The organism is Mucilaginibacter glaciei, assembly GCF_014773245.1.
Classification (GTDB): domain Bacteria; phylum Bacteroidota; class Bacteroidia; order Sphingobacteriales; family Sphingobacteriaceae; genus Mucilaginibacter; species Mucilaginibacter glaciei.
Genome location: NZ_JACWMX010000012.1, coordinates 1 through 94,288, shown reverse-complemented (window position 1 = coordinate 94,288; position 94,288 = coordinate 1). Strand labels below are relative to the sequence as shown.

The 94,288-nt window shown below is 43.6% G+C and carries 75 protein-coding genes; 33 read left to right on the top strand and 42 right to left on the bottom strand.

Going from position 1 to position 94,288, the window contains the following annotated elements; genetic code table 11:
- Nucleotides 1-119: 119 nt before the first annotated feature.
- Genes IDJ76_RS20225 through IDJ76_RS20215 form a run of 3 tightly spaced genes read left to right on the top strand, consistent with a single transcriptional unit; the run spans nucleotide 120 to nucleotide 1,717 of the window.
- A complete protein-coding gene (locus tag IDJ76_RS20225; RefSeq protein WP_191166084.1) occupies nucleotides 120-869 on the top strand; it encodes a hypothetical protein in 750 nt (249 codons plus the stop codon).
- Nucleotides 870-873: 4 nt separating this feature from the next.
- On the top strand, nucleotides 874-1,110 hold the full coding sequence (locus IDJ76_RS20220) for a hypothetical protein (RefSeq protein WP_191166082.1): 237 nt from the start codon (nucleotides 874-876) through the stop codon (nucleotides 1,108-1,110).
- 25 nt (nucleotides 1,111-1,135) lie between these two features.
- Nucleotides 1,136-1,717, top strand: a complete 582-nt coding sequence (locus tag IDJ76_RS20215; protein ID WP_191166080.1) for a hypothetical protein — start codon at nucleotides 1,136-1,138, stop codon at nucleotides 1,715-1,717.
- A 303-nt stretch (nucleotides 1,718-2,020) separates the two neighbouring features.
- On the opposite strand, the gene IDJ76_RS20210 is transcribed toward IDJ76_RS20215, so the two are convergent.
- The 8 genes from IDJ76_RS20210 to IDJ76_RS20180 all read right to left on the bottom strand — a co-directional run bounded on the left by IDJ76_RS20210 (nucleotide 2,021) and on the right by IDJ76_RS20180 (nucleotide 9,613).
- Nucleotides 2,021-2,593 (bottom strand): hypothetical protein, encoded by a 573-nt coding sequence (locus IDJ76_RS20210; RefSeq protein ID WP_191166078.1) that lies wholly within the window; start codon nucleotides 2,591-2,593, stop codon nucleotides 2,021-2,023.
- The gene (locus tag IDJ76_RS20205) at nucleotides 2,577-3,509 is read right to left on the bottom strand and encodes an RHS repeat domain-containing protein (RefSeq protein WP_191166089.1); all 933 of its coding nucleotides are present in this window, start codon (nucleotides 3,507-3,509) and stop codon (nucleotides 2,577-2,579) included. Before IDJ76_RS20205 ends, IDJ76_RS20210 begins: the two co-directional genes overlap by 17 nt.
- A gap of 220 nt (nucleotides 3,510-3,729) precedes the next feature.
- Nucleotides 3,730-3,894 carry a hypothetical protein gene (locus tag IDJ76_RS20200; protein WP_224746429.1) on the bottom strand — a complete coding sequence of 55 codons (165 nt, stop codon included), beginning with the start codon at nucleotides 3,892-3,894 and terminating at the stop codon, nucleotides 3,730-3,732.
- Nucleotides 3,895-4,235: 341 nt separating this feature from the next.
- Nucleotides 4,236-4,583, bottom strand: coding sequence for a hypothetical protein (locus IDJ76_RS20920; protein WP_224746428.1), 348 nt, complete (start codon nucleotides 4,581-4,583; stop codon nucleotides 4,236-4,238).
- A gap of 146 nt (nucleotides 4,584-4,729) precedes the next feature.
- A complete protein-coding gene (locus IDJ76_RS20195; protein ID WP_191166074.1) occupies nucleotides 4,730-5,749 on the bottom strand; it encodes a PDDEXK nuclease domain-containing protein in 1,020 nt (339 codons plus the stop codon).
- A 42-nt stretch (nucleotides 5,750-5,791) separates the two neighbouring features.
- Entirely contained in the window at nucleotides 5,792-6,730 is a 939-nt protein-coding gene (locus IDJ76_RS20190; protein WP_191166072.1) for a tyrosine-type recombinase/integrase, read from the bottom strand.
- A complete protein-coding gene (locus IDJ76_RS20185) occupies nucleotides 6,717-7,694 on the bottom strand; it encodes a tyrosine-type recombinase/integrase (protein WP_191166071.1) in 978 nt (325 codons plus the stop codon). The genes IDJ76_RS20190 and IDJ76_RS20185 overlap by 14 nt, the downstream gene beginning before the upstream one ends.
- Entirely contained in the window at nucleotides 7,691-9,613 is a 1,923-nt protein-coding gene (locus IDJ76_RS20180) for an ATP-binding cassette domain-containing protein (RefSeq protein WP_191166068.1), read from the bottom strand. Before IDJ76_RS20180 ends, IDJ76_RS20185 begins: the two co-directional genes overlap by 4 nt.
- Nucleotides 9,614-9,737: 124 nt before the next feature.
- Here IDJ76_RS20180 and IDJ76_RS20175 point away from each other — a divergent pair, with 124 nt between their 5' ends.
- Nucleotides 9,738-10,103, top strand: a complete 366-nt coding sequence (locus IDJ76_RS20175; RefSeq protein ID WP_191166066.1) for a helix-turn-helix domain-containing protein — start codon at nucleotides 9,738-9,740, stop codon at nucleotides 10,101-10,103.
- Nucleotides 10,104-10,197: 94 nt separating this feature from the next.
- On the opposite strand, the gene IDJ76_RS20170 is transcribed toward IDJ76_RS20175, so the two are convergent.
- The 7 genes from IDJ76_RS20170 to IDJ76_RS20140 all read right to left on the bottom strand — a co-directional run bounded on the left by IDJ76_RS20170 (nucleotide 10,198) and on the right by IDJ76_RS20140 (nucleotide 31,758).
- Nucleotides 10,198-10,887: a hypothetical protein gene (locus IDJ76_RS20170; protein ID WP_191166064.1), complete on the bottom strand. Its 690-nt coding sequence runs from the start codon at nucleotides 10,885-10,887 to the stop codon at nucleotides 10,198-10,200.
- 4 nt (nucleotides 10,888-10,891) lie between these two features.
- Nucleotides 10,892-20,230, bottom strand: a complete 9,339-nt coding sequence (locus IDJ76_RS20165) for an RHS repeat-associated core domain-containing protein (RefSeq protein WP_191166062.1) — start codon at nucleotides 20,228-20,230, stop codon at nucleotides 10,892-10,894.
- 63 nt (nucleotides 20,231-20,293) lie between these two features.
- Nucleotides 20,294-21,070, bottom strand: a complete 777-nt coding sequence (locus IDJ76_RS20160) for a hypothetical protein (RefSeq protein ID WP_191166060.1) — start codon at nucleotides 21,068-21,070, stop codon at nucleotides 20,294-20,296.
- Entirely contained in the window at nucleotides 21,070-27,852 is a 6,783-nt protein-coding gene (locus IDJ76_RS20155) for a hypothetical protein (RefSeq protein ID WP_191166058.1), read from the bottom strand. Before IDJ76_RS20155 ends, IDJ76_RS20160 begins: the two co-directional genes overlap by 1 nt.
- On the bottom strand, nucleotides 27,849-28,274 hold the full coding sequence (locus tag IDJ76_RS20150) for a hypothetical protein (RefSeq protein ID WP_191166056.1): 426 nt from the start codon (nucleotides 28,272-28,274) through the stop codon (nucleotides 27,849-27,851). Before IDJ76_RS20150 ends, IDJ76_RS20155 begins: the two co-directional genes overlap by 4 nt.
- Nucleotides 28,275-28,279: 5 nt before the next feature.
- On the bottom strand, nucleotides 28,280-29,362 hold the full coding sequence (locus IDJ76_RS20145) for a DUF928 domain-containing protein (RefSeq protein WP_224746427.1): 1,083 nt from the start codon (nucleotides 29,360-29,362) through the stop codon (nucleotides 28,280-28,282).
- Between the two features lie 2 nt (nucleotides 29,363-29,364).
- The gene (locus IDJ76_RS20140; RefSeq protein WP_224746426.1) at nucleotides 29,365-31,758 is read right to left on the bottom strand and encodes a hypothetical protein; all 2,394 of its coding nucleotides are present in this window, start codon (nucleotides 31,756-31,758) and stop codon (nucleotides 29,365-29,367) included.
- A gap of 396 nt (nucleotides 31,759-32,154) precedes the next feature.
- On the opposite strand from IDJ76_RS20140, the gene IDJ76_RS20135 reads away from it, so the two are divergent.
- The 7 genes from IDJ76_RS20135 (at nucleotide 32,155) to IDJ76_RS20105 (ending at nucleotide 42,575) form a co-directional block, all read left to right on the top strand.
- Nucleotides 32,155-35,736 (top strand): PKD domain-containing protein, encoded by a 3,582-nt coding sequence (locus IDJ76_RS20135; protein WP_191166052.1) that lies wholly within the window; start codon nucleotides 32,155-32,157, stop codon nucleotides 35,734-35,736.
- A gap of 718 nt (nucleotides 35,737-36,454) precedes the next feature.
- Nucleotides 36,455-37,105: a hypothetical protein gene (locus IDJ76_RS20130; RefSeq protein WP_191166050.1), complete on the top strand. Its 651-nt coding sequence runs from the start codon at nucleotides 36,455-36,457 to the stop codon at nucleotides 37,103-37,105.
- Nucleotides 37,098-37,295: a hypothetical protein gene (locus IDJ76_RS20125; RefSeq protein WP_191166091.1), complete on the top strand. Its 198-nt coding sequence runs from the start codon at nucleotides 37,098-37,100 to the stop codon at nucleotides 37,293-37,295. Before IDJ76_RS20130 ends, IDJ76_RS20125 begins: the two co-directional genes overlap by 8 nt.
- A gap of 8 nt (nucleotides 37,296-37,303) precedes the next feature.
- Nucleotides 37,304-37,471, top strand: coding sequence for a hypothetical protein (locus tag IDJ76_RS20120; RefSeq protein WP_191166048.1), 168 nt, complete (start codon nucleotides 37,304-37,306; stop codon nucleotides 37,469-37,471).
- A 5-nt stretch (nucleotides 37,472-37,476) separates the two neighbouring features.
- A complete protein-coding gene (locus tag IDJ76_RS20115; protein ID WP_191166046.1) occupies nucleotides 37,477-38,544 on the top strand; it encodes a DUF932 domain-containing protein in 1,068 nt (355 codons plus the stop codon).
- Nucleotides 38,545-39,129: 585 nt separating this feature from the next.
- Nucleotides 39,130-40,887: an ATP-dependent nuclease gene (locus tag IDJ76_RS20110; RefSeq protein WP_191166044.1), complete on the top strand. Its 1,758-nt coding sequence runs from the start codon at nucleotides 39,130-39,132 to the stop codon at nucleotides 40,885-40,887.
- A 2-nt stretch (nucleotides 40,888-40,889) separates the two neighbouring features.
- On the top strand, nucleotides 40,890-42,575 hold the full coding sequence (locus IDJ76_RS20105; RefSeq protein ID WP_191166042.1) for a UvrD-helicase domain-containing protein: 1,686 nt from the start codon (nucleotides 40,890-40,892) through the stop codon (nucleotides 42,573-42,575).
- Between the two features lie 59 nt (nucleotides 42,576-42,634).
- On the opposite strand, the gene IDJ76_RS20100 is transcribed toward IDJ76_RS20105, so the two are convergent.
- The 8 genes from IDJ76_RS20100 to IDJ76_RS20065 form a co-directional block, all read right to left on the bottom strand.
- Nucleotides 42,635-44,158, bottom strand: coding sequence for a hypothetical protein (locus IDJ76_RS20100; protein WP_191166040.1), 1,524 nt, complete (start codon nucleotides 44,156-44,158; stop codon nucleotides 42,635-42,637).
- Nucleotides 44,151-45,200 carry a nucleoid-associated protein gene (locus tag IDJ76_RS20095; RefSeq protein ID WP_191166038.1) on the bottom strand — a complete coding sequence of 350 codons (1,050 nt, stop codon included), beginning with the start codon at nucleotides 45,198-45,200 and terminating at the stop codon, nucleotides 44,151-44,153. Before IDJ76_RS20095 ends, IDJ76_RS20100 begins: the two co-directional genes overlap by 8 nt.
- 148 nt (nucleotides 45,201-45,348) lie before the next feature.
- A complete protein-coding gene (locus tag IDJ76_RS20090; protein ID WP_191166036.1) occupies nucleotides 45,349-46,251 on the bottom strand; it encodes a nucleotidyl transferase AbiEii/AbiGii toxin family protein in 903 nt (300 codons plus the stop codon).
- Between the two features lie 94 nt (nucleotides 46,252-46,345).
- On the bottom strand, nucleotides 46,346-46,966 hold the full coding sequence (locus IDJ76_RS20085) for a DUF6088 family protein (RefSeq protein ID WP_191166034.1): 621 nt from the start codon (nucleotides 46,964-46,966) through the stop codon (nucleotides 46,346-46,348).
- A 125-nt stretch (nucleotides 46,967-47,091) separates the two neighbouring features.
- Nucleotides 47,092-48,336, bottom strand: a complete 1,245-nt coding sequence (locus IDJ76_RS20080) for a site-specific integrase (RefSeq protein ID WP_191166032.1) — start codon at nucleotides 48,334-48,336, stop codon at nucleotides 47,092-47,094.
- Between the two features lie 654 nt (nucleotides 48,337-48,990).
- On the bottom strand, nucleotides 48,991-50,532 hold the full coding sequence (locus IDJ76_RS20075; protein WP_191166030.1) for a PAS domain-containing hybrid sensor histidine kinase/response regulator: 1,542 nt from the start codon (nucleotides 50,530-50,532) through the stop codon (nucleotides 48,991-48,993).
- Between the two features lie 19 nt (nucleotides 50,533-50,551).
- Nucleotides 50,552-51,253, bottom strand: a complete 702-nt coding sequence (locus tag IDJ76_RS20070; RefSeq protein ID WP_191166028.1) for a polysaccharide biosynthesis/export family protein — start codon at nucleotides 51,251-51,253, stop codon at nucleotides 50,552-50,554.
- 107 nt (nucleotides 51,254-51,360) lie between these two features.
- Nucleotides 51,361-52,527: a DUF1972 domain-containing protein gene (locus IDJ76_RS20065; protein ID WP_191166025.1), complete on the bottom strand. Its 1,167-nt coding sequence runs from the start codon at nucleotides 52,525-52,527 to the stop codon at nucleotides 51,361-51,363.
- A gap of 264 nt (nucleotides 52,528-52,791) precedes the next feature.
- Between IDJ76_RS20065 and IDJ76_RS20060 the strand changes: the two genes are divergently transcribed.
- Nucleotides 52,792-53,457 carry an acyltransferase gene (locus IDJ76_RS20060; protein ID WP_191166023.1) on the top strand — a complete coding sequence of 222 codons (666 nt, stop codon included), beginning with the start codon at nucleotides 52,792-52,794 and terminating at the stop codon, nucleotides 53,455-53,457.
- 3 nt (nucleotides 53,458-53,460) lie between these two features.
- Here IDJ76_RS20060 and IDJ76_RS21180 read toward each other — a convergent pair whose 3' ends face one another.
- The 10 genes from IDJ76_RS21180 to IDJ76_RS20010 form a co-directional block, all read right to left on the bottom strand.
- Nucleotides 53,461-53,910: an acyltransferase gene (locus IDJ76_RS21180; RefSeq protein WP_317173987.1), complete on the bottom strand. Its 450-nt coding sequence runs from the start codon at nucleotides 53,908-53,910 to the stop codon at nucleotides 53,461-53,463.
- Between the two features lie 82 nt (nucleotides 53,911-53,992).
- Nucleotides 53,993-54,706 (bottom strand): acyltransferase, encoded by a 714-nt coding sequence (locus IDJ76_RS20050; RefSeq protein WP_191166019.1) that lies wholly within the window; start codon nucleotides 54,704-54,706, stop codon nucleotides 53,993-53,995.
- Complete coding sequence (locus tag IDJ76_RS20045) at nucleotides 54,681-55,829, bottom strand: glycosyltransferase family 4 protein (RefSeq protein ID WP_191166017.1); 1,149 nt, start codon at nucleotides 55,827-55,829, stop codon at nucleotides 54,681-54,683. The genes IDJ76_RS20050 and IDJ76_RS20045 overlap by 26 nt, the downstream gene beginning before the upstream one ends.
- A gap of 12 nt (nucleotides 55,830-55,841) precedes the next feature.
- Complete coding sequence (locus tag IDJ76_RS20040) at nucleotides 55,842-57,137, bottom strand: glycosyltransferase (RefSeq protein WP_191166016.1); 1,296 nt, start codon at nucleotides 57,135-57,137, stop codon at nucleotides 55,842-55,844.
- Nucleotides 57,137-57,898 (bottom strand): glycosyltransferase family 2 protein, encoded by a 762-nt coding sequence (locus IDJ76_RS20035; RefSeq protein WP_191166014.1) that lies wholly within the window; start codon nucleotides 57,896-57,898, stop codon nucleotides 57,137-57,139. Before IDJ76_RS20035 ends, IDJ76_RS20040 begins: the two co-directional genes overlap by 1 nt.
- 1 nt (nucleotide 57,899) lies before the next feature.
- Nucleotides 57,900-59,147, bottom strand: coding sequence for a hypothetical protein (locus tag IDJ76_RS20030; RefSeq protein ID WP_191166012.1), 1,248 nt, complete (start codon nucleotides 59,145-59,147; stop codon nucleotides 57,900-57,902).
- A 5-nt stretch (nucleotides 59,148-59,152) separates the two neighbouring features.
- Nucleotides 59,153-59,686, bottom strand: coding sequence for an acyltransferase (locus tag IDJ76_RS20025; protein WP_191166010.1), 534 nt, complete (start codon nucleotides 59,684-59,686; stop codon nucleotides 59,153-59,155).
- Between the two features lie 107 nt (nucleotides 59,687-59,793).
- Nucleotides 59,794-60,489 carry a CatB-related O-acetyltransferase gene (locus IDJ76_RS21275; RefSeq protein ID WP_191166007.1) on the bottom strand — a complete coding sequence of 232 codons (696 nt, stop codon included), beginning with the start codon at nucleotides 60,487-60,489 and terminating at the stop codon, nucleotides 59,794-59,796.
- Nucleotides 60,490-60,496: 7 nt separating this feature from the next.
- Complete coding sequence (locus IDJ76_RS20015; protein ID WP_191166005.1) at nucleotides 60,497-61,855, bottom strand: lipopolysaccharide biosynthesis protein; 1,359 nt, start codon at nucleotides 61,853-61,855, stop codon at nucleotides 60,497-60,499.
- Nucleotides 61,856-61,864: 9 nt separating this feature from the next.
- Nucleotides 61,865-64,258: a GumC family protein gene (locus tag IDJ76_RS20010; RefSeq protein WP_191166003.1), complete on the bottom strand. Its 2,394-nt coding sequence runs from the start codon at nucleotides 64,256-64,258 to the stop codon at nucleotides 61,865-61,867.
- 402 nt (nucleotides 64,259-64,660) lie between these two features.
- Here IDJ76_RS20010 and IDJ76_RS20005 point away from each other — a divergent pair, with 402 nt between their 5' ends.
- Nucleotides 64,661-66,679, top strand: a complete 2,019-nt coding sequence (locus IDJ76_RS20005) for a M13 family metallopeptidase (protein ID WP_191166001.1) — start codon at nucleotides 64,661-64,663, stop codon at nucleotides 66,677-66,679.
- Between the two features lie 55 nt (nucleotides 66,680-66,734).
- Here the strand turns inward: IDJ76_RS20005 and IDJ76_RS20000 are convergent, their stop codons facing one another.
- Nucleotides 66,735-67,643, bottom strand: a complete 909-nt coding sequence (locus IDJ76_RS20000) for a hypothetical protein (protein WP_224746424.1) — start codon at nucleotides 67,641-67,643, stop codon at nucleotides 66,735-66,737.
- Nucleotides 67,644-67,877: 234 nt separating this feature from the next.
- Between IDJ76_RS20000 and IDJ76_RS19995 the strand changes: the two genes are divergently transcribed.
- The 6 genes from IDJ76_RS19995 (at nucleotide 67,878) to IDJ76_RS19970 (ending at nucleotide 73,506) form a co-directional block, all read left to right on the top strand.
- The gene (locus IDJ76_RS19995; RefSeq protein WP_191165997.1) at nucleotides 67,878-69,470 is read left to right on the top strand and encodes a glycerol-3-phosphate dehydrogenase/oxidase; all 1,593 of its coding nucleotides are present in this window, start codon (nucleotides 67,878-67,880) and stop codon (nucleotides 69,468-69,470) included.
- 38 nt (nucleotides 69,471-69,508) lie between these two features.
- Complete coding sequence (gene glpK / locus IDJ76_RS19990) at nucleotides 69,509-71,023, top strand: glycerol kinase GlpK (protein WP_191165995.1); 1,515 nt, start codon at nucleotides 69,509-69,511, stop codon at nucleotides 71,021-71,023.
- Nucleotides 71,024-71,048: 25 nt separating this feature from the next.
- Nucleotides 71,049-71,780, top strand: coding sequence for an MIP/aquaporin family protein (locus tag IDJ76_RS19985; RefSeq protein ID WP_191165993.1), 732 nt, complete (start codon nucleotides 71,049-71,051; stop codon nucleotides 71,778-71,780).
- A gap of 97 nt (nucleotides 71,781-71,877) precedes the next feature.
- The gene (locus IDJ76_RS19980; RefSeq protein WP_191165991.1) at nucleotides 71,878-72,345 is read left to right on the top strand and encodes a pyrophosphohydrolase domain-containing protein; all 468 of its coding nucleotides are present in this window, start codon (nucleotides 71,878-71,880) and stop codon (nucleotides 72,343-72,345) included.
- A 23-nt stretch (nucleotides 72,346-72,368) separates the two neighbouring features.
- On the top strand, nucleotides 72,369-73,001 hold the full coding sequence (locus tag IDJ76_RS19975) for an HAD family hydrolase (RefSeq protein WP_191165988.1): 633 nt from the start codon (nucleotides 72,369-72,371) through the stop codon (nucleotides 72,999-73,001).
- A 31-nt stretch (nucleotides 73,002-73,032) separates the two neighbouring features.
- Nucleotides 73,033-73,506 carry a DinB family protein gene (locus IDJ76_RS19970; protein WP_191165986.1) on the top strand — a complete coding sequence of 158 codons (474 nt, stop codon included), beginning with the start codon at nucleotides 73,033-73,035 and terminating at the stop codon, nucleotides 73,504-73,506.
- Between the two features lie 103 nt (nucleotides 73,507-73,609).
- On the opposite strand, the gene IDJ76_RS19965 is transcribed toward IDJ76_RS19970, so the two are convergent.
- Nucleotides 73,610-74,791: a proline dehydrogenase family protein gene (locus IDJ76_RS19965; RefSeq protein WP_191165984.1), complete on the bottom strand. Its 1,182-nt coding sequence runs from the start codon at nucleotides 74,789-74,791 to the stop codon at nucleotides 73,610-73,612.
- A gap of 147 nt (nucleotides 74,792-74,938) precedes the next feature.
- On the opposite strand from IDJ76_RS19965, the gene IDJ76_RS19960 reads away from it, so the two are divergent.
- The 3 genes from IDJ76_RS19960 to IDJ76_RS19950 are packed head-to-tail and all read left to right on the top strand — an operon-like array spanning nucleotide 74,939 to nucleotide 77,114.
- A complete protein-coding gene (locus tag IDJ76_RS19960; RefSeq protein WP_191165982.1) occupies nucleotides 74,939-75,145 on the top strand; it encodes an RNA-binding S4 domain-containing protein in 207 nt (68 codons plus the stop codon).
- Between the two features lie 2 nt (nucleotides 75,146-75,147).
- Entirely contained in the window at nucleotides 75,148-76,200 is a 1,053-nt protein-coding gene (aroB, locus tag IDJ76_RS19955) for a 3-dehydroquinate synthase (protein WP_191165980.1), read from the top strand.
- Nucleotides 76,201-76,202: 2 nt separating this feature from the next.
- Nucleotides 76,203-77,114 carry a sterol desaturase family protein gene (locus IDJ76_RS19950; RefSeq protein WP_191165978.1) on the top strand — a complete coding sequence of 304 codons (912 nt, stop codon included), beginning with the start codon at nucleotides 76,203-76,205 and terminating at the stop codon, nucleotides 77,112-77,114.
- 8 nt (nucleotides 77,115-77,122) lie between these two features.
- Here IDJ76_RS19950 and IDJ76_RS19945 read toward each other — a convergent pair whose 3' ends face one another.
- The gene (locus IDJ76_RS19945) at nucleotides 77,123-77,521 is read right to left on the bottom strand and encodes a type II toxin-antitoxin system VapC family toxin (protein ID WP_191165976.1); all 399 of its coding nucleotides are present in this window, start codon (nucleotides 77,519-77,521) and stop codon (nucleotides 77,123-77,125) included.
- A 343-nt stretch (nucleotides 77,522-77,864) separates the two neighbouring features.
- Complete coding sequence (locus tag IDJ76_RS19940; RefSeq protein WP_191165974.1) at nucleotides 77,865-78,257, bottom strand: DUF1801 domain-containing protein; 393 nt, start codon at nucleotides 78,255-78,257, stop codon at nucleotides 77,865-77,867.
- 152 nt (nucleotides 78,258-78,409) lie between these two features.
- On the opposite strand from IDJ76_RS19940, the gene IDJ76_RS19935 reads away from it, so the two are divergent.
- The 6 genes from IDJ76_RS19935 to aroC all read left to right on the top strand — a co-directional run bounded on the left by IDJ76_RS19935 (nucleotide 78,410) and on the right by aroC (nucleotide 84,727).
- Nucleotides 78,410-78,949, top strand: a complete 540-nt coding sequence (locus IDJ76_RS19935; protein ID WP_191165972.1) for a TlpA family protein disulfide reductase — start codon at nucleotides 78,410-78,412, stop codon at nucleotides 78,947-78,949.
- Nucleotides 78,950-79,005: 56 nt separating this feature from the next.
- Nucleotides 79,006-79,671 carry a DUF6624 domain-containing protein gene (locus IDJ76_RS19930; RefSeq protein ID WP_191165970.1) on the top strand — a complete coding sequence of 222 codons (666 nt, stop codon included), beginning with the start codon at nucleotides 79,006-79,008 and terminating at the stop codon, nucleotides 79,669-79,671.
- A 263-nt stretch (nucleotides 79,672-79,934) separates the two neighbouring features.
- On the top strand, nucleotides 79,935-80,846 hold the full coding sequence (locus IDJ76_RS19925; RefSeq protein ID WP_191165968.1) for a prephenate dehydratase: 912 nt from the start codon (nucleotides 79,935-79,937) through the stop codon (nucleotides 80,844-80,846).
- 130 nt (nucleotides 80,847-80,976) lie between these two features.
- Entirely contained in the window at nucleotides 80,977-82,107 is a 1,131-nt protein-coding gene (locus tag IDJ76_RS19920; protein ID WP_191165966.1) for a bifunctional 3-deoxy-7-phosphoheptulonate synthase/chorismate mutase type II, read from the top strand.
- A 64-nt stretch (nucleotides 82,108-82,171) separates the two neighbouring features.
- Nucleotides 82,172-83,470, top strand: a complete 1,299-nt coding sequence (aroA, locus tag IDJ76_RS19915; RefSeq protein WP_191165964.1) for a 3-phosphoshikimate 1-carboxyvinyltransferase — start codon at nucleotides 82,172-82,174, stop codon at nucleotides 83,468-83,470.
- Between the two features lie 165 nt (nucleotides 83,471-83,635).
- Nucleotides 83,636-84,727 carry a chorismate synthase gene (gene aroC / locus IDJ76_RS19910; protein ID WP_191165962.1) on the top strand — a complete coding sequence of 364 codons (1,092 nt, stop codon included), beginning with the start codon at nucleotides 83,636-83,638 and terminating at the stop codon, nucleotides 84,725-84,727.
- A gap of 164 nt (nucleotides 84,728-84,891) precedes the next feature.
- On the opposite strand, the gene IDJ76_RS19905 is transcribed toward aroC, so the two are convergent.
- Both IDJ76_RS19905 and IDJ76_RS19900 read right to left on the bottom strand, forming a co-directional pair.
- Nucleotides 84,892-85,602 (bottom strand): DNA alkylation repair protein, encoded by a 711-nt coding sequence (locus IDJ76_RS19905; RefSeq protein ID WP_191165960.1) that lies wholly within the window; start codon nucleotides 85,600-85,602, stop codon nucleotides 84,892-84,894.
- Nucleotides 85,603-85,676: 74 nt separating this feature from the next.
- Nucleotides 85,677-86,183 carry a hypothetical protein gene (locus IDJ76_RS19900; protein ID WP_191165958.1) on the bottom strand — a complete coding sequence of 169 codons (507 nt, stop codon included), beginning with the start codon at nucleotides 86,181-86,183 and terminating at the stop codon, nucleotides 85,677-85,679.
- Nucleotides 86,184-86,246: 63 nt separating this feature from the next.
- On the opposite strand from IDJ76_RS19900, the gene IDJ76_RS19895 reads away from it, so the two are divergent.
- Nucleotides 86,247-87,473, top strand: coding sequence for an MFS transporter (locus IDJ76_RS19895; RefSeq protein ID WP_191165956.1), 1,227 nt, complete (start codon nucleotides 86,247-86,249; stop codon nucleotides 87,471-87,473).
- A 12-nt stretch (nucleotides 87,474-87,485) separates the two neighbouring features.
- Nucleotides 87,486-88,115, top strand: a complete 630-nt coding sequence (locus IDJ76_RS19890) for an HAD family hydrolase (RefSeq protein WP_191165953.1) — start codon at nucleotides 87,486-87,488, stop codon at nucleotides 88,113-88,115.
- A gap of 5 nt (nucleotides 88,116-88,120) precedes the next feature.
- Here IDJ76_RS19890 and IDJ76_RS19885 read toward each other — a convergent pair whose 3' ends face one another.
- Nucleotides 88,121-88,642: a DinB family protein gene (locus tag IDJ76_RS19885; RefSeq protein WP_191165951.1), complete on the bottom strand. Its 522-nt coding sequence runs from the start codon at nucleotides 88,640-88,642 to the stop codon at nucleotides 88,121-88,123.
- Nucleotides 88,643-88,740: 98 nt separating this feature from the next.
- On the opposite strand from IDJ76_RS19885, the gene IDJ76_RS19880 reads away from it, so the two are divergent.
- Nucleotides 88,741-90,303 carry a L,D-transpeptidase family protein gene (locus IDJ76_RS19880; RefSeq protein WP_191165949.1) on the top strand — a complete coding sequence of 521 codons (1,563 nt, stop codon included), beginning with the start codon at nucleotides 88,741-88,743 and terminating at the stop codon, nucleotides 90,301-90,303.
- A gap of 76 nt (nucleotides 90,304-90,379) precedes the next feature.
- Here the strand turns inward: IDJ76_RS19880 and IDJ76_RS19875 are convergent, their stop codons facing one another.
- Both IDJ76_RS19875 and IDJ76_RS19870 read right to left on the bottom strand, forming a co-directional pair.
- Entirely contained in the window at nucleotides 90,380-91,186 is an 807-nt protein-coding gene (locus IDJ76_RS19875) for a murein L,D-transpeptidase catalytic domain family protein (RefSeq protein WP_191165947.1), read from the bottom strand.
- 235 nt (nucleotides 91,187-91,421) lie between these two features.
- Nucleotides 91,422-92,000, bottom strand: coding sequence for a nitroreductase family protein (locus IDJ76_RS19870; RefSeq protein ID WP_191165945.1), 579 nt, complete (start codon nucleotides 91,998-92,000; stop codon nucleotides 91,422-91,424).
- A 165-nt stretch (nucleotides 92,001-92,165) separates the two neighbouring features.
- Here IDJ76_RS19870 and IDJ76_RS19865 point away from each other — a divergent pair, with 165 nt between their 5' ends.
- Nucleotides 92,166-93,413 (top strand): dicarboxylate/amino acid:cation symporter, encoded by a 1,248-nt coding sequence (locus tag IDJ76_RS19865; protein ID WP_191165943.1) that lies wholly within the window; start codon nucleotides 92,166-92,168, stop codon nucleotides 93,411-93,413.
- A gap of 219 nt (nucleotides 93,414-93,632) precedes the next feature.
- Complete coding sequence (locus IDJ76_RS19860) at nucleotides 93,633-93,935, top strand: GIY-YIG nuclease family protein (protein ID WP_191165941.1); 303 nt, start codon at nucleotides 93,633-93,635, stop codon at nucleotides 93,933-93,935.
- Nucleotides 93,936-94,288 lie beyond the last annotated feature (353 nt).

The window sequence follows — 94,288 nt, the reverse complement described above, 5'->3', positions numbered from 1 at the left end:
AGAGCGTCTGAATGCCTCGCTGTACCTTAACTGCGAGGCTTCACCCTTTACTTTAATTACCTTATAACTCATTTTGTTGACTATTTATTAGTCAACTTTTTTCAGGACAAGACACTTTTATGAGCGGACAGAATTCAGCGGGCTTAAATTTCAAGAACGGTAATATCGGCATCGCTGATAGTGACCCTGGTACGACACTTTCTTTTGGAAGAAATGCTTCGTCTAATCCGGGCATATCAATTAATAGTGGAACCAAATCCTATTTTCATTCCGCACTCTCCGCTCAGAACAACTATGTCAGATCTGCAATCACAAACAATATACACTGGATTGATGCGGATAATACCTGGCATGTAGAAGGTCCTGTAAACTCCGATTTTAGCATGATAGCCTATGAAAATGAAGGCGAAATTGCTATCTATAATAGACCAACAACCGGGAGCGCTTACACAATTGCTAATAGTGATTTGCAAGCTTATAGGCGAATGACCATCAAAAAGAGTGGTAACATAGGAATTGGCACCTCAACTCCGGATTCAAAGTTAACGGTAAATGGCGTCATTCACACCAACGAAGTGCGGGTTGATTTGAATATTCCCGGCCCGGATTACGTTTTTGAAGAGCAATACAAACTTGGTACACTTAAAGAACTGGAAGCATATATAGCAAAATATCATCATTTGCCGGAGGTTCCTTCTGCCAAAGAGATGGCTGATAAAGGAATTAATCTAGGCGAGATGAATACCCTTTTGCTCAAGAAAATTGAAGAGTTAACGCTTCATCTGATCCAAAAAGAAAAGCAATTGAAAAAGCAGCAGGAAGATATCGATCTGATTAAAATTAAGTTGGGTCTGTTTGTAAAGCCATAGTTGCGTGATTTTTGTTTTCTTAAAAATACGCTTTAAAATAAGTATATTCCAAGGGGCCAATGGCTCGACTGTTGGCACCGAAGAGTTCGGTTTTGCAGACACCAGCGCTGGTTTTACCGGGGTGGTTATTAATCCTGCCGATTATATCGGTATCGGGACCGTTAATCCGATTGATAGCCTGGATGTTCAGGGTGGAAACATGTCCGATTACTCCCTTGGGGGGCACCAATTTAAAAATTAGTGCCAGCCCAACAGGTAAAACTTTTATGCTGATCAATACCAGAGCCGATGCGAACGGGACAGGTTCGATTCAAAGTGTCAGTAATTCCAATAATTCGCATGTCGGATTATTACTTGATACAAGCGGGGGAAATGTGGGTGTAGACAAATCCTTCCCTACTGCAAAATTCCATGTGTTAGGCACAGGGAACAATTTGGACGATTATACCCCACTAGCTGCGCAAAGTTTGGTGATAGAGGCAAGCAAGGGTGGACGTAATACGAACATCGGTGCACAACTGGAATTTGCTATCCCGTGTAATACAGATGGTAAGAGTCTATGGGGTCAGGGAAGAATTATGACGGTAGCTGCTTATACAGGCAATAATAACGCAAGTGGTAAAATGGTTATGGGAACGAGGCGCAATTTCAATAAATTAGGGACTGGATATCAATGGTACTATGGCAATGATCTTACAATTGATGGTGATGGGAAAATGGGAATCGGAAAACTAACCCAGCCGCAGCAGTTGATGTTAGTACGTTCATCAATTATGGAAAATTGTAAACCGTGTCTGGGAGACTCACAGAAGGTAATACGTCCGGGGAAGGAACATTTTTGGGTGTGAGAGGCTTAGTACGCAATTAACTGCTTCGAAGACAATTATCGCGTATTTCAAAAATTTTGCCTTGGAACACAACTTTTACGGAGTAACTAATAACTCTATTAACTTTTTAAGAGGCGGCGGTCGAACAGGTGGCAGCTTCGCTTTAGTACCGGTACAAAGTTAGAAAGATTAAGGATTACCGGTGATAGTTCCGTGATTTTTTTAACATCATAGGCATGGTATTTTCGTGTTTTAACACTACATACTGACGTGTAAATGATAAGTAAACTGTTTTGATTTGATTACTTCTGCTTGTTTAAAGAATTACCTATTTTCACTTAGTAGATCAATCTCTATGTACACATCTTGGTGCTCAGTATAGAAAATTAACCTTCCGTTAGAAGCATCTTTTGCAGGCACAACCTTTTTTTCACGTTCACTATAACCCCCCCCAAATGTATTACTTGGAAGTTGTTTTTTGTACCACCAATTTAATTTTTCAGTCTCTATAGATTTTACTTTTGAGATGTTATTCTTGGTGCTTCCTAATTGCCAGAAATTTTTAATTAATTGAGCCAACGAATAATCGTAATTTCTTGAAGAATATCGACTCGGCAACGGCCTTGCAGGTATTAAATTCATTTTTTGAATGAGCAATTCAGGATTGTTACATTTAAATTTTATGTACACGATTTTGGGATATAAATAATCTGGCCGAATTCTATATTCGTAAAATAAGACTTGGTTCTCCTTCTTAAGATCAAGACTCAAATATCCTTTTGCTTTACTTAAACCGATTGTTTGAGTAGAAATTTGACAACTCGAGACGATTGTGTATAATAATATATAATACACTTTAAATTTGTGTGCTTTGCGATATTTAGTATTTTGTTCCATCTGTCTTGACTTTCTCACTATCTGATTTCACATTTGATGCTCGATTTGGTACCGCAATAAATGGTTTATCTTTAAACCAATTTACAAAATTATCATCACTGTTTTGCACAACATTTACACCTACGCTAGACACATCAAACGGTTTGCCAATTAAATATTTCTTTGCAAAATCCGTTAATTTAGCCCCTTCTTCTGTTCTTAAGCTTCTCTTGCCTGAATTAACTGCTGAATTATGTGAATTAAAGTTCCAATTGTCTTCAAATGACATCTTACCTCTAAATGTCCATTTATAAAAATAATTATCATCCTTTGTAAATGTCCCATTAAAAACAACTGTAAACGTGCCTAAAGTACCTGAGACGCCAGAGCCACTTAAAACCCTCCACTCTTTCAGTTGAACTGATTTCCCTTTAGGAGTTTGCATTAATAAATCGTGAAACTGTTTTAAATCCACGGGATCTAATCCCTGGATACCAACCTGCTGTGAATGAATATCCATCATTTGCTTTTCGGATAAAGTCATTTGACTTCCATTACCAAAACTGTAATGATTGATTAACTTTTTTGGTAATTCTTCAGAAAACCCAAGTTTGAAACCAGCGGAAACAACAGCTTTCTTGAGATTTATATTTCGAATTTCTACATCTTTTAAAACCCTTGTAACTGGAGAGTTAATCTTTAAAGCTTTGTAGGATGGAAACAGCTCTAATCCATCCAAGTCTGTATTTCCAATTACAGCATTACTGGCAAACTGGTACGGCGTTAATTCAGGATATTTTATAGTTAACGGATCAACACTTAAGAATCTGCCTACTCTGGGATCGTAGATTCGCATACCATAATCCTGCTGATTGCCTACGCCCTTCACCTCATTATCATTCTCCTTCCCGTTAAACCCGTAGGTATAAGTATTCAGGCGTTTTTTTGGCTGGCTGTCAGTTCACTCTCTTGCGCCTGCAAAAAGTTCAAAGAACGTTCTCTTACGAGATGATTTAAAGGTAGTAAAAGTTTATATCCGAATCAGCAGATAAAGAGATTTATTTAGGCCCATTCCCCGCCCGACCCACGCCGGATGCTTTAACATAACACGTTATTATAGTACGCCCGCTCCGTTCCCTCGCGCATCCGAAGCCGTCCTATAATTCAATTATGTTAAGCAGCGAAGCTGCCCGCATCCGGCTTTCCACCGCCCGGCCTGCGTACTGGTTAAGCCGATCATCTGTTACCGCAAAGGTAGCCTCCGAAGCCAGGGCAGTAAAGGGACTTTCGCGGCATAAACCCACAAGCCTTTCACGCACCACCCATTTATTCCACGTTCCCTTGACAGCCCCGTCTTCTCCCGCTTTTTGGTGCTTAACAGTTAATCACCTGATGCCTTATTCTCATTTTATTTCTATTTCAGATAAGCAGCAAGTTTGTGTTTTTGTGTCCACAAAAACTACCACGATGCCTTCCGGCTCGTGGCAAACTTGCCTTTGCTCTCGTTAGTCGGCAAAGGTTTTTTGGGGGTTCCCCCGGCGACTTTGGAGCAATGGGGCAAGATTCGATTGTCGGACAATCGTTTATCTTGCTAAACGCCGAAAGCATTTTTTTCGGCCTGGCCGCAAGATCCAATTGTGGCACAATTGTACATCTTGCTGATTTATAAAAAGCTGTTTTTCTCCGTCTGAAAGGCAGACGTTTTCGGGCTGGATGTAAGCGTGGGTTGTGGGGTGGGTTTGTGCGGCTTGCATCCGGCACGTAAACGATCCAACGGGGGTTTGGGGGCTTTGGAAGATAGCCCCCAATTAAACAAACGGCCTCCACGTGCGGGGGGATTATGCGCCCTGCTTCTTCCTTTTTTTCTTGCGAAGCCGTTGCGAGTGTGAGGCAAACCCGGCCGGGAAAAGTCCCGAAAGGGCGACCGGCCGCCAGTCCCCGCTTCTACCGGCGGGGCGGTTGCCGAGCCAGCAGGCGAGCCTAACAATAGGGCGGCGGCTGGACTGGCCACGCTTCTACCAGTCGGGGACTGGACAGGGGCAGCAGACCGTGAGGAAGAACGAGGAAGGCGGAAAGCATGACGGAGTGAGGTACGAACGAGGGCGTGGTTTTTGCGCTGACGAGTGATGACGAACACCGCTTTTCCTGTGAGGTGGGTTATAGCAATTTTTCCAGGCTTTCCGCTATAGCTGCGGGTGATGGGAGCATCTTTTTCATATTTTCCGGCAGTTCTTCTTTGATGGTATAGGTAGCTACGCCCATCGGGCTGTTCATTTCTTTTAAGGCGTACTCTACGATGGTGCGATTCTTTTCCTTGCAAATAATAATTCCTATAGATGGATTTTCATCGGTTGTTTTTACTGTTTCGTTCAATGCTGTTAGGTAGAACTGCATTTTACCCGCATACTCCGCTTTGAACTTTCCTGTTTTAAGTTCTACAGCTACCATTGATTTTAACCGACGGTGATAGAGCAGCAGATCAATGTAATATTCTTCGTTACCTACTTCTAAGTGGTATTGGTTGCCCATAAATGCGAAGTCGCCACCCATTTCCATTAAAAAGCTGCGGATGTTCTTGATCAAACCCAGTTCGAGTTCACGCTCTGAATACCTTTCGCTTATTTCTAAAAAGCCAAAGATATAGCTATCCCTTACTGCCAGTTTGGCCTGGTGCCGGTATTTTTCTTCCAGCGTGGTATCAAAGTTGGTTTGATTCATTAAATACCGGTGATAAGCGTTGCCCTCTACCTGGTGTATCAATACGTTCTTTGTCCAGCCGTATTTCCTGACCATACTGATATAAAACTCCCGTTCCTGATCGTCTTTGCATTTCTCCAAGATCACCAGGTTATGGCTCCAGCCTATTTCCCGCACCATTGGTGCGAGTTTTTCATTTTGGCTATAGGTTTCATAAAAGCCTTTCATCCGCCACAGGTTACTGCCTGAAAAGCCTTTTATCCCCGGAAACTCTTTTTGAAGATCTTCGGACAAGGTGGTAACCACTGATTTGCCCCAGCCTGATTGTTCTTGTGTCACGGCGATACTTTGACCGATGAACCAATACAGGCCCAGCAATTCTTTATTCACTTCTTTTAACGCCTGGTATTGAGAGCGGTAAACCTGTTCTTTTATTTCTTCCAGGAAGGTGCTGTAAGCTGCTTTATCAATCGTCCCCATTGTACAAATTTATCTTTTATTCTGATTTTATATATAACCCGCTTATCCTATCGGGTGGTACTGGTCTATATCAAACTGCAGGTCTTCTACCTGGTTCACTAAATAACCCTCTGTACTGCTCACGTATTTATGCCCGGCCATGTATTGCACCTGCCTTAAGTTATGCACGGCCAGCCAATGGGTGATCACGCTTGACCTGACCTGTTTAAAGTTAATGAAACGGGGGCATAGTTTCGATACTTCATCACTTAGCCGTTTCCATATATTAAGCGGGTATTGCCCCGTGGCTGTTTTCTGCCCGGACGGTGGGGTGGCTATATAAAAGTATTCGCTCGGATTACTACAATATTTTTGAAGTTCGTTCCGGGTCTTTAACTGGTATTCCATCAGCCCGATGATCTGCTGCGGTTTAAGTTCCATCGTCCTTTCCGCTCCTTTACGGCTTCCCGCTATGTATATCGTACCATCTTTAAGATTAACGTCATGCGGGGTAAGCTTGTTGGCCTCCGGCGTAGTGATGCCCTGCCATATCATCAGCCCCAGGATGGTTTTGTTGCGCTGCCTCGATAGCTGGTAGGTTTTAAACCAATTCCGGTTCGCCCTCGGGTCTTCGTCCGCTGGTATGGTGTAATTATGGTAAATGGCTTCCAGTTCCTTTTTGCTTAGCGTAGGGTAAAGCGTAACACGCTTAACACCCCGTATTTTCAAATGCTTTGCCGGGTTATCTTTTCTTAAGCCTTGCGCGATCTGGTAATCAAAGAAGTGTTTTAACAGGCCAAGCTGTACGCTCCGGGTCAGGTTTTCCAGCCCTTTTTGTTTCAGGTGATTCATAAAGCCCAATACTTCTTTTGCCGTGGCCGCTTCGGCCTCGGTATTGTCTTTATCCAGCCAGGCTAAGAAGTCAAGCGTATGTTTGTAGTAATGCTTTACGGTGCTGCTGCTTAGTCCCAGGGAAAATAGGTAATCTTTATAGGTTGTCATTTACTCTTTTTACAATATGGGTGTATATCTGCGTACTGTCTAAACTACTGTGGCCTAAAAAGCGGGCTATCTTTTCCAAACTCATGCCGGCCTGTAATAAGTGCGTGGCTATGCTGTGACGCAGCGTATGCAGTCCGACGGTCTTTTGCTGTAATACCGCATCGTCTGTTAGCTGCTGTAGCAGTTGCAGCCTGCACCGCAGGCTCGGGCCTTTGGTCGGCTCTCCTGTCGGGGAGATAAACAAGGCGGTTTCAGCCCCTCCCGGCCTCCCCGGTAGGGAGGTGGTTGCTAACATTTGGGGACGGTAGTCGTAAATGTATTCCTGTAAGTAGGCTGCGTTGGTTTTATTGAACGGTACAAACCGCTCTTTATAGTTCTTGCCCTTGCGTACATGCAATATCCGGGTATCAAAGTTGATGTCGTCTATGCTCAATTGCTCACCCTCGTTACTGCGCAGGCCGCAACTGTAATATACCGTAAGCATGGCCTTGTCCCTTGCGCTGATAGCTTCGGTACTTACCCGGCTCCTGGCACCGCCGGGCATTTTGTCGGTTGTTTCAAAAAGCATTTTCACTTCTTCGATGGTCAATACTTCGGGTTCTTTCTTTTGCGGCGCTCCGAGCCTTACCCCGGTGGTGGGCAATTCTTGTACGCCTTTATGGTGCAGGTATTCCAGGAACTTTTCTACAGCCTGCATGTGCATCCTGATGTAACTGTCGCTCAACCCGGTGGCGTGCCGGATGTGCGGCCGCTGGCTGATGTGGTTATAAAAGCTTTTGATATGCTTTTGCTGCATGTCCCGTACACTGTTTACCCCCAAGCCCTCCAAATGGTGCAGGAATGAACGCAGGTAATGCGGTACGCTGTAAACGCTGCTTTCACAATAGCCCAGGATGTCCAGCCATTCCCGGAAGCCTGTTTGCAGGTACTCAAAGCCGGTATTGTTTAAGGGCAGGCTTTTCATAAGCCCCCTTCCTGTTCCCCCGGTAGGGGAATGATTTTTGCACTATCAACCCGGTACAGGTATTTTTTGTCCTGCCATACCCGTATCACTAAGCCCGTATCGTGCAGTATTTTTAAGTAGCGGTTCTCTGATCGGGGGCTGCGGCGGGTTAGTTCGCTGATGGTATGGGCTGTAAAAAGGCATTCCGGGTTTTCCTGTGTGGTTTTTACCATGGTTTGGTAGGTATAACCCTCCGCTTCTTCATGGCGTTTTTTATGCCCGGTACCCTTTTCCTGTGCTGTATGGCTCACCGCTTCTTCGGTGCTGATTTCCTGTAGTTTAGGTGCGCCACTTGTTTCGTGGCTCACGGGTGGCGTAATGGCTTGCAGCACTTCGTCGAGTACGTTCGCTATCCCGCTGCGCAATGCCTCGTATTCTTCAAAGCTGGCCACTTCGTATAGAAAGCCACTATTTTGCTTGCCGCTCTTTAACCTGATATGCCCGCAGCTTAACAGTGCGTTTTGGTAACGCCGGAACGTAGTACCCGGTAGCCGGAAACGGCTTCTTATTTCGCGGCTGCCAAACGTTTGCTTTTTTTCAGCTTGCAGGTATGTTTTCAGTTCTTCAAAGTAGTTCCGGCAAGCCCCGCTCAATTCATCGCTCTTGCGCAGCAAGACTTCTTTGAGCAATTGGTTGGCTTCGGCGATGTCTGCCAGCGTGGTTTCAATAACGCCGCAATCTGTTAAAGGCATCATTTCGCCCGGTTCGTAAATGACTTCCCCGGTGCTTTCATCCGTCCATCTTCTTTGGTATTGGTGATAGAAAGTTACCACTTCTATAAAGGCCAGGTAATGGGCGTTGCTCCGGCGTGGCTTAAAAACTTCTGCCGGGATCTTCAATTGCTCGGCGTAAGGGTTCACCACCTTGACCGGGGCTAATATCCTTTGGCAGTTTTTTAGCAGTTCCTGCACGGCTCTTTCTTTTTGGGTGTCTATTTTGCCTGCCGAATGCAGCCGCTGGTATTGCATTACTTTTTCGTCCTGCTCCGGGTTCTCGTTCAGGTACAGTAAAAAGCTGCGGTTGGCGTTATCTTCGTAGATGCTTTCTTTCGTGGTGCAGCCTGCTACCGATACCGGGCCCTCTACAATTAAGTGGATGGTCTTGGTTTCGCCTTTGGTATTTTTATGGGCTATCGTTTTGCTTATTTTTCTTTTGCTCATCAGTTCGCGCATGGGGTAAAGCACGTTTTCCGCTCCGTCCAGGTCTTCGATCAGCACCAAACGGTTCTTCAATTCTCTTTGGCCGAAGTAGTAAAAGGCGTTTTCGGATAGCGTGGTAATTTCGATCTTTTCTTCTTCGGGCATGAGCTGCCCTACTTTTTCCTGTAAATGCGTTTTGCCCGTGCCGCTGCTGCCCAGGCTTACCACATGCAAAGGCTGCGCCCGTTTGCGGCTCGTAAACACCAGGTACATGATAAGCCTGTTCAGTTCTTCGCCTACCACGCCGCTTTGCCCGATCAGGTCGTTAGTCCTTTGTAATAAGTGCGGGGATTTTAAAAAGGTTTCGGCTTGCTCCCGTTCTTCGGGGGTAAGCTGCTTGCGGATATACTGGTCGGCCTGCTGGTTTTTGAGTTGCTGCACCCGGTAAACTTCCAGTTGCTCCGTCAGTTCCGACAGGCTGGCCGCTATCAGGCTCGTGCCGATCTCCAACTTTTCCGCCGTCTTCCGTATCAGTTTTTCCAGTTGGTTATCGTTATACAGGTCCAGATTATGGCGTAAGGGCGGCCTCGGGCTGTCCGGCAATTCCAGTTTAAGCGTTACCCGCATCCTGTCCAGCCCCTCCAATTTGATACCGCCCAATACCGTTAAGATAAGCAGGCTGTTATCATATACCAGTTGCTCGGCGTTGGTTACCTGTAGTTTCAATAGCTGCATGCTCATTTTATACGTAGTGGTTATTTTCACCACTACAAATGTAATTTTATGTTTCCTTTTTAGCAACTATAAAGTTTACATATTAAACACATATTGACAATAGTGTTATTTAACACTACTTTTGAACAATATGAGCCTGGCAGATAACATAAAAGACATACGGGAAGAAAAGAACCTCAAGCAGATCGAGGTAGCAACGCACATCGGCGTTGACAAATCTGCTTACAGCAAGATCGAAAAGGGTTTACGTGCTTTAACCGTAGACGAACTGCAAAAGATGGCGCAGCTCTTTAACCTCACCACCGACCAGGTCATTAATTATGACGGCAAAGTGCCTGCAGAAGTGATCTTAGAGGACAAAACCGCCGTTGAACAAATGCGCCTCATTCAACAGCTTGACGAGGATGATAAGCAAACTATTTTCAAACTGATTGACAAAATGCTCACCAACAAGAAGTTTAAGGACTTCTTCCAAAAGAATGTGGCGACACTATAACTTTGTGGAACAGTTTTATCGTGACCTTTTGTTCGCTTTTATGATGGATAGGTGTATTGGTAATTGCCGGTTACTGGTTGGGTAATTCAAAATACTATCCCAAAAGCTTATTTTTCTTTAGGCTATTTATTTTTTCGTCTTTTAAATTTACTTCTATTTGATTTAGGAAAACATTTTTATTAAGTATTGTTTTGTGTAAACTATTTAACCATTTTTTTAAATCCACATTCCATAATAGAAAGTGTTCCACATCCCAATTCTTTTGTTGAATTTCATCTAATACACATTGAATTTGGTTAGCGTTGTCAGTATATAAAGCACAATATAATTTAAACTCAGATAACCTTGCTTGCAGATATGAATTGGGCGCGGCTCCTTGTGGTGGTCTTTGGGAGTAATTATCAATAAGAATAAATAAATCACTTAATAGAACCTCTCCATTCATATTTATATCAATCTGTTTCCTTATAGATTTCATAACTTCTAAAAACTGATTACTATGGTCTCCGAAGGAAATAGAAAATTGTCCCCCATTGCTTTTTTTGATTTCTATCAATATAGCCGGCACATCTAAACACTCCTTTATATTTTTTTTCCATAACGGATAGCAAACAAAATGGGGTCTATAAGCATCGATTCCGGGTAATTTTATTAGCTCAAACCCTATAATGATAGCTCCCACTATTTCATAAAATTTGAATTGACCAAACGCTTCCAGTTCAGGAAAGGCTATTTTCCAATCCTTATTAATTGCTTTCTTGTCTATTTTAACATTATTTGTCATTTTATTATTTAGGTTTCACTATTTCAATTGTATAACCAGGGAAATTTCTTGAATATTTTGAATATTGAGATGAACCCATTGTAGCATCTCCAAACTTAAAGTCAAAAATCGTTTTAGTGTTGTTATTAATAATATCTAAAAACCCCCTATTTCCAACGCCGTTATTGAAATAAGAATTGAACTCTAAGCCCCTGCTACCGTGAATACTTTGATAACGGCTTAGAAGAGTATTTGCATATGTGTGCTTTGCAGTACCAGCGAACCTTCCGGTTCCCCCAACCGATATTTCAGCTTTTACCGCAGCTTTAGCTACAAGTTCTGATGTAGTTAAACCTTTATAAGCATCAAATGCTTTTATGACACTTGACACTCCACCTTTTACAAGATTGTAGCCATCAATGATACCATAAACTGTTTCACTTGTATTTAATACTTTCCGTCCGAAGTTTGCCGAACTTACCTGCAATTCCGCTCCAGAAAAAGCTCTTGACCAAGCTGCATTATTGGCATAATGCCGTGTTACCGATGGGTCGGCTAATAATAATTTACCTAAATATTCATAATCATCTGTATGAACTTGTGCCATACCATACAAATATTTGGTTACACTGGCCATAGCAAGATCATTGCGGGAGGCACTAAACGAATGTTGGTTGGCTATATTTGAACCTGCTTCAAAAGGATGAATTTGAACAGCTTTACCTAACTCCGGGTGCACAAAAAAAGTATGTGCTAATTGACCATTTTCAATTATTTGAGACCATACAGAAATACTTGTATATGCTTTACCATTTTTATCTAAGTTCTGTTGAGTATAATAATAAAAATGTATCTCGTCATTACCATCAGGGTCAACATAATTTGTTGGCGAATCTTTAGAAAACTGATAGGATGAATATGATGGTTTCCCTACTTTATCCGGGCTAAACCATCTGCCAATCCTCGGGTCATAGGCGCGGGCACCGAAATCTACTTGATTTCCTACGCCCTTCACCTCATTATCATTCTCCTTCCCGTTAAACCCGTAGGTATATCCCGTACCGCTTTGCGTAAACTGGCGGTTAGGCTGCAGCATACCAAATGGATAATAATCCTGGGCAGAGGCAACGTCCGGGGTAAGGCTTGTGCCACTCCAAGTACGTCTGTCAGTAACAGTAGCCAGCACATTGCCTAAATGGTTGTTCAGTTCATAGAAGCGTTTACCTGCGATAAAACTGGATATGGCGCCGTCTGAGTTCGGTATCGCGGCGTTGTAGACCATATTCGGCGTCCAGGTGCCCAGGCGGGACGAGCCATAAAGTATTTGCTCTTTCCAGTTAATGTTGCTTCCTCCATTATCGTATACCGCAAGGGTATTCCCTTGCGCATCTCTCACATAGTAAGTGGTCAGCCCGCCTGCTGTTTTACTGACACGGTTCCCCGCGGCATCGTATTGATAGATTATGTTCCCTGTGACGGAATTATTAATGGTTTGGATCTTTCCGTATACGCTCCAGTTGATACCGTTATTCAGGTCATTCGACGGGCCGGTTATATTGCTTTGCGCATCATAGGTCATATTACCTATCGCGTCGTAACGGTAATTGGTCGTGTTTGTTTGGTTCCGCAGATCATTTGCATAATTGCTGGTCGCAACAGCGTCGGCGATATACTGCAACTTGTTACTGGTCAGTTTACCATTCGCATCACGGGCATAATTATAGCTCAAATTATCCATGCTCTGGCTGCTGCTTGCAGCCGCGCCGTTTCTTAAATAAGTAAGGATATTGCCGTTACCATCATACGTGATATCTTCCTTGTAATCATTGGTCGCGCTTGTGCCGTTCCAGGCACCGCTGATTCCGGTATGCTGGCGCATTTTCTTCAGGCGGTTCAACTGGTCATAGCGGTAACTATACCCTATCGGCGCGCCGCTGTTGAACTGGCTGATCGAAAGCGTGCTGTTACTGATGTTTCCATTATAAAGGTTCTGCCCGCTGACATCGCCGGACTGCGCGCTGTAGCTCATGTTAAAGCCGAGTGCGGCGGTCGTGCCTGCCGGCTGATAGTCACCGTTGTAATACCCCAGTGAGTAAGCATAGGCGTCTTTCGGTATTGTAGCATTCCCCGTACTGATCCTGTCCTGCCCAATGTCCGTTGTTTGCGCCGTGCTTTGGTTGTTAACCCCTTTCAGCCAGCCTTGCAGCGTATAGGCATAGTCGATACCCTGCACCTTGCCGTTTTGTGGCCCCAGTTCAACTCTGGCCAATGGGCCATGCAAATAATAAAAATATTCTGCTTCCAGGCGTTTGTTTCCATCCAGCAGTAAACTACCCGCCACCGGGCGCAGCATTGCGCCGGTACCTGTCCACGCTGCCGTTAACCGGTTTTCTGCGTCGTAATCATATTTATAATAGAACTGGTCATTCTGACCCGGTTGGTAAGCGACGAAATTTACTTTCCCGCTGATCAGGTCATATTCATAATTTACCTTCTTCGTTCCCAATCCGTTAACCTGTTGCCAAAGGGTATTGACATTACCGTCGATATCATAACTATAATAAGTAGCATTCAGGCAGGGGCCTGCCTGTGCATCTGCATACGCTGTTGCGGCGACCCTTTTGCGGAGGTTAGTCTGCGTAAAATTTTGCAAGCCGTTTGCCACCGCCGGCAATGCGTCATACCAGGTACGGGTGATCTGACTGTTCGTACCCGCGCCATTAAAATTATTTATGGCCGTATCATCCAAATAACCTGGAGAGGGCAAGGTTACAGTTGTCTGGTTCTTTTGGCCAACTTCGCTGATTCGTCCTAAGTTGTCATATGCTGTATAGCTAAAGTTAGCTCCGCCGGTTTGTTTATCATTTTGAGAGATCACAAGTCTGCTGAGCATATCGTACCAGAAACGGTTTGTGCCGCCATCAGGAGAGAATTGCTGGGAAACCTGGTTAGTTGCATTATAAACATAGGTGGTCGCTAATCTGTGGCCCGGAAAGTACTCTCCATTGGAAGCCTCCACAGTAGTGGTCGGACTGATCGTCGTTGGAGCACCGGTGGCCGGCGTATTAAACCGGCTCCAGGAGGTACTGGTATTATCCGTCGTGTTAAAATAAAGGTCTGTTGCATTTGCACTGATCACGGCTTGGGATAGTAGGTGCGTGTACAGGCGCATATGTTTTAAATTAGCCAGGTCGTCCGGCAGGGTAACGCTGGTAGAAGTTGCCTTGATTGTAAAACCCGCCTGCTGATTGGCTTCACGTACCGCCTGGCTGTTAAGGAAAACCTGTGTGCCGTTCAGGTAAAGTTGCGGGGTATTGGTCCCCGCGCCAAGATTATTACCCTGAAAAACCAGATGGACATACAGGCCGAGCGGCAGTGCACCATAAATATTGGCGGTATAATGACCTGTTGCCGGCATAAGCTTGAATGTCGTCGCTGATGGCTTTGTAGTTGGGTATACGTCTACCGTCAGCCACTGACCAATTATAGAGACCTGGAACAGATACTTATCATCTGGCGTTACTTCCACGATATGATAACTGCCGGGTTTGGAATTGTACAGCCACATTTCAACTGCACCCGTGGGTGCTGAAAGCACGGTCGACAGATCGGTAAATGCAGTGGTCTTATCGGCATTTGCGGCTGGTCCGGCATACGGCCCGGTAGTACTGGTGGTTGCCGCAGTTACCCTGGCCTGATCAATCAGATCGAAACGGCTCGCGTCAACCAGGTCAACGCCCTCCGGCGGAACAGTCCTGACGAGGTTATCGGCTTGGTCATAATAATATAGGGTAAAATGGTAATTACGGCGATTAATGGTCATATCTGTGTAGCCGCGTGCCGTTGAACAGGTATTGATATAATTGAGCCGGAAAGTATTCCGCTGATCGGTAAGGTACGTCTCGTAGGTTCTTTTACTGTTATAGTTGGCCTGAGCAAGCAGGCTTTCCATTTCCGCGTATGCACTTACCGTTACCGAGCGGTAGGCTGGCTGATTGCAAAGCAAAGGCAGGCCGCTGCTTTCAAAAGTAGTATAATCCGAGAAAGCAAGGGAAAAGCCGAATTTCTGGTTCAAAAAGTTGGTCAGAATGATAGAATAGTTAGGGTCGCTGCTGCTCAAACCCGGTACCTGTACTGTTGTAAGATTATTTTTTTCTGCGGTATATTCTGCAGTGGTGATGCAGCCTTTCGCAGCGGGAACCAGGAACACCGGTAGATCCAGATCGTTCTGTAAAACAAAATTACAGCTGGAACAGGAATTTTGCAGATCAGTTAAACCGGCCGGGCTGAGGGTCATCGCAGCGCCGTAAGTGGTGACCAGGTACTGATAGAAACTTTGCGTGTTACTCAAGGGAGAAGCCTGGTACGCTGTGTTCAAATTATTCAACAGGCTGCAAATAGCCGTGTTGCTCTGTGAAATGGTAGTATTAGCCAACTGCATGGTCACATCGAAAGGATATGGGCCATCAAGCAGCCAGGGATTCAGCGCGCTGGTAAAGTTTGTCAGCGTCAACTGTGCCTTGATGATGTCACTAAAACTCCTGTACGGCGCATCCGGGTTAGCGCTGCCTGTCTTTGTCGTAGTCGAAGCGCCAAAAGGGTGCGAAGCATCACCATTGTTGGCGCAGAAGTTGATCAGCGCAGTTCGTAAAGGGCCCTCCTTTCCGACGTAGGCGGTTGAAGATTGCAAACCATCAGCCAGGGCGGCCATCCAACGGTCAGCATTACCTTCACAGTTACTTTTCACCTGATCCTGGAGCGCGAGATCATTGACCGCATTTGCAGCAGCCCGATTGGCCGGAAAATCATTCATTGTAGAAATAGCATCAAAACGGGAAGTCTTGTTGATGTAAGCCTGACCGCATCCATTGTCTGTTGACTGACCGGTTGCCGCCGGCACATTGCCGGTGATGTATAACCCAAATATGTTCTGCGGCGGAGAAGCGATAAAAGCATTGCCGGTATTCGTACTACTGCTGATATCGACTGGAAGAAAAGCCGTTTCATTTCCTGCATTCCCAACACTGGGGTAACTGTAAGTGAGCATAGCGTGCATTGTTGGCCGGGTTGCCATCATAATGTTCGGTTTAACCTTAATGGTTAACAAAGTGCCCGTTTGTGCCGAATTTGTAGGATTCTGAGTATTTTCGGCTATGTCGCTGATAAAAAAATCGGTACCTTTTACCGTGTAGTTATCCGGTGCCAGGTATAAATCCTGGATCGCACTAGCAGATAAGATGATCTTGTACATGCGGATATCATCCATTGCCCCTTTAAAATAATAGCCGTTTTGAGGATTTCCCGCATCCCGGCCAATCAGCAAAGGGGTAACCAGCGTCCCGTCGGGTGTCGCGATGTTGGTGTTTTTATCTAAAACGCCGTCAACATATATGGCCAAATTACTGGTGTTTTTAGTATATACGGCTGTAATCATATGCCACTGCTTAGTCCCTACCGACGAAAGCGGTACTACGGTGTTCCCTGTTGCATTAACACCCGTACCGCCCGGTCCAAAGCTGACAACCTTGGGAGTTGTGGCACTCATTCCGTTGATCCCCCATAACCAGCCTTGTATATTACTTTCTTTCCGTTTGCTTAAAATTGTAGAAACGTTCGAGAGACTATAAGCATCTACTTTAACCCAGGCATTTAAAGTAAAGTCAGTAGCTAAGCGCAAATCTTGATTATCCGCAACACTTAAGTAAGAGGAAGTACCATCGAACTGTAGCGCCCCTAAGGCGTGCCCGAACCTATCGCTAACAGGTGTTACATTGTACATGGTAGCCTGATTGTTATATATAGAAGCGTCCTGCCCGTCGCCGTTGAGCTGCCAGCTGGCGATCAAATCGGAATTCTGCGTGCCTTCACCCCCCGGAGGACTGGTTGGTCCAGTCGACGGGTTGCTGGTAGCTGGTGGCGTATTGCTGCAATTCACTGCGCTGATCTGAATAGCCGACAAAGGTATTCCGGCAGGAAGGCACATAGATTTCTTCCGCTCTCCCGTATTAAAAATTAATGACGACGGCAAATTTGCAGTAGCAACACCAGAACTATAATATAAAAAAACATAGGTTGCAGCCTTCACGCCGCTGCCATTGAATGTTATAGTTACCGGGGTGGATCCGTTTAAACATGAATTGGGAACCAGGTCCGCTTCACTGGTGTAACTGATCGAAAAATCATTTTTGGTTGCGCAGCTACTAGTGGTGTAGGCTACCGGCTGGCCAACAGGGCAGGTTTCACCGCAATAGTCCGCTCCGTTGCGCCTGAGCTTGTAATATTTGTCTTTCAACTGGAAGTAAAGTGTTTTGTATAAATCCCACTCCCGGTCATTGACACGGCAGGCCGGGATACAATTCGTCCAGCAATTACTTGGTGAGTTATTATCACAACCGGGGGCGCAGTACAAGGAATAGATAACGAACTGGGATAAGTTTTTTACCGGCAGGCCCGGATTAACATCTGGCAAAACCGCTTTGCTATAATTATCGAGGTCGGCTTTCATCTGAGCAGCATACCTATATCCCAGGCCTCCGGCTTTAAAGAAAGGGTCACCATCCATCAACCAAGCTCCGTTGCTGTCGCTAAAGCCGCCTGTCGTACCGGTGATAGAAGAAATATCTGTAGACCTTAACGCTAACTGTTTTACGCGCTCGTCCCATTCAGCATTCGGATGATTAGAAATGCAAAACTGGAGTTTGCAATACTCGGGGTGAAAAGATAGCAAATACTGAGCCCATTCCGGCTTCCAGTATTTCACAACATCGGCGGTAACGGTGCTACTGCTGTGCAATGAAGAAACCGTACCATCCGGCAGGGTGAAACGGTGAGCCTTGTAAAGTGGGTGAGTAGGTGATAGTACCGGGAAGGCAGCCCGCCAGTTATTAGACAGTACATTGATCTGTGGTTCCAGCGCCTGATTTGATCCGTCGAACATAGCGTACTGCCCGCCTGGCGAAACATCCGCCAACATAGCATTCGTTTCATCATTACAATCTGCAAAGCTACATTGTGCAACAATATTCTGACAGTTCGTTTTGAGCATATTGTATTTGTCTGCGACCCAAGCATTGTAATCCCCAATCTCGGCTGTTGAAAATTGCGTAAAGTCCACGCCAGATGCAGTCAATTTTCCGGTAACCATGGCGGTAAAATCAGCTTGGGCACCCAATTTTTGCAGGCACGTTTTACAATCGTTAAGCGGACCGGAAAGGTCCAGACTGGTTAAAGCCGGTTTTAAGAAAAACCATTCCTTTGATACTACTCCTTTTGACTGCCCCTCACTGATGAACCGGTCGACGTACTCTTCTATCGTGGACTTGGAAAGCGCATATTCAAAAGTAACATTGTACTCACCCACCGAGGGCAAGTCAACGGTAAAAGAATTCGTGTAGTCCCCGGCTCCCGTGCAGGTAGCGTTAGCTACCTTGGCGCCGATCGGCACCGTCACATCTTTAAGTACCCCGCAGGAACCGGCAACTTTAATATGAAGGTCGTAATAGCAATTACTACATATACTGGTGCTGCCCTGCATAAAACGATAAATCAACTGTGGCATATCGTAGGCAAATGTGATCTGCTCGGGCGCCGAGGCTAGATAAGTCGTGTTGGCCGACAGGGTCAGGTTGCTGTTATCATAGCTGAACTGTTCTGCTTTAAGTACATGTACGGTTTGGCTAACCACGTTCGTTTGTGAGGCCAGAGCATCCATGCCGGAAGGTGTCCCACCGGTCAAGGCCGTAGCGATCGTTTTCCCGCTCCCGTTCACATAACTGATGCTTACCTGGTTATTGGCATCAGCCACCATGTTTTTCAGGTAATGTTCGGCATACCCTACATCGTTGCCGAATAACTGATCAAGCTCCCATTGTTCCGGTTTGGCGTAAAAATAACGGGTGGTCTTACTGGGCGTGGTGCCCGGGGCAGGCTGAAAAGTGGCTCCTACCCCACCTTGCAGGCGGACCCTACCGGTGTTGTCGGGCGTGTACTGCGTTACAGATAATGGATATTGCTGCGCATCCGGAATATACCTGTTCATATTCTTTTTGGCAGGAAAAGCCGAATCATTGATAAAGTCGTTCGATGAGGAGTAATATTTTGAGCTGCCGCTTGAATTACTGAGAATAGCCGGACTCACTTCACAAGCCGTTGTTCCGGAACCTAACACATCGGTATAAGAATAGCTGTTACCTGCGGCGTTTAGATTCAGATTCTGGAAATAATGTAGAAATGGCACACTGGTACCCGCATTTTTTACCGGCGCGGGAAGGATACTGGCCACCTGGCGACCAAATACATCATATATATTTTCCTGAGCGACCGGAACGTTATCGGTATTATTGATCGTGACGGTTTGCCTGCCCCGCAGTGTTCCGTCGAAATAACTGATCACTTCTTTCTTTTTCCCCTGTTCGGCAAAAGCGGCGGCATACTGCCAGTTAAAATCAGCCTGGTGCCAGGTAAAATTGCCGGAGGCACCCGAAGAGCCCGGTGCGTAGATGCGCCAGCCCAAAAATGCGTTACCGGAAGCATACTGCCAGTTCCCGGATACTCTGATTCCTCCGGCATTGTACTGCACCTGACGTAGCCGGGCTACCAGATAATCATCATTACTGACCACATTGAGGGTATAGCTTTGGCCGCTCGTGGTGATACGCGTTGCATTATTTCGAAACAACTCACCCATCCTTCCCGCCCAATAAGCGTCGTAAGCACCGGTCACGTGGTCCAGCACATCCTGATTGGCGTCACCCGATGCGAGCGTAGCCCATTCCAGATCGTATTCTTCTGCACCGTTCCCCGCCGTGGCTGGCGGAGTCCAGGAGAGTATCAACTGCTGCTGCCCGGTGCTTGCCGCGCCGATCAACTTGGTATTGGTAATAGTTAGTGCTGCCGCCGGATCGAAGTTGTATTTCCTGTCCGGTGTAATAGAACCCACCAATTGCACCATGCCTGCTGTCGGTGGAGTTGAACCGGAAGAGGTTGCGGACAAAATAGTAATCACCATTTTATAAGCCCCCTGGAAATTCAAGGTCGAGGCGGCGGAGTACGTAGTCCCCTGATCTTTGTTATAATTAACCGTTAAGGTCTGATTGTCTTTCACCAACGGCGTGGTCTGACCGGGCGTGCTGTAATAATCCACCTTGACTGTGACGCTATAAGTAAAATTGATAGTGATCGGGGCAGCATCGACTACCTGAAGACTGATGGCATTAGCTGATGTCTGACCGGAAATTGCGGCCCAGGCAGCAGCGTCGTTGAATTTATCATCCACAACGGTAAAACTTTGCCCCCCTGTAAATGGGCCGGTCAAAGTCACTGTGGTAGGCGGATCATATGCAGCAGCAACGCCCTTGAGATTCAAAGCGCAAATTCCTATAAACAGCCACAAACATTTGGAGTACCAATTCCTGCCCATATTGATCTATTATAACCTGATTAATTCATAATTGCGGTAAGCATCATTTAAACTCATGGCAGTCCCTCTTCTTTTCAGCACATCGCCCACCTTTAAATATTTTCCGGGGTCTGCTTGCTCTGACCAGTTGCTGAACACCATATCGATCACTTTATCTTTTGCTTTGTTAAGCGGATCTGACACATTGCTGAGGCGCACATAAACCTCTTTTATGTTTTGAGAGGCTGAATCAGCCCTGATCCTGTATTCTTTACAACTGATGTGCCTGTCATTTTTTAGGGTGATAAGTTCATCTGCACCATCCCTGCTGCGGGTGAGCGCATAATTATCGCCGGACAAATTAGAGGTCAATGTTCCCAGGTCAGGCATAACGGCAGTAACGACCTGCTTTTGGGCCGTAATCACAACTTTCTTCTGGTCGTGCTGAATGAAAATACACAGGCCTTCGTCGTTGAGTGTTTCGTCTCCCCCATAGCGTATATAGCATCTTTCCGCATTTTTGCTGCATAAAAAAGTGATAGGAACTACGCGCTTTGCGCTATCTTCATTATTCGTTATACTTAGTACACCCGAAAAGGTGCAATTCCCAGCAAGCGACAACCGGCGCGTAAATCTGTTGAGTTCTTCCAGGATGGTTTTATCATACTGCCGTACTGCAACCGGACCTATCTTTGCTACTTCACGCGCCGCAGGCATTTGCCTGCGGACAACAGCCCATACCATGGCGCTTGCAGTAATCATCGCCGTTAATATCAGCCCCGCTCCTATTTTGGTTACTCTTTTCATTAGTTTGGAGTTCTTTTTTGTGACGAACGGGTTTCTTTCAGGGTCATTATGCCCCGTTCCGTCTCTTTTTTGACACGGATAAGCAACCCCTCGCTATCATATTCATAAAATGTGGCAAAACAGTTTTCATCCATTTCTGCCATTAAGCGCATCGTCGCATCGTCGTAAGCATAGCTTTTCATTTGCGAATCCACCGGGTGAATGCGCAGATCATCTACATACAAAGCATTGCCGGAACCCGGCTTGATCGTCAGCACCAGCGGGGTCTTATTGACCGACACACCGCTCAGATCAATCGTTCCTTCCACAAGTTTCCAACCTTCCACTACAGCCTTCAGAACAAGGGGTACCGGCACCTCCGAGCCGTTTATTTTAGCACTCATCACAAGGTTAATGTTGGATGAATAAGGATCGGTGTCCTTGACCCAGGTGTCGAACAGGTATTTTTTTCCTGCTTCCGGTTCAAAACCGTTAGGATATAGACCCGAACCATCCATGTCTTTTTTATACTGGCTGGCTTCGTCGAAAATCAGATAAGCTTTAGTTCGCTGCTGTTGCGCCGAAGTAAGGATAACGGTTTGCAACTGTAAACCTGCCGCGGGTAACAATGCGCTATAATTCCCGCTATGCGCTTCCGCTTTGGTAGCAAACGTTTTTAGCACCTTCCCAGTGGCGGCTTCTGTGAATTCTACCGGATTACCAGGTTCTACATCGGGATTAGCTCCCGGGGTGAACTGGGCGTCTTCCATGCTGCTAACATAAAGCTGACGGTTCTGCGCGTTGGAAACAACCGCAGCCGGTAACTCCCCGTTAAAGTCAAAATCTGCTGCGCTAAAGCGGCCTAGTGCATCTTTGTTTTCTACTTCCTGGCCATACCGGTCATACATGGTGACCGTGTTGGCAGTCACCCAGTTCGGGTTGGACGTATTTTCCGTCCAATAATAGGTTGACCCGGAGACGGGCGGTATCCAATCGGATTTAAAATTGGCCAGATAGCCTGCTGTTTTTATGTTTAAGCTCTTATTACCCGGATTAAAGACATCGTTGTAGACGCGGTTTTGCTGGAAAACTTTGGATTTATAAGGTCGCCATAAACCCAGAAAACCATATAAATAAGGGTTAACCGACAACACCGGGAGCTGACAGGGTGTTTTCGGCATTCCCGGGTAATCGTTATACCGATATTTATAGATGGTGGACGCTCCTGCTGTTACATACATCAAATTCTCACTGTTATTTCGCAACCTTGCCGTACTCCAAACCACATTCATACCGCTGCCATTATTACCCGTTTGCCTGACTAGAGCTTCTGTATTGTCATAGATTTCAATTGCGCCTCCGTTCGCGGCGACGCCGCCGGCGTATGAAAGTTCGATCTGAATGTTATGTTTTCCGGCTGAAAGAGTTACCGGAATAATATTCCACTCCAAGGCAGGCGTCTGCGCCCGGGATTCTTTGCTGACCCAGTTACTCGCGCAGTCGAATTTAAAAGACATCGGAATTCCGGAGGTAAATCCGACATAGTAGATCTTACTTGCGGGAACCTCAAATTCTCCCCAAACACCCATAATATTGTTATTACCCGGTGCAATCATTCCCTGTGACGGATCGCTGATGCTAACCCGGCTCATCGCATTGGGGTAATAAGTGCCATTCGTAATCCGATAATCATTGGACTGATCCTGCGCGATAAGTTTATGATTAGACGAAGTAGGCCATTGGGGGATAAAATAGGTTTGCGGATTGGTACCGCTGTTTCCTCCATATCCAACTGTCCAGTTATACGCCGAACTGGCAGGCTGCTTCCTGATGTCCGGGATTTCGGCTGACCAATGTTCGTCATAGGTTTTGGCAGAGGCATTGATCACCATCAGGCCGCTCAGGTCCGTATTATCTACGGCCAGGCGAAGGATGGTGCCTGAAGCGTCCGATACTATCGGGTTTTTAAGACAGACCAGGGTCATAAGCCCGTCGCCCAACATGTTCCGGGCACCGGAACGAATGATCTTTATCCGCGCCGGGTTGGCACCTTTCCAGACCTGGCCGTATAGATCAATCACGAATTTTTTAGGTGCGTAACCCGGCGGTATCGTATTGTTCGTGTATCCTGTCACAGGCATATATTCGGGCAGAAGCGTTTGTGAATTGATGGATTGTTCCACCACCCAGAATCTTTTGCCGTCGGACAGGTTGATTAATTCGTCGCCGCCTTTCAAGAGGCCGGAGAAATCGTTTAATAACTGTCCGTTCGCAGCTGTAGTCATTCCTGAAAGTAAGGTCCCTCCATTGGCATAAGAGGGCCCCATGCCCCGATAGGCCCAGTAAGCGGGTATATTTACAGAATAAATATTCTTTTTGAACTCGTTTTGAGTTTGAGTGATTACAGGTTGACCGGTAAGTCCGTCGTACGCTAAGTTTTGCGTCGTTATCGTAGAGCCGTTTTGCATCCTAGTTTCTCCGGATTGAATGGCATAGTTTTCGACGATCTTGATCGCTGAAACCGAGCGGAAGAGTTTGTATTCGGTGTTATTTCCCCCGGGATAATGTGGAATAGGAATAGGAAAGCCAAATGCGGGGATCAAATCAAAGCCGAGGTTGATCGTTTCACCGTTATTGATCGATTCCTGCTCTCGGAAATCGGTAAAAAATTCAATATCCCGGCCAATAATCTGGTTAGCGCTAATGCTGCCGTCGGGATTTAAAATATTCACGTTGTTAACGAGCTGCATACTTCCGGCCCCGGTTTTTTCAGCATTATAATTATAAATTACCGAAGCGATCAATCCGCCGGTCTGGTCGTAGGTTTTCACAGATTTTCCTTTACCATGCATGTCGTTCAGCTCGATCTTGTAACCCTGTGAGATATAAAGTTCATCGACGCTTGATGTTTCAGTGATGCTATATTTAGCTTTAGGCTTGTTTCTGAGTGGGTTGATATCCGTAATGGTCACCTTAACCGGGAAATCCCTTGCAGTGTAAAATTCGTTCACCACGGAACCTGTTTGTAAAAGTGGGTCTGGCACGGCATTTCCGGAGCCGTCCGGTACCAGGTCAGTGACGGTAACCTTACTGTAGCCCACGGAAGGGGCCGGGAAAAGGGATTCACAAAAAGGTTCTTCCAGGTTAAACACATTATCAAGCGCGCCTTTGGTTTTTTGCGTATAAAATACCGGCAACTTAAAAGGATTTTCATCATTACCTACGGCAGGCTCATAAGTGGCCACGCCGCTGCTGATGATTTGCTTGTCGTCCGTGGTCAGGTAAGAATAGGCTTGTCCGTAGCTTTTCGCGGTATTTCCAGTCATATTGTTCCATTTGTCATTAATGGCGATCTGTTTGACCCGTACCCCACCGCCTACTTTATGCCCATCACTTTTAACGATTCGAGCGAAACACTTGCCAAGCTCGACGTTGTTGCAATAGGAATTACCCTGCTTATTCGCCTTTACATAAAAATTTTCTTTGAACTCGCTCAGTAAACCGACCGCTGTGAAAATCTGCTGTACCGCTGTAGTGAAGGCTTGCGAGGCTGTCCCGTCACCTACCCTTTTGCTATATCCCGGATAGGCGTATTTCGGGTATTCATTTTTCATGCGCTGCCAGGCCGAAAAGATAATGGGGTTGGCGGTAACCCCGCCATCACTCCGCGACTCTAGTTGTACAAATGCGTCATTACCGTTAACCGTTACACTTTTAACAGCACAGTAGGTCGGAATAAAATCGTAAAGTTGCCCAGAGGGGAAATTGGTGGTTGATTCCTGCACGGAGCATTTGGTGTAAATAAAATTTGACCCGTTTAGAAATGTTTTTTTGAACCACCCCGTCACGTCAGTTGGCGGAACCGGCACCGCGGGGATCCGTATTTTGATCCCCGTAGCCTCGCGCAATCCGGACGCCCCGGTATTATTTGCTTTAATAAATCCAGTGATTTTGGTCATGGCCATCGCCTTTCTATCCTGGACATAGGCATAATCATTCGCCTCGTAATTCACATCTATCGCTCCACCAGTCGGCAGGTCGATGTGCGAAAGGTGCCAGAGCGAAGCTGCCTGTCCGGAAAGGATAGCGGGATTGTTGCCCGAATTATAGACCATAGCAGGGTCAAAAGAATTATCCTGTGTAGTGTACGGGAATTCTTCGTTGACAGAAAACTGACTGAAGTATGGGTCTTTACCCCCTTCTTTATAAACACCCCATCGGTCGGTATTTCCCACGGTATAACCAACATCAGTCGAATTGCCTAAGGATGTATTGTAGGTAAAACTATAGGGGAACGACGCCCCTTTAGTCGTATTACCATACTGAAACCAAACCTTTTTTAACGTTAATTTACCTCCGCCGGTCGCGTTAGAATTAGGCGAATTGGGACATAGGGAATAATCATAATCCAGTTTAACCACCTTTACGGGCCGGGTGAGATCGGATCTGGAATACATCCGGATCTCGCGAAGGCATAACTGCGGATTGTTGGTATCTTTGACGCCATTTAACCCCTGAGATCCCAATCCGTCCTGGCGGGACTCGGTAATAAAATAGACGACCTTGGTTTTAGAAACAATGGACTGGATGTACCAAAGCTCCTTTTTTCCTACAACAATGCTAGCTTTATCGTCTGTTGGATCCGCCAACAGGCAACGATTAATTGTTGCATTTTGATAAGGCGTCCGCCAATTATAATAGGATTTAAAGGTGTAATTGAACTTGATCCCCGTGCCCAGATCGTCATTTGTAATTCCATCTCCGCTTTTATCCACGTAGTCTGGCGAAAGTACGCCGGTTAATAAAAAACTTGTCGCATAGGGAGGGTGAGCATCTTTATGATAGTAGCTGTCCAATCCTTTTCCCTTACCCAAATTGCTTTCCTCGTCAGCCGGATTGACTGCGACTTGGCCGTTTATAGGCGTGTATTGAGAACCAATAGCATAGGAATATTCCTTTTGCTCATTATTATATACCGGCAAGCCGTAAACCATCCTTTTCCCCTGGGGATCAGTCACGGAGATCTCCGAGAAATGGTCCGCTTTCCGGTCACCGTCCGTCCGCCCGATCGGTGATGGCTGCAGATTTGCTGGGGCAGCCACGGGAGTAAAGGAGCCATATTGATTTTGAGGATAGTTATAGATCATTTTATCGAGGCCGGCATACTTGGCCTGTTCAGCTGTAAGGTAAGAAACCACCGTTGAACGGGGCAATCTTTTAACCCTGGTGATATCCTCCGAGATGGTTCCGCTACCCGAGAAGGCTGCGTTGGCTTTGATCTGCTGTCCGGAACGTTCAATGCCAATACTGCTTAGAATAGTTCCCTGCATTTTATTATCTGTATCGGCATCAGACACAGTTTTTTCCCCGACAATTTTAAAATAAGCATTTTCTGCTTCAGACGTCGTAGAAACATCCTGAAAATCACCAACAGCCGCATAAGCATTATTCGCTGTCCATTTGCGGGTCGTATTGGATGCTTCCTGTTTAAAATAAGTAACTCCCCCATGAGCGTAAGAGCCAAACCCGATATCTGCTCCCGCTGTCGAGGCTGTACTGATATCCTTTACCTCGTTGTCAAAGAACATCCCCGTCCCGCCGCGGTATAAGCGAAATTGTCCGCTCCCGGTTTGGCTAGTAAAGGTAAACAGGTCGGGGGTTGGAATGGGAATAGCCAAATTCGGTAATTCCGGAATTATCGGATTGTCTTTTTCCCTGAGAAAATCCATTAATGCTTTCTTATCATCCTTTCCCCGATCTGCGTAAAGAAAGCCGTAGGAAGGATTAGTCAAATTTCGGGATTGTACTTCCTGAACACGTTTGTAACCTGTTCCGCCCGTTAACGGAGAAAGAAAAAGCAGAGCGGCAGAACCCCCAACATCTACACTAAATGAGCCGTAATCCGTTCTATAAGGGAAGGACACTTTTGGGCTGATGGGCTCTGTATTATAAGAAACCGTAGACCCCCCGATACTGAAATTAGCCGCCCCTCCGGACTGTTTCCAGGTAACCGGGATAATACTGGAAAGGTCTATATCGAGATAACCTTTCTGAGCGGAAATACCAAATGTTCCGCCTAAAGACAGGCTTTTCATTCCCGAGCGGGAATTATATCCCAGGCTGGCACTTAGACCTGCGCTGGTAGTGATGTTCCGGTCTGAGTTATTTCTGATGCCTAAGTTAGCGTATGGCGTAATGTCCACGCCGCTGGAGGTGTTGGAAAGTACGCCTAACCCAAGTCCGGAGGTCAGCATACCATCATTTCCACTCCCCAGTGAAATTCCTGCATTAATGCCCACCTCGGCGCCGATACCATTATAATTGTCACTAAAAACCCCAACCGTAAACGAACCCTGCGGGCCCTTAAGCGCCCCGGCGAATTCAATTTTCCCGCGAAGTTGCCCGCCAACGGTCACCTTAGGTTTGGTATATTGCTGCGTGAAAACCTGGTCACCGTTCATATCGTCTGCAATTCCCCGCATTTGGCGGTTGATGGCCCCCACGTTTAGATTCCAACCCAGACCTACCCAACTCGCCTCATCATCCATTCCCGTACCGGATTGGTAGTTCAAATTGATCGGGTAACCGTCGATATCCAATAGCGGTATATTGTATTTGAACGAACCGTTTTGCAGGTCAACCATGTCGGTCACACCGGCTGGTTGAAACCCTCTTGCTTCCGGCTGAACAGGTCCGGAAGTAAGCGCCATGCAAGCGCTTATGGTCAACATGTTCCAGCTGAAAACAACCAGGAAAAATAAAGCGATGGTCTTGAGCCGCTTTCTAAGTAGGTTTAACATCATTTTGATCTTTGCAGGTTGTCTTTAAAAAAGTAGGTCTGATTAGTCAGGTAACGGTCGGCGTATACCATCTTCAGACTATCAGTATTTGCACCCACACTATCGAATGCAACGATATAGTCAAAAGACTTATCCGATCCTGTAGGGACCGGCTGAATAAACAAAGGAAAAGTCTTGCCCGTTTTACCCGAAAGGAAAAAACAACTGTCCATCCGGAACAGCAATTGCTGCTTTTGCTCGCTTGAAATGGAAAGCGACTTTTCCGGTATCAGGCGAAGTCGGAAACTGACCAGGCTGTCTTTAGACTGGGCAGCGTCCATTGGCATTAACTGCACGGTGAGCGCTTTATCTTTCAGCTGCTGGAAGCCGCTTTCGGGCCTGCTGCAGGAAGCGAACAATAGCGCCAGACCGGCGAACAATCGCATTTTCTTCATTTTTTCTCCGTATAAAAAAAGCGCAGTTCTTTGATCGAACCATTAGGCATCCGAAGGCGCATGATATAATATTTGTTGACCTTAAAATTCCCATTTTCGAGGTCCAGTACAATATTGTTGGCACCCGTGACCAGCTTTAACAGGGGCAGCCCTTTTATCCTTTTGTCGGGCCTGTCCAGGGCCTCGATCTCGTATCTCAGCTGTTGTGGCTTATAGGAATTAGTAATGGCAAACCTGATCTCTCCCTCCGCGATATAATAATTGCCCAGTAACAGGTCCTCGATCTCCCGGAAGCTTTTTTGCACGACATTTTTAACGCTGTCTTTACATTCGACTGTAAATGACCAGATCTCCGAACGGTTGAGAACAGTTTGCTCTTTATAGGCACTTACCTGCCAGGCATATTTCGTATCGAGCTTAAGTTCTGGTGCCGAAGGTGGATAGGGCAACACAGGAGCCATGATTGATTGTTGGTTAATAAGTGGCAAATTATAATTGATCGCTTCCGTTGCACTTTGTCCGGGCTTGATCTCGGTAAGGACTAACCGGTAAAAAGATCCCAGTACCCCGGGGATAAGCGGCTGCCAGGTAAGCAAAGGCCTTTTGTCACAGATCTTTGCCAGGTTATAAGGATCTATCAGGCTTAAATCTGCAAAGGGTGTCAGCAGGTAGGAAAAGCACTGTTCGTCCGGCAAATTATCCGAGCGGACGTACTGCAGACTGTAACAGTAATCATAGTCCCCCTCAGGGAAAAGATGGTTGATACTCAGCAGCTGTCCCAAACGGTTATTGCCAAATTGAACGGAAGCGCCGCGCACCGCAGTGACCGGGATAATACCCGTACCGGGTCCAATGTTGAACTGGGAGGTTTTAATCATACAAACCGTACCTGCCTGCCGTTCTTTTACCGTCACAGTCAGTTGTACGGCCACCTGGGCCGCGGACGGATTAAGGGTCCTGCACCCGAAAAGGCCGTCCAGGCTCCTTCCGTTAATTTCAGGGATGAACTGGACAATGATCTGTCCCCTGGTAATAGAGGCCAATAACAAAAATATAATAAGGCTATGGGTCCGCTTCATGATCAATTTTTCAAGTGATATTTTAGTGAAAGCTCCGCTCTGCAAGTTGCGTAGAGTTCCGGGTAAAGCGGCGTAATCAAATTTTTACGTAGATCCAGGTACGAATCCAGGTCAAAATGACTGCCGGCATACAATTGGATTCCCTGCTTGATACCAAACTGCCGGGCTGAATTACTGTTATTTAGAAAAGTTGCCGCCGTTGAAAGGTTGATCTTATGAAAAAGTGAATATTGATAGGCGGCGTCGGCATTCAGCATGTCTCCGATCAACTGGTAGCCGGAAAGCTCTTTGTTATAAAAAACAGAAAGGGTTATGGCATTTTTCTTCATCAGAACGCTTTGGATATAGTTTACCATGAGTAGGTTTCCAGCCGACGCGCTGGAATAGCTGTTAGAAAATACCTGCAAACCCGTGGTTAGATGACTGACCGATGCATGGGTACCGATCTTAAAGGAAGCATTTCCGTCAAACTGCACTTTCTGGAAAGAATATACAGACGTATTGATCTGGTTAACCTGCTTGTCCGTCCCACTATTATTGTATTTCAAGCTAACATTGAATTTACGATTGATAGTGTAACGGCTGTCGAACTGAACCTGGTAGGTTTTCCATTGATCGCCAGAAGTGTAACTGATCGGCATGCGGTTGAGATCGGTACGGAAGTTTACGATGAGTTTATTATTAAATAAAGATTTGCGCAGACTCCCCCCCATTTTTCGTCTTGCACCGCCGTTACCCGTGTTGCCGGGATTTTGGTAACCCAAACCCGAATAGCTGAAATAGACATTTTCAGATAACCCTGACTTTTCCATTTCCAGGTGATGGCTCCCGCCAAAGGCAAAGGCCTCTAAAAAACTTTGTCCGAAAGGATTGTTCAGTCCTGCTTTGGAATCCAGAACAGCCTCTGTGCTCACCTGATAGTTTTTACTTAATATAGTAGTGGACCTGGACAGATCTAATGCGGCTTCTCCCAATTTTCCAAGTTTAAAAGACCTGTTGACCGTAAACGCCAGGTTATTGGAAAGCGCAGCAGGAATCGTATAGTTATTATTGCTGATTTCCCGGCTTACTGAACCAATAAAGGAAAGTTTGACCTTACCGAACATCCCTCTGGTGACTTCGGTGCTGATATAAGTAATATTCTGCGGGGTGCCGTACACGGAGTTCTGAAAACCGGCATCCTTAAAAGACTTCAGATCATTCGTTCCACCGTAACCAATAGTGATCGGCTGACCATTAGTTAGGAAAGTAAGGTGGCTCCCGCTTAAAAAAAGGTCATTACTTTTAAGTGCTCCCGGAACATTTTTACTGTAAGACCCGAGCTTAAGCTCCCGGATGTTGGAAAATAAGTTCTGAAATTTAGTTTGGGGCAACCGTTTCATATAGGAATTGACCATCTCTGATGGCGCCAGTCTACGCGGGTCTTCGAGGTATTTTTGGACCTCAATCATTTTGGCGACGTCATATCCTTTTTTATGCAGCTGCTCTTTTAATGTTGTGATTAGCATCCCTATACTGTCGACCTTACGGTTGGCTGCGCTGTAGCGGGCCTCCGCCTCTTTATATTCCTTCTCCAACTTTCCTGTAACGGAAGCCGCCTTATCGAGTAAAGAATTGTTCTCCAGTAACACTTTACTTAGTTTATCCCTGATCTGCCGTTCATCGAGTTGAAGCAGCCCTGTTAAATTTTCCGGTTTATTCAGATAGGCCGCTAAAGCTTTATTCCCGATCAGTTCCGTGAAACCGGTTTTTTGACGATCTAACTCTCCCTGAAGTTGTTCCGTGATCATCTTCCGTGTGTACTGAGTCAGGTCAAGACCGCCGAAAGCCTGACGCCTTAGGTCGTAATATTGCTCCAAATCGGTTTTGAACATATCCGAAAACTGACGGGGGTCAAAGTCAAACTTGAAAAGATTATTATTAAGTCCCTGCAGCTGACTCCCGGAGCCCGATAAACGGTTAGTGGAGTAATTTACATTGACAGGAATGCCGTAAATACGTGCGATCCCGATCACATTAAATTCGCTGACCTGTCTCCGGCCGGGGATGACCATGCCGGGTACCGCCTCAGAAAGCGGGTTATACCTGTTTTTATTTTCCAGCATCAGGTCAACCGCTAATGTCTGTTTGCTTAATTTTCCTAGCTGTTCATTAAAAGATTTTGAAAAAGCGGCAATTTTATCGTTTGCCAGTGCAGTTGCCTTATCCCGGTATTTAGTTGATCTGGCCGTATCTTTTAACGCCGAGCTAAACTTTTTCCCTTTTTGCACCGCTGACCTGACACCCTTCGCTTTCAATGAATCAGCCATAACGGTCACTTTAGACTGCGCTAAAACAGTAGCCTCAAAATGGCTGAAAAAACAAACCGTAAAAAAAACGAACATCGCTTTTTTCATTAGGCACAACGAAAATTAAACAAAATAGAAATTTTGTTCATGGGTGATAAGGCTGGTTGTTTAGGTTTGGATGCAGCCAATTGCGGTTGCAACAGCAAATTTGCTACCGGCAAGCCAAATAATTTAAAATAATTTCGCTGTGAAGAGTAGAGATTTACGTTTTGTCAATATATGAAAAAGTTATAATTAAAATATTTTTTAAGAAAAATATTTGCATCAAACTTTTTTCATACTTATAAACGCTATAACGCCGTAGAGACAACTCATTAATGTTATTCCATTTATCTCTAACCTATTAAAAAATTGAAAAAAAAATATTTATAATTTGGTAATTGTAAATGCTTATTAATTATTGTATTTTTCTTTGCTTAAACCGCTTACAAGTCTATTTAACAAATGTATTTTGTTCTGCTCAGATATTATTTTGTTTTAACGGTACTGCTGGTGGTGTTTTGGGTGAGTGCAAACGGCCAAAGTACTTCGAATGAAGGAACAGAGTTTTGGGTGACTTTCCCTACTCACGAGGCTGACTTCGACAAAGCCTTCCTCCCGCTTAACGCGAATTTAAGTTTGTTTCTAACAGGAAAGACAGCATCATCAGGCGTTGTGACAGTCGGTAATTTCAAGCAACGGTTTACGGTATCCGAAGGCCAGGTGACCGAAATCCGAATTCCCCGTAGCGAAGCTTACGTGCAAGAAGCGGAGGCAGGACGCGTGTTGACCAACAGGGCAGTGCATATTTTAACTGATCCGGGGCAGGCCAAAATAATATGCTACGCACATCTTTTTGCCGGCCAGCGTTCTGCCGCTTCACTGGTCCTCCCCAAAGAGGCTTTGGGCGGTCAGTACTTCAGTATGAACTTTCAGCAACATAACGGTGAAGGTAAAAACTTCATCACATTGGTGGCGACAGAACCGAACACCAGGATATTTATCCGCAAAAACAAGGTCGACCTCGTTCCCGGAGGTGTTTTACTGGATGCTGTAAACGACGTATATGAATTTTTATCCGACGAGGACCTTACCGGCACACAGGTTACCACCGATACGGCCACTTCCGCATGTAAAAGCTTTGCTATGTTTTCGGGTAGTTCCGGTGTAAGCATTACTACAGCAGGTTGCGAGCCCAAATCACTGGATCCGCTTTACCAGCAGTGCTATCCTGTGCAAAGCTGGGGACGCAATTATGGTTTCATTCCCTTTGCGATGACACGCCCGTCCGCGACATTGCTCTCCCGTACAGCGGGGCAGTATCTTCGGGTACTGGCCGTGGAAGACATGACGCTTCTCCGCATTGATGGTCGTGTTGTAAAGACGCTGAATGCCGGCGAGTACTACACGACAGAATCCCCCTTAAATATGCCTGCTCTGATCACCGGTTCAAAAGCAATAAGTGTTGCCCAGTTCGCCCTTTCCCAATCCTGCAGCAATATGACGAATGTGGCTGATACCACATTACAGGGTTACAGCGATCCGGATATGGTCCTCCTTAATCCCATTGAATTCAATATAGCGGATATAACGGTCTATTCTTCTACCAGGGAAAATATCAAAGAACAATATGTTAACATTCTGATCAAGACGGTATCCGCTGCTTCATTTTCAATTAACGGCGCTAAGCCTAAAGCGACATTCAAGGATTATGCGCCGCTGGCAGGGTATTCTTATCTGCAACTTAACCTCAATGATTACCCGGTCGGCACCTTTAAGCTCTCAGCCGACGAGGGGTTTAATGCTATCGCCTACGGGTTTGGCAATGTCGAGTCTTATGCCTATTCCGCAGGGACTAACTTATCCGCTAACCAAGCTATAGTGGCCGTCAGCAAAACGTCCGGCATGATCATCGATTCCGCCTGTACGGATGAAGATTATACCTTTAAACTTACTTTGCCCTACATTGCCCCGCGGCTCTCCTGGCAGATGAGTGCTTCGGCTCCGCCGATTATGCAAGAAAAACCCGTTTTTACCGCGACAGAAGTTGACGGAAAACCCACTTACAACTATCAATTGGCTAAACCTGCTTATTTCAATGTATCGGGGAACTATGCGATAAACATCGTTGCGGACTATCCCTCCGGTCAGAATAAGTGCGGCACGCTAACGCAGCAAATCCTGGGGGCTTTTAAAGTGCTTCCGTTGCCGCTGGGAATGATTACCTCTGTCAAAGAAGACTGTAACAACTTCTATTCCTTCAATGCCAGTGGGGACACAACCGGAGTTGCGCAATGGTACTGGGATTTTGGTGACGAGAAAAGCAATAGCAGCAACCGTGCGGAAGGGCGCATAGCCCGCCATGTTTTTACGCAACAGGGTACTTACATTGTCAAGCTTTATTTATTGGCGCGTACAGGCTGCCAGCGCGTTGTCTACGATACGATTCAGGTTAGATCAAAACCCGCGTTATCTTTTTCAGCGCCGCTAAAGGCTTGCAGAAATAAGACAGTGTACTTTAGGGCACCAAAAAGTTCTTCGCCCTCAGCGATCAGATGGATATGGCGGTTTGGCGACGGAGAATCTATAGTTGATTTAAAAGGTGACCCTGTCGGTCATCAGTTCCGCTGGACGGGACAATTTAAGATCTCCCTGAGCCTTCAAAATGCCGCTGGCTGTCAAATCGATTCTGGTGAAAGCTTATTGACTATCGACTCTGCCAACGCACCGAGTTTCTCTTTTCCAGCTACCATTTGCCTTTCAGACGGCAAAGTGAATTTCACCAATACTACTCTGGAAATTGATGCCGGTAACACAGCTAATAGGTACCGCTGGCAATTTGGCGACAGGTATGCGTCTGCTACAGAACCGGACACCTCTGTTTTGAAAAGCCCATCGCACCGCTATTCTTTACCCGGGATATATAACGTAACACTGCTATTGCGCAACCCAAATGGTTGCGATTCTGCGCTGACCAGGCAAATAACTGTTAATGGTGTACTCCCAAAAGCGGACTTCGAACTTAAGGACGATCGAGGAATCTGCGGCAATAGTGAACTTGTCATTCAAAATAAGTCGTCGGTGGTTGACGGCGGCACGGTCAGCAGGTTGGAATGGACCTTTGACTCAGAAAACCAACCCGGCGACCGGGATACAATTACCGTTCTACGGGCCGATAATACCTATAGGCATGTCTACACACCTTTTTACGGGCCGCCATTTTCAAGGTCATTGAAGGTGAAGTTAAAGGCATATTCCGGACAAAGTTGCGCCGATTCGGTATCTAAAACGATAATAGTATATGCTATTCCAAAACTGCGTTTTGATAGCATCCCCCCTATCTGTATGAACACTGCTCCTTTTGCGCTCGAAGCAACAGAAACTACCGGAATACCCGCATTTGCAGCAAAACTTACTGGAAGAGGTCTGGGAGCCGACGGACTATTTAATCCCCGCACCGCTGGCGTTGGAATACATACAATCACTTATACCTTTACTACAGCTAATCTATGCACCTACACCCTTACCCGGGCAATCACTGTCCTTGCAGAGCCACAAATAAAGCTCCCTGAAAATTTAAATGTGCGGTTGGGGGAAAGTATTTTAATAAAACCTGTATATTCCGATAAGAATTTAACTTATAAATGGTCGCCTTCCACCGGGCTCGATAATCCTAGCTCCCCTTTTCCCACGGCAAACCCAATAGATGACATAAAATATACTTTGATCGCGTCTAACGGTATTTGCGAAGTAGAACAATCGTTTGTACTCAAAGTACTCAAGCCGCTGATCATTAATAACACGTTTACTCCAAACGGCGACGGATTTAACGATTTTTTAACTATTGAAAACCTACAGAATTACCCAAAAGCTAACGTCAATATTTTTAACCGGTATGGTACGAAAGTATATGGTACTGTAGGCCAGTGGAAACCCTGGGACGGCAATTATAATGGTAAAACGGCACCTGTTGGTGTATACTATTACGCCATCGACCTCAAAGATGGAAAAACAGTCTACTCTGGGTATATTTTTTTAGTCAGATGAACTAATCGGAGCATTGGTAGTCCAGCAAAAGAGATGGTCGATGTGTTACTACTTTTCAGCCATTGCCCGGATGAGTTGCTTGCTACAAGTTTACTGGGCATGATGCTTCTATAATGTTAATGCTAACTTGCTTAGCGCAAATTAACGCGCTTCCATCATAATTCTCAAAAGCATAACTCAACCAATCATTTGCTGACAACGTTCCTTGGCCTGACTCTTCGCATTTACCTTTCCTATAAAGAAGGTTATGATTAACAATTGCATTTAATGGATGACGATGGAAGTCACTACGTCCGCTCCTGCCTTTTTGCATTGCTCCAAAAGCATTCGCTTGTAGACTAACCGGCACCCATATCCAATTAAGCGCATCTTTCCCGACTTCGCTTGTTTACCCGCGCTGCTGGGAAAAGCTTCGCTTGCGCTCTCTCCGCACTTAATTTCCTGCTAAAATATCAGATGCTTTCCAGGTGCTATTTTCCAAAGAAACGGACAAAAGAGGCGTCAAGATCGGTCAGCATGTTCGTACGAACGCATAATGTCCTTCGCTACGCTGCGGCCACCCTTCGGGACTTATAGTTCTCCCGCCCATGCTTACGACCGCCTTTTTGACTTTCTTTTTTACCGTTTTTTCTTTTGAAAAATAGCTTTTTAGGGAAAGTCTTCGGGAAAAGAGGGAAACGAAAAAACAAATTTTTAACCCTTTTAAATCATTTAAAAAATGAAAACAGCAGAAAAAAATGCAAACGGTGTACAAGGTGCAACAGCAAAAAACAATGAAGCAACTAACAAAATCGTAAACCGCCCAAGCTTAACGGGCAAAGAAGCCAAAGAAGATGGAAAAGCTACAGATCAAACACCTGCCCAAACTGCGCAAGTTGAGGCAAACAACAATGGCGAGGTTAAAACCAGTAGCCCCGCTACAGTGGATAACCAACCCGCTAACATTGCACCCTATACCACAGGACAAGAATTAGACGGCGAAGCAAAGGCCGAGCTGGTAAAGGTGGAAGAGTCGAAAGCAGAAACCTCCAAAGTGGAAGAAGCAAAAGCCGAGCCTAAAAAGTTTGCTTTGAACTTAGAGCAGACTTTAAAATCGGTTGAGGGGTTGCACCGCCTAAGCATTCAGCGCATTACTCTTTTATCCCGCATTAAGTTACTGGAAGATTTTGAGGTGAAACTGATTGAAGAAAACGACGAATTAGAAAGTAACCCATATCAGGGGTGCAAACTGATAATCAAAGATGATAAAGGCCAGGAGTTTGTAACCAACACGCCAAACCTTATCCGCATGGTATCGCAGTTCATTTTTGATGCCTGCCATGAAAAACTGGCCGACATTGAAGCCAACATCATTTTTCCTAATGCTTAGTAAACCACATGCTCCCGGTGGCAAGCCGGGGGCATTTTTAAATTTCACCTCAAAAGATAACCCGATGTACGAGCAATTTATAGAGTTAACCAACCAGATATTTTGGGATGGTTACGCAGAAGCTTTAGCGCAGGAAAATCCCGCAAGGTTTCAAATGGAATTAAACGATTTTATAAATACCTATCAGTAAATAAGGCAATGGAAGATAAAATCTTTTTACTGGTAAAAGTTACCATCAAGACCACGCATAGCAACATAAACGATGCTATACAGGAACTGCAAACCGAAACGGTTTTACAGGTTAGCAGTACCCCGAACGTGGAGGTATTACAAACAAAAATAATTGAACTGATCACAAAAAAATAAACATCATGGCACATCAAATAAATTTCAATCAGAAAACAGGTAAAAACAGCTTTATGAGCGTAAAGGAAAAAGCCTGGCACGGCTTAGGACAGGTAATAGACCGCTACCCCACCAGTAGCGAAGCGATACAGCACGCAGGTTTAGACTACATTGTTGAAAAACGCCCTTTGTTTACCTATGATACCGAAAACCATTTAGGCGATCCCGGTAACGATATAATGATCCCTGAAATAGAAGTGCCTAACTTCTTTGCGACCGTTCGGGCAGATACAGAACAGGTTTTGGGCGTGGTGGGCAACGATTACGAAGTTGTGCAAAACAGGGATGCTTTTTCTTTTTTCGATGCTATCGTAGGCGGTGGCGATGGTATTTTATACGAAACTGCGGGAGCGTTGGGGAATGGTGAGCGGGTATTTATTACGGCAAAATTGCCTGATTATATACGGGTAGGCGCTAAGGACTGGATAGAGCAGTATTTGTTTTTAACGACTACACACGATGGTTTAGGAAGCATTACCGCAGCTTTTACGCCTATCAGGATAGTTTGCAATAACACACTCAACGCAGCTATGAATAATCATTCAGGCGCGATTAAAATCCGTCATACGGCATCTGCCAGTGAACGGCTTAAACAGGCGCATACGTTAATGGGTATCAGCAATTTATTAGCGGGAGAAATGGAGGGGCTATTTAATCAATGGGTGCAGGTACGTATCACCGACAGCGAGGTTAAAAAACTGATACAGATTGCAATGGCACCGAATAAAGAGGTGTTAGAGAATTTAGCCGAAGGTAAAACAGAACTACTATCAACCCACTACACCAATATAGTAGATAATGTGTATGAGTACGCTTTGGGAAGTCAGACCCAGCAAATGGATACAACCGCAGGAACGGTATTTGGCGCATATAATGCCGTTACGGGTTATTTTCAGAATGTGCGCAGTTTCAAAAGCGATGAAGCCAAGTTTAAGTCCATTATGGACGGTACAGCCAAACAAAGGGCTCAAACCGCCTTTAATCTTTGCCGGGATTTTGCAACGCAGGGAAGCGAAGCATTAATTTATAACTAATTGCTAATAAGGGGGAGCAATCCCCCCTTATTTCTAAAACTCCCCGGCGGCGGGCTATCGCCCGCCCGAAAAACGCCCCCTGTTTTCTTATGGTTTGATGATCTGTGGTGAAAACAGGGGGCGCTACTTTAGTATGATTTGGTTAAATATCGACAAAGTTAAGTACGACCGTCAGCAGACATTTATATTTCACTTCTAACATTAATAGCCTGTTGGCTATTTTAAGGCTACTTCCTTTATTCTGAAACTTAAAGAAATAAATCCTAAATCCGTTTGGTCAGAGTTGGAGATCACAAATTGTGATCTCCAACTTTAATACTCCTCAGTATATCTTATCAAAAAATGGATTTTCGCTAATCCTAAGAAAAAGAGACTATTATTTTTCAAAAGTATGTTAGAAGGAGTGCATTCCATTATGATCCAAAATTGCCCGGCGGGCGATAGCCCACCCATAGAACACCCTCTGTTTTCTTATAGTTTGAAGTTATTCGGTGGAACAAGGGGCAGTTTTATTAGAGAAAATGAATTGTTATAATTCATAGCTTTACATTATCCTAAAAAGCTTACACTTTTACAATTTGCGGAATGAATATAAGAAAGATTACCATTTTAAATTTCAGGAACTTTGAGAATATCACGATAGACTTTTCGGAAGGATTTCAAACCATAATCGGGGAAAACAATATTGGCAAGAGTAACCTCTATTGGGCCATCCGGCTGGTTTTAGATAAGGAACTTTCCTACAATTCACGCAAATTAGAATTAAAGGATTTTCATGGGTTTAAAAATCGCTTGGATGCCGACGATTATATTTTAATCAGCATTGAACTCTACAGCAAGAAACTATCCGAATTCCCGACTTTTCATTCATGCAAAACCGGCGAACATACCGCACAAATAACTTATATCTATGCACACAAATATAAATTTTTGGCAGGATCTACGGTTCCCGACCATATAAACCTACATGATTTCCAATGGCGCTTATTCGCAGGTTGTGATGCAATAGCTTTAGACGATATTATTGAGCAAGCTTCGCCTATAAATTTCCGGGACTTGGAAGGGATAAATCTCTATTATATCAATGCTTTTAGAAATATAAATTCAGATTTGCATGGTAGTACCAAATCATTATTGAGCCGCTACTGTCAATCGCGAACTGATGCGGAAACAGAATTAGAAAGCGTTAAAAATATCCTGACAGAATCGTCAACAGAACTTAACCAACTTCCTTTTATACCCGATTTAGCAGATAATATTCAAAAGAAAGGTGTCGCTATCGCTGGTAGATACTTTTCCTTTCCAATTTCAATCAGTTTTTTATCAAATTTCGATGTTGATGCCTGGAGCCAGTTAAATCTCTTTTTTAACCCGAGCGCCGATAGTAATATTCCGATTCAAACACTTGGGCTTGGCCAAAAAAATATACTCTACTTAAGCTTGTTCATTGCAGAGTTAGAAAATTCCAGCCAGGACCATGAGATCAATATTCTTTTAATTGAAGAACCAGAAGCGCATTTACATCCCCAATTGCAGAAAATATTATTTGCGAATCTTAACGATCTTAAAACTACCCAGGTCTTTATGACCTCTCATTCGACCCATATTGCAAGTGATTGTAACTATAAAAACTTAAACATTTTATTTAGAAATGCCCACGGGCAGGTGAAGTCTTTTGCTCCTTTTAAAAGTGGTTTATTATCAGATAGAGAAAATTTGCTTTTAAAACGATATCTCGATGCTACCAGAAGTGAGATGTTTTTTGCATCTGCTATAATATTTGTAGAAGGTGTTGGTGAGCAATATATTTTACCGGCTATCGCAAAAGAAATATATGGGATAAATTTAACAGAACATAATGTTTCGGTTATACCAATACATTGCAGGTATTTCGACCCTTACCTTAAATTGGTTCAAAATGATAATTTGGAAATACCAGCGGTCGTTATTATCGACGGTGATTGTGATGAATGGGAAGAGGATGATTCTACAACCACGTCCATCGCCAATGCCCAGGCATTGCAAGTTACCGATAGGGTGTTAGTTTGTCCTGGCACTAAAACTTTAGAAATCGACCTCTTTCCTAATCCCACAACAAATTCCAGCTACCTGAAAGACTGTTTTACGAATTTAGGGCATGTTAAATCATATAATAATTTGTTAGCTTCGGTTGTCAATGATGAAAGCCTTTGGGCAGAAGAACTTATTAAGCGGATTGACAACACGGTTATGAAAGGACGGTTTGCACAAGAACTAAGCCTTTTAGTCGATGAATGGTTCGAAATTCCCCAATATCTATCTGACGCAATAAACCATATAAAAAAAGCGAAAAAGATCAGGTAAATATGTTAAATTCCATTCAACACGATGTTGTTTTTAATTCGCCTGGAAATACGATTGTTAGCGCCTCACCCGGAAGCGGGAAAACAAGAACACTCGTCGCAAGGGCGCAATATAAGCTTGATAGTTTGCCCCATCGAAAATGTATTGGCCTGATAACCTACACCAACGCGGGCGCGGATGAAATAGCGGCGCGATTGATTACTCAACAGCAAAGCGATGTTTTTATTGGTACAATCCATCGGTTTTGCCTGGAGTTCATTTTAAAGCCGTTCGGTTGGATTTATAAATATAGTAAGCCTAAAGTTATTTCTTACGATGAACTAATGGAGTTTATCGAATTAAATCATGACCTTGATTTGGGTAACAGTCCGTTAGATGAATTAAATAAGATCAAAAAAACATTGGACGGCGAACTCGACCAAAGTGTCAGCCTTTATAATAACCTGTCGTTATCTTACGTTGCGGAAATATTTTACGCCTTTTTGAAAGAAAAAAGAGCCATTGATTTTAATGAGATCTTGTTTAGGTCATACAAAGTCGTAAGTGAGAACGATTTTGTCGTTAATTCTTTGGCCAATAAATTCTATGAGATTGCAGTAGACGAATTTCAGGATACAAACATTTTTCAATATGAGATATTGAAGACGATTAATACAAGGCAAATATGTACCTTCTTTTTGGTTGGCGATGAAAAGCAAAAGATATACAGATTTGCAGGTGCAATTGATAACGCATTTATTAAGGCTTCGCAGGATTTTGAAACTGAAGTTCGTGTTTTAAAACATACTTACCGTTCAACAAATAACATTGTTAACGCTTATTCTGCTTTATTTCCTAATCATCCGGTATTATCCAATGAATCCAAATACAATAAAGAAAATTTCCCGCTTATTATTAAGCAGACTACTAACGATAACCATAGCCAAACGATATTATCCTGTGTTGACCAATTCGTTAAAAATAAGTGTGAACTTTCGGAAATAGCGATATTGTCAACCAGTTGGATAGACGCTATAAATGTTAGCCGGGCATTAAGGCATAAGTATAGAGTAGTTGGATTGGGAGCGTTGCCGCACCGCTCTAATAACACATCGACTTTCGCCTTACTTAGAGGAATTAGCAGGTTTAACTATTCAACCTCAATGCGAAATTTGCGGATTGTAAAACGGAATATTGATTTACATCTGCTTGAAAACAACCTTGTATTAAACGAACGCGAATTTACACAGGCAACGAATACCATCATATCTAAAATTTTAGCGTTGGATAAATCTGTTGATTTAATTTGTGGAATTACATCACTAAAAGAAATATTCGATGATGTGTTTAGAATTAATCACTGCGCATTTGAAGAGATAATTGGCTTAATTGACGTAGCTGAAAGTTCCTTATGGACTTTAGATAAATATTTAGAAACAGTATCAGGTGTAGCAGGTATTACAAGTAACACTATACACCAGGCAAAAGGTTTGGAATTTGATTTGGTTATCCTAAATAATGTTAACGAAGGACGAATACCTTATCAAGCGTGGAACGCCGCTGAACGGCGCAGGGAGCCCTTGGAGCCAGAAAATGAAGCAGATGGAAGAACTTTGTTTTATGTTGGTGTGAGCAGGGCAAAAGCCGCCTTGGTTATATTACACAATTGGGCACCATCATTGTTTTTACAGAGTGTTCGTGGTAAATAGATAAAGAACAGCTAAATTTTGAATGATCAGCTATAACAGTGATGATTCAGCAAAAATCATTACGGTTTTTTCGCAGTCGGTGTTGAAGAGTAATGGGTAAGCCAGTCTCTAATTTCGTGAAGTAAAGCGGGATTATAGATAAAGTACAGCAGCCAGGTAGTAAAAAAGAAAATGCCCAAAAATACAAACCACATAATTGTGTAGTATTTGGCTTTATCATCTACAAATTGAAGATCACTTGTAAATTCGTGGTCGTTATTTAAAATCCGGTTAATATCCTGTTCATCCAACAAATCGGTATAACGCAATTTTACATCGACATAATTATTTTCAAAGCGTAGTTTTTGTGCATTGACTTCCCACTTCAACACAAAATAGTAAACGATGGAGCATAGGATAAAAGCAGTTGAGAGGGTAGCAGCATCTATGGTAAATACTTCTATAAGTTTATCCTTACTAAGTACTTTCAAAATGATGGCCGAAATGTAAAATGTCATTAGCGCGAATGCGCTTTTTTGAAAGCCGGAGGCAAATGTTTCTATAATTTTATTAGCCCGATCATGAAACCCCAAAAGCTGGTCGGAAATTTTATTGCGAATCTCTATGTATTGCTTGATATTTTGCTTTTCATATACCTTATAGCTCGACTGAATAGAAGTGAACGGCTCACCTTTTAAACTAAGATTGTTTAATTGTTCCAGATGTAGCGATATGATATTCCTTGCAAGTCCGGTTTTATCTGTGAAATTTCCGGAATCATATACCCAATTATAAATTTTATAATACTGATGATCGGGTTCCGTTTCCAATAATTTTAAATCAACTGTGCCATTAATTGATTTGTAACCATTCAACCGATATTCCAATGTATCGCCGTGCAAACTGGTAATGTCAAAAAGATAAGCAATTGACAAAATTGTTGCTAATCGATTCATGAAATCCGCTAATTCCGGAAGGTCTTGGCTTTCGACGGCAAAGTCCTCAGCGTTGAGCACGAATTTTGACAGATAATTAAAGTGGCACGATGACTTCGCCTTATTAATCTTCGATTGACGATCTGCAACTTCAGGCGTTCCAGTGAACCCTTTGTCAACGAACCATATAGAATTACTTTTTAATGTATTTTCAGTGCTTTGAAATTCAAAAATTAGAAAACCTGCTTTTTGAATATAGCTACTAAATTCCTGGTAAACTGCCTGAATGGTCAGGCTATTGAGGTATAAGATGAAATCCTGATAATTATATATCGAAATAACACCGTCAACTATATTTTTACTGATTCTCAGTGTGAATGATACAGCCTCGTCATCAAGTATCGAAAACTTACTTTCTAATTCGCTTGTAAACTCTGAACTATCGCCGCCGCTATAAAAATCAACTGGTTCCCCGTCATCTACAATAACTGATAAGAGAAGGGTATCTCTCGCATTTAAAAACGCGGTTGCGGGCACGATTGCGTCAATATTAAGGTTTTTAACTTCTGCCAGTTCGAGAACAATTCGCAGTTCATCAAACCGCTCAATTATAAAGGCGTTGGTATGTTTAAATAAACTTAATAAACGCGGTAACGTGGCCTCATTCATTGTTCATGATTTCCGTATCGTTAAAATATTCAAATCCGTCTTCAGATTTGATCATTACCCACTTATTGCCGTTATCTTCCTGATAGCGTTGTATGGTGCCTTTCAAATCTTTGATCCCGTCTTTCAAGTTAAGATCAATTTGAGGCGTTAAAGATATGGAGTTTTTAAAGCGTTTGCTAATTTTATTAGCAGCGATATTGAATTTACTATCAAAATCTGTTTTACCAAACTGCTTACGGGTTTTTTCCGCCCACTCCCGGACGTCAACTTTCGGATCAAAAGGGACGTGACTGGTAATTATTTCTTCAACAAAGTTTTCCAGGGCAAATTCTGGTTTGATTCTAAAGTAACGTACCGTGGCGTTCCATAACTCTATATAATCGCGCTTACTTATCTTTTTTATAGGTGTCAGGATCTTAGTTTCAATAATATTGAAGACTTTTTCAGTATTATATTCATCGGTATGAACTTGTTGCAACTCCAGAAAATCCCGATACCAATATACCGTGAAAACAGAGTTGGTATCATAAACAGCAACTTTTGTAATATCGCCTGTTTCATTAATATCGGCTACAAATGCTTTGTATATTTTCTTTTTGATCGGAAAGCCCTGCCTTTTAGTGTAGCTTAAAACATCCAGGAATTCATTATAGTCGGCTTTTGAAATGATCACCTTCTGTGTGTTGTTTTCAAATTTCACCAAAGAGATCACTGCGATGCCTTTTAATAGATCAACATCCAAATTATTCCTGTTATCAGAATCTACTTCTTTTCGATGTAAGCGGTTGGCAATGTCCAGTGCATGAACAGAGTAACTGTAATAATCATTATCGTTTACAGCTATTATATCATCAATCAGCCGCCTAGTTTCTGTGGTTTCACTTTGGAACACAAAACCTTTTTTATCAGGATCTGCAATGATTTTATCTAATAATTCAACGATATAGCTTCGCAGATCATTATTACCATCCGGCATAGCTAATTGTTCAGCAGCCGGTGCCTGAATATCAATTTTGAAAAGTGCGTTAAAAATTATTTCCATTGTTGTGAAAAGGTTGTATTAAATGCTTTAGAAGCGGGATAATCGGTTTATTTAAAAACTAATATACAGATATATCGCTATAGTGGACGAATAATTAATATTAGTCAAATTATGTCTAATTATTTAGAAGTTCGGTAGTTTATAACACCTAAGTATAAATGGCCTTGATCTTGTTTAGTAAACTTTTTAAACGCGTGATAATTTCAGCGAAATCTTTACTGCGTTCATCATAAATCATTTCCGCACGCATTTTAACGTAATCCTGTTCAAAAGCTTTTAAAAGACCGTCAGGCGGTATAAAACTCAACGTGGCTGGCTGGTGTGTATCATAGTCGACACCTGCTTTAAAGATAAGATGCCTTCGGTGTTCTACAATAGCATCATAATAACCACGATCCGCTATAGCTGCTTCTGCATGTTCCGTATCCATCATACGTTCCAGGTCGTAAAGGTGCCTCGACATACGTTCATAAACAATTTTATCTAAGGGGCGCAGGAACTCTTCGTGAAGCAAAAAAGTCTTTTCCAAAAAGGTCCGCTTGGGTTCAACCGTAGCCACAGGAAAAGGTTCATCCGACCAGGGGAACCCCGGCATGTATTGGCCTAACAAAGACATTATCTGGCGTTCTACGGCGGGTTCGTTCAATGAACGGGCACTAACCTCTACTTTTACGCGGTCATCAATATAAGGCACGGGATCAAGCAGGGAACGGTAGGTTATCCGCAAAGTTTGCGGGTCGGTATCAGGGATAATAGGGTTCACTTCATCTGCGGTAACTGCTACCACACCGTTGAGTACACCTAAATCTGCTAGTTCTTTTTCCAGTGCTGCTTTTAAAGCGGTTGATGTAAAGTCACAGGCTACGCGCTTTAATTTCTTAACTGCGTTTTTGCTCAAGTCTTCCTCAAATCCTAAAAAGCTTCTTTCAATAGCCAGGTCGATATCTTCCGAGAAGCGGTCGATCAGATTCCAGCCTTTGCTAAGCGAGGTTCCACCTTTAAATGATAAATGAGGCGCGAACTCGCTTTGGAAAAGGGCTTTTAAGACCAATGTTACTCACCAGTCTTTTTCTATTACTTTGGTGGAAACGCCTGCCTTTGTAGCCGCCTGTTGAATAGAGATCAGGCGGTCTTCGTCTGATAAACTAAGCCATTCGATCATCTGAAGGATATTTTAAGAGTTTTATAATAAAATTATTGATCCTTGCAGGTGCAAGTTTGAGGTCATTATTCAGGTTGTCCGGTGTTTCCTGGTGGAGCAGTTCTTTGATACGGCCTTCCATCTCCAGGCTTACCTGGCTGGTAGCCATTTCTTCCAGTCCCTGAATTAATAAACTACTAATCGGACCTTTCATGCCGAATTTCTTGGGGCTAACGGGTTTAAACTTAACGCCGCCTTTACCGATCTTGATCTGCCTGGCCTGTCCATCTGTAATATAAACCAGCCGCGCGGGGACTTGGGTAGACAATCCCAGTTTATTCAGTGCGTATGCGCCTGCGGGTTTGATGCGCATATGCTCATTTGCCGCCACAGCTTCCGCTACTTCTTCCATAGAGGGCTGTAATTTGCCAAAAGTAGGGTGTATCTTGGGCAGTAAATAAATGCCATGGGCAAGCCTTTCGAGTTTACCTTCTTTGGTTAACCTCGATAATGCCTGTCGAACCGCGTCGTCTGTCCCTATGCCCCGAAAGTCCGTAGGGAATATAATAGTGCCTGGCTTCAAAGCATTAATCTGGTCTGTTATTTCTTGATGAATAGAATTCATGTCACAAAATTATATAAAAATGTGACAAATAAAATGTGTTTTAAAAGTTTATAAATCAAAACTCTCAGTGTTGCTGAGAGTTTTGTTAGCACTTGATCTCACAATTTGTGATATCAAGATGAGTACTAAGACATTTTTAATAATCCTTTTTCTCCGAAGATTTTACTTTCCAAAGCCATCATGTTGTTGCTGATTTTACGCTTAGTAATCTTCGCATATATTTGGGTTGATCTCATATCTCTATGACCTAACAGCTTTGCGACGGTTTCTATTGGCACATCGTTCTCAAGAAGAACAGTTGTTGCAAACGTGTGTCTTGCGGTATGAGTGGTTAATTCCTTTTTAATTCCACAAATTGTAGCTACCTCCTTTATGTAGGCATTGTAACGAACATTGCTATTGACGGGGAGCAATTTATTTTCACTTAAACAATAGGGATGATTTTTGTACTTTTCTATTATCGCCAGGGCAATAGGTAATAAAGGTACTGTTTCTTCAACGCCAGTTTTCTGCCGATCTTTCGTAATCCACAGTTTGCCATCCAGGCCCTTAAAGATATTTGCCGGTTCAAGATTATATACCGTTTCATATGCATAACCCGTGAAACAACAAAAAACATACACATCACGCACTTCTGCTAAACGCTCTACTGAAATTTCTTTTTTATACATTCCAACTAATTCGTGCATTTCAAGCGTCTCCCTATCAGGATCTTTGTAGGTGCATTTAAACCCCGATATCGTATTGTGTTTTATCCAGCCTTCATTAATAGCGCGCTCAATAATCTGCTTTAACGTCTTTACATACTTCATGGCTGTATTATCACCGATGTTTTCCATCGTCATAAAATGGAAGAAGTTTACCGCAAAAGCCATTTCTATATCTTCTAAAGCTATGTCGGCCAACTTGTATTTCTTCCTAAGGAAATCTTGTACCTTATCTTTTAAGCGCTCATAACGAATCAATGTGCCATTACTCGCTTTGTTTTTATTTACTCGTTCTGCAAATTCTCCATTGTGAAGCTTGAAAGCTTGCATTAAAGTTTTTTGCAGAGTTTGCTTAGGCATATAGGCCTCCTTAACCATTGATGCAGCTACTCGTTTATGAACTGCTGCAAGCTGGTTATAATGTTTTTCTAACTCCACTCTTGTCTTGGCGATATAGCTATTAATGAGTTTGCACTCCGGGCAGCTCATGCCAGCGATAGCTGTTTTTTCATCCCAGGCATCGGGATGAATTTTTTTGCCGGATGAAAAATTGTCTCGTGTACCCTTAACGGTAATACGAACATAAATAGGAACTAATCCTTCTTTGGTTGCCTTTTCTCTTTTAAGCCAAAATAAAATAGACAGATCTTCATTTACTTTCATGTGTTTTTAGTTTTAATGTGAAACCATGTTCTTTAAACTGAAAATCAAACTGATACAAGTGTACAATCCAATTCGGTACTCCTAAATTCGGTAAAAGGTATAGGGTACCGAATAGAGTACCGATTACATGGAATTAAATTGAACTAACTTGTACTAAAATTTTTGAGAAAAGCGGAGGATAGTAATTGAGAAAAGTCGGTTTAGGGTTCAAAAACCGCCTTTTAACAAAAAAGAGCCTCTTTTTCAAGAGACTCTTACTTCAAAAAACCGACAGTGGACTCTGGTACTATGTCCATTTAGTGATCCCGCTGGGATCGTGACCCTTAACCCCAACATGATTGTTTATAATTTAAAATTTACCTACATTTGAATAGTCAATAGGGCGTGTTACCTATGTAACTACCTTAAACAACGACAACTAAAGCAAATCATTGAAAATTAATGATTTAAGGAAATAGGTTCGAGCCCAGGTGGGCGCACTTTAAATTCGCAAAGCGCCCTCCAGTTGCACTGGAGGGCGCTTTTGTTTTAATGTTTTCACCCGTCCGCACAATCTCTTTCCGTCTTTTCGTACTAAAAATCAATCATTTAAGAAAATAGGTTCAAGCTTGGATGGGCTCACTTCCCCCGGTACCGATAAAAGGTTTACTAAGCTTAACCAGCGGTGCCAGCGTCGTTATTCTTTTTAAAATTTGCGGCAAGCTGCTTGTATAGTTCTTCGGGTTTGAATGGCTTGCGGATACAGCTATTCATACCTGCATCCAATATTTTTGTCATCATATTCAACTCTGCCGATGCGGTTAATGCTATAATCGGCAGCACAGCGTACTTGCCATCTAATGCCCTTATTGCCCGTGTGGCCTCGTAGCCATCCATAACTGGCATTTGCAAGTCCATTAAGATAAGGTCATAATCATTTTTTTTTACTTTATCTAACGCTACTTCACCGTTTTGGGCTAAATCGTATTGCACCTGCCATTTACGCAAAAAATGTTCTGCCAGGTAAACGTTTACATCGTTATCTTCTACAAGTAACACACGCATATCTGCTAATGTATCACTCATATCGTCAAATTCCTTTTCCTTACCGTGCAACCTGACTGTTGGGTTTTTAAGCCTAAGATCGAGATCAAAAAAGAAAGAACTCCCTACACCCGGTTCACTATGCACTTTAATATCTGCCGACATTAATTTTAAGAGCCGGCTGGTGATTGCCAAACCAAGGCCCGTACCATTGTATGGCCGCTTATTATCAGAACTCGCCTGCACAAATGTTTCAAAGATCATTTGTTGTTTTTCACCGGGGATACCAATGCCGGTATCTTTTACTTCAAAGTGAACCCTTGCATGCTCTGCATAGTTAGCAATTTGGCTTACATCTAACGTTATCTGGCCAACCGAAGTAAACTTAACGGCGTTACTTATCAGATTATTCAATATTTGCGACAACCTTACCGGGTCGGTAATAACTTGCGCCGGCAGCGTATCATCAATATTAAGCTTTAAGCATAAGCCTTTGCTATTTGCGCTTTTTAAATGGCCTTCTACGATAGTAGATAAAAGTTTGTGCAGGTGAATATCCTCTTCCTTCAAAACTATCCGGCCCATATCAAGCTGGTTAAAATGAAGGATATCTTCTATAAGGGTGAGCAGGTGCAGCGCAGAAAACTTTAACATGCCAAGATGTTCCAACTGGTCTATCCGCGGGTTTTCTGATAACAGATTGGCAAACCCCATGATAGCGTTCATTGGTGTGAGTAATTCATGGCTCATTACCGAAAGAAATTCAGATTTAGCTGCATCAGCATGCCGTGCCTGTTCTATAGCGATAACCTGGCTGGTAAAATCATAATAGCCACCAGCCATTCTTTTGCGTCTATGCACAGTAAGCCCCTGTAGCACCTTGCCCATAAACATAACGTGCCTAACAGAGCCATTTTTATGCAAAAGCCTTGCGCGCTGCACAAAAGGCATGTCCCTATCGCTTTGCATATAATTCACATACGCACGAAAAACAACCCGGATATCCGCAGGGTGCACAACCTTTAACCAGTTAGTAACCGTATCTTCAAAGTCGCTATTTGCATAGCCCAAAATAAATTTCAATCCGGGCGCTTCATAGCCGAAACGGCCGGCTATTAATTCCCAGCACCCAGCTTTAAACTTATCAGAATCTGTTAAGAGCTGATCTAACATAGCTTTAGTTCAGGCATCATCAATTTTTGGTAAGTGTAAAAATCAATAATGCGGTATTTATTAAAAGTAATGCCGGCTGTACGATTGTCGAAAAATTTTGAAGTTTGTCGTTTCTTATAGCCCGCTTATTTTGGCCTATGTACACAATATCCTGGTTGCGCAAGATCATTGCCGGGTTAGACATCGAGGACATGTCGCTTAAGTCTATTTCATATTCCTGCGGGTTAAGCACGCCACCACGTATTATCTTTACCCGTTTTTCATTCGCTTTATCTGTTATCCCGCCGGCTCGGCCAATCATTTCTACCAGAGTTGTACGGTCTTTCAGCAAGGGATAGTTACCAGGGGAGCGTACTTCGCCTAATATAGTTACCGTCAAATTAACCAGTTTAACTTCAATGATAGGGTCTTTGATCACCGTTTTACGGTACAGTGCTTCAATTTTATCGGTTGCTTCCAATTTTGTTAAGCCAGCCACCGCAACCCTGCCTAATACAGGCAAGGTGACATTTCCGTCATCCTCTACCGTATAATTCTGCCCCTGCAAATCCGTTGACGATGATGGGCCAGCAGCTCCGTTTCCGATGTCGCTTACAATTAGTTTTAGGTTTTGAAGGTTACGTACCTGCAAAATATCCTGGCTTTGAATTTTATAAGCCTGTAAATTACCCTCGGTATTGTCAGATGCTGCTGTGTTAATCACCTTCCTTTCAAATAGCACTTGATTGGGTTTATAAGAGCAAGAACATAATACGCTCACAATCAAGCCATATAAAAAAAAAGATGTACTTAAATTTATCTGTTTTGTTTTTATCATTTAGTTAGTAATTAGGAGTTTTTCAACTGGAATGATATCTCTTTTTGATTTGGAATTGCAACATATTGTTTAGCTTTTCTGGCTTGGCTAACTATTGCTTCGAAATGATTGGCATAGGCATTCACAATATTTTCACGACTGTAAACGTCCTTTATTTTTTGACGGTTATTGGCCATCATTGTTGCGTATTGGCCGGTGCTTTTTTTTGCGGTTTGCAAATGACCGCTAACATCAGCAGGTGTTGAAAAATATAAGGCATCATCGCCTAATACATCACAATTGAACTTATTTTTATGCGAACAAATGAGGCTGTTAGAAGCCATCGATTCTAATAAAGAAGGGTTGGTACCGCCAACGGTGTGCCCGTGAAAGTACAAATTAGCATGATACCTTAAATTGTTGAGCTTGTCCATATCATAGATACCGTTATAAAACCGGATTTGCTTACAATGTCCGAATTTACTTTTCAGATACTTCGCATACTTGGTTTTAGCACACCCTATCACTAAAAATGGGCGATCTAAATTTGCTTTAGCCACGCCCTCTAAAATTACCTCCAGGCTATTTTCAGGCTCCATCCGGGCAATTAACATATCGTAGTTAAAGGGGCGCAGTTTGTACTCATCCAGTACCGATGTATCATTGTCGTCAAATAACTCTGCACCATAAGGTATGTAAGTGGCTTCCCTTCCATATTTATCTTTCAGATAGGTTTGAATCTGAAGCGAGTCGGCTATCAGGTGGTCACTTTTTACAGCGGCAAGTTTTTCTGCAAGTTTTAAAAAACGTTGTACAGGTTTGGAGTATTTGGATCGGGTCCATTCCAGGCCATCCATATTTGTTGTGACTACAGCATTACGCGGCAAAAGCCAGTTCCATACCGAACTACTGGTATAACCTAATTGCAATATCACGTCAAAATCTTTTCGCTTCAGGTCCAGTATACAGTTCAGGTCATATATAAATTGCCCTGCAGTACCAATCTTATTCTCCGGATCGTAGCAATGGCATATCTTTACAGACCGCCATTCACTATTCTGATAGGGATGATTGTGGGAATTGTAGACCACTACATCATATCCCTTTTTCACCAATCCCTCTGCCAGGTATTCTGCGCATTGTTCAAAACCACCATAATGGTTTGGTATTCCCCTTGTTCCGATGATAGCTATTCGCATATATAAATATTTTAGTAGATTTCTTTTTCATTGATCGTAATAGCTTATTTTTAAAGCTATCAACTGGCTTTATCAATGTAAAAATGGCGAATAGTATGCTGCAATTAATATTTTCAGCCGTTTTGGATGGAGTGAACAAACGTTATTATTGAGAACAAAAAGAATATTAAAAGGACAGTAGACCTCCTGCGTTTTAAAGCGTTTATTGGTATATTTTAGAATTGCTTTGGCTTATTGTTACTATAACGATTAATTAAATTTTACATGAGTAAAATCCTAAAATTTCTTAGCAGGTTAACATTTAAAACAATATACTTCAACTTTAAATACTTCCCTTTTAAAACAGCCGTTAAGCTCCCTGTTTTAATTGGCAGGAATGTTTTTTTGCATAAAATTAAGGGGCGGGTGATTATAACCGGCCCTGTAAAAACAGCGATGGTGCAGATAGGATACGGGCAGGTAGGTATCTCAGATTTTAAAAGATCACGCGCTGTTTGGGAAGTGAGTGGTGATGTGATTTTCAACGGCCGTGCCTTTATCATGCACGGGTGCAAATTAATAGTGAGTAAAGGCGCACAATTAAATATTGGCGAAAACTTTAATATGAGCACCGAGTGCGCATTGGTAACAGAACAAAAAATAGTTATTGGTAAAAATACCAGTATGTCCTGGGAATCGCTGGTGATGGATACAGACTTTCATCATATTTTTGACGAAGGCGGCAATAAGATCAATTATCCTGCTGATATATTTATAGGCGACAATGTGTGGATAGGCTGCAAGTGCACGGTACTAAAAGGGGCGGTGATCCCTAACGGCTGTATTGTGGCGGCAAGTTCATTAGTGACAAAAAAGCTTACCGGAGAAAAAAATATTTTTGGTGGCAATCCCATCAAAATATTAAAAAGCAATATCACCTGGAAACTCTAACTGTTAAATTATGGGTAGGATCCCGTTGCCCAGGTCATAGTTGAGATCTTTACTGCGCAAGGCAACTTGTTTAGCCGGCACACCACCCACTACGGTATATGGCAGCACATCCCTGACTACCACAGCACCGGCAGCCACAACGGCCCCTTTGCCAATTGTTACACCCGGTAAAATAATAGCCCGCGAGCAGATCCAGGCATAGTCTTCGATAATTACCTGCTCACCTACCGATTCAAATGATGCACTGTTATAATCATGGTGCAGTGTCCAAATCATCACCTCGTTACTTAGGTTAACATTATTCCCTATTGTTAACTTCATACGGGCATCAAGCAATGCCCCATGCCCTATAACTGTACTGTTACCAATGCTTAATTTCCAGGGGCTCCGCACCTCGAAGTTACGGTAAAGCCCTACCTTTTTTCCAATCCGGGCCCTTAATATCCTTAACATCAATATCCGCAAGGTGTGAAACGGCAATAGGCTTATAAACGCGCATACCATATAAATACAGGACCCTTTTATGAGATCGAAATTATGCTTCATAAACTTGCTGCTGTAACCTTTGTTTAATAACACGGCCGGGTATGCCGGCAACAACAGAATTGGCAGGAACGGATTTGGTAAGCACTGTACCTGCTGCAATTATACTACCCTCACCAATAGTAACTCCCGCTAAAATGGTTGCGTTGGCGCCAATCCAGCAATTATTTTTGATACTTACCTTATTACGTGATACACCCTGATCTTTAATGATCACATTCATATCAGCATAATTGTGATTCTCTGAAAACACTTTAACGCCGGGCCCGATAATCACATCATTGCCAATATCTATCCCGCCCTGCCCACCCAGGTATGCGTTGCAATTGATACCTGTATTATGGCCTATGGTAATACCTTTACCTTTTTGTGATACGATGCCGGTACAAATCAGGGTACAGTCACGGGCGATGGAAACGTTGTCTTTTACGACTATGCCATCAAATGAAAGTGCGTTTATATAAGTATTATCATCAATAATAAAGTTTTTGCCGGCTGTTAACAGGTAGGCATGTTTAATAGTTACTTTTTTACCGATAAACAAAAGCCCGGCGGTATTTCTAAAAAAAAACCTTTTCCAGACGCCGCGTATCAATTGCCAGCCGCGGCCGGCCGTAATGGTGAACAAATCGCGTAAAGTGTAAGTGCTTTCCCACTTATAATTTGGCTGCCCCTTTAACTTACCTATAACTTTTGCTATGATCATATCCGTGGCTTATAAGATTTAATATATCATCTGCAGACTTTTTCCAGGAGTATTTTTCTGACTGGGCAATTCCTTCATCTGCTTTTTTTAGATAAAATGAATGGTCGTTAAGCAATACCCGTATTTTACGGGCAATATCTTCTGCATCATCCGGGTTAGCGTATAAGGCGGCATCACCGCAAACTTCCGGCATAGCGGTACGGTCAGATACTACAACAGGTACCCCACAACGCATAGCCTCTAAGGGTGGTAACCCAAAACCTTCTGCATAAGATGGGAAACAAAATACTGTTGCGTTAGCATAAACGGTATACAGGTCTTCCTCCGGCACGTGGCCTGTAAATATCACCCTACCGCCAAGTTGCTCGGCAGCAATCATCTCTTCTAATTTTAAATTTAAGGCAGTGCGTTCGCCTACAACTACCAGCTTTACATCGCTGTCAATTAACATTCCAAGCGCTTTGATCAAATTATCCAGGTTCTTCCGTATATTGATCCTACCTACAAAAAGCAGATACCTGTCAGGCAAATTGTACTTCTCCTTCACGGTTTGAACAATCGCTGCCTGGCAATTGCACAATGGCTTGAATTTCTCATCGATACCGTGATGTACCACAGAGATCTTTGCAGACCGGGCCACGTAATTTTGCACCATCCGCTTTTTTTCCGTTTCAGATATAGTGATCACCAAATTGGCCTTTATCGCATATCTCCTGATGAAATTAAAATACTTTAGCTCGTTTTTAGTAAAGTATTCGGGGTAATCTAAAAAAAGCACATCGTGTATATAAACTACCTTAAAAAGCTTGTCGGACCACGGCCCCAAAAAATTCTGCAACATTACTGCATCCAACTTGTGCGCGTTTGCAAAATAGGGTACCACAAACATGTTAGCGATCATATTAGGCACATTGGGTAAAAAAATAAGTTCTATCCCTTGCGGAAAATGACTTTTTGCCAGGTTTTTATGCTTGCTGCACAGAAAAAGGCATAATTCAAATTCATCGTGCCTGGTTACCATCTGGTCTACCAGGTTTTTAACAACCATATGCCCGCTGGGGGGGCCGTCAAAATACCATTTTGCATCAATACCCAGCCTGATCTTTTTTTGATTGCTTTCCATGTCACTTATCATTTAAGTTAAAATATATCCGGCACCAACTTCTTGTTTGTTGTAAATCTGAATTGCTTCTGCATAAAATGTGTTAAGCATTGCCAGCCGCTTTTCGCGGTGATGCGCAAGGGCGCAAACCAATGCAGCAGCAGCCATTTTTTTTAGCATTTCGGTATCAGCCAAAAGGCGTGTTATGGCGGCTGCCATATTAACCATCATTACTTTGTTTTCAGCAACGGTTATCCGCACCCCGCACCTGTTACACACGCTATCTGCCATACCAAAGTGGTCTATAGTCAGGGTGGGCACCCCAAAGCTCAAAGCTTCAAAAACCACGTTCGGGTTATCCTCTGCAATACTGGTTATGATATGCAAATGCGCGCCTTTCATGATGTTTAGCGCACTATCCCGGTCTAAATGGCCGTGCCACTTAATATGTGTATCCAATTTAAGTTCTCTGGCAAGTTTTTTCCAGGCGGGGGTTAACGGGCCGCTGCCCAATACATTCAGGCACCAGTTGCCTGCCTTTACTTTGGCCAGTGCATGCAAGCACAGTTGCAAATTCTTACGGTCGATGTGCGACCCCGACCAAACCAATTGCACCTCTGGAGATATATTTTCAAATTTATCCGCAAGGTTATAGGCGTGTTCTTTAAGCCATGTTTCGGGCATGTGGTAACTTTTCCTGTTAAATTTCTGTTCGATGATACGCTGCCCGGTACGTGTTGCCGCTACAAGCACCCCTGCCTTTTCAAAAGCAGACCTTATGCGGGATGAATGATTTAATTGCATATAATTTATCCCTGTTTTTACCGTGGCCTTTAAACGGGTAATAAAAGGTTTGCCCTCCAATAACCGGTTATCGATAGTGATCATCCCCCCAATCGGGCCCCAAACCATAGGTTTATCCAGCTGCCATAAAAAACCGGGCTCACGAAAACCTATGGGCCCTAACTGGTGCACAACATCAATAGGCACTTCGCTTAAAATTTCCCTGGCGGCTGTCAATGCCTTTTTTTGCCACAGATAATAAGCAGGGTAAAAGAACCATCCGGCTCCTGCTTTATTTAAAAGGTTAATACAGTTGGCCAGCCTGCCACCTTGTACTTTTATAAAATTGATAGAAGGGTCCGGGTTTTGTTTAATGTATTTATCTAACGTAAGCGTATCGCCCATGTGGTCGTCTGATATACCATAAAGCACCCACAGGTCATGCTGTGTAGCCAGGTTGGTTATAGTACTCCATGCTGCACCAAACTCTGATCCTTTAACGGGCGAAAGTGCGTAGGCAGATATTAGGATTTTCTTTCTTTCCATCAGGCAACCACTTTAAAGGGTGATTTGTAAAAGAAACGCCAACGGATGATGTCCGCATATTTAACAGCCCTGGAGAGCCAGTAACTGTATCCGTTCAAGTGGTTTTTGATCACTTTAATCTCTTCCTGGTGCATCCTGGTGATATCGCTGCTGGCACCGCCGGTGCGCATATAGGTAACCAGCTCATCAATATACTGGATCTTGAACCCACTGTTCCTTATCCTCATCAGCATATCATAATCCATAGCTATACTCAGACTGGTATCGTAATCGCCCACTGATGCGTATACTTCCCGGCGGATAAAGCAGGTAGGGTGCATAATATACATGCCGTAATTTAACCAGTTTACCTTGCTGGGTTTAACACGCCGGTAATCATTCTCGCCAACGAGCATAATGTTACCGCAACATACATCCGTGGTGTCGTTTACGGCTTTCATCATTGATTCAACCGCATTCGAAACATACCAGTCATCAGCATTGATAATAGCTACCCAATCGCCGGTTGCGACTGCCACGCCCTTGTTAAAAGCATCGGCAATACCTGTATCCGGTTCACTTTTGAAATAACTGTTTGCCGGTAGATATTTCTTGATAACATCCAGCGTACCATCTGTAGACCCACCGTCAATTACAATATATTCGATGTTTTGATACGTTTGGTTAATAACGCTCCTGATGGTTTCCTCAATAGTGTGCACTGCGTTATAAACCACCGTGATAACGCTTACCTTTACCGCTAATTTTGCCTGGCTAACCATATCAATGACTAATTGCTTGTTGCTGCTGTTCCCATTTAAAAGTCAGCGATTGAAAATTGAGATAACTATAACCCAAAGTGATCATGATAACACTCATCTCTACATTAAAGAAAGCGTTAACTATATAATTGGTAAGCAGCAGGCTAATGATGCAGCCCAATGTTAAGGCGGCAAATAAACGGATAGCCGGCCGGCCTTTTATTTCGGCATATTTGCGCCAGTTGACAACTATCAGGCTAAAAAAAACCAGGGCATAGGTTAATAACCCCGCTATACCTACCTTAACCAAAATATATAGCCAGCCATTGTGAAGCACGGGTATGTACTGAAAGTCGGTATCCTCGCCCAGGCGCACAAAGGTTTTCAGATCGATCAGTTTACCTAACTCACCAAAAATATGGCTAACCGTACCGCCTTCATTATAGCTTTTAAGCGCCATTAAAGATTCGTAACCACGGTACCTCAAGTTAATGTCCTGCTCATTATTGTATTGCCCCAGGCTTATTTCTGAGAACGAGCCCAATAGCTTACTCACAAAGGTGCCGTCAGTATTAGTGGTTAATGCATCAAAGGGAATAAAGGTTAACCCGATAATCGACACGAGTAACACCGGTGCTATCCATAACTTTTTCACCTTATCGGCTACTAACAATATCAAAAAGCATAAGGTGATGATGAGGTAAGTACGCGACGCGAACATGTAAACCCCCATAACATTTATGGCAACCAGTATATTAAACCAGGTGCGGTTAAACAGTTTGATGTTGAATTTTTGCGATAGCAGCAGGCACGCCAGGGCAACGGGTGGGCCGGGGGTGCCAATAATACCTTGCGCATAATGTGCGGCATAAGGGTCTGTAAAGGCACTAAAACCAATGTAGGATATAGAAATACCGGTAACTACAAAAGAACCGATAACACCTGCAAATACCAGGGTTTTCAAAAACATTTCAACAGATAGGCGGCAAGCCAGCACAACCCCGCAGGTGATAAAAATAAGCGGGACGGTGAAATAATAAATATCCTTAAAAATAAGATATGAATTATTGCCGAACCCCGCCATCAAGCCAAATACCAGCGGTACTAACAGCAACAAAAATAAGCGCGCTGCCTTTATAGCCACAAAGTGGTGTTTCAAAGGCATTAAAATAATTATTGCGGTAATGACTAACACAAAGGCCTGCATGTGAAAAAATGCTGCCTGGATAAGCAAGAGCAATAAAAAAGCACATGTTTTTTGCTGTATCATCTTGGTTAGGCTAATACGGTTGAATAGTAGTTCTCCTTTATAAAACTTGCCGGGTTACCTCCCCATATTTGTTCATCGGGTATATCATTAAACACAACAGATCCGGCTGCTACAATTGAATTGCGGCCGATGGTAACCCCCTTTAATATGGTGCTATGGCCGCCAATAAAGGCACCGTCCATTATTACTACAGGTTTAGCCCTTACCCCATCAAGCCTTTCGGGATAGCTGTTGCGATAGGCCGCATCAAGCGAATGAAAATCGGTATCGTAGATCACCGTATTAATGCCTATTTTGACGTTGTTGCCTATAGTGATTTTTTGCTTACAGAAAAGCGTTACTGAAGTGATGCCTACGTTTTCTCCAATGGTCATTTCGGCCCCCGCCCCTACTGTAAAATAACATTGCTGCGGCCTGCCCGCCATAACAAAATATTTGCCGCTATTGAACCTGAACTTTTTACCTATTGAAAACTTACCATTAAGGCTAACATCCAGTATGGGTACGCCATAGCCCACAAAGTCTGCATGAAACTGCACATTATTAAGGTGAAACTTAAAGCAGGTAATAAGCCAGGAGTAAATCCTTGCAGTTTGAAAAAAAACCACCCTGAGCGCCCGGTAAAACTTTCTAATTAAATACACCATCACGCCTCATTTAAATCCGCATGTGTAAAATCCTCTATATCCCAGAATTTGGAAATGTTTTTTTGCACCCACTCCTCATCTTTGTCCCACCAACTGGTTTCCAACAGACAAATTATCTGGTCATCATCAAATCGTTTTTTAATAAACTTAGCAGGCGTACCGCCAACAATCTCAAACGGGCCAACATCCTTTGTAACGAGGGAGTTTGCTGCGATTATGGCGCCGTCGGCTATATTTACACCGTCTATAATGATTGCATTTGCCCCTATCCAAACATCATTACCGATAGTTACAGGGCTGTAATTCCTGAATTTTTCTTCCTTACAATAATTGCGCAGCATATTTACCTGGTTATTGAATGTAACCGGGTGCGTGCTCACAAAAACGGATGTTGGATGCTTACCGGGTGCTATCTTTACATTGGGGCCAATGGAGCAATACCGGCCAATTGCGGCATTAAGCACATAGCTATAACTGTTTACATAGGAGAAATCTCCCATAGAGCAGTTGATCAGCATACAGTGCTCTCCCACAATATTATAGCGCCCAAATGTAACATTGCTAATCCTGCTCAAATAACCTATCCTTAAATGCTGCCCCCAATGATTAATTTGATACCAGCCCTTACATTTTAACCAGCTTAAGTATTGCCCAAGCGGGTTGTAAAGAAAAGATCTGTCGAAAAATTTCATCATATGACGCTCATTTATTAAAGATCCCTGTAGCCGTTCCGTTCACTATTTTATTGGCCTGGATCTGAAAAACCAGCCCCATTACTGTGCATATCAATAAATTGGATAATACTATCCCTTGTAAACCTATTTGTTTACCCAGCCATATAGATAGTGGAACGTTGAGCACTGCACTCGCGATGATGACGTACAGCTGCAATCTGATCTTGCCCAAACCATTCATCAGGTACACATTAGTGGCTTGCCACATGCAAGCTATGATGTAAAAACACATAAGTACCGAAAGCGAGAACGGTACAAAATGGTCTTTACCGAGCCAAAGCCTGTACAGGACGGGCGACAATGCCAACAGTAAAAGTGTAAGCAAACTAAAGGCGCCAAATATCTGGGTAATCTTTTGCAGGGTGCTTTTTATCCAGGCATGCTCCTGCTTTGCAAAGGCTTCGGTAAATGCGCTCCAAAGCGGGGCAACCACCAGGGTAAGCAGCATCAGCATTACCGAAAATAGCTTATAAGCCATATTAAAAGTGGTTACATCGGCCGGGCCAAACAACTGTGTTATGACGATATTATCCGTCTCGTAAACAATGATGATACCGAACTGGATCATCAGAAATATGCTGCCGGTACCCAGCAATTCTCCGGCATGTTTCATTTTGATAAAACCAAAGCTGGGTGCTATCATTTTATACCGCCCCCTGTATAGCCATATACTGGCAACAGTGAGCACTACTAATGGGATACCGGCCATTGCTATTAATAGTATATTTAACGAGCCGGGGATGGTTTTTGTGAGTATAAATATGACCAGTAACACCAGCGCCTGCCCTGCCACATTGATCAATGTACTATCGGCGGTTTTTTGATCGGCACCCAACACCGTATGCATCAGCTGGATGATAAACTGTAAAAAAAACAGCCCTACCATCAACAGCACTAAATTATTTAAACCTGTGGTAGCGCCCGAATTGAGCACACTTGTCCAGTTAATATAGGGGTTAATTAGGTAGAAAAGCAGAAAGAATACTGACAGTACAATTAATAACACAGCATATGTGGTACTCACGTAAATACGTGCCAATTCGTAATTATTTGTTGCCAGGGCAGTTGCAAGTTTGTTTCTTAATCCGCTGCCCAGGCCCAAGTCAAAAAAAGCCGCCCATACCATAATTGAGCTTAAAGTTAACCAAATACCAAACTGAGCAGGGTTAACATAATTGATGGTAAGCGGCAGCAATACCAGAGAGATAGCAACACTGCCCCCCTTTAAAAAAACAGACTTTATAATATTTTTTTTAGCTGTTAAAGTACGCTGATGCCCCCTGGTAAAAAAATCAGTAACAGTGTTTTGGATAGTTTGCAACATCATAGCGCTTTATTACTTCAGGCTTACCTTTAATTTGTTATAGGCAGTTGTTAACTTGCTGGGATTTGGCACGTTATCATATCCATAATTATCAAAGCCATAACCATAGCCGGTTATACTGTTCTTTTGAATTTCAATATCATTTACTACCATATACAAGCGTTTAGCCTTCTTGGTCTTATAAAGGTCATTAACTATCCCCAACTGAGATTTGTAAGTATAATTTTGCCTTACCACATAGCAGGTTACATCGGCAAAATCTTCAATAATAAGCGCATCTGATACTAAACCTACCGGCGCACTATCTATGATGACGTAATCGAATTTAGTTTTCAATTCATCTATCAGTATTTTGAGATGATCGCCCATTAGTATCTCGGCAGGGTTGGGCGGTATAGGCCCCGATGATATAAAATAAAAGTTCTCGTTAAATGTTGACGGCTGGATCAGGCTGTCTATGTTACCCTCACCGTCAGCTACATAGTTTGTAAAACCATAATTAGCAACTATACCCATGTTTTTTAACAGCCGCGGTTTGCGCAGGTCTAACTCCAGCAAAACAACCTTTTTTCCGGATAGGGCTATTGAATTACCCAGGTTAAGAGATATGAAAGATTTACCCTCACCACTCATGCTAGATGTAAACAATATCACATTTGATTTTCCCTTCTCTGTTACGTACTTTAAATTGGTACGCAAAGCCCTTATCTCTTCTGCAATAACAGATCGGGCATCGTTGTAAATCAGGTTCTTCTTTTTATTCGGGTTACGGCTTATTTCCCCTAACAGCGGCACATCCGTGTGTTTAATAATATCCGCCTTAGAATTGATCCTCACATTCAGCATTTCTTTAATACTTAAGCCGGCTGCAGGCGCAAGCAACCCGGCAAATAAAGCGAGGGAATAGATCAGTGATTTTTTTGGGGCGAACGGCGCATCGCTGCTCTCCGCATCGTCAAGGATACGGCAGCTGGATATGGTGGCAGTTTGCGATATAGCAGTTTCCTCGCGTTTTTGAAGCAGGAACAGATATAACTCCTGCTTTAAACTTTGTTGCCTTGAATAATCGAGATATAGTCTTTCCTTAGTTGGCGCGTTAGAGATCTTGTCTTCTATCAATGAGTTTTGTTTCCTGAAAGCCGACTGGGATACCTGCAGGCTGTTCCGGTAGTTTCTTAGGCTGGTTAAAAGTGTTTGCCGCGCCAGATCTATTTGCTGGTTTAGGTTTTGTATATAAGTACTGCCTTCTACAAGCGATAGCTTAAGCTGTTCTTTATGCAGCAGCATTTCATTATAGGCATTTATTGCGCTACCAAAGGCAATATCCTTAGTAATGAGCGAACTTGGTATAACCTGGTTGTTATTTTCGTTATTTACGTACTTGTACAGATCGTTGGCTACCGCAAGTTGTACTTCATTATCATTTAGCTTATTTTGGTATTGCGTTGCCCCCTCAACCAGCGCCTTTGATTGTGCGGTGATATCTGATATTTTATTCTCCTTTTTGTAAACCTCCAAATTTTTCTCAACCCTATTTAGTTCACCGCCAACTACAACCAAGCGTGTATCGATAAACTTCATGGTACTATCGGCGATGCGTACTTTATTAGAAAGGTTGTTTTGTAAATAAACCTTCATGAGCATTTGCATGGTTTTCTCACCCCCGGCAGGGTTACCCGCGCTTAACTGCAGGTTGATAACCGTTGACTGCTTATCATCTATACTTACATTCAGCCTGTTTTCCAGGTCTGTCGCGCTTTGCTTAATTGATTCAATTTTAATGAGGTAGTCGCGTTTTGCAATATTAAAATAGGGCGTTTTGTTTAATGTTAAGCTATAACCGGGCAATGTAAGCGGGCGGCCAAAATCACCCTTTAACTGTATATCCTGTTCATCATCCGTTAATTGGTACTGGCTATTGTTTAATATCCGGACAACAAGCCTGTCGGTCATTACCGGCTCTTTTTTATAAGATGTGATTGCAATGAACGGCGAATTGTCAAAAAGCTCAGTCTTACCTATAAACCTTTTCTGATAAATATGAATATTGGATTTTAAGTTGACTACTACTTGTTTCAATAACCCCCTGGATTTAAGAACCTTAACCTCATTGCTCGCGTTGCTCTTCATATCAAAAAGTGAGGCCAGGTCAGAATTCAATCCGCTGGTGAGGGATTTAGAAGTAGAAGTTTTATCGTCATCAACGATTATCTTACCCAATACGTTCCACTGAATCGGTAAGTACTGAATGTAGAAGAAAGCACATATGAGGCTGATGATGATGCCTGCCACAAAAACGTACCAGTAATTAACGCATGTAGCCAGCATATTCTTGAAATCGCCAAGGCTCTCTTCTTTCTTATATGTAAAATCCAGTTTTTCGGCTAAAAGATCTGTATTATTCATCTGCACATCGTTTGGAGCGTTAGTTGATCCCTTTTACAACTGGCGATGATTTGCCATTTGAAAGTTAACATAGCGGAAAGTTAGGCAAGTAAAACGAATGTGGTGATGTTACAGCAAGCTTTGAACGAAGTGAACATGGTATAAACAGTGAACAAAATAAATAGGGTTGAGTCTGCGGAATTTAAGGGCAAAAAATCAGATAGAATTGAATGCTTCTCTATTCGCAAAGTCGCGATATTGGATTAAGCTTAAATAAGCTAAATGATTTAAATTTATTATAAAAACAATTTATTTCACTATTCAAATAACAACCGTTCATCCCTAATCAAATACAACAAATTTACCCGGCTTACCATTTTTATAATATGCGGAAAGTATTATCTTCAAGCAAATTTTCAAACCATGAATAAATTAGTTAGCCTGTGTTTTATATTGGTGTTTTTAAGTGCGTGGAATAATTCAATTGCCCAAAAGAAGAATTTTGTCGACGTAGCGGGAATTGACCAGTCTATTAAACCGGGCGATAACTTTTTTCGGTTTGTTAACGGGCGCTGGTACGATACAGTAAAAATTGCCGGTGACCAATCGGGCGTGGGTTCATACAGTTTTTTGAACATACCGCAAAAGAAACTACTGCAAAACATCCTGGATAGCGTTTCAAAAACCAGGAACGTTTTGGGTAGTATTGAGCAAAAAGTGGGCGACTTTTATGCGTCCGGTATGGATACTTCAACTTTAAACAGGCGTGGTTATCAGCCTATCAGGCAAATACTTATGCGGATTGATGCGATCAATGATGTACCGGCGCTGCTTAAATTTGTAGCCGCTGAACTAAAAGCTGGTAACCGGTCAATTATCGGCTTTGGCATTTCTCCCGACGATAAAAATAGCGGGATAAATATAGCCCACGTATACCAGGCCGGTACTAACTTACCCGAAAGAGGTTATTATTTTAAAACAGATTCGTCTACTATTCAAATTCAGGAAGCTTACAAAAAGTATATCAGCACCTTATTTCAGTTAACAGGGAGCAATCTTGCGGCGGCCAACAAAAATGCAGCGATTGCCTACGGTATTGAAAAGCAAATCGCTTTATCGCACAAAACCAACATTGAGTTAAGGGACGTTAAAGCCAATTACCACAAAATGGCCGTCGCTGCTATAAACAAAACACAACCAAATATCGGATGGGCAATTTTATTGGCCAACCTGGGCGCAAAAACCGATTCTATCGATGTAGGTCAGCCCGCTTATTATGAAAAATTAAACGCGCTGTTAAAATCCATTTCCTTAAATCAGTGGAAGATATACCTAAAAGCAGGCACCCTCGCAAACTATGCAGAAACCCTCGATAAACCATTTGTTGATGCGTCATTTGAATTTGGTAAAATGCTATCCGGGCAGGACGTGCAAAAATCACGCAGGCAGATCATGACCGAGAGCGTCGATAACTATTTGGGGCAGGCTTTAGGGCAGCTGTACGTGAAAAGATATTTTAATGAGGATTCAAAAAAGCGCGTACTCGCATTAGTAAACAACCTGCAGAAGTCGTTCGAAAACAGGATCAATCAATTGGATTGGATGAGTGACAGTACCAAACTAAAGGCTAAAGAGAAATTATATGCCATCACCAAAAAAATAGGCTACCCGGATAAGTGGCGTAATTATGATAAGGTACAGATCAATAAAGCCCATTACTTCGAAAACGTCCTTTCTCTCAACCAAAACGACTATCAGGTTGAATTGGCAAAACTGAACAAACCGGTTGACAGAACAGAATGGCACACTACACCTTCTACAGTTACTGCATATTATAATCCGGCGCTTAACGAGATCGTTTTCCCGGCAGGTATTTTACAATATCCTTACTTTGATTTCTCGGCAGATGACGCGATCAATTATGGTGGTATCGGGATGGTGATAGGCCACGAAATGACGCATGCTTTTGACGATCAGGGCGCACAGTATGATAAAGATGGCAATGTAAAAAACTGGTGGACAAAAGATGATTATAAAAAATTCAAGGAAAAAACTACCCAACTCGCCAGCCTTTATGGTTCATTTACTGTTTTAGATACCGTTCACATCAAAGGGGCTTTAACGCTGGGCGAGAATACTGCCGATAATGGTGGCGTAGCTATAGCTTACGATGCCTTTAAAATGACGCCGCAGGGAAAAGATTCTGTTAAAATTGACGGCTTTACGCCAGACCAACGCTTCTTCCTTTCTATCGCCAGAATCTGGAGGGTAAAAACAAGGGATGCGTTCCTGCGCACCTATGTAAACACCAATCCGCATTCGCCGGCCATGTGGCGCGTAAATGGCCCGTTAATGAACTTTGCTCCCTTTTACAAGGCTTTTAACCCACAACCTGGTGATAAGAACTACAAACCCGAAGATAAAAGAGTGAAGATCTGGTAACAATGCAGGCCAGCTATTGATGCATCGGTTACAATTAATTTTAACTGTTGCTGATCTATTGATCGGAGTTCTTAAATCGCCCCTTGTAAACCCGCATCAGTTTTTCTAACTGATTGCGGTTAGTGGCAAATAAAGTTATATCAATGTTGGCTATGCCGCTCATATAATTAAAATGTAAAGTATATTTCATCCCACGACGGCCCTGCGATACTTGTTGCACTTCTTCGTCATAAATAGTGTCCCAGCTTAAAAATCCGGTTTCAACGGTAAATATCGCTTTACTATTCAGTATGATTTGGGCTTCATGACGGAGCAGATCACGTAACGTAACAAAAATCCAGTATATTGGAGCAAGAATAATAGCGATGCCGATTAGGGTTGTGATAAGTGATGATGGCTGCCTTAAAGAAAAATAAGTTACAGTAATTCCTATACCCATAAATATCAAACCCAGCAACATATTGAATATCAGATAAGGTGTCGAAAAGTATATCGTGGTTTCGGGCGGTACATTGTGGTCATCTATAAAAACTTCAGGAAAATTGGCCCGCTCCTGTAATTTTCGCCAATCCGCGCGTTCGGCGGCAGACTGTATCTGTAACTTATCCATAAAACTCCCATACGCAGCGTACAAATTGGCGCGTACAGCCACTCTTTTTAACTCATGCACGTTGTTAACGTTATCAAACGCCCAAAGTTTCCAGCGTGTGGTACGTTTACTCCACAACCTAAAAGGCAGATATATACCTAATAAAAATGCAAAAACTAAAACTCCGCTAATTACCAACCACACATTACCGCTAATGGCAGGGCCATCCATTAAAGCGATAAAAAATAAAGCCAAAATGAAAAGGAAAAAAAACAACCCTGCCAACAAGAGTATCCTGGGCCATAAAAGCATCTGCCTGCCCTTTGTGAGTGCCTCATCTACCGATATCAATTCTTTTTTTTGATAAATGCTCATCACATTAACATTTAATTTGAATGGACGCCTGAACTATTTAGGCAATAGTCCGCCAGGATTTATAAACGGTTTACAAACAAAACGGTTTTGATTTGCTGTAGGAACAATTTCGTCTTTGATAGTTAGGCATTAAAAACATTACGCAGTCAATTTCACTCAACCCTGTAACCGGCAAAATAACCGATATTTGATTAGCAGATTTAAAATTTACTGCTAAGTAAATCACACAAGATCATGATAGCCATCGAAAGAAATAAATTAACACAAGCCCTCAACGATGCGGGTAAAGTTTGGGATGTGATTGTGATAGGCGGCGGTGCAACTGGCCTGGGCACTGCGGTTGATGCAGCTGCTCGCGGCTATAAAACATTACTATTGGAGCAGGCAGACTTTGCCAAGGGCACATCCAGCCGGAGCACCAAACTGGTACATGGCGGGGTGCGTTACCTGGCGCAAGGTGATATCGCATTAGTTAGGGAGGCACTGTTCGAACGCGGCCTGTTACTTAAAAATGCAGCCCACCTGGTAAAAAACGAATCATTTATCATCCCTAATTACGAATGGTGGGGCGGTGCCTTCTACTCCATCGGCTTAACATTATATGATTTATTGGCCGGGAAACTGGGTTTTGGCCGCGCCCGGCACATTTCAAAACAACAAGTGATCGGCAGGCTGGCTACTATTCAGCCAAAAAGTTTATATGGCGGCGTAGTTTATCACGATGGCCAATTTGACGATGCCCGGCTGGCGGTAAACCTGGCGCAAACAGCGTTGGAACAGGGAGCTACGGTATTAAACTATTTTAAGGTAAATGATTTACTAAAAAATAATAACGGGAAAATTAGCGGCGTAACTGCTACCGATACGGAGACAGATAAAACATATACCATACAAGGCAAAACAGTAATCAATGCCACCGGGGTTTTTGTCGATGATATTTTGACCATGGATAAGCCCGAAAGTAAGCCCATAGTTAGGCCAAGCCAGGGGGTACATATCGTGTTAGACCGCTCATTTATGCCGGGCGAAGATGCCCTGATGATCCCCAAAACAGATGACGGCCGGGTTCTTTTTGCTGTGCCCTGGCATGATAAGCTGGTGGTGGGCACTACCGATACGCCTATTGATGAGCACAGCCTGGAGCCCGTAGCTTTACAAGAGGAAATTGATTTTATTATGCGCACCGCCGCTAAATACCTGACCAAGGCACCAACCCGTAAAGATGTGTTGAGCGTGTTTGCCGGTTTGCGCCCATTGGCTGCCCCCGAAAAAGGCTCATCGAAAACCAAAGAAATATCGCGCAGCCATAAACTGATCGTTTCCGGATCTGACCTCATCACCATAACAGGTGGCAAATGGACCACCTACCGCCGGATGGGCGAAGACACGGTGAACAAAGCCATTAAAGTAGGCGGCCTCACGCCCTACCTTACCCAAACAAAAACATTAGCTATACACGGCAGCAAGGCCAATGTAGACCGTAACGATCATTTATACGTTTACGGAAGCGACCAGGGTGACTTGATCGCATTGAGTAAAGAAAATGCTGCTTGGCAGGAAAAATTACACGCGCGCATGCCGTATATAAAAGCCGAGGTGATTTGGGGTGTAAGATTTGAAATGGCCCGCACAGTTGAGGATATTTTAGCCAGGCGCGTAAGGGCTTTGTTCTTAGATGCCCGTGCCGCCATTGATATGGCCCCCGCCGTAGCCGCCCTAATGGCTACAGAATTGAACAAGGACAGTTCCTGGAGAGAAGACCAGGTAGCTGCCTTTACAAAAATGGCTCAAACTTATTTATTAGAGCCGTATCATCCAATTGTTTAATTTAACCCGACCGATTATAAACCTAACGAACTAATCTTATGGAAGAATATATTTTAGCCCTTGATCAGGGTACCACAAGCAGCCGCGCCATTGTATTTGACCACAGCGGCAAGATCAGGTCCGTGGCGCAAAAGGAGTTCGCGCAAATCTTTCCGCAATCGGGATGGGTGGAACATGACCCGAACGAGATCTGGGCTTCCCAGGCCAGTGTAGCTGCCGAAGCAACCGTTAAGATGGGAATTAACGGCACCAGCATCAAAGCTATCGGCATTACTAACCAGCGCGAAACAACTATTGTATGGGACAGGGCTACGGGCGTAGCGATTTACAATGCCATTGTTTGGCAGGACAGGCGCACCGCCGCATTTTGCGATCAGTTGAAAAAAGACGGTAAGGAAGACCTGATCCGGTCAAAAACCGGGTTGGTGATCGACTCCTACTTCTCGGGCACCAAAATAAACTGGATCCTGGATAATGTGGAGGGCGCGCGCGACCGGGCAAACGCAGGCGAGCTGGCCTTTGGCACTGTAGATAGCTGGCTGGTATGGAAATTTACCCGTGGCAAGGTGCACGTTACCGATGTTACCAATGCCTCGCGCACCATGTTATTTAACATTCGCACTCAACAATGGGATGATGAGTTACTGGCCCTGTTAAACGTTCCAAAAAGCATGATGCCCGAAGTAAAGCAATCGAGCGAGATCTATGGCGAAACCGCAACCACCATATTTGCTTCAAAAATACCAATTGCCGGCATAGCGGGCGACCAGTCGGCCGCGCTTTTTGGCCAGATGTGTTTGGAGAAGGCCATGGTAAAAAACACCTACGGTACAGGCTGTTTTATGCTGATGAATATTGGCGATGAATTTATCGAGTCGAAAAATAACCTGTTAACTACCGTGGCCTGGAAAATAAATGGCAAAATTCAATATGCCTTTGAAGGGAGTATATTTATTGCAGGGGCTGTAGTACAATGGCTGCGCGATGGTTTAAACATCATCAAGTCATCGGCAGAAGTTGAGGCACTTGCCCTAAGCGTGCCCGATACCCAGGGCGTATTTTTCGTCCCCGCCTTTGCCGGCCTGGGCGCGCCCTACTGGAAGCCTGACGTACGCGGGATTATTGTAGGTTTAAGCAGGGGTACCAACACCGGGCACATTGCACGTGCAGCAACAGAATCTATCGCTTACCAAACTATGGATGTGTTAAAGGCGATGGAGGCCGACTCGGGTATGGAGATTAAAGAATTGCGGGTTGACGGGGGTGCAACAGCAAATGACCTGCTGATGCAGTTTCAATCCAACCTGTTAAATTGTAAAGTGATCAGGCCTACCATTGTTGAAACTACGGCCCTTGGTGCGGCTTACCTGGCCGGGCTGGCCGTTGGGTTTTGGAAAGATGTGGAAGAGATAAAACAGCTTTGGCAAGCAGAGAAAGAGTTTGTACCTAAAGAAGACCGGGCAAACATCAAGAAGGGCATCCATGGATGGAAAAAGGCCATCCATACCGCGCAATGCTGGAGCGACGATGTTGTTGAAGATAACCTGGTTTAATAGTTCACGTTAAAAACTTATCAATATGTCTCCATTTATTGCAGAGTTGATTGGCACTATGTTAGTTATCCTCTTAGGCGATGGCGTAGTGGCCAACGTAATTTTGAATGATACCAAAGGTAATAACAGCGGCTGGATGGTGATCACCACCGCTTGGGGTTTAGCCGTTTTTGTAGGGGTTACGGTTGCCGGGCCATATAGCGGCGCACATTTAAACCCTGCGGTAACCATCGGCCTGGCCATTGCGGGCAAATTTGCCTGGGCGCAGGTATTACCCTATATCGCGGCGCAGTTTATCGGTGCTGTTATGGGCGCATTTTTAGTTTGGATAATGTATTTTGATCATTTTAAGCGCACTAACAATCCCGCAGGGATCCTGGCGGTATTTTGTACAGGCCCCGCTGTGCGTAATTATGTTTCAAATATAGCCAGCGAAGTAATTGGCTCGTTTGTACTCATCTTTACCGTCTTTTACATCACCGGCGCCGAAATTACTTCGACAAAAACGGCAATTGGTTTAGGCACTGTTGGTGCTTTGCCCGTTGCGTTGCTGGTATGGGTGATAGGCCTTTCGTTAGGTGGAACAACCGGCTACGCAATTAACCCGGTGCGTGACCTGGGCCCGCGCCTGGTGCATGCGCTTTTACCTATAAAAAACAAGGGCGGCAGTGATTGGGCTTATGCCTGGATCCCTATTTTAGGCCCTATTGCAGGAGCAGCACTGGCGGCGTTAGCATATCTGGGGATACGGAGCTAAATATTAATTCCGGCTGTGAACGCAATCATCAAATAGCATTTCTTAATCGAAATTTGCCAACTTTATTTACTTTTGATATTACATACAAAATCTTACCATGCAGGAAGCATCTTCATTAAATTCAGTGGCCGAGTTTCACAAAACCTTTAAACACCCTATTTTACAACAGCCCGCAATCCCTTCGGCCGCCAGGTGTGATCTGCGCGTATCCCTTTTAGCCGAAGAGGTAAAGGAACTGCAACAAGCCATTGCCGACAATGACCTGGTAGAAATTGCCGATGCCCTTTGCGATATCCAATACGTGTTGGCTGGTGCTATTTTGGAATTTGGATTAGGCGATAAGTTTAAACAACTATTTGACGAGGTGCACCGCTCCAACATGAGCAAAGCCTGCCATACTATAGAAGAGGCGAATGAAACAGTTGAGCACTATCGCGTAAACAAAGACAGCGAATCGTACATCAAAGAAGAAGACTCTAAATTTTTAGTATTCCGTACGGCAGATAACAAAACACTAAAATCTATCAATTATTCGCCGGCAGATTTAAAGGGGTTGTTGTTATAATTATTTGCCGAATACGTCGAAATATGCAAAACATTAAAAACGTGATATTTGATTACGGCAACGTAATATTCAGTATCGATTTCCGCAAAGCGCAGCAGGCTTTTAAAAACTTAGGCATTGCCAATACCGAAGAGTTTTTTGGCCACCGCCAGCAGGATGCCATTTTTGATCAGTTCGACCGCGGCGAAGTTACCGAGCACGAGTTCCGAGCTTATGTCCGCGAAAAAATTGGCAACCCCGCCGTTACCGACCAGCAAATTACGGATGCATGGAACAGCCTCTTATTGGGCATCGCCCCCGGCAATCATGAGTTGCTTTTAAAGTTTAAAGCAAAATACCGTACCTTTTTGCTGAGTAACATCAATGCAATTCATTACACGTATATTATGAATTACCTGAAAAGCGATTTTGGTTTTGATGATAACGAGCACCTATTCGAACGTACCTATTACTCGCACCTGGTAGGTAAGCGCAAACCGGAGATTGACTTTTTTGAAAAGGTGCTTGCAGAAAACAACCTGAAGCCAGAAGAAACCTTGTTTATTGACGATAGTCCGCAGCACCTGGAGGCTGCCCGCACTTTCGGCATCCAAACGTTTTTAATGACTGCGCCGGATACGCTGGCTGCATTTGCAGCGCGCGAACATTTGGTATAAATTGTGGTTTGATTATTGCGTTTGAACAGCCATGCAAACAACCCTTTTACGTCAATATCAGCTGGTTACAGGTGCACGGGCCGCCTTGTTCAATTATTGCGAAACTGTTAGGAATGATGACCTTTTAACACCGCTGCCATCTTTCAATGACGAAAGCATGATAAGCCAGATGACGCATGTGGCCAATTGCTATTTGTTTTGGCTGGCGCATTACGCCATGCAAGATCACCGGCCGTTTTTTCAAAACCAGGCAAACAAAAGCATGAATGATGTGAAGCAGGATTACGAACAGGTTAACATGATGATCAATGAATTCCTGCACAAATACGGCCAGGCTTTAGATGTCCCCATCACCTTTCTACGTCATGGTAATATGCTTACCACCACCCCGCTGCAAGTTTTTACCCATGTTACCACGCACGAGTTTCATCACAAAGGGCAGGTATTGAATATGAGCAGGCAGCTGGGTTATATTCCTGCGGATACGGATGTTATTAGAACGTAGCGAATAAAATGTCATTGCGAGAAGCCCAGCGACGTAGCAATCTTAGAGGACAAGTTGATATGCTGAGATTGCCACGCTATCGCTCGCAATGACACGGTTTTAGTTACCTCGCAATTCTTCTCTTCTTCTCTTTTACAATCAACCCCAGCTCACGGCTCATTTGGCCCGCTATGGCCGTATTTTCCTGCGCACGGCGGAACAGATAGGGCAGCACGGCTTTAATTGGCCCGTAAGGCACGTATTTAGCCACATTGTATTTAGCGTTAGCCAGGTTAAAACTCAGGTTATCGCTCATGCCCAAAAGCTGTGAAAAATACACATGCGGGTTTTTGTGATCTATCTGTTTTTGATCCAGCAGATCGGCCAGCAGGCGGCAGCTGTCTTCATTGTGGGTACCTGCCACAAAGGCTATCCGGTCTACATGGTCGGCACAAAAAACAAGCGCGTCGTTATAATCGCGGTCGGTTGCCGCTTTGTCGGGCTGTATGGGCGGTGGGTATCCTCGTTCCTGCGCCCGTTTACGCTCTTTTTCCATATAAGCCCCGCGCACTATCTTAGCCCCCATTAAAAAGTCTTCCTCTTCTGCTACGGTAAAATCAGCAATGATTGACCCTAACTTATCATGACGGTACAACTGGTATGTATTGTAAACAATGGCTTTTTCCTTGTTAAAAAAGCGCATCATGTTTAGTGCCAGCGTATCTATCGTTTTCTGGATCCAGCTTTCTTCCGCATCTATCATCACTGGCACATCTTCAGAATGCGCCATTTCACAGATCGCCAAAACCCGGTCCTGTATCTTTTGCCATTCTATTTGCTCATCCACATTCAGCTTTAAACCCTCGTCCAGTTTCTCTAAAAGCGAAAACCGGCCTACCCCGGTAACTTTAAATACGGTAAGCGGAATGGCTTTATCTTGCGCAGCGCGTTCAATGGTGCGGATGATTTCGTCGCGGGTGCTATCGAAAACGGATTCGTCGTCCTCCCCTTCTATCGAGTAATCTAAAATAGTACCCACCCCACCGTCAGCCAGGTTCTTGATGGTATTGCTGCACTCTGCTATAGTTTCGCCACCGCAGAAATGTTTGAATATGGTTGCTTTGATCAGCCCTTTGATGGGCAAGCCGATGTTAATGGCAAAATTGGTAATGGGCGGGCCTATCTTCACCAAAAAGTTCACGTTTATTACCCTAAACAGCCAGTAGGCTCGGTTAAGGTCGGTATTGGATGAATGGCGAAAGGCGATCTCGGTATTTTCGAAGGACAGTTTGTTGTTAGAACTCATGTGTTTTTTTAGTTCATGGACCATAGCTCATAGCTGTTTCATGGCTGGCCATGACCTATGAACCATTAACTATGATCCTTATGAAGTATTGTGCAAAATTATAAAATGATAACTCATTATTACACGAATAGTTTATTTTTGCCCCCCATGATTGAATTTAAGTTGGAAGGCGACTATATCCCGATGATACAACTGCTTAAGGCAGCAGGTTTGGTGCAAACCGGCGGTGAAGCCCGGATAGTGGTGGAGCACGGCGAAGCGGTGTATAACGGCGAAGTAGATTACCGCAAACGCCTTAAAGTGAAACAGGGCGACGTGGTTGAGTTCCGCGGTCAAACCATCAAGGTGATATAACAATGGATACCATACAGAGCAACAATTACCCCATATATTTTAACGACAGTATCACCCAGCTTGCTAATTTTGTTAAGCAGGGCAACTACACTAAAGTTTTTATCCTTACAGACGAGAATACAGGGGAGCATTGCCTCCCCTTGGTGCAGGAGCAGTTAGGCGATACCTTCGACCTGATTGAGGTGAACGCAGGCGAAGAAAGCAAGACCATTGATTTTTGCATCGGGATCTGGAAAATGCTGATAGATTTTGAGGCCGACCGCGGCAGCCTGCTCATCAATTTAGGCGGCGGTGTAATTACAGATATGGGCGGCTTTGTAGCGTCAACCTATAAAAGGGGGATCGACTTTGTGCAGGTGCCTACCACACTCTTGGCACAGGTAGATGCATCGGTAGGCGGGAAAACGGGTGTAGATGTGGATGGCATTAAAAACATCATCGGCACTTTTACGCAACCCAAAGCCGTATTTATGGTGGCTGATTTTCTTCAGACTCTACCCGCAAGACAAATCCTCTCCGGCCTGGCCGAAATGCTAAAGCATGGCCTCATCTGCGATGCTGCTTACTGGGATGAATTAAAAACAAGCGACCTTACCGTGCCGACTGCCGCGCTGGTTTACCGTTCTGTACAGATTAAGAATGAGGTGGTGATTGACGATCCTCACGAAAAAGGCATCCGCAAAGCTTTAAACTTTGGCCATACGGTTGGCCACGCGGTAGAAACCTATTCTTTACTGAACGATGAAGACCACCTGAGCCACGGCGAAGCGATTGCCATCGGTATGATCTGCGAGGCTTGGTTATCTAACAAAAAGATTGGTTTGCCGGATGCCGAACTGGCCGAGATCACCTCGGTTTTAAGCAACCTATATCCCAAACATCACATAGCGGCTGATTGCCATACTGAACTTTACAGCCTGATGCAAAAGGATAAAAAGAACCAGGGTGGTAAAATAAATTGCACCTTACTGACACATATAGGGCAATACAGTGTTGATAATATCTGTACCGAAGACGAACTTTGTGACAGTTTAAAATATTACGCAGCCCTTTAAAAATGCCCCATTTAGATGCCCGTAACCAAGCCGTAATTGTATTGGTTGGTTTGCTGGTAATGCTTACCCTTATTGAGATGTGGTTAAGCTACCGCGAAAACCGCCATTATTACGAAAAGCGCGATACCTTTACCAATATTTATTTAACCGCGCTGGCGTTTGTGCTAAACCTGGCGGTTAACGGCAGCACGTTTTTTATCCTGAGCTTTTGTTACCAATACCGTGCGTTTCAGATCAGCAATATGCTGGCATACTGGTTTGTGCTGGTAATAACGCAAGATTTTTTGTACTGGGTGCTTCATTACACCGGCCATTATTGTCGCATGTTTTGGGCCATGCACGTAACGCACCATTCGTCAGAGCATTTTAATTTTACTACGGGTTTCCGCTCAACGGTGTTCGAGCCTTTGTACCGGACGTTTTTCTATCTGCCGCTGGCATTCATGGGTTTTAACCCGATAGACATTCTTTACGCTTACCTCGTTACGCAGCTTTATGGTAATCTGGTACACACCCAATACCAAATCCCGTTGCCAAAATGGTATGCCTTTTTATTTGTAACACCATCGCACCACCGGGTGCACCATGCATCAAACATCCCCTACCTGGATAAAAACATGGGCATGGTGCTGATCCTGTGGGACCGCCTATTCGGTACTTTTTATGAAGAAAACCCGGCCGAGCCTGTTAAATACGGCCTTACCCACCAGCCCGAAGATACCGGCCCGGTCAACATCCTTTTCCACGAATGGAAAGCATTATTGCACGATGCTAACAACGCACCGGGGTGGAAAAATAAATTAAAATATTTTGTAAAGCCCCCCGGCTGGAGCCATGATGGCAGCACGCAAACGGCTAAAGTGATGCAAAGGAATTATGCTATAGAACGCGGGTATCATCAGGATGCCGCATAAGTTTAAACTTAAGAAGCCCAGTTTTCTATAACAATATTATTGAGCCGCTCGAAATCAGACACGTTCCTGGTTACCAAAACCAAATTGTTTGATATAGCCGTAGCTCCTATTAAAAGATCAAAATCATCTAATATTCTACCGGCTTTCTTCAACCTTGCTTTTTCAACTGCGTAAATATCTAATGAATTAAAAATTGGAATAACCGTAAACCATTGTTGTAGTTGATTGATTTTTTCTAAATTTTTATCGGGAAATTCGCTATTAGCTGCTCCAAATTTCAATTCAGCGATGGTTATTTCAGAAAGGAAAAATCTGTCAACTCCTATGGCCTCTATTTTTTCAGCGATTTTAAATAACCCCTTCAGTAGATAGATACAGATATTTGTATCAAGCAGATATTGGCTCACAGAGATTCTCGGTCATTTATGAAACTCCTGTTATTTTTCAGATCCGAAATAAGCAACTCTGCATCTTTTTCAAGTATAAAATCGCCGGTAATAGAATTTAACGACTTCTTTTTTTGATCTTGTTTCACGTTCAACGAGTTAGAAAGCGCTGAAATCAAGTCTCGCTTATTGTCAGAACTCAAATTTTTTAAAAGTTCTAAATAACCATCTATAAGCCTTTTATTAATACTTGCCGCATGCATATAAAATTCGTTTTTGCTCCTTAGTTTCAAATATACGAAATCTTAAGTTATTTGTAAATGAGGAGTTTGATTAAAAATCAACTTCACAACTAACTCATTAGCTACTTTTTCTTCCTGTTCGCCAATACCTCGGCGATGTTAATCCCGGCGCAATCTGCAATCAGGTCGCCGGCAATGGCTACAGGCAACTGTTCGGCCTTGGTAAAATTGATACAGCCTTTTTGCACTTTGGCCGATGGAAGTAAAGCAAAGTACTTAGCATACAATTCGGCATCCAAATAGATAGGCAAACAATGTAAAGACATATGGGCCTTACCATTAGCCAGCGCGTACTTCATGGTATCGCTTTGTTTGTAAATGATCATATCCTTACCCATCATCGGCTCTAAGATGAACGACACCGACGGATCGTTCGCTATGATAACTTCGTGTAGGGAACGCAATATCGTTTGCCTGTTCTCGGGTTGTTGGCTAATGTATTCTTCTACTGTCATGGGGCTTGGGTTAATGTAGGTAAGTTACAAATAATCAACTTACAGATGTAATTATTTATGTGTTAAGAATGATTGTAAGTATTGGATTAAGTTACCGACTAATTTTATATCTAATCCATATCAAAGCCAAGATTTCATTTTTATATTGCGACATGAAAAACACACCCAAATTATTACTGCTATCTGCCCTCTTGTTTTTACTTCCATTTTATGGCAAGGCACAAAGCGCACCCGCAGAGTACCAGCAAAAGCTTGACCTGTTACAAAACATGGTGGGCAAGCCAGCCCCGGCTTTTACTGCTAAAACTATCGATGGTAAAAAGGTAGACCTGGCATCCTTAAAAGGAAAAGTAATTGTGGTGAACTTTTGGTTTGTTGGCTGCCTTCCCTGCGAAGAAGAGATGCCGCTGCTGAACAAATTGACAGATCAATATAAAGACAACCCGAATGTGGTATTCCTGGCTTTCGCCAACTCTACCAAAGGCAGTGTAAAAAGCTTTTTTAAACGTAAAACATTCAAATACCAAACTGTAACAGATGCCAAAGCCATTGCTGATACTTATAATGTATCCGGCTACCCTTCCCACTTCATTATAGATAAGGAAGGCGTTTTAAAATTTGCAAGCATCGCCTCGCAGGATAATATAGACGAATTTTTAAGCGGTAAGATCCAGGGCGTGTTAGCTAAATAATGTTAAATTTTGCCGGTTGGTTACATTTTTCGGTTAGCAGGAGTTAACTTTAAGGCATGAAAAAGCTTCTAATAATGTGCTTTTGCCTGCTTTATGTGGCAACGGCGACTGCCCAGCAAAAAAAGTTTAATGGCCCGTTAGCCGATAGTTTGGCCAAATTAGTAGTAGTAGATCAACAGGCCGCATACATCCCAACGGCAGAACTAAAAAAGCTTACGCCGGAGCAATGGGATAAATTTAAGGACAGCGTTTTCTCTACCCATCAGAAAATACTAAGCCATATTTTCAACCAATATGGCTATCCCGGTTATGACCTGGTTGGTAAAAAAGGGTCCAACAATTTTTGGCTGATGGTGCAGCATTGCGACAAATGGCCAGAATTTCAGCAAAAGATATTAGCGGCTATGAAAATAGAAATGATTAAAGAAAATGCCGATAGTAAAAACTTTGCTTATTTAACCGACCGGGTAAATTTGAACACCGGTAAAAAGCAGGTATATGGTACACAGCTTACCTATAATACTAAAATTTGCCAGGCCCTACCCAGACCTTTAACGGATAGCCTGAATGTAAATGCGCGCCGAAAGGAAGTAGGCTTACCCCCTATAGAAAATTATTTAAACCAAATGTCGACCATGCATTTCGAGATGAATAAAGACAGTTATCAAAAAAGAGGGATCAATAAGCCTGCCTTGTTTAAAGAGGAAAAAAATAATATGTAATCAAGTAAGTCCCAACCCACTTTCGCCAAATAAAATTTGTTTCGATCTGAAAATTTTACAAAAAATAAAATTATCTATTGACAAAATGATTTTTACTTGTACATTTACGGCATAACAAAAACAATGAACAATTCACGTGCATATTTTTATGGTTTCTACTTTTACTTTAGCAGTAAGAGCCGGGACTGATATGTACTAACAAAACATATAAAACTAAAAAGTCCCGGCCCGAAAGAGCCGGGACTTTTTGCTTTAATACATTTATGAAAACCGAGAGACAAAGAGTTGCCATACAGGGGATCCGCGCTTCCTTCCACGAAGAGGCCGCATTCCGTTATTTTGGTGAAGAGATAGAAACCATTGAGTGCAACTCCTTTAAGCAAACATTTGAGGCACTGCAAAACAAAGAGGCCGATTATGTGGTGATGGCCATTGAGAATAGCATTGCCGGCAGTATCCTGCCCAACTACTCGCTGATGATGAGCTACAGCTTCCCGGTAGTAGGCGAAGTTTATGTCCCTATTCAGCTGCACCTGATGGCTTTGCCGGGCGTGCGGTTCGACCAGATCAAATACGTAACATCGCACCCTATCGCTATCCGCCAGTGCGTTGACTTCTTTGACGAGTACCCCAACCTGAAGATTGTAGAGAGTAACGATACCGCCGCCTGCGCCAAACGTATCCGCGATGAGCAATTGACCGATACGGTGGCCATAGCCAACACATTGGCCGCGCAGCTTTACGGTTTGGATGTTTTGGAACGACGCATTGAATCTAACAAACTGAACTTTACCCGTTTCTTGATCATCACCACGCATGAAAATGCCCGCAGGAAAGCAACGCCCGATAAAGCTTCGTTATGCTTCCAGGTTAATAACGAGGTAGGCTCATTAGCCAAGGTGCTGAACATCTTTGCAAACGAAAATGTGAACATGAGCAAAATTCAAAGCATGCCGGTTTTAGGCAAGCGTAACGAGTACAACTTTTATGTAGATATTGAATGGGAAGACAGTAAGCAATACGATACCGCCATCCGCCAGATCTTGAAATACACGCACAACTTTAATATCCTGGGCGAGTACGAGCGATATCAGGAAGACTCGGCACCCAAACCACCTGTAAAGAACCCCGAAATGACCCGCAGGTATATTACCGTTAAAAAGCTCAACGAATAGTTAAAGTGGGACGACCGGAAGTCGGAAACTCCGAAAAAAAAAATATTAAATCATAACAATTAAATAACCCAAGCAAAAAACTTCTTCCCGACTTTCGGTCTCGCCGACTTTCGGACAAAACAACAACGATATGAAACTGAATCTGAACATACAGCCACTAAACACGTGGATCAATCAAACAGGCAAGCAACCATTAGTAATTGCAGGCCCTTGCAGCGCAGAAACTGAGGACCAGTTGGTAGCCACTGCCCATTTATTAGCAAAAACAGGTAAGATCAGCGCGCTACGTGCAGGTATCTGGAAACCACGTACCCGCCCGGGCGAATTTGAAGGTATCGGCAGCATTGGTTTGGAGTGGTTAAAACGCGCCAAGGAAGAAACCGGCCTGCCAACGGCTGTTGAAGTGGCAACTGCCAAACACGTTGAAGAAGCTTTAAAGGCAGGTGTTGATATCCTTTGGGTGGGTGCCCGCTCAACCGTTAACCCTTTCACCGTACAGGAAATTGCTGATGCCCTGCGCGGTGTTGATGTACCCGTAATGGTTAAAAACCCCGTTAACCCCGATCTTTCTTTATGGATTGGTGCTTTAGAGCGTATCAACAACGCTGGTATCACTAAACTGGCAGCTATCCACCGTGGCTTTTCATCTTACGAAAAATCGGCCTTCCGTAACGAACCGATGTGGGATTTAGCTATTGCTTTGAAAACACTTGTACCGCATTTACCAATTATCAACGACCCAAGCCACATCACCGGTAACCGCGACCTGATCGGCTATGTATCGCAAAAAGCACTGGATCTGGATATGCAGGGTTTGATGATCGAATCGCACATCGACCCTTCGGTTGCATGGACCGATGCTGCACAGCAAGTTACACCGGCTGCGTTGTCTACCATTATTGATAATCTTGCACTCCGCAAGCCCGAAGTTAAAGATGTAGTGGTAAACGATAAACTGCATGAATTGCGTAACCAAATCGATAAAATTGACGACTTGGTAATCCAAAAAATGGCTGAGCGAATGCAGATAGTAGAGAAGATTGGTAACTACAAAAAAGATAACAACATTACCATTTTACAGGTTAACCGTTGGGACGAGATCTTGCACAAACGTACCGGCTACGCTAAAGCATTAAAATTAAGCACCGAGTTTACAGAGAAATTACTAGAACTGATGCACAGCGAATCTATCCGTAAACAAACCGAGATCATGAACAAAAGTGAAGCAGGCCAGGCAGCAGAGAAATTAACACACGTATAATAGCTTAACCCAATAAAAAGGAAATCACTAATTCACTAATTCATTAATTCACTATCTATTGGGGATGAAGCATAACATCATACTGACTAAACAAGGTAAAACAACGCACGGTACGGTACAGCTCACCGGTTCAAAAAGTGAGTGCAACCGTGCGCTGGTTATCGAGGCGCTAAGTGAAGGCAAGGTAAAGGTCAAGAATATGTCGGATGCGGCGGATGCGGTAACGCTGGCCGGTATTTTGAAAGGGAGCGAAGATTTTGGAGCTGAGAGTGAAAAACTGGATCTTGGAAATTCGCTCCTTACCACCCGCACCCCGCACCTCATCAACATCGGCCCCGCCGGTACTGCGATGCGTTTTTTAACGGCCTATTATGCCATTGGCGATCAGGAAGTTGTACTAACCGGTAGCGAGCGGATGAAACAAAGGCCTATCGGTATTTTGGTTGATGCATTACGGAGCCTGGGCGCGCATATCGAATTTGAGGAAAAGGACGGATATCCCCCTATAAAAATCCACGGTGGTTTTGAGCAGCAAACCCGCAAGGTTACGATCAAAGGCAATATCAGCAGCCAGTATATTACTGCATTGCTACTCATCGCGGCCAAATTGCCACAGGGGTTAGAATTGCATATCGAAGGCGAATTAACCTCCCGGCCTTATGTAGAGATGACTTTAGCAATGTTGCGCCAGGCCGGCATCCAGCATAGCTGGATAGCAAACGTGATCACCATTGAAAATCAACCTTTTGCAGAAACAGAATTACTTGTTGAACCAGACTGGAGTGCGGCTTCCTACTGGTATGCAATTGCTGCGTTAAGTGACGAGGCCGAGTTATTTTTGCCCGGTTTAACCTCGTACAGTTTACAAGGCGACAGCGTGATTACCGAACTTATGGCTAATTTCGGCATTACCTCGCAATTTAAGGATGGCGGCGTACATTTAACCAAGGAGCCAAAACCGATGTTCCGGAAGATCTTTGATCTGAAAGAATGCCCCGACCTGGCACAAACGATTATTGTGGTATGCGCAGCCCTGGGGCATGAGGCCAGCTTTACCGGGTTAGAAACGCTAAAGATCAAAGAAACCGACAGGATACTTGCACTGCAAACAGAACTGGCAAAAATCGGCGTAAGGCTGATCGAAAAAGGGCTTGTTTATAAACTGGATTGCAGCGAAAAGCAAATCCCACAGCGTATGTTTGTAAACACTTATGATGATCACCGTATGGCAATGGCCTTTGCGCCACTGGCCATATTGATCCCCGAACTGGAGATTGAAGATGCCGACGTGGTTGAGAAATCATACCCGGCATTTTGGAAGGATCTGGAAAAGGTGGGGTTTGATGTTAAAGTAAAAAGTTAAATAAATATGTCATTGCGAGCGTAGCGTGGCAATCTCCAAACTATGCATATCTGATGTGCTGATCGGGAGATTGCTTCGTACCTCGCAATGACGCCTTAAGAAATAAAAAAGCATAATTACAATCTGCACATTTGCATATCCGCAAATTTGCACATCTAAAAACACATGGCAGGTAATTCATTCGGTCAATTATTCAGGATAACAACTTTTGGCGAATCGCATGGCGAAGCTATCGGCGTGATTATAGACGGCTGCCCGGCAGGCTTGACTGTCGACCTGGAATACATCCAGGGTGAACTCGACAAGCGTAAACCCGGCCAGTCGAAGATCACTACACAGCGTAAAGAAAGTGACGAATTTAAGATCCTATCGGGCACTTTTGAAGGTAAAACTACCGGTACGCCAATCGCCATGATCATCCCCAATGAAGATCAGCGTTCAAAGGATTACGGCCACAATGTAGACGTTTTCCGCCCGTCGCATGCCGACTATACTTACCAAACCAAATACGGTATCCGTGATCATCGTGGCGGCGGCCGTTCATCTGCCCGCGAAACCGCGGCACGCGTTGCGGCAGGTGCCTTAGCTAAACTGCTTTTAAAAACAAAGGGCATCGAGATCGTAGCTCATGTAAGTAGCGTAGGTAAGATCAATGCGCCCAATGTTTTTATTAATAATGCAGATGAGTTTATAGCAGATCGCGAAAAAAACATCGTACGCTGTGCCGATCCGGCCACTGCAGAAGAAATGATCACCTTTATAGATGATATCCGTAAACAGGGCGATACCGTTGGTGGTAAGGTGAGCTGTTACATAAAAGGTTGCCCTGTTGGCTTGGGCGACCCGGTTTTTGACAAACTACACGCAGATTTAGGCAAAGCTATGTTAAGTATCAACGCAGTGCATGGTTTTGAATTCGGTTCGGGTTTTATCGGCAGCGAAATGCGCGGATCAGAACACAACGACATTTTCATCAAAAACGCTACCGGCGATGTAGGCACCCGCACCAATTTCTCGGGCGGGATCCAGGGCGGGATAAGCAATGGGATGCCTATTGAATTTACGGTTGCTTTTAAACCCGTGGCTACCATTATGCATAACCAGCAAACGGTGGATGGCGCGGGTAATGCTGCCGAAATCTCCGGCAAGGGCCGACACGATCCTTGCGTAGTACCGCGCGCCGTACCAATTGTTGAGGCGATGGCCGCACTGGTTTTGGCCGATCATTGGATGAGGAACAGGAATGCTAAGTTGTAGATATATCTTTTCAACAAACTCATAAACCCGCACGTTAAAGCGTCCACGCTTTAATGGATCTTGATGTGAGCGTCCACGCTCACGAGTTTCGCAAGCGTAGACGGCTTGCCTGAAAGCTGGCGTAAAGCGTGGACGCTTTACGCTGTACTACAAAATTATCATTATCAACACTTCACGTCCTTCTTCTTGGGCGCAACGCCGCCGCGTTTATCCCACACTTTCATAATATATTCAGTGGCTACCGGTACCTTGCAGGCGGTGCCGTTCATATCTACGATTATCGGGCCGATGCTATTGGCGGTTGCCATTGCTTCGTCAGCTAATGGAGCAACATACGATCCTACCCCAATCATAAATGCGTTCATCATATAAGCCACCCTACCGGCTGCCGAATGGATTTGTTGCTCTACACGGGCAACCAATTTCCGCAACTCATCCATATCCAGCTCATCGTCAGGTTTTAGCGCCACTAAATTATTAAGCGTTGCCCATCCGCTTGCTGCTGTATGCTCAAAGGGGCTATCTATCCATGCTAACCCTAATTCAAAGCCGTACCGCCCGCCTGCAGCTACCCAGGGCACGGTATATTCGCCAATATTTGTAGATGATGCCTGCTCCACCCATAGTTGCAAATCGGCATTAGTCATCTGCTCGTCGTCGGCAATTAAACCGGCCAGGTACATCGCATCCGCATTGCCCGTTGCAAAAAGGTCTTTAGCCAGCTGGTAATCTTTTTTTATCTTTTTCTGAATAGGTTTCAGGTATTCGATTTTCACACCAAAAAAAGGCTCCTTTACGCCATGTTTAAGCAGGATCTTCTTAATGTTGTCGCTGCCTTTGCTTTCCAGCTCGGCCATAATTTCGATGACGGTCATTTCTTAACAATATTCTTTAAACTTATTTCCTTGACAAGTGAAACATACACCATTTTCAAAATAGTAATATTCGTCTAAATAGCCTGTTCCATTACACTTTCGCAAGGAGTTAATTTAACAAGTTCTTTTCTTGAGACATCCACATATGTTGGTACTACACTGGAATTGTGAATATCGGTATGACAACTATGGCATACAGTTATTAAATCTTCAGAAGGATATTCCCAAGGTAAAAAATTAAGAATATAATAAGGGTGGTGAACATGCAGTATGGTTGGGGAATCGTCTTTCACTCCAGCGATAACTGCAAATTTTGGTGTGAAAAAAGAATTATCTTTTATTAACAAAGAGTGCTTAATGAAAGATGCTTTCTGTTCCTCATTTGTTGGTTTCCTTATGTAAAAACTACCATTCCAAATAGATGCTATTGAATTGCAATTCGAACATTTATTTCCATCTCTTTTAACGATGGAATCTCTTAAAGTTTTCCATTCATAAGTTGTTATTAATTCTTTGTACGTCGGCTTTTTGCTGTTATCATAATCTGCTAACAAATCAAAATAATTGATGTATTTATTCATAGTAATTGCAATGAATAAATATACTATTTAAAATCTTAGTCATATACATTTACATTTGTTTAAATGCCTAACATATTCCACCTTTACAAAAACGCCTACACCGGCCTGTCGCGCAATAACTGGCTCATGAGCATCGTGATGTTCATTAACCGCAGCGGTACAATGGTGGTGCCTTACCTGAGCCTTTACTGTGTAGAAAAACTCGGCTTCAGTATTACGCAGGCGGGTCTCATTATGGCACTATTTGGCGTAGGGGCAATATTAGGCGCATTTATCGGCGGCAGGCTTACCGATAAATTCGGCTTTTATGATCTGCAGGTAGGTGCCTTATTAAGCGGCGGCCTTTTATTTATCCTGTTAGGCTATCAACATACCTTTGTAACACTTGCTATCGGCACATTTGCCCTAAGTTTTTGCAATGAAGCATTCCGGCCGGCCAATTCAACAGCGATAGCCCACTACAGTAATGCCGAAAATAAAACGCGCTCCTACTCGCTCAACCGGCTCGCAGTAAACCTGGGCTGGGCCTTTGGAGGCGGGCTGGGCGGTTACCTGGCATCCATCAATTACCATTACCTGTTTTGGGTAGATGGCTGCACCAACATTGTAGCCGCTATACTCCTGTTAAGGCTGATCCCGCGGTCGTCCATTAAGAAAGTTGCCGCTATAAAAGATCAAGTGATTAAGGTGGCATCGCCTTATAAGGATAAAGCCTATCTCGCATTTATCCTTCTATCTACCCTGTTCGGATTATGTTTTTTTCAGTTCTTTATTATGGAGCCGGTATTCTTCAGGCTGCAATGGCACTTTAGCGAACGCCTGATAGGCTTACTGCTTGCTGCCAACGGTTTACTTATTGTAGCCATCGAAATGGTACTCATCCATTCTTTAGAAGGCAAACGCCACGGTTTGGTTTACATTATTGGCGGGGTATTGATAACCGGCATAGGCTTTACGCTTTTAAACATCTTGCCGCCGGGTGTGGCCACTGCAGTTTTAGTAGTAGTGATCGTTACCCTGGGCGAGATCATGAGCATGCCCTTCATGAATGCCTACTGGATAAGCCGCACCAATAATTATAACCGCGGGCAGTACGCAGCCTTGTACACCATGTCGTGGTCGGCAGCGCAAGTTTTAGCGCCGGCTTTTGGCAGCCAGGTTATTTACCATGCCGGTTTCAACTTACTTTGGTGGTTGCTGGGCGGTTTAAGTTTTGCTACAGCAGCGGGTTATTTTCTATTATACAAAAGCGAACGCATTAGCGAGCCAACAGGCCAGTTACTGCCTTAATTAAAATTATAGATGAAACGTGTTTTAATTTTAGACCTTGATAACACCATTTACCCGGTAAGCTCTATCGCTTCAGATGTTTTTGACAGCATTTTTGAACTTATCGACAATGAGTTGGGAGCAAACGATCAACAGGCCGCAGCACAAGCCAAACATGAGCTTACCCGCCGCCCCTACCAACAGGTAGCAGAAGAGCATGGTTTCAGCGATGAACTGAAAACAAAAGGGATCGAATTATTACGTAACCTTAGTTACGATAAACCGATGCAGTGGTACCCGGAATACGAAGTGATCCGCGCCATTAATATTGATAAATACCTGGTAACAAAAGGGTTTAAAAAATTACAGAACAGTAAGTTTAAGATGCTGGGCATCGAAAGCGATTTTAAAAAATGCATTGTCGTAGACCCGGAGGAATCGCCACTCAATAAAAAAGATATTTTTGCGCAGATCATAGCAGATAATGGCTACGCCGTTGAAGAAGTTTTGGTTGTAGGCGATGACCCGGAGTCGGAAATCAAAGCAGCTCAAGAGCTGGGCATCGATACCTTCCTTTTCGACCCGGCGAATAAACATCCCCATGCAAATGTGACTTACCGGGGCAAGGACTATACTCGTATACAGGAGATTATCGAAAGATAAAGCAATTATCTCTTTCGCTCCATCAACACCTTCACCGTAACGATCAACTGCCCCAAATGCCGCATGGTGTGCTCGGCGCTATGTACATACAGGCCTACCACAGTTGATGGTAACTGCGCGCGGCCTACACCCCTAATCTCCGTCAGCGTAGATTCTTTTTCTGCTGCCAATTGTGCTAAAGCAGCATCAACCTGGGTGTTAAAATCAGCCAATAATTCAGATACCGTGTCCGTTTTTGTGGTCGGTTTGCCTTCTGCAGACAGATAGTTTAATTGCGTTTCGGTCAGCGCCTCGCCTTTGGCGTACGCGTACAACCGGTCTAAAACCCCGGTTAAATGCTGTAAATGAAAACCGGGCGAAGCCATCCCTGCCACCTTCGTCCACAGCAATTCATCCGGAAAATCAATCATCAAGGCTTGCAGTTCCTCACTGGCTTGCAGCAATGCATGTGCAACAGGCTGTAGCAGAGCGGGTATATCTTTTAAAGGCTCGCGGAGCCAAACTTCGGGCGGGGTGTTGTTTGCCATTAATCAAATATAAACCATGCAGGTAAATGATTAGCACATTTATTTATAATTCTTAATTGTGGTATAGCAATTGATAATATCGTTCAAAACCAAACAAAATGATAGCACCCCTTACCATAAAAAGATCGTCATTTCAAATATTGATCGCTCTCTTCGCCTTTGCCACATTAACCTTTCAAAGCTGTGCTAAAAAAAGCCGCTCGGATATGGGCAAGGTACTTTTCGAAAAAACCAAGAACAAGGTTTTTAAAGATGTAACCCCCGAAGGACTTGCCGAAGTTTTCAAAAAAGTATTGGCCGATGAGCGGTCTAAAATGGATAACCCTAACCTTATCACCGCTTATTACGAGCAAAACAACTACGACCCGGCCTTTGTGATGGATCATATTTTTAACGGTGATGTGGATTTGACCGCTAATTACTTTGAAAAGGCAGGCGAGCACGGTTTAGACCCTAAAATGTTTAAAGCCGGGCAGATCAAAGCTTTAACAAATAAATTTAAGGATAAAAAAGCGATCAAGAATTTGGATGAAGCTTACCATGATATTGCCGAGTTGGAAATTTTAACCGCCAATTCACTGATCAATTATTCAAACGCCTTGCAATATGGCATCTTAAGCCCGCGCAAAATTTACCAGCGTTATTATACCGAAACCAAACGCCCCGACAGCGCTGGCATGTCAAAGATCTTTACCATCCCTAATATGCATGCTTACCTGGATAGCATCCAACCCAAAGACCCGCAATACCTGATCTTGCAAAAGGCTTTAATAGCAGGCGGTAGCGCACAAGGGATGACCAAAGAAGAAACAACCCGCTATTTAGTGGTGAACATGGAGCGTCTCCGTTGGAAAAACAAACCAACCCAGTCGGAGTACGTGATAGTCAACATCCCTGATTATCGTTTAGATGTGATGGATAACGGCAAATCAATCCTCAACATGAAGGTGGTTGTTGGTGAAGGCCGCAATACGGATAACACCACTACGTTGGTAGATTATGACGAAAGCGATAAAATTGACCGCCCTTTTACCCGCGAAACACCGCAACTGAACAGCATGATTCACAGCGTACAGGTTAACCCTGTTTGGAACATCCCGCAAAGCATTGCCAGTAAAGAAATTATGGTAGAAGCTGCTAAAGACAAGTACTATTTAGATAACAAAAACATTGATGTTTACGAACATGGTAAAAAGGTAGAAGACCCCGAAACTATTGACTGGGCATCCGCGTCAGCAGACAAATACGAATTTAAGCAACGCCCCGGCGATGATAATTCATTAGGTAAGATCAAATTTTTGTTTAATAACAAAAGCAGCGTTTACCTGCATGATACCCCTGCAAAAAGTGCCTTTACGCAAAGCATGCGTGCATTAAGCCACGGCTGCGTACGTTTAGGCGATCCGCAAGCCTTAGCTAAAGTGGTATTTGGAGAAGGTGCAACTTACGATAAAATAGCGGAAGATATGGGTAAAGATAACCCCGACCCTACTACTATTGCACTGCCTAAAAAGATGCCGGTTTATATCACTTACGTAACCTGTTGGGCAGATGATAATGGGGTATTGCAATACCGCAAGGACGTTTACGGGCTCGATGTAATATTATACCAACACCTGCAACGTTTCCTGGCTACTAACGATCAGTTAGCTGCGTTGTAAATAACGAATTAAAAATAGCTACATAAAAAAAGAGGTGCTGATTGGCACCTCTTTTTTTATGTAGCATTTAAGAATATTATAATCTGGCGATACTGGTCGAATCGGCATGTACCGTATCTGCCGGAGCTGGCAGGGCAGGTACAACGTAATTAACCGGAGCAGTATCGTCTAACAGTTTCGACATGTAGTTGCTGTCATTACCGTTGATGAAGAATACTGTTTTACCTTTGATTGTATTAATCACCTGGTCAGAAACCTCGGGTGATACCGCAGGGCAACCGAAACTGCGACCTAAACGGCCAATCTGGTTAATGGTATTCTGGCAGACATAATCTGCAGCATGAACCACAATTCCGCGGGCACGTGCAGCACTGTTGGCAGCATCTAAACCGTCTAAACGTAACGAACGGCCGTGCTTACCCATGTAAACGTCATCAGCCAGGTAAAAACCCAAGCTGCTTTGGTGCGATTCGTTATTGTTAGAGAAACGGTTGGCCATATCATCGCCGCTACCTTGCCCGTGCGCCACCCAGGTGTTTAATACCAAAGTTTTGCTCAGCATATCAATGATCCACATCCGTTTTTCACGGCTCGATTTTGTAAAATCTACAACCGTGATTACATTGCTATTTGCTGGTAATTTGTTGGCTAACTTCAAATTCAAATAACCGGTAACCGCCTTTTGAAAAACGTTTACATCTAAACCAGTTTGCTGTAGGTTAGCTGTTTGATAAATATTGGAAACGTACTGCGAAAAAAGTTCTTTTGCAGTATAATTTTTAGAGATTTTTAAAGATTTTGACGCGTTTGACGGTATCCAACTGATAACCGTAATAGAAAATAACAATAAAGCGCCAATGATCCACCGCAGGTGTTTTCTCATAATATTGGGTTTAATCTTATAGTTTAATCAGGTACAATAACAACCAATTGTATATTATTAGTTGAAACCGATAGATCAAATATACGCTTAAAACACAATTATATTGTCACGATAGTCTAATTATGTACTTTAATGAAATTTTGTTTCAATAAAGTTAACCCGGGCGGGTTGGATTTGGAGATGATATGATACAAAAAAGCCCTGCCGGGTTGGGCAGGGCTTTAGCCGGAATAGTTTATTTATTCCAGGTGATCTTATTTTCTATCGGTGTTTTACGTTTGCCTTCGGGCTGGGTTTCTGTATACCCCAGGAATAATACGCCTAACACGCTATCCTCTGCACCTAAACCAAAATGCTGGGCAAATGCCGGTTTTAATACCATCCCACCAGTGCTCCAAAATGCACCGAAGTTAAGTGCAGTAGCACCTAACAAAAGGTTTTGTACCGCGCACGATGCCGCTATCACCTCTTCAAACTTCGGAATCTTTGGCAGATCGCCGCGTTTTTGATAAGGGATAATAACGTGCGATGCACCGCCAAACTGGCTGCTTAAGTTAGCGTAAACCGTAGGATTAAAGCTTTCGCCGGGGTTAGCAGCCTTGTACAGTTCTGCGTGCTGCTCGCTGTAAACCTTCGGGTCTTCAAATACGATAAAGTGCCATGGTTCGGTATTTCCGTGGTTAGGTGCCCAGTCGGCCAGTTCTAAAACCGATGCGATGTGTGCGTTAGGGATCTTATTGCCATTCATGGTTGATGGCTTAAGCGTACGGCGCTTTTTGATGTTATCGGCAACTGCTGAAAATGTAGTATCCATAAATTATATGTTATATGCTGATTGGAGAAGTGGCAAAAATAGGAAATTAGATGTTGACAATGGCTCACTGCCGTGAAAATATCATAACTGATGGATTGGAATAGCTTCTGTATAGTCGGATAAAATTTCTACTTTCACAATTGCCATTGATTCGGCAGGTAGCGTATGAATAATTGGTTTAAAAATTATAGTGGAATAATCTGGCTGTTAACGGGTATCATCATCGGGAGCATTGCGGGGGTTGTACTGGGCGAAAAGGCCGAAATACTGAAACCCATTGGCGATATTTTCCTGAACCTGCTGTTCGTAGCGGTGATCCCCCTGGTTTTCTTTGCCATCTCATCGGCTATTGCCAATTTGCAGGGCACCCAAAAGTTGAGCCGCATTATGGGCATTATGGCGGGGGTTTTCCTTGGGACGGTAATTGTAGCCGCGATATTGACCATCGTCGCCCTATGGATCTTCCCGTTAGGGGCGACCGCAAATACTGCCGCCGCAGGCCAAACTGCCGAAGCGGGCAAAAAGCTCACCGGCGATGCCGTTACCCAGCTATTTACCACCAGCGAATTCTTTAACCTCCTCTCCCGCAAAAACATGCTGGCCATGATCATTTTTGCCATATTGGTAGGTTTCGGCGCGTTAAGGGCCGGCGACAAAGGCAAAGTATTCACCGGGTTTTTAAACTCAGGTAACGAGGTTTTTAAACAGGTATTCGTCATCATCATGAAGGCCGGGCCGGTTGGCCTGGGTGCCTATTTTGCCTACCAGGTAGCCGTTTTCGGGCCGAGCTTATTTGGCACCTACGCCCACACCTTAGGCATAGGTTACGGCGTAAGTTTGTTTTTATACGCCGTATTTTACAGCCTGTACGCCTTTATAGCGGGCGGCATAGGCGGCATTAAACGCTACTGGAAAAATAACATTATCCCATCGGCAACGGCGGTTGCCACCTGCAGCAGCATTGCCACCATCCCCGCTAATTTAGATGCCGCCAAAAAAATGGGCATCAGCGATGTGATAGCAGGTGTAACCATTCCGCTGGGTGGTACGTTACATAAAGACGGTTCCAGCATCTCGTCCATCCTGAAAATGGCAGTGGTATTTGCCATGTTCGGCAAGGGCTTTGATAGCCCGCAAGTGATATTGCTGGCTTTGGGGATGACTGTATTGGTGAGCATGGTAGAAGGCGGCATCCCCAACGGCGGCTACATCGGCGAACTGCTGTTTATCTCTGCTTACGGCTTCCCGCCCGAAGCACTACCCCCTGCCATTATTATCGGCACATTGATAGACCCGGTAGCCACCCTGTTAAACGCCACCGGTGACACTGTTGCGGCTATGATGATCCAACGGTTTTCTGAAGGGAAGTTGGTGGAGGGGTATGTTGATAAACCAACATTAACACGTCGGTAAAAATCCCCCTGTCATTTCGAACGAGCGATAGCGAGGAGAAATCATCTAAAGGTATAAATCGGCGAACGCTTAAGGGATAAAGTATTTCCAGCCCTTTGTCATTTCGAACGAGCGACAGCGAGGAGAAATCTTCTACAGAATAAAATAAACCATGTGGAAGCCCCTGTCATTTCGAACAAGCGACAGCGAGGATAAATCCTCTACAAAAAACAATAACCCATGTGGAATTATAATTACTTCACCTACATATTAACGAACCTTACGAAAAACGTATTGTATATCGGTGTAACCAACGATTTGAAACGACGGCTTTACGAACATAAAGAAGATAAAAGCAACGGGTTTACCGCTAAGTATCATTGCCATTATTTAATTCATTACGAACGTTTTACCGATATCCACCAAGCCATAGACCGCGAAAAGGAAATTAAGAAATGGAGGCGCGAAAAGAAGGATGCCTTAGTCGCAACACAAAATCCGGAATGGAAGTTTTTAAATGAGGAAGTGAATGAAGGCATATAACAGCAAAGTCGGAATGAATGATGCAGAGGATTTCTCCTCGCTATCACTCGTTCGAAATGGCACTTTTCTTTAAAGTCCCGCCATCATTTCGAGGGAAGCGCAGCGACGAAAGAACCTCTCGAACATAGATAATCGCGTCTCTGCATAAGCAAGAGGATTTCTCCTCGCTATCGCTCGTTCGAAATGACAGGGGTTGTCACCAATGCAAGTAACCATCGCTGTCATTCCGAGGGAAGCGCAGCGACGAGGAATCTTCTGCGATATAACTTGCGAGTAAAGAGGGAAATCAAGAGGATTTCTCCTCATTATCGCTCGTTCGAGATGACAGGGGTTGTCACCAATGCAAGTAACCA

Bases quoted from the DNA above. Each gene is read 5' to 3' on its own strand.
- IDJ76_RS19890 (WP_191165953.1), top strand. From the start codon at position 87,486: ATGAAACGTGTTTTAATTTTAGACCTTGATAACACCATTTACCCGGTA.
- IDJ76_RS20145 (WP_224746427.1), bottom strand. From the start codon at position 29,362: ATGAAGCGGACCCATAGCCTTATTATATTTTTGTTATTGGCCTCTATT.
- IDJ76_RS20110 (WP_191166044.1), top strand. From the start codon at position 39,130: ATGAATATAAGAAAGATTACCATTTTAAATTTCAGGAACTTTGAGAAT.
- IDJ76_RS20040 (WP_191166016.1), bottom strand. From the start codon at position 57,137: ATGGAAAGAAAGAAAATCCTAATATCTGCCTACGCACTTTCGCCCGTT.
- IDJ76_RS19865 (WP_191165943.1), top strand. From the start codon at position 92,166: ATGAATAATTGGTTTAAAAATTATAGTGGAATAATCTGGCTGTTAACG.
- IDJ76_RS20080 (WP_191166032.1), bottom strand. From the start codon at position 48,336: ATGAAAGTAAATGAAGATCTGTCTATTTTATTTTGGCTTAAAAGAGAA.
- IDJ76_RS20095 (WP_191166038.1), bottom strand. From the start codon at position 45,200: ATGGAAATAATTTTTAACGCACTTTTCAAAATTGATATTCAGGCACCG.
- IDJ76_RS20065 (WP_191166025.1), bottom strand. From the start codon at position 52,527: ATGCGAATAGCTATCATCGGAACAAGGGGAATACCAAACCATTATGGT.
- glpK (WP_191165995.1), top strand. From the start codon at position 69,509: ATGGAAGAATATATTTTAGCCCTTGATCAGGGTACCACAAGCAGCCGC.
- IDJ76_RS19885 (WP_191165951.1), bottom strand. From the start codon at position 88,642: ATGGCAAACAACACCCCGCCCGAAGTTTGGCTCCGCGAGCCTTTAAAA.
- IDJ76_RS20015 (WP_191166005.1), bottom strand. From the start codon at position 61,855: ATGATGTTGCAAACTATCCAAAACACTGTTACTGATTTTTTTACCAGG.
- IDJ76_RS20100 (WP_191166040.1), bottom strand. From the start codon at position 44,158: ATGAATGAGGCCACGTTACCGCGTTTATTAAGTTTATTTAAACATACC.
- IDJ76_RS19860 (WP_191165941.1), top strand. From the start codon at position 93,633: ATGTGGAATTATAATTACTTCACCTACATATTAACGAACCTTACGAAA.
- IDJ76_RS20135 (WP_191166052.1), top strand. From the start codon at position 32,155: ATGTATTTTGTTCTGCTCAGATATTATTTTGTTTTAACGGTACTGCTG.
- IDJ76_RS19895 (WP_191165956.1), top strand. From the start codon at position 86,247: ATGCCTAACATATTCCACCTTTACAAAAACGCCTACACCGGCCTGTCG.
- IDJ76_RS20075 (WP_191166030.1), bottom strand. From the start codon at position 50,532: ATGTTAGATCAGCTCTTAACAGATTCTGATAAGTTTAAAGCTGGGTGC.
- IDJ76_RS20130 (WP_191166050.1), top strand. From the start codon at position 36,455: ATGAAAACAGCAGAAAAAAATGCAAACGGTGTACAAGGTGCAACAGCA.
- IDJ76_RS20035 (WP_191166014.1), bottom strand. From the start codon at position 57,898: ATGGTTAGCCAGGCAAAATTAGCGGTAAAGGTAAGCGTTATCACGGTG.
- IDJ76_RS20140 (WP_224746426.1), bottom strand. From the start codon at position 31,758: ATGAAAAAAGCGATGTTCGTTTTTTTTACGGTTTGTTTTTTCAGCCAT.
- IDJ76_RS19975 (WP_191165988.1), top strand. From the start codon at position 72,369: ATGCAAAACATTAAAAACGTGATATTTGATTACGGCAACGTAATATTC.
- IDJ76_RS19965 (WP_191165984.1), bottom strand. From the start codon at position 74,791: ATGAGTTCTAACAACAAACTGTCCTTCGAAAATACCGAGATCGCCTTT.
- IDJ76_RS20210 (WP_191166078.1), bottom strand. From the start codon at position 2,593: ATGGAACAAAATACTAAATATCGCAAAGCACACAAATTTAAAGTGTAT.
- IDJ76_RS19995 (WP_191165997.1), top strand. From the start codon at position 67,878: ATGATAGCCATCGAAAGAAATAAATTAACACAAGCCCTCAACGATGCG.
- IDJ76_RS20160 (WP_191166060.1), bottom strand. From the start codon at position 21,070: ATGAAAAGAGTAACCAAAATAGGAGCGGGGCTGATATTAACGGCGATG.
- IDJ76_RS20010 (WP_191166003.1), bottom strand. From the start codon at position 64,258: ATGAATAATACAGATCTTTTAGCCGAAAAACTGGATTTTACATATAAG.
- IDJ76_RS19870 (WP_191165945.1), bottom strand. From the start codon at position 92,000: ATGGATACTACATTTTCAGCAGTTGCCGATAACATCAAAAAGCGCCGT.
- aroC (WP_191165962.1), top strand. From the start codon at position 83,636: ATGGCAGGTAATTCATTCGGTCAATTATTCAGGATAACAACTTTTGGC.
- IDJ76_RS20215 (WP_191166080.1), top strand. From the start codon at position 1,136: ATGCTGATCAATACCAGAGCCGATGCGAACGGGACAGGTTCGATTCAA.
- IDJ76_RS20170 (WP_191166064.1), bottom strand. From the start codon at position 10,887: ATGACAAATAATGTTAAAATAGACAAGAAAGCAATTAATAAGGATTGG.
- IDJ76_RS19905 (WP_191165960.1), bottom strand. From the start codon at position 85,602: ATGACCGTCATCGAAATTATGGCCGAGCTGGAAAGCAAAGGCAGCGAC.
- aroB (WP_191165980.1), top strand. From the start codon at position 75,148: ATGGATACCATACAGAGCAACAATTACCCCATATATTTTAACGACAGT.
- IDJ76_RS19940 (WP_191165974.1), bottom strand. From the start codon at position 78,257: ATGACAGTAGAAGAATACATTAGCCAACAACCCGAGAACAGGCAAACG.
- IDJ76_RS20185 (WP_191166071.1), bottom strand. From the start codon at position 7,694: ATGAAAAGCCTGCCCTTAAACAATACCGGCTTTGAGTACCTGCAAACA.
- IDJ76_RS20115 (WP_191166046.1), top strand. From the start codon at position 37,477: ATGGCACATCAAATAAATTTCAATCAGAAAACAGGTAAAAACAGCTTT.
- IDJ76_RS21275 (WP_191166007.1), bottom strand. From the start codon at position 60,489: ATGATGAAATTTTTCGACAGATCTTTTCTTTACAACCCGCTTGGGCAA.
- IDJ76_RS19875 (WP_191165947.1), bottom strand. From the start codon at position 91,186: ATGAGAAAACACCTGCGGTGGATCATTGGCGCTTTATTGTTATTTTCT.
- IDJ76_RS19980 (WP_191165991.1), top strand. From the start codon at position 71,878: ATGCAGGAAGCATCTTCATTAAATTCAGTGGCCGAGTTTCACAAAACC.
- IDJ76_RS19880 (WP_191165949.1), top strand. From the start codon at position 88,741: ATGATAGCACCCCTTACCATAAAAAGATCGTCATTTCAAATATTGATC.
- IDJ76_RS19935 (WP_191165972.1), top strand. From the start codon at position 78,410: ATGAAAAACACACCCAAATTATTACTGCTATCTGCCCTCTTGTTTTTA.
- IDJ76_RS20000 (WP_224746424.1), bottom strand. From the start codon at position 67,643: ATGAGCATTTATCAAAAAAAAGAATTGATATCGGTAGATGAGGCACTC.
- IDJ76_RS20045 (WP_191166017.1), bottom strand. From the start codon at position 55,829: ATGGAAAGCAATCAAAAAAAGATCAGGCTGGGTATTGATGCAAAATGG.
- aroA (WP_191165964.1), top strand. From the start codon at position 82,172: ATGAAGCATAACATCATACTGACTAAACAAGGTAAAACAACGCACGGT.
- IDJ76_RS20005 (WP_191166001.1), top strand. From the start codon at position 64,661: ATGAATAAATTAGTTAGCCTGTGTTTTATATTGGTGTTTTTAAGTGCG.
- IDJ76_RS20030 (WP_191166012.1), bottom strand. From the start codon at position 59,147: ATGATACAGCAAAAAACATGTGCTTTTTTATTGCTCTTGCTTATCCAG.
- IDJ76_RS19930 (WP_191165970.1), top strand. From the start codon at position 79,006: ATGAAAAAGCTTCTAATAATGTGCTTTTGCCTGCTTTATGTGGCAACG.
- IDJ76_RS21180 (WP_317173987.1), bottom strand. From the start codon at position 53,910: ATGTTAAGGATATTAAGGGCCCGGATTGGAAAAAAGGTAGGGCTTTAC.
- IDJ76_RS20175 (WP_191166066.1), top strand. From the start codon at position 9,738: ATGAGCCTGGCAGATAACATAAAAGACATACGGGAAGAAAAGAACCTC.
- IDJ76_RS20060 (WP_191166023.1), top strand. From the start codon at position 52,792: ATGAGTAAAATCCTAAAATTTCTTAGCAGGTTAACATTTAAAACAATA.
- IDJ76_RS20105 (WP_191166042.1), top strand. From the start codon at position 40,890: ATGTTAAATTCCATTCAACACGATGTTGTTTTTAATTCGCCTGGAAAT.
- IDJ76_RS19950 (WP_191165978.1), top strand. From the start codon at position 76,203: ATGCCCCATTTAGATGCCCGTAACCAAGCCGTAATTGTATTGGTTGGT.
- IDJ76_RS19900 (WP_191165958.1), bottom strand. From the start codon at position 86,183: ATGAATAAATACATCAATTATTTTGATTTGTTAGCAGATTATGATAAC.
- IDJ76_RS20085 (WP_191166034.1), bottom strand. From the start codon at position 46,966: ATGAATTCTATTCATCAAGAAATAACAGACCAGATTAATGCTTTGAAG.
- IDJ76_RS20120 (WP_191166048.1), top strand. From the start codon at position 37,304: ATGGAAGATAAAATCTTTTTACTGGTAAAAGTTACCATCAAGACCACG.
- IDJ76_RS20050 (WP_191166019.1), bottom strand. From the start codon at position 54,706: ATGATCATAGCAAAAGTTATAGGTAAGTTAAAGGGGCAGCCAAATTAT.
- IDJ76_RS20225 (WP_191166084.1), top strand. From the start codon at position 120: ATGAGCGGACAGAATTCAGCGGGCTTAAATTTCAAGAACGGTAATATC.
- IDJ76_RS19960 (WP_191165982.1), top strand. From the start codon at position 74,939: ATGATTGAATTTAAGTTGGAAGGCGACTATATCCCGATGATACAACTG.
- IDJ76_RS19920 (WP_191165966.1), top strand. From the start codon at position 80,977: ATGAAACTGAATCTGAACATACAGCCACTAAACACGTGGATCAATCAA.
- IDJ76_RS20150 (WP_191166056.1), bottom strand. From the start codon at position 28,274: ATGCGATTGTTCGCCGGTCTGGCGCTATTGTTCGCTTCCTGCAGCAGG.
- IDJ76_RS20155 (WP_191166058.1), bottom strand. From the start codon at position 27,852: ATGATGTTAAACCTACTTAGAAAGCGGCTCAAGACCATCGCTTTATTT.
- IDJ76_RS19925 (WP_191165968.1), top strand. From the start codon at position 79,935: ATGAAAACCGAGAGACAAAGAGTTGCCATACAGGGGATCCGCGCTTCC.
- IDJ76_RS20195 (WP_191166074.1), bottom strand. From the start codon at position 5,749: ATGGGGACGATTGATAAAGCAGCTTACAGCACCTTCCTGGAAGAAATA.
- IDJ76_RS20190 (WP_191166072.1), bottom strand. From the start codon at position 6,730: ATGACAACCTATAAAGATTACCTATTTTCCCTGGGACTAAGCAGCAGC.
- IDJ76_RS20180 (WP_191166068.1), bottom strand. From the start codon at position 9,613: ATGAGCATGCAGCTATTGAAACTACAGGTAACCAACGCCGAGCAACTG.
- IDJ76_RS20125 (WP_191166091.1), top strand. From the start codon at position 37,098: ATGCTTAGTAAACCACATGCTCCCGGTGGCAAGCCGGGGGCATTTTTA.
- IDJ76_RS19985 (WP_191165993.1), top strand. From the start codon at position 71,049: ATGTCTCCATTTATTGCAGAGTTGATTGGCACTATGTTAGTTATCCTC.
- IDJ76_RS19970 (WP_191165986.1), top strand. From the start codon at position 73,033: ATGCAAACAACCCTTTTACGTCAATATCAGCTGGTTACAGGTGCACGG.